Genomic DNA, 111,468 nt, shown 5'->3' with positions numbered 1-111,468 from the left:
CCGCCGGTTGCCGCGGCCACCGCGCCTCACCCGAGCTGGCACGAGGTGCTGCAGACCGGCAGCCAGCCCACCGCCGACGGCTCGGCGCACGCCCCGGCGCCACAGGACGTGCTCGACGTGCCGCCCGCGCACCCGGTGAACGTGGTGATCGCACTCGGCGCCAACCAGGGCTCCGCGCAGGAGACCCTGCGGGCGGCGGTCACCGACCTGGCCCGCGTGCCGGGGCTCGAGGTGGTGGACGTGTCCCCGCTGGCCCGCACCGCGGCAGTCGGCGGCCCTGAGCAGCCCGACTACCTCAACTCGGTGGTGCTGGCCCGCACCACGCTGGCGCCGCGCGCCCTGCTGCACGCCACGCAGGCGATCGAGCAGGCCCACGGCCGGGAGCGCTCGGAGCGCTGGGGCCCCCGCACCCTCGACATCGACCTCATCGTGGTCGGCTCGACGCTGGCGGTCACCGACGACCTCGAGCTGCCGCACCCCCGGGCGCATGCCCGGGCGTTCGTGCTGCAGCCGTGGGCGCAGGTGGACCCGGACGCGGTGCTGCCCGGCCTGGGCGGCGGCCCGGTCGCTGCCCTCGCGGCGACGGCCCCGGACCGCGACGGCATCCGGTGGCTGGCGCTCGACTGGCTGACCGCCCCCGTCCCGGCGCCGCAGCCCGAGCCGCAGCCCGACGCGGAGCAGGGCCGCGACGCGGGGCCGTCCACCACGGGGACGTCCCCCGCGGCGCACGGACAGCACCCGAGCCAGCACCCCGCAGGCGACTGGCGGGCGTGATGCAGCGCACGCGCTGGCAGACACTGCTGCTCGTCACGCTGGTGACCACCTCCGCCGGGTGGCTCCTGCTGGTGGTGCTCGAGAACCGCCGGGTGACCCCGCCCACTGTGCCGTGGCTCGTGCTGGTGGTGGAGATCGTCATTGCGGGCGTGGTGTTCGCGATGGGGTGGGCCGTGCGGCAGTTCCTGCGGGGCAAGCGGCCGACGCTTGACCCGATCCGGGCGGCCCGCACCGCTGTGCTCGCCAAGGCGTCCTGCTACACCGGCGCGCTGCTCGCCGGGTGGTACTTGGCGCAGGTGCTGATCGTCGCGGGCGACCTGGACATTGCGTCGCAGCGCGGGCGGGCCGGCGCGGCGGCGCTGGCGGCGTTCGGCGCGCTGGTGCTGGCTGCTGTGGGGCTGGTCGTGGAGTGGTTCTGCCAGGTCCCGCCGGAGGACGGCGAGGAGGCCGCGCGGCGCGACCACAATCCGGGGCCGGTCGCTGGCTGACCGTCCTGCCGTGGAAGTGCCGGGCGGTGGAAGGATGGTGGCCATGACCGCACATGAGCACGGTGCTGCCGCCCTCGACGCCCCAGGGCCGTTCGACCCGTCTGACGTGACCTGGACTCCGGTGTCCGGCCGCCTGGCGACCGCGCGCCTGACGTCGACCGGCATCGTGCTGGTCATCGCGCTGGTGGCGACGGCGACGCCCGCGGTCCTCTCGGGGCTGCCCTGGCTGTGGTCGCTGCCCGCCGTGGTGGTGCTGTGCGGGGTGTGGGCGGCGCTGCTGATCCCGCGCCAGGTCCGTGCGCTGGCCTATGCCGAGCGCGCCGACGACCTGCTCATCCGCCGCGGCATCATGCTGCGCTCGCTGGTCGTGGTGCCGTATGGGCGGATGCAGTACGTGGACGTGACCGCCGGCCCGCTGGCCCGCAGGTTCCAGATCGCCTCGGTGCAGCTCCACACGGCCGCCCCGGGCACGAACGCGACGATTGACGGCCTGCCCCCGCATGAGGCCGCCCGGTTGAGGGACCGGCTCGCGTCACGCGGTGAGGCCAGGCTGGCGGGGCTGTGAGCACCGACAGTGGTCCTCGCGGCGTCGAGCCGGAGTCGAGGGGCGGCGTCGAGCCGGAGCCGACGGGGAGCGTCGAGCCGCAGGAGTGGCGCCGGATGCATCCCATCACCCCGGCCATCAAGGGGGGGAAGGTCCTCGTCGGCGTCCTCGTGATCGCGAGCTACCAGTTCGGCGACGACCTGCGCCGGGCCGCCGACCTGGTGCAGGGCGGCGGCTGGCGGATCGTGCTCGGGGTCATCGCCGCTGTCGTGGTGGTCGGGTTCGGGTACTCCGCGCTCGCCTGGCGGATGACGCGGTACGCCGTCACCGACGAGGCCGTGCACCTGCAGCAGGGCGTGCTGTTCCGCCAGCAGCGGCAGGCGCGGCTGGACCGTTTGCAGGCGGTGGACGTGGTGCAGCCGCTGTTGGCCCGGCTCACCGGGCTCGCCGAACTGCGGCTCGAGGTCGCGGGCGGATCGGGCTCGGCGGTGTCGCTGGCGTTCCTGCGGGAGCCCGAGGCAGAGGCCGTGCGCGCCGAGCTGCTCGCGCGCGCCGCCGGGGTGCGCCGTGCGGAGAGCGAGGTGCAGGCGCCCGCCGCCCCGGAGCAGCCGCTGTTCGAGGTGCCGATAGGGCGCCTCGTCGCCGCCACGCTCCGCTCGGCCGCGACGGTCGGGCTGGTGGTCATCGTCATCGCGATCATCGTGATCACTGTGGTCAACCGCGACGTCGGGCCCGCGTTCGTGCTGGTGCCCGGTCTGCTCGGCTTCGCCGGCTACTTCTGGACGCGGTTCAACCGCGGCGCGAACTTCCGGGCCGCGATCTCCCCGGACGGCATCCGGCTGCGGCACGGCCTCACCGAGGCGCGGGCGCAGACGGTGCCCCCGGGCCGGGTGCAGGCGCTGTCGATCACCCAAGGCCCGTTGTGGCGCGGGCCTGACTGGTGGCGCGTGGAGATGAACGTCGCCGGTTACGGCGGGTCGAGCGACTCCGACCACGCCACCGAGAACGTGCTGCTGCCCGTGGGCACCCGCGACGAGGCGGTGCTGGCGTTGTGGCTGGTGCTGCCCGATCTCGGCGTCCCCGATCCCCGGGCGGTCGTCGAGGCCGGCCTGTCCGGGGCCGGCGACGACGCCGGGTACACCACGGTTCCGCAGCGCGCGCGATGGCTCGACCTGCTGGCCTGGCGCCGCCGCGGGGTGCTGGTCACCGACCGGGCCCTGCTGATCCGCTCGGGGCGGTTCGTGCGCCGGCTCGTCGTCGTGCCGCATGAGCGCACCCAGTCCCTCGCGCTCCGCCAGGGGCCGATCCAGCGGCGGCTGCGGGTCGCCTCGATGGTGGTGCACTCCACGCCGGGGCCCGTGAGCCCCACGGTGGACCACCTCGACGAGCAGGTCGCCGCGCGGTTGCTCGAGGAGCAGTCCGACCGGGCCAGCACGGCCCGCAAGGTCGCGACGCCCGAGCAGTGGATGCGCCGGCCGGAGGGCGCATGAGCGCGGGCGGCGACCCGTCGCGCCGCCCTGGGCGCCTGGGCGTCGGGGTGATCGGCGCGGGCCACGTGGGCGCCGTGCTGGGCAGTGCGTTGCGCGCGGCCGGGCACCCGGTGGTCGCGGTGAGCGCGATCTCCGCCGAGTCGCGGGAGCGCGCGGAGATGCTGCTGCCGGGCGTCCCGGTGGTCGACGTGCCCGAGGTGGTGCGCCGCGCCGAGCTGGTGCTGATCGCGGTGCCGGATGACGCGTTGGCCGGGCTGGTGAGCGGCTTGGCGGACCTGGGCGCGTGGCAGCCCGGGCAGATCGTGGCGCACACCTCGGGCCGGCATGGCATCGACGTGCTGGCGCCTGCGCGCGCGGCGGGGGTCATCCCGCTCGCCATGCACCCCGCGATGACGTTCACCGGCACGTCGCTGGACCTGTCCCGGCTGGAGGGCACGACGTTCGCGGTGACGGCGCCCGGGCCCGTGCTGCCGATCGCGCAGGCGCTGGTCGTGGAGATCGGCGGCGAGCCGGTGGTCATCGCCGAGCAGGATCGCGCGCTGTACCACGCGGCCCTCGCGCACGGCGCGAACCACCTGGTGGTGCTCGTCGCGCAGGCGGGGCAGGCACTCGCCGCCGCGGGGGTCGACGATCCGGGCCGGGTGTTGGCGCCGCTGCTGAACGCCGCCCTCGATGGGGCCCTGCGCGGCGAGTCGGCCACCGCGACGGGCTCCGGCTGGGACGACGTGGCTGGTGAGCGTGACGAGCCGGGCGACGCGCTCGCGCTGCGGGGGGCGGGCGCCCTGACGGCGCTCACCGGGCCGGTGCGCCGCGGTGACGCGGGCACCGTCCGGGACCACGCCGAGGTGCTCGCCGAGCTCGGCGCCCGCACCGGCGCCGTGGACATCTCCGCCAGTTATCGTGTCCTCGCCCGTTCGGCGGCGCAGCGCGCGCTGGCGGCGGGCCAGCTCCGCGAGGACGCCGCGCGCGACGTGCTGGACGCGCTGGCCGATCCGGGCATGACCGCGCCGCCGGGGGCGTTGCACCAGGGGGAGCGCGCGGGACCCGGTCCCGAGCGGGACTCCCACGACTCCCACGACCCCGACGACCCGCACGACCCGCAGGAGGACGACGCATGAACCCGCTCGACAGCGCGGGCGGGCCCACGCTGGCCCGCACCCGACAGGAGCTGGCCGACGCGCTGGCCCCGACTGGCGCCGGGGGCGCGCGGGCCGTCGTGATGACGATGGGCGCGCTGCACGCCGGGCATGTCGAGCTGGTCCGCGAGGCCAAGCGGCTGGCCGCCCAGGTGGTCGTGTCGATCTTCGTGAACCCGCTGCAGTTCGGCCCTGGCGAGGACCTCGACAGGTACCCGCGCGACCTGGACGGCGACTTGGCGACGCTGACCGGCGAGGGCCTGCTCGGCGCCGGGGACGTGGTGTTCGCGCCCACGCCCGAGGTGATGTACCCCGAGGGCGACCCTGTGGTGCGCGTGACGGCGGGCCGGATCGGCGAGGTGCTCGAGGGCGCGTCCCGGCCCGGGCACCTCGACGGCGTGCTGACCGTCGTGCTCAAGCTGCTGCACCTCACCCGCCCCGACGTGGCCCTGTTCGGTGAGAAGGACGCGCAGCAGCTCGCGGCGGTGCGCCAGATGGTGCGGGACCTCGACGTGCCGGTGCAGGTGCGCGGGGTGCCCACGCAGCGCGACGTCGAGGGCTTGGCGCTCTCCTCGCGCAACGCCTACCTCACGCCTGAGCAGCGCGCCCGCGCGCTCGCGCTGTCCCGGTCGCTGCGCGACGCCGCCGAGGCCGCGCGAGCGGGGGCCTCGCCGGACGACCTGCGGGCCCGCGTGCGCACGGCACTGGACGCGGCGCAGATCGACGTGGACTACGTCGCGCTGGTCGATCCCCGCACCTTCGCGGACGTCGCGGCGGACCACCGCGGGATGGCGGTGCTCGCGCTCGCCGCGCGGGTGGGCGGCGTCCGGCTCATCGACAACACGACGCTCGAGCTGGGCGGGTCCGACCTGGGCCTGCACGGCGCGGGCGTGGCAGGCACGCGTCAGGCCGACGCACACCAGGGAGAAGCATGACCACGCTGCAGCGACCGATGATGATCGGCAAGATCCACCGCGCGACGGTGACACAGGCCGACCTGCACTACGTCGGGTCGATCACCGTCGACGCCGATCTGCTGGCGGCCGCGAACCTGCTGCCCGGCCAGCAGGTGGACGTCGTCGACGTCACCAACGGCTCCCGGCTGACCACGTACGCCATCGCGGGGGAGAGCGGCTCGGGCCAGGTGTGCATCAACGGCGCGGCAGCGCACCTGGTGCACCCGGGCGACATCGTCATCCTCATCGCGTACGGGATCATGTCGGATGCCGAGGCTCGCACGTATGAGCCGCATGTGGTGCTGGTCGACGGCGAGAACCGCATCATCGACACAGGTGACGACCCCGGGCAGGTGCCCGCCTCCTGGACCGAGGAGTCGGGCCTCGAGCCCAGCGGGGTGCCGTTCACCGAGGGGCGTGGGCTGGTCCAGGGCTCGAGCTGGTGACCGGGGCGCCCGCACCCGTCCCCCCGACGACCCTCGCCGCGACGGCGCCGTCCAGCGCTCCCGCGCAGGCCGACCCCGCCGTCCGGCTGGCCACGCGGCTCGCCGCGCCCGCGCCCGGCTGGACCGTGCGGGCCGATGCGATCGTCGTCGGCTCCGGCATCGCCGGCCTCACCGCGGCCCTGGAGCTGCGCACCCGCGTGCCGCATGTGCTGCTGGTGACCAAGGGCCAGCTCGTCTCGGGCTCGACGGTGTGGGCGCAGGGCGGCATCGCCGCGGTGCTCGACCCCACCGACTCCACCTCCGCGCACCTGGCGGACACGCTGGTCGCGGGAGGCGGCCTGTGCGACCCCGCTGCCGTCGAGGTGCTGGTCACCGAGGGCCCAGCCCGGGTGCGCGAGCTCGTGCGGCGTGGCGCCCTGTTCGACCTCGCGCCGGATGGCGCGATCGCGCTCACCCGCGAGGGCGGCCACCACGCGGACCGGATCGTCCACGCGGGCGGCGACGCGACGGGCGCCGAGGTCTCGCGCGCGCTGGTGGCCCGCATCGAGGCGGTGCGCGACGACCCGGGCATCGAGGTCATCGAGCACGCTCTGGTGCTCGACGTGCTCACCGGGCCGCCGGGCTTGGACGGCCGCCCGGGCGCGGCCTGCGGCGTGACGCTGCACGTGATCGGCGAGGGCTCCCGCGACGGCGTCGGCGCGGCGCTGGCCCCGGCGGTGGTGCTCGCGACGGGCGGCATCGGCCAGGTGTTCCGCTCCTCGACCAACCCCGCGCAGGCGACGGGTGACGGGATAGCCGCGGCCCTGCGGGCCGGCGCCGTGCTCGGCGACGTCGAGTTCGTGCAGTTCCACCCGACGGTGCTGTGGCTGGGCGCCCACGCCAAGGGGCAGCTCACGCTCATCTCCGAGGCGGTGCGCGGCGAGGGCGCGCTGCTGCTCGACACCGACGGCGCGCGGTTCATGCCCGCGGTGCACCCGATGGCCGAGCTCGCCCCCCGGGACGTCGTCGCGCATGCGATCGTGCGGCAGGCGGCGGCCACGTCCTCCGACCATGTGCTGCTCGATGCCCGCCACCTGGGCGCGGCGTTCCTGCGCCGCCGGTTCCCGACGATCTATGAGCGGCTGCTCGAGCACGGCATCGACCTGACCACTGACTTGGTGCCGGTGGCCCCGGCCCAGCATTACCACTCGGGCGGCGTCGTCACCGACCTGAACGGGCGCACGTCCGTGTCCGGCCTGTACGCGGCGGGGGAGGCGGCCTGCACGGGCGTGCACGGCGCCAACCGCCTCGCCTCGAACTCGCTGCTGGAGGGGCTGGTCTTCGCGCACCGCGCCGCCCGGGACATCGCCGCCCGGGGGGGCGCAGGCGACCTCGTGCGGGCCGAGCCGGTGGAGCGCGCGGGTGCTGCGGCCCTGGTGGCGGCCGCGACGCGCTCGCGCATCCAGCGCGCGGCCTCCGACGGGCCGGGGGTGCTCCGCTCGGCGCAGGGCCTGCTGGCGGCATCGGAGATCCTCGCCCGGGTCCCCACGGACGCGCACATGGGATCAGCGGGGGGAGTCGTCGCCGACCCGCAGGCAGCCGAGTGGGAGACCACGAACGTGCACCAGGTCGCGGCAGTGCTCACGGCCACCGCGCTCGCGCGCACGGAGAGCCGGGGCGGGCACTTCCGCACTGACCACCCGCTCCCCGAGGACAGGTGGCGGCTGCGGCTCGAGGCGAGGCTCGACGCGCAGGGCGCGCTCGTGGTCACCCCGGCGCCGTTGCCCGGAGTGGTGGCGGAGGCGCGCCCGGCCTGAGCCGCGCGGCGAAGGCCCGCCTACTCGACGGGCAGGCCGGCCTCCCGCCAGGCGCGGGTGCCCCCGGCGACGTTCCGCACGTCGTAGCCCTGGCCCTCGAGCCAGGCGGCGGCCTGGCCGGAGCGCCCACCCACCTCGCACACGAGGTACACGGGCCCGGTCAGGGCGCCGATCTCGGCGTGCCGCGCGACCAGCTCGGACAGCGGCACCGAGATCGCGCCGGGCACGTGCCCGTCGGCGTACTCGACGTCCTCGCGGACGTCCACCACGGGGGTGGCCGGGTCCTGCCGCAGCAGGGCGTGCAGGTGGGTGATGTCGATCTCGTGCACGGTGAGCTCCTTCGACGACGGCGCGGCTCGGTAGCCCCTGCCTCCCAGCATGCCATCGGCCGGGACGGCTGCGAGCATGGCGCCGGGCAGCGCTAGCGTGGCTCTGTGACCTCGACTGCCCCGCACACCGTCGTCCCCGCCTCGCGTCCGCTCGACCCCGCCTGGACCCGCCGCACGGTGGCCGTGGCCCTGGACGAGGATCTCGGGGCGGCGCCCGGGCGGGATGTGACGAGCCAGGCGACGGTGCCGCCGGATGAGCTCGGCGCAGGCCGCCTGGTGGCCCGCGAGCCCGGCGTGGTCGCCGGCCTCGTCGTCGTCCAGGAGGTGCTGGACCAGGTCGTGGCCCGGCTCGGGCTCGCCGCGGCGACCTGCGAGCAGCGGGTCGCGGACGGGACTCGCGTCGAGCGGGGCGACGTGCTCGCGGTGCTCACCGGCCCGGTGCAGGCGCTGCTCGTCGCGGAGCGGACGCTGCTGAACCTGGCCTCGCGCGCATCCGGCGTCGCGACCCACACACGCCGCTGGGCCGATGCGCTCGAAGGCTCCGGCGCCCAGGTGCTGGACACCCGCAAGACCACCCCGGGCCTGCGCGAGCTGGAGAAGTACGCGGTGCGCTGCGGTGGCGGCACGAACAAGCGCATGGGCTTGCACGACGTCGCGATGGTCAAGGACAACCACGTCGTGGCGACGGGCTCGGTGGCGGCGGCTGTGCGCGCGGTGCGGGCCCGCTTCCCCGAGGTCGCGATCCAGGTCGAGGCGGACACGCTGGACCAGGCGCTCGAGGCCGTCGAGGCGGGCGCGCGCTTCCTGCTGCTCGACAACATGCCCGCCCCGGTGCTGCGCGAGGTGGTGGCGGCCGTGCGGGCGCGCGAGGGCGCCGTGGGCCGGGTGGAGCTGGAGGCGACCGGCAACCTCACGCTCGACCGTGCGGCCGAGGTCGCGGCCACCGGCGTGGACTATCTGTCGGTCGGAGCCCTCACCCACTCCTCGCCGATCCTGGACCTCGCCCTGGACCTGGACGAGCGCGGCTGAGGGCCCAGGGTCCGCCAGTAGGATCGGCTCGTGAGCGAGACGCCCCTTCCCCAGCCCGACGAGGACCTTCCCGAGCAGATGCGGGTCCGCCGCGAGAAGCGCGAGCGGATGTTGGCCGCTGGCGTCGAGGCGTATCCCGTCTCGGTGCCGCGCACCCACACCATCGCGGAGGTCCGCAAGGCCTACTCGCACCTCGAGGCCGGCCAGGAGACCGAGGACGAGGTCGGCGTCGCGGGCCGGGTGGTCTTCCTGCGCAACACCGGCAAGCTGTGCTTCGCCACCCTGCAGGACGGCGAGGGCAACCAGCTCCAGGTGATGCTGAGCCTCGCGGAGGTGGGCGAGGACCGTCTGGCCGCGTTCAAGGCCGACGTGGACCTGGGCGACCACCTCTTCGCGCACGGCAAGGTGATCAGCTCGCGCCGCGGCGAGCTCTCCGTCTTCGCCGACTCGTGGCAGCTCGCCGCGAAGGCCCTGCGCCCGCTGCCGGTGCTGCACAAGGCGCTCTCCGAGGAGGCCAGGGTGCGGCAGCGCTACGTCGACCTCATCGCGCGCCCGGCGGCCCGTGACGCGGCCCGCCTGCGCGCCGGCGTCGTGCGCTCGCTGCGGGAGAACTTCCACCGCCGCGGCTACCTCGAGGTCGAGACGCCGATGCTGCAGACGCAGGCGGGCGGCGCCACGGCCCGCCCGTTCGTCACGCACATGAACGCTTTCGACATCGACCTGTACATGCGCATCGCGCCGGAGCTGTTCCTCAAGCGCGCGGTGGTCGGCGGGATCGAGAAGGTCTTCGAGATCAACCGGAACTTCCGCAACGAGGGCGCCGACTCCACGCACTCGCCGGAGTTCGCGATGCTCGAGGCGTACGAGGCCTACGGCGACTACGACACCATGGCCGCGCTCACCGAGGACCTGGTGCAGACCGCCGCGCTCGACGTGCTCGGCACCACGACCGTCACGCTGGCCGACGGCACGGAGTACGAGCTGGGCGGCCGGTGGACCCAGCTGACGATGTACGGCTCGCTCTCGGAGGCGCTCGGGGAGGAGATCACCGCGCAGACGTCGGTGGCCCACCTGTCGGCCATCGCGGAACGGCTCGGCGTGGTCGTCGACCTGAAGCAGGTCAGCCACGGCAAGCTCGTCGAGGCCGTCTGGGAGCACCTGGTGGGCGACCACCTGGTGGCGCCCACCTTCGTGCGGGACTTCCCGGTGGAGACGTCGCCGCTGACCCGCGACCACCGGACGCTTCCGGGCGTGGTGGAGAAGTGGGACCTGTACGTGCGCGGGTTCGAGTTGGCCACTGCCTATTCAGAGCTCGTGGACCCGGTGATCCAGCGCAAGCGCTTCGAGGCGCAGGCATTGCTGGCCTCGGCTGGTGACGACGAGGCCATGCTGCTCGATGAGGACTTCCTCACAGCAGTCGAGTATGCGTTGCCGCCGACGGGCGGCATGGGCATGGGTATCGACCGGTTGCTCATGGCGATGACCGGCATGGGCATTCGCGAGACGATCCTCTTTCCGCTGGTGAAGCCCCACAACCCGCAGGGCTGAACGCGTTTCTCGGGCCTCGGGTCGTCGTGTCGCACGGCGCCCCGAGGCCTTCGCGGCCCCCACGCTGACGGGTCGTAGACTGGCCGCGTGAACTCCGTGACAGCCGCCCTCGCCGCCATCGTGCCCTCGATCGGTGTCGGGGTCCTCTTCTGGCTCACGATCCGCGCGTTGGTCAATGCCGATCGAAACGAGCGTGCCGCGCTCGCGCGCCTCGACGCCCAGGACGCCACTGCGGCGCAGCCGGCCATTGCTGTCACCCGGGAATCGGATACCTGACGTTCACAACTCGTCCACAGAGTTCCCCCGTCAACGGTTCATGGGATATGACCGTCATCCTTTGACGCGACTTTGAATTGGTGCGATGCTCTGATCACGCATTCTTCACTAAGTCGTCCAACAGGAGACAACACAATGGCTCAGAAGGTTCAGGTCCTGCTCGTCGACGACATTGACGGCGGCAACGCGGACGAGACCGTCACTTTCTCCCTCGATGGCGTGTCCTACGAGATCGACCTCACGTCCGCGCACGCCGCTGAGCTGCGGGACGCCATGGCCACCTGGGTCGGCCACGCGCGCAAGGTGGGCGGCCGCTCCGCCAGCCGCTCGACCCGCGCCCGCCGTGCGGGTGGCGGCGCGGACGCCGGCGCCATTCGCGACTGGGCGAAGGCCAACGGCCACCCCGTCTCCGAGCGCGGCCGCATCTCGGCCGATGTCCGCGCCGCGTACGAGGCCGCGCACTGACGCACCCGTTCCGCACACACACGAACCCGGCGCCCTGTCAGAGGGCGCCGGGCTCGTGTGCGTCCGGGGTGGTGCTGATCAGGCGGGACGGTCCGTGGTGAGCTCCCGGACCGCCGCATATTGCGCGCGCACCTGCGGGGCGGAGTCCGCCCGGTAGACGTCGGCCACGCCGGCCGCGCCCCACGCCGGGGCGTGCTCGGCGCCGGAGAGCGCCCACGCGGCCTGTCGGGCCGCCCCGTCGGCGACGTACTCCCCAGGGGTGGGGACCGCGACGTCCAGGCCCAGCACGCTGGGGGCGATGCGCCGCACGGCCTCGGACTGCGCGCCGCCGCCGATGAGGAAGACCCGCCGCACCGGCACGCCCTGGGCCCGCAGGGCCTCCACGCCGTCGGCGAGGGCGCACAGCATGCCCTCCACGGCGGCGCGGGCCAGGTGGGCCGGGGTGGTGTTCGCCAGGCGCATGCCGTGCAGCGCCCCGGTGGCGTCGGGCTTGTTCGGGGTGCGCTCGCCCTCCAGGTAGGGGACGAGGACCAGCCCGTCGGCGCCTGCCGGGGCGGCGAGGGCCAGGGCGGAGAGGCCCGCGTGGTCGACGCCGAGCATCCGGGCCGCCGCGTCGAGCACGCGGGAGGCGTTCAGCGTGCACACCAGCGGCAGGTAGGCGCCGGTGGCGTCGGCGAAGCCCGCGACCAGGCCCGATCCGTCGGCGACCGGGACGGTGGAGATCGCCGAGACCACACCCGACGTGCCGATGGAGATGGCGACGTCGCCGGGCTCCAGGCCGAGGCCCAGCGCGGCGGCTGCGTTGTCACCCGCCCCGGCGCCGAGCACGGCGCGGCGGGCGCCGAACGTCGAGGCGCCGGCCCGCTCGCTGGGCCCGGCGACGCGCGGCAGCACCGCGTCGTGGCCCAGGGCCAGCTCGAGCAGGTCGCGGCGGTAGTCCTCGGTGAACGGGGACCAGTACGCGGTGCCCGAGGCGTCGGAGCGGTCCGTGACGAGCGCGTCGATGCCGGGGGCGCCCGCGAGCTTCCAGGTCAGCCAGTCGTGGGGGAGGGCCACGGCCGCGGTGCGCTGGGCGTTCTCGGGCTCGTTGTCGCGCAGCCAGCGCAGCTTGGTGCCGGTGAACGAGGCGACGGGGGTCGCGCCCACGGCCTTGGCCCACGCGTCGGGGCCGCCGAGCTCCTCGGTCAGGTCGAGTGCGGCGCCGGCGGAGCGGGTGTCGTTCCAGAGCAGCGCGTCGCGGACGACCTGCCCGTCGGCGTCGAGGGCGACCATGCCGTGCTGCTGGCCGCCGACGGCGATCGCGTCGACGTCGTCGAGGCCCCCCGCGTCGGCGACGGCGGTCTGCAGGGCATCCCACCAGTGGGCGGGCGCGATCTCGGTGCCGTCAGGGTGGGAGGCGCGCCCGTTGCGGACGAGGGCGCCCGTCTCGGCGTCGCGGATGACGACCTTGCAGGACTGGGTGGACGAGTCGACCCCGGCGACGAGCGGCATGCGGACATCCTTCGGAGGTGGGAAAGGCGAGGGGGACAGGCAGACCCGGCGACCGTGTGGGACGGTCGCCGGGTCCAGGGTGCTGGCTGGGTCAGCGGGCGCCGAGCGCGTGCTCGAGCGCGAGCTGGTTGAGGTGCACGAAGTCGAAGCCGCGGGCGGCCACGGCGTCGACGTCGAGGTCCTCGTAGGCGGACGTGTCGTTGAGCAGGTCGGCCAGCGTCTCGCCCTCGGAGAGGGTCGGGATCGCGAGGTCGAAGACGCCCGACGCCTCGAGCGCGGCCTGCACCTCGGGGTCGGCGCGGAACGCGAGCGCCCGCTCCTTGAGGATGAGGTAGGTGCTCATGTTGGCGGCGGCCGAGGCCCACACGCCGTCGAAGCTCTCGGTGCGCGACGGCTTGTAGTCGAAGTGGCGCGGGCCGTCGTAGCGCGGGCCGCCCGACGGGAAGCCGTTCTCGATCAGGTCGACCGTGGCGAACGCGGAGAACAGGTCGCCGTGACCGAAGACGAGGTCCTGGTCGTACTTGATCGAGCGCTGGCCGTTGAGGTCGATGTGGAAGAGCTTGTCGGCCCACAGCGCCTGGGCGATGCCGCCCGTGTAGTTCAGGCCGGCCATCTGCTCGTGGCCCGTCTCGGGGTTGAGGCCGACGATGTCGCCGTGCTCGAGCTGGGCGATGAAGCCGAGCGCGTGGCCGACGGTCGGGAGCAGGATGTCGCCGCGGGGCTCGTTGGGCTTGGGCTCGATCGCGATGCGCAGGCCGTAGCCCTTCTCCTTGATGTAGGCGGCGACGGTGTCGATGCCCTCGGCGTAGCGGTCGTGCGCGGCCTTGAGGTCCTTCGCGGAGTCGTACTCGGCGCCCTCGCGGCCGCCCCACATGACGAACGTGTCGGCGCCGAGCTCGGCGGCCAGGTCCACGTTGCGGACGATCTTGCGCAGGCCGTAGCGGCGCACCCGGCGGTCGTTCGAGGTGAACGCGCCGTCCTTGAAGATCGGGTGGCTGAACGTGTTGGTCGTGACCATCTCGACCTTGATGCCGGTCTCGTCGAGCGCGCCCTTGAAGCGGTCGAGGATCTTGTCGCGGCTGCTGGCGTCAGAGCCGAACGGGACGACGTCGTCGTCGTGGAACGTCACGTAGGACGCGCCGAGCTCGGCCAGCTTGTGCACGGACTCCACCGGGTCCAGCCACGGGCGGGTGGCGTCGCCGAACTGGTCGCGCGCTTCCCATCCGACGGTCCACAGACCGAACGAGAACTTGTCTTCGGGGGTGGGCTTCAGTGCCATGGGGGCTCCTCGTCGAGATTTGTTGTGTCTCTGAACTTATCCATCGGAAGCGCTAGGGTCAAGTCATGCCCGCCCACAGCACAGGACCGGTCCGCCGGCCGCGTTCCGCCGCGCCCGTCGACCGCGCCGCCCGCCAGGCAGGCGTGCGCGATCAGAACCTGAGCCTCGCTCTGCGTCACGTGCTGGACTGCGCACAGCCCCAGTCTCGCGCGGACATCGCCACTGCGACAGGGCTGTCACGCGCCACTGTCTCGGGCCTGGTCGACGAGCTCATCGCCGCCGACCTGCTGGTCGAGCTCGAGCCCCTCGCCGCGGTGCGCGCGGGGCGCCCTGCCGTGCCGCTGGCGCCCGCGCGCGGCACCGTGGCCGGCATCGGCATGGAGATCAACGTCGACTACCTGGGCGTGCGCGCGCTCGACCTGGGGGGGCGCGTGCTCAGCGAGCGCGTCGAGCTCGGCGACTTCCGGGACAGCGACCCGGTGGCCGTCCTCGACCGATTGGCGCGGATCGCGGGCCGCGTCGTGGCCAACCTCGGCGCCGACGGCATCCGGGTGGCGGGGACGGCGCTCGCCCTGCCCGGCCTCGTGGACCGCATCACGGGGCCGTTGCGCGTCGCGCCGAACCTGGGGTGGCGGGATGTCGACGTGATCGGGATCCTCACCGCGCACCCCGTGCTCGCGAGCCTGCCGCCGCGGCTGGCGAACGAGGCCAAGCTGGCGGCCCGGGCGGAGGCCGACATCCGCGGCCATGACGGCCAGCGTCCGAGTTTCGTGTACATCTCGGGTGAGGTCGGGATCGGCGCGGCGATCGTGCTCGACGGCGAGATCTTCCCTGGTCGGCACGGTTGGAGCGGCGAGATCGGGCACACGGTGGTCGACGCGTTCGCCGCGCCCGAGGGTCGTCCGCAGGCCTCCGGCCGGGCGGTGTGGCGCCAGCCCGAGGGGATATCGACGTTGGAGGACCTGGCGGGCCAGGACGCGCTGATGCGGGGCGCCGGCCTCGACCCCACCGAGCCGCTGGCCATCCTGCTGCGGGCTGCCCTCGCAGGCGAGCCCGCGGCGCTGGACTCCCTGCATCGCGGGGCCACGGCTCTTGGCGTCGCGGTGGCGAATGTCGTGAGCGTCGTGGACGTCGGCCTGGTGGTGCTGGGCGGGACGTTCGGAGAGGTCTTCCCGTATGTGCACAAGGCCGTCGAGCAGCAGCTCGAACGGTGCGTGATCTTCTCGCCGTGGTCGCCGATCGAGGTCAGCGCCGCGCAGGCGGGGGAGTACCCCGCCATGACCGGCGGCGCCCTGGTGGCGCTGAACGCGGTGGTGTCCGACCCTGCCGGTTGGGCCGACGCGGCGGCGTTGGTCGATGCGTGAGCCCTGGGCTCTCGCGGGTTGATGTCTGGTTGATCCAGATGTCTGGGCATTCGGCAAGCGCTGGAACAGAATCGAGACCGATCTGTGATCTTGTCGTTGTCGATATGTGATAATCGATGGCTGTACTTGCGGGTTACTGCGTGTGCTCGCACCCAGAGTTCAGGGTGGGAACGCGTCGGACAGTGATCCGAAAGCAGCGGGGGGCGCGTCGGCGCGGTCGGGGCGCCTTCGCGGAATGCTCCCTTTCACCGGGCGCGATGGGGCGCCCAACGCCGACCGGGCAGTCCGGGCGGTGGGATGAAAGGTCGGACAACGATGTCTCAGATCACCAAGCTCATCGCCGCGGCGGCGGGAGCCGCGCTCCTCCTGGGCGCCACGGCGTGCGCTGACTCGACTCCGGGCGCCGTGGGGGAGGTCGACGTCGCGAGCGGGCTTATCGGGATCGCGATGCCCACCAAGAGCCTCGAGCGCTGGAACAAGGACGGCGCGCGCCTCGAGGGCCTGCTGCAGGACGCCGGCTACGACACGAACCTGCAGTTCGCCGACAACAACGCCGGCCAGCAGATCACCCAGCTCCAGGACATGCTCCAGCAGGATCTCGACGTGCTGGTCATCGCCCCCGTCGACGGCTCGTCGCTGACGGGCGTCCTCGCCGAGGCGAAGGACAAGGGCGTCATCGTCATCGCCTACGACCGCCTCATCAACGACACCGGCGACGTCGACTACTACGCGACCTTCGACAACTACGAGGTCGGCAAGCTGCAGGGCAGGTTCATCGTCGAGAAGCTCGATCTGCGCGCAGGCGCCGGGCCGTTCAACCTGGAGCCCTTCGCGGGGGCCCCGGACGACAACAACGCCAAGCTCTTCTTCGCTGGAGCCTGGGACGTGCTCGCGGAGTACGTCAGCAACGGACAGCTCGTGGTGCCCTCCGGCAAGGCTCCGGCGTCGAACGCGGACTGGGCGGGCATCGGGATCCCGGGCTGGTCCGCTGATGACGCCCAGGCCGAGATGGCGGACCGCCTCAACGCGGCCTACGGGACGGCGAAGGTCGACGTCGTGCTGTCCCCGAACGACTCGCTCGCGCTCGGCATCACGAAGGCCCTGCTCGTCGCGGGGTACGTCGAAGGCGTGGGCTGGCCGCTGATCACGGGCCAGGACGCCGACCAGATCAACGTGGAGAACATGATCGCCGACCGCCAGGCCATGACGGTGTGGAAGGACACGCGCATGCTCGCCGACCAGGCCGCTGGCATGGTCGACCAGGCCGTCAAGGGCTCGAAGGTCACGGTGAACGACGAGATCACGTACCACAACGGCGCGAAGGTCGTCCCGACCTACCAGCTGCCGCCCGTCGTCGTCACCAAGGACTCGATCAAGGGCACGCTCCTGGACTCCGGCTTCTACAAGCCGGAGGATGTCGGCCTCTGACGCCCGACGCCTCGCCGCACGCCGGCGCCGACGCCCACGCGGCGCTCGGCGCCGGCTTCGTCGTGTCTGGGGCGGCGCGCGGGCCTGCGTAGCCATATCGTGACAATCTAGGCGCGCTCAAGTCTTGCGCCGCGTACGTTCACCTCCTAAATTCAGCGCCACAACAAATCGGGCAGATGCGGCCCGAGGCGACACGTGGGGGCATGGGGCGACGGAGCCCAGGCAGGCCGCCCCCTGGACAGCGCGGGCGCGACGAGGCGCCCGGGGCGTCGACCGGGTGGTCCGGCGGCGGGACGGAAAGGGCGGACGATGATGTCTCTCACGACCAGAACGATCGCCGCGGCCGCAGGGGTCGCGCTCCTGCTCGCGACTGCCGCATGCAGCACCGAGCGGGACGCCGACACCGAGGAGACCGGGGGCGCCGCCGCCGAGGGCTCGCTGATCGGCATCGCGATGCCGACCAAGAGCCTCGAGCGCTGGAACAAGGACGGCGCGCACCTCGAGTCGCTGCTGCAGGACGCGGGCTACGAGACAGACCTGCAGTTCGCCGACAACAAGGTGGACCAGCAGATCACCCAGCTCCAGAACATGATCAACCAGGACCCGGCCGTCCTGGTCATCGCCTCGATCGACGGCACGGCGCTGGCGCCCGTCCTGGCGCAGGCGAAGGAGAAGGACATCACCGTCATCGCCTACGACCGCCTGATCAACGGCACCGAGGACGTCGACTACTACGCGACGTTCGACAACTACGAGGTCGGCCAGATGCAGGGCGAGTTCATCGTCGAGCAGCTCGGCCTGGACACCGGCGCCGGGCCGTTCAACCTGGAGCCCTTCGCCGGCTCGCCCGACGACAACAACGCCAAGTTCTTCTTCTCCGGCGCGTGGGACGTGCTCGGCGAGTACGTCGCCAGCGGCAAGCTCGTCGTGCCGTCCGGCAAGGCCCCGACCTCCAACGACGAATGGTCCAGCATCGGCATCCAGGGCTGGTCCTCCGAGACCGCCCAGGCCGAGATGGAGAACCGCCTCAACTCGTTCTACGGCTCCGACAAGGTCGACGTGGTGCTCTCGCCCAACGACTCCCTCGCGCTCGGCATCCAGCAGGCCCTTGAGGGCGCCGGATACACCGTGGGCGTGGACTGGCCGCTGGTCACCGGGCAGGACGCCGACGAGGCCAACGTCGAGAACATGATCGCCGGCAAGCAGGCGATGACCGTCTGGAAGGACACCCGCACGCTCGGCGACCAGGTGGCCACCATGGTCGACCAGGTGCTCGCCGGGGAGACGGTGTCGGTGAACGACGAGGAGAGCTACAACAACGAGGTCAAGGTGGTGCCGACCTACCTCCTGACGCCCGTCGTCGTCACGAAGGACACGATCCAGTCCACGCTCATCGACTCAGGCTTCTACTCGGCCGCCGACCTCGGCCTCTGACAGCCGCCGGACGGGGCTGACGGCGGGGCGGGCTGACATGGCCGACGAGGACGCCATCCTCGAGATGCGGGGGATCACCAAGACGTTCCCCGGGGTCACGGCGCTGCACGACGTCACCCTGGAGGTCGCCCGCGCCGAGGTCCACGCGATCTGCGGGGAGAACGGCGCGGGCAAGTCGACGCTGGTGAAGATCCTCTCCGGGGTGTACCCGCATGGAAGCTACGAGGGGGAGATCCTCTTCGAGGGCGAGCCGTGCGAGTTCCGCACCATCCGCGACTCGGAGGAGCGCGGGATCGTCATCATCCACCAGGAGCTGGCCCTCAGCCCCTACCTGTCGATCGCGGAGAACATCTTCCTCGGCAACGAGCGGGCCAAGCGGGGGGTGGTCGACTGGACGGCCACCAACGCGCAGGCGGCCAAGCTGCTCGCCCGGGTGGGGCTCTCCGAGCGGCCCGACACCCCCGTGCTGGACCTGGGGGTCGGCAAGCAGCAGCTCGTGGAGATCGCCAAGGCGCTGTCCAAGCGGGTGCGGCTGCTCATCCTCGACGAGCCCACCGCGGCCCTCAACGACGAGGACTCCAGCCACTTGCTCGACCTGCTCCGCAGCCTGCAGGAGGAGGGCATCACCTCGATCCTCATCAGCCACAAGCTCAACGAGATCGAGGCCATCGCCGATCGCACCACTGTCATCCGGGACGGCCGGACCATCGAGACCCTGCACATGCACGACGAGGTGGAGGTCACCGAGGAGCGCATCATCCGGGCCATGGTGGGCCGGTCCCTGGACGCCCGGTTCCCCGAGCGGACGCCGCGGATCGGCGACGAGGCGCTGCGGATCGAGGACTGGACGGTGCACCACCCCGTCGACGTGGGCCGGGTGGTGGTCGACGGGGCGAGCCTGCATGTGCGTCGCGGCGAGGTGGTGGGCCTCGCGGGGCTGATGGGGGCGGGGCGCACCGAGCTGGCGATGAGCGTCTTCGGGCGCACCTACGGCAGCGGCATCTCCGGCCGCATCCTCAAGGACGGCCAGGAGGTCCGCATCGTGTCCGTGGGGGACGCCATCCGCCACGGCATCGCGTACGCCACCGAGGACCGCAAGAAGTACGGCCTCAACCTGCTCGACACCATCCGCCGCAACGTGTCCGCGTCCGCGCTGGGCAAGGTCTCCCGGTGGGGCGTGGTGGACGGGCGCCAGGAGGTGCGGATCGCCGAGCAGTACCGCACGAGCCTGGGCATCAAGACGACCACTGTGGAGACGCTGACCGGCAAGTTGTCGGGCGGCAACCAGCAGAAGGTCGTGCTCAGCAAGTGGATCTTCGCCGACCCCGACGTGCTGATCCTCGACGAGCCCACGCGCGGCATCGACGTCGGCGCGAAGTACGAGATCTACACGATCATCAACCGCCTCGCGGACGAGGGGAAGGCAGTCATCGTCATCTCCTCCGAGCTGCCCGAGCTGCTCGGCATCTGCGACCGCATCTACGCGTTCTCCGCCGGGCGCGTCACCGGCGAGGTCGCCCGCGAGGACGCGAACCAGGAGTCCCTCATGCACCTCATGACCATGGACAAGGACGGGGCCGCCCGATGAGCACGATGACGACGCCGACGCCCCCGGAGTCACCGCCCCAGCGCACTGCCTCGACGCTGTCCCTGCGGGCGCGCATGCAGGGGATGGGCGGCAACGTGCGCCAGTACGGCATCCTCGGCGCGCTCGTGGTGATCGTGCTGTTGTTCCAGGTGCTGACCGACGGCAAGCTGCTGCTGCCGAACAACGTGGCCAGCCTGGTGCAGCAGAACGCGTACGTGATGATCCTGGCCATCGGGATGGTCATGGTCATCGTCGCCGGGCACATCGACTTGTCGGTGGGGTCGGTGGTCGCGTTCGTCGGCGCCATCGTGGGCCTGTCGATGAAAGAGCTGGGGCTGCCGTGGCTGCTGGCCGTGCTGCTCGGCCTGGCCGTCGGGGCCGCGGTGGGCGCCTGGCAGGGGTACTGGGTCGCGTATGTGGGCATCCCCGCGTTCATCGTCACCCTCGCCGGGATGCTGATCTTCCGTGGGCTGGCCATCGTGCTGGTGGGCGTGACGGTCTCCGGGTTCCCGCAGCCGTTCGTCGACATCTCCAACGGGTCGCTGCCCAACGCGCTCGGGTACGTGGCCAACGGGGACGTGGTCACGCTGCTGCTCGGCGCGGCGACCATCGCGGTGATCGTGACCAGCCAGCTCCGGTCCCGCGCGGCGCTCCGGCGTGAGGGCCTCGTGCTCGAGCCGCGCTTGTCGTTCACCATCAAGCTCGTGCTCATCACCGTGGGCATCGGCGCCTTCGCGTGGATCCTGTCCCAGAGCGCCCGGGGCACGCCGATCGTGCTGGTGATCGTCGGAGTGCTGATCCTCGTCTACACGTTCGTCATGGGGCACACCGTGTTCGGGCGGCACATCTACGCGATCGGCGGCAACCGGCAGGCTGCGATCCTCTCGGGGGTGGACACCCGCAGGACCAACTTCTGGATCTTCCTCAACATGGGCCTGCTGACCGGGATGGCGGCGGTGGTCACCACCTCGCGGGCCGGCGCCTCGGTGGCCGCCGCCGGGCAGAACTACGAGCTCGACGCCATCGCCGCCTGCTTCATCGGCGGGGCGGCCGTCACCGGGGGCATCGGGGAGATCTCCGGGGCCATCATCGGCGCGCTCGTCATGGGCGTGCTCAACATGGGCCTGTCGATCATGTCGGTGGACACCGAGGGGCAGCAGGCCATCAAGGGCTTCGTGCTGCTGCTCGCCGTCGCGTTCGACCTGGTCAACAAGCGGCGCGCCGGGGCCGGGTGACGTCTAGGCTCCACCACTGTGACCGACCACCCCCAGCCGTCCCCGCCGTCCGCCCCTGACACCGCGTCTGTCCCGAGCCCGAGGACCCTGTGGGTCGGCACGTACCCCGAGCTGGGCGCCGACGCCCCCGCCGGCGCGGGCGAGGGGATCTGGCGGGTCACGCTGGACCCGGCCACCGGGCGGCTCGACGGACGTCAGGTCGTGCGCACCCCGGCGCCGTCGTTCCTGGCCGTGCACCCCTCGGGGCGGGTGCTGTACGCCGTGGGGGAGCAGGATCCGGGCACGGTCAGCGTGTTCACGGTGGCCGATCCGGCCGACGGCGACGACCCCCTCGTCCACCAGGCCACGGTGTCCTCCGGTGGAGACTCGCCCTGCCACCTGCTGCTGGCGCCCGACGCCCGCACGCTGTACGCCGCGAACTACGCCTCCGGGACGCTGGCCGTGCTGCCGCTGGACGCCGCCGGGTTCCTCGCCCCCGAGGTCGCGGCGGCCGGCGGCCCGGCGCAGGTCTTCGGCCACACCGGCTCCGGGCCCCGCGCCGACCGCCAGGAGTCGTCGCACGCCCACTTCGTCGCACATGCGCCGGGCGGCCGACACCTGCTGGTCAGCGACCTCGGAACCGACGAGCTGCGCCGGTACCGCGTGGCCGACGACGGCCTGCTCACGGAGGACGGCATCGCCGCGCGCCTCCCCGCAGGCGCCGGCCCACGCCATCTCGTCTTCGCCGCCGACGGCCGCCACGCCTACGTGGTGGGGGAGCTCGACCGCGCGGTCCACGTCCTGTCATGGGACCAGGACTCGGCCACGGGCGCCCACGTGCAGCGGGTCCCGCTCGCGTCGCCGCCGTCTGCCGAGCTGCCGTCGACGGCGCTGCCGTCCCACATCGTGCGCGAGGGCGACCTGCTGCTCGTGGGCGTCCGCAAGACCGACCTGGTGGTGGCCCTGCGCGTCGGCGGGGAGGGGCGCGTGGAGTCCAAGCCGGTGGCCACCGAGCTGTCGGGCGGGTGGCCCCGGCACCTGGCCGTCGTGGACGGCTGGACGGTGGTGGCCGAGCAAGTCCCCGGCGCAGTCGTGACCCTGGCGCCGGGCAGCCGCTCGGTGGCGCGTGTGCTGCCGACGCCCTCGGCCGCCTGCGTGGTGCCGCACCCGATCGGCTGAGCGGCCCGGCACGGCCGGCCCGCGGCGGACGACGGGTCGGCCGAGGCGCGGATCTGGCCCACAATGGAGGTTGCCGCCATCGCGCCGGCCATCCGCTAGACGCCGCGATGCCAGATCCTCGACAGGAGCGCTGTGACCCACGAGCAACCCCGGGTTGCCATGCTCTCGGTGCACACGTCGCCGCTCGACCAGCCGGGCACAGGCGACGCGGGCGGGATGAACGTGTACGTGGCGGAGCTGGCCCAGGCGCTCGCCCGACGGGGCGCCAGGGTGGAGATCTTCACCCGCGCCACATCCTCGGCCCTGCCGGAGACGGTGATGCTCGACGGGACGTCCGCGGACGGCAGCCCGCTGACGGGCGACGCCGCCTGCGAGGTGCTGTTGGCGGCCACGGTGCCGCCCGGTGTGGTCCCCCCGGTGCTGGTGCACCACGTCCCTGCCGGACCGTTCGAGGGCCTCGACAAGAACGACCTCCCGGGCCAGCTCTGCGCGATGACCGCCGGGGTGCTGCGCTCCGAGGCGGCCCGGCGGCCCGGCTGGTACGACGTCGTGCACACGCACTACTGGCTCTCGGGGCAGGTCGGCTGGCTCGCCGCGGACCGCTGGGAGGTGCCGCTGGTGCACACGATGCACACCATGGCCAAGGTGAAGAACGCGTCCCTGGCGCCGGGTGACAGCCCGGAGCCGTTGGGCCGCGTCATCGGCGAGGAGCAGGTTGTCGCGGCCGCCGACGCGCTCGTGGCCAGCACCTCGCAGGAGGCCGACGAGCTGGTGCAGCTCTACGACGCCGACCCGGCCCGCGTGCACGTCGTGGCGCCCGGCGTCGACCTCGACCTGTTCACCCCGGGCCCCTCCCGGGAGGAGGAGCGCCGTGCGCTCGGCCTGCCCGCCGATCGGGACATCGTGCTGTTCGCGGGGCGCGTCCAGCCGCTCAAGGGCCCGGACCTGCTGGTCCGCGCCCTCGCCGAGATCGCCGCCAGCGGCGGCCGGGTCCCGCTGCTCGTGGTGCTCGGCGGCCCCAGCGGGCGCCCGACGGCGGTGCGCGAGCTGCAGGCGCTCGCGGCGTCGAGCGGCGTCGAGGCGGATGTGCTGTTCCGGGATCCGGTGCCCCGCGCGGAGCTCGCGCGCTGGTACCGCGCGGCCGACCTGGTGGCGATGCCGTCCCGCTCGGAGTCCTTCGGGCTGGTCGCCGTCGAGGCGCAGGCGTGCGGCACCCCGGTGCTGGCGGCGGCGGTGGGCGGGCTGCGCTCCGTGGTCGTCGAGGGCGTGTCCGGCCGGCTTGTCGCCGAGCATGAGCCCACCGCCTGGGCGCAGGCGCTCACGTCCATGCTGGCCGCCCCCGAGCTCCGCACCACGTGGGCGCAGGGGGCCCGCCGGGTCGCCGAGCGGTACGGGTGGGACGCCACCGCGGCACAGGTGCTCAAGGTCTACGCCATGGAGGGCGACCGCCGGCGCCGGTGACCACCGAGCGCTGACCTGGGCGCCCACGGGTCGAACGTCCCCCGTGCGCCACGGCGCTGGTGCGGCAGGATGGAACCATGACTTACACCCTCGTGCTGCTCCGCCACGGCGAGAGCGAGTGGAACGCCAAGAACCTGTTCACCGGCTGGGTGGACGTCCCCCTGTCTGAGAAGGGTGTCGAGGAGGCCAAGCGCGGCGGCAAGCTGCTCGTCGACGAGGGCGTCCTGCCCGACGTCGTGCACACCTCGCTGCTGCGCCGCGCCATCACCACGGCGAACCTCGCGCTGGACGCCGCCGATCGCCACTGGATCCCGGTCCGCCGCAGCTGGCACCTGAACGAGCGCCACTACGGCGCCCTGCAGGGCAAGGACAAGAAGCAGACGCTCGAGACGTACGGCGAGGAGCAGTTCATGCTCTGGCGCCGCTCGTACGACGTCCCGCCGCCCCCCATCGAGCCCGGCTCTGCCTTCTCGCAGGACGGCGACCCGCGCTACGCCGGTGAGCCGATCCCGTCCGCCGAGGCCCTCAAGCAGGTCCTCGACCGCGTCGTGCCCTACTGGGAGTCGGACCTGGTGCCCGACCTGAAGTCCGGCAAGACCGTCCTCGTGGCGGCGCACGGCAACTCGATCCGCGCGATCGTGAAGTTCCTCGACGGGGTCGACGACGAGACGATCGCCGGGATCAACATCCCCACCGGCATCCCGCTCGTCTACGAGCTGGACGAGGAGACGCTGAAGCCGACGAACCCGGGCGGCACGTACCTCGACCCGGCCGCCGCCGCCGACGCGATCAAGGCCGTGGCCAACCAGGGTCGCTGACCCCTGCCACACACCGCATACGCCGAAGGGCGCCGCACCCCGTGGGGGTGCGGCGCCCTTCGGTGTCGTGGCGGGCGGTGGTGGCCGGCGGCGTCAGCGCACCGCGGCCTCGGAGTCGCCCGTGACCAGGTAGGTGACGCGACGCGCGATCGAGACCGCGTGGTCGCCGAACCGCTCGTAGTAGCGGCCCACCAGCGTCACATCGACGGTCTCCTGCGCGGTGCCGTCCCATGCGGGGCCCAGCGTCGCCTGGAACGTGTCGCGGTGCAGCGCGTCGAGCAGGTCGTCGTCGCGCTCGATCTTCTCGGCCACGGCCAGGTCGTGCGTGGTGAGCAGCGTGGTGGTGCGCCGGCCCACGCGCGCCGCGGCGTCGTGCATCTCGGCGAACGTGCCCGACAGGCTCTGCGGGATCGCCACCCGGGGGTACCGGCCGCGCGCGACCTCCGCCACGTGCCGGGCCAGGTCGCCCATGCGCTCCAGGGTCGCGCTCATCCGCAGCGACGACACGACGACCCGCAAGTCTGTGGCCACGGGGGCCTGCTGGGCGAGCAGGAGCACGCACCGCTCGTCGAGGTCCCGCTCGATCGCGTCGATGGCGAGGTCGTCGGCGATGACGGACTCGGCGAGTTGGAGGTCGGCGGTCAGCAGCGCCGTCCCGGCACTCGTCACGGCGTGCTCGACCCGGCGGCTCATCGCCGCCAGGTCCTGACCGAGCTGTGCGAGCTCGGCGTCGAAGATGTGGCGCACGGAGTTGCCTCTCTCTGGGCGGTCAGGAGTGTCCCGCGGTCCCCAGGATCGCAGCCGCAGGTGAACGGGCGCCCGCGTCGAGGTGAACATCAGGCGAGGAACGGGCGTCCTGCCCGCCAGGTCGCTGACCTGCACAGGCGCCCCACGTACGCTGAAGAGCGTGAATGGCCTCGAAGGTGGTGTGGTGGTCCTGGCCGGGCTGATCGGCCTGCTGACGGGCCTGATCGCCGCGCTCGGCTTCCGCTGGAGCGAGCGCTCGCAGCGGGAGATGGCTCCGCAGCCGGAGCCGGAGCTCGACGACGGGCTGGTGCGCGTGCTCGCCGTGCTGCGATCGGCGGCCGTCGTGCTCGCTGACGACGACCGGGTGCTCCGGGCGAGCCCACCCGCGTACACCCTCGGGATCGTCCGTGACCGCAAGGTCGCGCACGCCGCGATCCGCGAGATGGTGGCGGAGGTGCGCCGCGACGGGGTGATCCGCGACGAGGAGCTCGAGCTGCCGCGCGGGCCGGTGGGCGCCGGCACCGTGACCGTGCAGGTGCGCGTCGCGCAGGTCGGGCCGCGGCACCTGCTGGTGCTCGCTGAGGACCGCACGCAGGCCCGCCGGGTCGAGGAGATCCGCCGCGACTTCGCGGTGAACGTGTCCCATGAGCTCAAGACGCCCGTCGGCGCGCTGGCCCTGCTCGCGGAGACCGTCGAGGCCGCCGCGGACGACCCCGAGGCGGTGCGCCGGTTCGCCGGGCGCATGCAGGGCGAGGCCGCGCGCCTGTCGACTCTCGTGCAGGAGATCATCGAGCTGTCCCGCCTGCAGGTCGCCAGCGCCATCCAGGAGCTTGTCCCGGTGGAGGTGGACGGGGTCATCGAGGAGTCGGTGGACCGTGCCCGGACCGGGGCCAACGCCAAGGGCATCGTGTTCGAGGTGGGTGGCCCCACCGGCCTGCGCGTCTTCGGCGACCATGCTCTGCTGGTCACCGCGGTGCGGAACCTCCTGGACAACGCAGTGGCCTACTCGCCGGCGCAGACCCGCATCGGCGTCGGTGTGCGGCTCGTGGACGGCCTCGTGGAGATCGCCGTGGTGGACCAGGGCATCGGCATCGCGCCGGAGGACCAGGAACGGCTCTTCGAGCGGTTCTACCGGGTGGACCCGGCGCGGTCCCGCGACACGGGCGGCACCGGGCTGGGGCTCAGCATCGTCAAGCACGTCGCCGCGGACCACGGCGGCGACGTCACGGTCTGGTCGCAGCCAGGGCAGGGCTCGACGTTCACGATCCGGCTTCCCGAGGCGGAGTCCGCCCACATCCCACGTTCCACCAGCACCCTCACCCCCACGCGGCGCGCCGACGGCGCGCGCCCGATCGAGAACCCCGGAGACACCCCGTGACGCGCATCCTGCTGGTCGAGGACGAGGAGTCCTATCGCGACCCGCTGACCTACCAGCTCACCCGGGAGGGCTTCGAGGTCGTCACCGCCGCCACCGGCACGCAGGCGCTCGAGGAGTACGACCGGGTGGGCGCCGACCTGGTGCTGCTCGACCTCATGCTCCCGGGGTTGTCCGGCACGGAGGTGTGCCGCAAGCTCCGCGCCCGCGGTGACGTGCCGATCATCATGCTGACCGCCAAGGACGCCGAGATCGACAAGGTGGTCGGCCTCGAGCTGGGAGCCGACGACTACGTCACCAAGCCCTACTCGTTCCGTGAGCTGCTCGCCCGGGTGCGCGCGGTGCTCCGACGGCGCGAGTCCATCGCGCCGGGCAGCGGCGCGGGCGCCCAGCCGGCGGATCCGCCGTCGGGCACGGCGGCGGACCCCGAGGACGACACCCTGGAGCTCGGCCCCGTGAAGATGGACGTCGAGCGTCACGTGGTGCAGGTCAACGGACAGGTCGTGGCGTTCCCGCTCAAGGAGTTCGAGCTGCTCGAGCTGCTGCTGCGGCATGCGGGCCGTGTGCTGACCCGCGGCCAGCTCATCGACCGGGTGTGGGGCTCGGACTACGTGGGCGACACGAAGACGCTGGATGTGCACGTCAAGCGGGTGCGCGCCAAGATCGAGGCCGACCCCGCCCACCCCCGGTTGCTGCTGACCGTGCGCGGGCTGGGCTACAAGCTCACGGACGACGTCCCCTCCTGAGCTGCCGGCGGGGGCGGCGAATCGTCGTCCGCCGGTCACCCGGGGGTCACCAAGGGAGTCTGGTCCAGTCACCTGGCGTGCCTACCGTCGGTTGTGGTCGCGCACAGACGGTGCGCACTGCACTGACGGGACGGAACCTCTGTGAAGCTCTCCCACCACCGCGCCGGAGCCCTGGCGCTGACTGGCGCGCTCGCACTGACCCTCACGGCCTGCGGCTCGGACGACCCGGTCGGCGGCGCCTCGGGTGCTGGCTCCACCGAGGGCGCCGCAGCGGCGAGCGGCCTCAGCGGGGAGCTCAACGGCGCCGGCGCCAGCTCGATCGAGTCGGCGATGGAGGCGTGGCGCGCGGGCTTCCAGAACGAGAACCCCGACGTGACCGTCAACTACGACCCGGTGGGCTCGGGCGGCGGCCGCACCCAGTTCCTCGAGGGTGGCGTGCAGTTCGCGGGCACCGACTCCGCCCTCTCGGAGGATGAGCTGGAGCAGTCGATCGAGCGCTGCTCGGGCGACGCGGCGATCGACCTGCCGGTGTACGTCAGCCCGATCGCCGTCGTGTTCAACCTCGATGGCATCGACTCCCTCAACCTGTCCGCGGCCACCACCGCTGCGATCTTCGACGGCAAGATCACGCAGTGGGACGCCCCCGAGATCGCCGCTGAGAACCCCGGCGCGACGCTCCCGTCCCTCGCGATCACCACGGTGCACCGCTCGGACGAGTCGGGCACCACCAAGAACTTCACCGACTACCTGAGCAAGGCGTCCGGCGGGGCCTGGGCCCACGAGGCGAGCGGTGACTGGCCCGTCGAGGGCGGCCAGTCGGCGCAGGGCACGTCGGGCCTCATCCAGACGGTGCAGAGCGCGCAGGGCACCATCGGCTACGCGGACCTGTCGAAGGTCGGGGACCTGGGCACCGCGAGCATCAAGGTCGGCGACGCGTGGGTGGCTCCGTCGGAGGCCTCCGCGGCGAAGGCCCTGGACGCCTCGCCGCGTGATGACTCGCGTGACGCGAACGACATCGTCATCAAGCTCGACCGGAACACCACCGAGGCGGGCGCCTACCCGCTGGTGCTCGTGTCCTACGGCGTGGCCTGCCCGACCTACAAGACGCAGGAGGACGCCGACCTGGTGAAGGCGTTCCTCACGTACGTGGTGAGCGAGCAGGGCCAGAAGGCGTCGGAGAGCGCCGCCGGCTCGGCGCCGATCTCCGAGGCGCTGCGCACGGACGTCCAGGCAGCGATCGACTCGATCAGCGCCGCCTCCTGAGGAACCGCCGGTGGCCGCCCCGCCCCTGGGGGAGGCGGGGCGGCCACCGGCGCCGCAGCAGGCAGCCCGAGCAGGAGCCACGCATGACAAGAGGGCACGCATGACAAGGCCACGCATGACAGGGCAGAGCGACCAGGCGTCGCACCCCACCCCGGAGCCACCGGCCGACGCGGCCGACGGGACATCGAATGAGAGCCACGCCGCGATGACCGGCGCCCGCGCCGGGCTGCTGAGTCCTCGTGGCCTTCGGCGCGCCCGCACCGCGGACCGTGGCGCCTCCCGGGTGTTCCGGTGGACCGCCACCGCCTCCGCCGTGCTGATACTGGTCGTGCTGGCCGCCGTCGCGGTGTTCCTCGTGCTGCGGGCCTGGCCCGCGATGCAGACTGACTCCGCGGAGCTGTCCGCGAAGATCGCGTGGTTCCCGCCCGACACGTCGCTGATGGGCTTCATCGGCCCACTCGCGTTCGGCACGGTGCTGGTCGCGGCACTGTCCCTGGCCATGGCGGCGCCGGTGGCCGTGGGCATCGCGCTGTTCATCTCGCACTACGCCCCGCGCCGGCTCGCGAACGCGCTCGGCTACGCGGTTGACCTGCTCGCGGCCATCCCGTCGGTGGTCTACGGGCTCTGGGGCGTGGTCGTCCTGGCCCCGTGGCTGTCGCCCGCGTGGACGTGGCTCAGCGACAACCTCGGCTGGATCCCGCTGTTCTCCGGCCCGGCGTCGCAGCCGCCGCGCGTCATCCTCACCGTGGCCGTGGTGCTCGCGGTGATGATCCTGCCGATCATCACCGCCGTGGTGCGCGAGGTCTTCCTGCAGACCCCCCGCCTCAACGAGGAGGCCGCGCTCGCCCTGGGCGCCACCCGCTGGGAGATGATCCGCACGGCCGTGCTGCCGTTCGCCCGCTCGGGCATCGCGTCGGCGTCGATGCTCGGCCTGGGCCGCGCGCTCGGCGAGACGATGGCGGTGCTCATGGTCCTGTCGCCCGGAACCCTCTACTCCTTCAAGCTCCTGGTCGCCGGCCAGCAGCAGACCATCGCCGCGAACATCGCCGCGCAGTTCCCCGAGGCCAACCCGCTGGGCGTCTCGACGCTCATCGCCACCGGCCTCGCGCTGTTCGTGATCACCCTCGCGGTGAACATGACCGCCCGGGCCATCGTCGCGCGCGGCGCCCAGAAGGGACGCTGACATGCCCACGACCTCCGCGCCCGCGCCCGCCGCGCAGACGGGCGGCCTGTCGACCCGCGACCTGCTGCGCACCGTCGACCGCCGTCGCCGGCGCACCGACCGGATCATGCGCGTGCTCGTCGTCGCCGCCTTCGTGCTGGCCATGGCCCCGCTCGTCTCGCTCATCTGGACCGTCGTCGCCAACGGCGTCGAGCGGCTGAGCCCGTACTTCCTGTCGCACTCGATGCGCGGGGTGTTCGGCGGGATGGACGCCGGCGGCATTTACCACGCGATCGTCGGCACCGTGGAGATCACGCTCTTCGCGGCGCTGATCTCCGTTCCCGTGGGCATCATGGTGGCCGTCTACCTGGTCGAGTACGGGCGCGGCGCCCTGGCCAAGGCCGTCACGTTCTTCGTCGACGTGATGACGGGCATCCCGTCCATCGTCGCGGGCCTGTTCGCCTACGCCCTGTTCGCCGTGCTGCTGGGCCCGGGCGTCAAGATGGGCGCCGTCGGGTCCGTGGCCCTCTCGGTGCTGATGATCCCGGTGGTGGTGCGCTCCTGCGAGGAGATGCTGCGCCTGGTGCCCGACGAGCTCCGCGAGGCCGCGCTGGCCCTGGGCGTGCCCCGCTGGCTGATGGTGGTCAAGGTCGTGCTGCGCACCGCCGTCGCGGGCATCGGCACCGGCGTGATGATCGCCATCGCCCGCGTGATCGGCGAGACGGCGCCGCTGCTCATCACCGTCGGCGTCATCGACTCGATCAACTACAACCTCTTCGAGGGCCGCATGATGACGCTGCCCGTGTACGTCTACCGGCAGTACAGCCAGGGCCTGACGCCGTGCAACGACGCGAGCGTCGCCTGTATCCCCGATGTCGCGTACCTGCGGGCCTGGGCCGCGGCGCTCGTGCTGATCCTCATCGTGATGCTGCTGAACCTCGTGGCCCGGCTCATCACCCGCATGTTCGCGCCGAAGCTGCACCACACCCCCCGGACCCACCCCCCGGACACGACAGGAAGCACCGATGGCACAGCGCATCGAGGTCAAGGACCTCAACATCTACTACGGGGCCTTCCGGGCTGTCGCAGACGTCGAGATGTCCATCGAGCCGCGCTCGGTGACCGCGTTCATCGGCCCGTCGGGCTGCGGCAAGTCGACGTTCCTGCGCACCCTCAACCGCATGCACGAGGTGGTGCCGGGCGCACGCGTCGAGGGCAAGGTCGAGATCGACGGCGTCGACCTGTACGGGCGCGACATCGACCCCGTGGCGGTGCGGCGGCAGGTCGGCATGGTGTTCCAGCGGCCCAACCCGTTCCCGACGATGTCGATCGCCGGCAACGTGCTGGCCGGGGTGCGGCTGAACAACCGCCGCATCTCCAAGGGCGACGCCCAGGACCTCGTCGAGTCGTCGCTGCGCCGCGCGAACCTGTGGAACGAGGTCAAGGACCGGCTCGACCGCCCCGGCGCGGGCCTGTCGGGCGGCCAGCAGCAGCGCCTGTGCATCGCCCGCGCCATCGCCGTCAGCCCGCAGGTGCTGCTCATGGACGAGCCCTGCTCGGCGCTCGACCCCATCTCGACCCTCGCCATCGAGGACCTCATCTCCGAGCTCAAGGCCGAGTACACGATCGTCATCGTCACGCACAACATGCAGCAGGCCGCGCGCGTCTCGGACCGCACCGCGTTCTTCACCATCGCGGGCACCGGCGAGCCCGGCCGGCTGATCGAGCTGGACGACACCGCGACGATGTTCTCCTCGCCGCGGCAGAAGGCCACCGAGGACTACATCTCGGGCCGCTTCGGCTGAGCCAGCGCACGAAGAAGCCCCACGGCGTTGCGCCGTGGGGCTTCTGCTCGCTCTGGGCGAGGTGTCGTGCGTGGGCGCGATCAGCCGGCCGTGGGTGTCGCCGTCGGCGTCTCGGTGGACTCGGGCGTCGCCGTGCTGGTGGGCTCCGGGGTGGCGGTCGCGGTGGCCGACGGTGTCGCGGTGGGCACGAGCGCGGTGTACTCGGAGAGCGTGCCGTCCAGGACGGGCACCGAGATCGCCTCGGTGCCGGCCGAGCCGGTGCTGAGCGTCACGGGGAGGGTGGCGCCGGGCGCCACCGGCGTGGTGAAGGTGACGAGTTCGCCGCGGGTGCCGCCGAGCAGCACTGTGGACCCGGCCGCGACGGGGACGGAGGCGAGCTCGACGTCGTCCGCCGTGGTCAGGGTGACGTCGACGTCGGTGTTCCCGCGGTTGGTGAACGCGCCCTGCAGCGCGCCCTCCTCGCCCTTGCCCGCGGTGATGACCAGCAGGTTCTCCGCCGTGACGTCGCCGAGCGTGGCGCGCACGCCGTCGGACGCGGCGTAGTCGAGCTGCGTGGTGATCTCGTTGGTCGCCGAGCACCCGGCCAGCCCTGCGCTCACGAGCGCGACTGCGCCCGCGAGGGCGAACCGGCGGCGGACGGACGTGACGCGGACCACTGTGACTCCTCGGGGCAGGGCGGTGCGGGGGCGGTGCGGGGCGTGCTCGGGTGGTGCGAAGGCGACTGGGAGTGTGTCGCACCTCTCTTGGCGCCCGACGCGTGTGCGCGCCGCTTGACCTGCGCAAATGGCTGGGTGGGCTCGGGAGGGCCATTTTTGCCCGTGATAAGATGGATCACCGCGAAAGGGGACACCTTCAGATGACTTTCACTGTTGGGGAGACGGTTGTCTACCCGCACCACGGTGCAGCGCTGATCGAAGAGATCAAGACGAGGACCATCCGCGGCGAGGACAAGCTCTACCTCAAGCTGAAGGTCGCCCAAGGGGACCTCACCATCGAGGTTCCGGCGGAGAACGTCGACCTCGTGGGCGTTCGTGACGTCGTGGGCCAAGAGGGCCTGGACCGCGTATTCGAGGTGCTGCGCGCGCCTTACACGGAAGAGCCGACGAACTGGTCGCGCCGTTACAAGGCGAACCTCGAGAAGCTCGCCTCCGGCGACGTGATCAAGGTCGCCGAGGTCGTGCGCGACCTTTCCCGGCGTGACGCCGACCGCGGCCTTTCCGCCGGTGAGAAGCGCATGCTCGCGAAGGCCCGTCAGATCCTCGTCTCGGAGCTCGCCCTGGCGGAGCACACCGAAGAGGAGAAGGCCGAGGCCATCCTCGACGAGGTCCTGGCGTCATAGCAGCACTCGGGACCGCACGATGAGCGCCGCACGATGAGCGTGGCGGCGATCGTCACCGCCGCCGGGAGCGGCAGCAGGCTGGGGCATGTGCTGCCCAAGGCGCTGGTGCCGCTCGGCGGCGTTCCCCTGGTGGTGCACGCCGTCCGGGCGCTTCTCGACGGCTCCGGCGTGGCTGACGACGACAGGCTCGACCGCGTCGTCGTCACGGCGCCTGCCGACCGGCTCGAGGAGTTCCACGAGGTCCTGCACGACGCAGGCCTCATCGGCCCCTCCGCGGAGACGCGGGTGGATGTCGTCGTTGGCGCCGCCACCCGGCAGGGCTCGGTCGCGGCAGGGCTGGCCGTGCTACCACCCGACGTCGACGTGGTGCTCGTGCATGACGCAGCCCGCGCGCTCGTCCCCGCCGACGTGGTGCGACGCGTGATCGCCGCGGTGCGCGCAGGCCACGGCGCCGTGGTGCCCGCCCTCGCGGTGACCGACACGATCAAACGCGTCGGCCTCCCCGGGGTCGGCCTCCACGGGGAGAGCGAGCACGTGACGGGCGAGTCGCAGGGCTGGCCCGTCGTCGAGACCGTGGCACGCGAGGAGCTGCGCGCCGTGCAGACGCCGCAGGGCTTCGCCCGCGAGCTCCTCGACCGGGCCCACGCCGCTGGCAGCGCACGCGCGGATGACGAGGCTGTCGCCGCCTCCGACGACGCTGCACTAGTCGAAGGGCTCGGCGAGCCGGTGTGGGTCGTCGCGGGCCACGCGGACGCCGCCAAGATCACCACCGCATGGGACCTGGCCGTCGCCGGCCTGGTGCTCGTCGGGCGGTCCTCGGAGTCGGGCCAGCCCTCGCAGCAGGACGGAGACTCACGATGAGCGAGCCACGAGCAGATGAGCCCGGGCGGGTGGCGCTCCCGCGCACCGGCATCGGCGTCGACGTGCACGCGTACGCGGCGGATCCGGCGCCCGGCGCGGTGCTGCACCTGGCGGGCCTGGCCTGGCCGGGGGAGCGGCCTCTCGAGGGCCACTCGGACGCCGACGTGGCCGCCCACGCCGCTGCCGACGCGTTGCTGTCGGCGGCGGGCATCGGCGATCTCGGCAGCAACTTCGGCACGTCGGAGCCGCAGTGGCGCGGCGCGGCGGGCGCCGTGCTGCTCGCCGAGGCGGCGCGGCGGGTCCGCGAGGCCGGCTTCGTCATCGGCAACGTCGCCGTGCAGGTGATCGGCAACCGCCCCCGGCTGGGACCACGCCGGGCCGAGGCCGTCGCGGCGCTGTCGGCGGCTGCCGGGGCGCCGGTCAGCGTCTCCGCCACCACCACCGACGGGCTGGGGCTGACGGGACGTGGCGAGGGCGTCGCGGCCATCGCCACGGCGCTGATCGTCTCGGCCAGCTGAGCCGCCAGTTCGCCAGGGGACCCCAGGCCGGCCGGGAAGTGTCCCACGTGCGGCGCCGTGATTCCAGGTCTCGCACGAGCGGGCAAATGTCCGGTACCGTCCCCGTTCGTGACGACGACGCACCGCCCACCGCCCCGTGCGGACTCCCGTGTGGGAGCGCTCCGAGGGCCTACTGGCCCGACGCCCACCGGGGAGCTGCGGAGTCAGCCGGCGCCACTGCCCCGGCGTGAGGGCCCGCCCCGCGTCCGCCTGCGGGTGCGCATCCCCGTCGACGTCCTGGAGGCCACGATCAATGGGCTCGCCAGCCTCGACGAGCAGCAGCCCGGTGTGCTCACGGTTCAGGACGTCGCCACCGCTCCCGCCCCCGCCGACGACCACCTGGCGCGCCTGCGCGAGCGGCCGGCGCACGACTGAGGAAGTCGCGGGACAGGGGAGCAGGACTGCTGGGGGAGGCAGTTAGGGGATCAGCACCAACTTGCCGCGCGCGTGGCCGCTGCGGCTGTCCTCATGAGCGCGCGCGGCATCGTCGAGCGGGTAGGTGCGCGCCACGGTGACGTCGAGCATCCCCTCGTCCGCGAGCCGGGCCAGGTGGGCGCGCGCGGCATCGCGGACGTCGTCCCCGGGATCCGCGCCCGGCCCGTTGCCGAGCAGCCGGACGCCGAGCTCACGGCCGCGGTCGAAACCCGCGATCGTCGCGATCCGGCCCCGGTCCGCGACGAGGGCGACGGAGGCGTCGAGCGCCTCGTCCGTCCCGGCGGTGTCGAGCGCCACAGTGAACGGGCCGGTCTGCGCGGCGACGGCGCGCAGCCGCTGGAGGAGGCCCGGACCGTAGGCCACGGGGAGCGCGCCGAGCTGGCGCAGGTCGTCATGTGAGGCGGGGCCGGCGGTGGCCACGACCCGCGCGCCCGCCAGCGCCGCGAGCTGCACCGCCAGGCGTCCGACACCGCCGGACGCCCCGTGGACCAGCACCACGTCGTCGGCTCCGACGCGGGTGGCGGTGAGCAGGTGCACGGCGGCTGATCCCGCGAGCAGCAGGCCCGCGGACTGCGCCCAGCTGAGCCCGGCCGGCCGGGGGGCCACCACCCGCGCGGGCACGACGACTCGCTCGGCGTAGCCGCCGGTGACGGGCCAGGCGATGACCTCGTCGCCCACCGCGGGGGACTCCACGCCGGAGCCCACGTCCAGCACGACGCCCGCGACCTCATACCCGAGCCGGATCGGCAGCCGGCTCGGATTCGTGCCCCACAGGCCCGAGTAGCCCTTCCAGTCGGAGGGGTTGACGCCCGCTGCGCGGACCTCCAGCAGCACCTCGCCGGGACCCGGGGGCCGGACGGGCTCATCGATGACGGCGAGGACCTCGGGTCCGCCGTAGGCCTGCGCGACCACTGCTCGGCTCATAGTCCAGGCAAGCACGGCGCGGCGCCCCGTGTCTCGTCCGTTCCGTCAGCTGGGCGTCCCGGTCCGGTGGTGGGGAACGTGCTGGTCAGAGAGGGCGTGCACGTCATGCGAGGGGTCCGAGCACTCGGTCGAGGTACTCGTTCCTGAACGCGCCGTCCGGGTCCGCCTGCGCGCGCACGGCACGGGCCTCCGCGAACTGCGGATAGAGCTCGGCGAGCCGATCCGCCCCCAGCCAGTGCAGCTTCCCCCAGTGCGGGCGGCCGTCCACCTGGGCCATGATCCGCTCGACGGCCTGGAAGTAGCGGCCGTAGGGCAGTCGCAGGTATTGGTGCACCGCGACATAGGCGGTCGGCCGGCCGTGTGCGGTGGAGAGCCAGACGTCGTCCGCCGCGGCGAACCGGACTTCCAGCGGGAAGGGGATGTTGACTCCTGAGGCGGAGATCCACGAGTCGATCTCGGCAAGCACCTCGCGCAACTGTGCGCGGGGGATGGCGTACTCCATCTCGCGGAAGCGGACCCGGCGCGGGGACGCGAAGACCTGGGGGGAGGGCGCGGTGTAGGCGCGGGCGCTCAGCGCACGCGACGCGATGCGGTTGATCCGGGGGGTGAGGGCGGGCGCCGCGGCCGCGAGCCGGTTCGTGGCGGCGAACACGCCGTTGGAGAGCAGCTCGTCGTCCACCCAGCCGCGCAGGGGGTGCAGCCCCGGCCCGGCGCCGTTCGGCGCACGATTGTTGCTCTTGGTCAGCGCGCGCCGCGTGTGCGGGAACCAGTAGAACTCGAAGTGGTCATTGCCGTCGACGAGCCCATCGGGGCCGTCGAGCCGCTCGAGCACCTCGTCGAGCGGGAGCGGGACCTCCACGGCGCTCAGGTGGAAGGCGGGGACCGCCTCGAGCGTGATCGCGGCGAGCACCCCGACGCTGCCCAGCCCGAGCCGGGCCACCTCGAAGAGCTCGGGGTGATGCTGCGGAGACGCCTCGACGACGTCGCCCTGCGCCGTGACGAGCCGGACGCCGACCACCTGGGTGGCCAGGCCGCCCAGGCGTGAGCCGGTGCCGTGGGTGCCGGTGGAGATCGCCCCGGCCAAGGTCTGCCGGTCGATGTCGCCGAGGTTGCGCATCGCGAGCCCGCAGGCGGCGAGGACCCGGTTGAGCGCATGCAGCCGGATGCCCGCGCCGACTGTCACATGGGTCGTCCCATCGGGGCGCGGATCGACGCGTTCGAGCAGGTCAAGGGCGTCCATCCGGATCTGGATGCCCTCCGTGACGGCCGCGCCGGTGAACGAGTGCCCGGCTCCGATGGCCCGCACGCGCAAGGCGCCCCTCGAACGTACGATCGAGCACAGGTGCTCCAGGTCGCGGGGGTAGGCGACCTGCTCGGGCTGCGCCGACTCCGTGCGCGCCCAGTTCTGCCAGCGGAGTTGCTCAGTGACCGTGGTCATGTGCAGACCTTCATTCTGGGCGGCCGTCCAAGTCAAGTGCCTGATTCCCTTGACTATTGTCATGACCGCCGTTGAAATGAGGCAAGGGGGCGCGTGGATGCAGTTCGCACTGGCCGGTGCGAGACCACGCGGCGGATTTCCGGGGGGGAACCAACCATGAATCGTTTGCCAGTCGCCGAGCGGCGTGAGCAACTCATCCAGGCTGCTTTGGCGGTCGCCAGCAGGGACGGCATCGACGCCGCCACCGTGCGCGCGGTCGCCGCAGAGGCGGGCGTGTCCCTCGGGGTCGTCCACTACTGCTTCCAGGACAAGGACGAGTTGCTGCGCGCGGTGGCCGACGCCATCACCGCGCAGAACCTCGCCATGACCGAGGCCGCGATCCCGCCCGACGCGGATCTGGCCACGGTGCTCGAGCTCGCCGTCGAAGGGCTCTGGCGCGGAATCCGCGACAACCGTGGCTCCCAGCTCCTCAGTTATGAGCTCACCACCACCTCGCTGCGCCACTCCGAGCTCAACCAGGTCGCCAGCGACCAGTACCGCGGATCCCGGGGCGCAGTCGAGCTGTTCCTCGAGCGCATCGAGCACGGCGCCCAGGTGAGCTGGGCAGTGTCGCGCTCCAGCCTCGCCCGCACCGTCGTCGCCACCGTGGACGGCTTCGCCCTCGCCTGGCTCGTCGACGGCGACGAGGAGGCCACCGTCGAGGGGCTGCGCAGGTTCGCCCAGTACCTCGCCACCCAGACCGTCGAGTTCGGCGCCCCGGTGGACGCCCAGCCGACAATCGCCCCGCCGGCGAGCGTGCAGCCTGTCGAGGGCGTGGTCATCCCTGGCGTCGTGGAGCCCGTGAGCGCGCACGCGTGAGCGTGGACCCCGGCGGCTCGCGCGAAGCCTCGCAGCCGCCGGCGGGCGCCCGCCCGGCCCGGCGCGCGGTGGCGATGGCCTTCGGCGCGCAGGGCCTGGCGTATGCGGTGCTCGTCGCGAGCCTGCCGGGGTTCAAGGAGCGGTTCGGCATCGATGACGGCGTCGTCACCGTCGTCACGCTCGGCATCTGCGTGATGGCGGGCGCCGGCACTGTGGTCGCGGACCGCATCGCGCGCGGCCCGGGCAGCAGGGCCGTGCTGGTCGCCGGGCTCGGCGTCGTGGCGCTCGCGGTGCTGATGATCGCCCTCGCGCCGGGACGGGCGCTGTTCTTCGCGGGGTTCGGGGTGTACGGGCTGGGGCTCGGCCTCGTCGACGCCGGGACGAATATGCAGGCCGTGGCGCTGCAGCGGGCATACGGGCGCAGCATCCTCACCGGCTTCTACGCCGCGTGGTCGGCGGCGGCGATCGTGGGGGCGCTCGCGGTGATCGCCTACGAGGCGCTCGACCTCGCGCAGCAGCTCGCGATCCCGGCCGTCACGGTGCTGGTCGCCCTCGTCGCGCTCAGCGTGCTCCGCGACGGGTGGCGCGCGCACGACCTCCCCACCGGCCCCACCGCGGAGCAGCGCAGCGCCGCGCGAGCGGTGCCATGGTCGGGGATCCTGCTGCTGGGCGCGGCTGTCGTCGCCTACTTCGTGGTCGACTCCGCCGCGCAGATCTGGAGCACGATCTACCTGCAGGACGGGCTGCACGCCGCGGACCTGGCGCCGCTCGGGCTCGCCGTGTACCTCGCGACGACGCTGCTGTCACGGCTGCTCGGCGATCTGGCGGTGCGGCGCTGGGGCAGGGTCGCCGTGGTCCGCGTCGCCGGGCTGACGGGCGCCGTCGGGCTGCTCGGCGTGGTCCTCGCGCCCGGGCCGGCGGTCGCCGTGGCGGGCTTCGCGCTCACCGGCCTGGGCCTGGGCGCCATCGCGCCGCTCTGCTTCGCCGCGGCGGGCGCGCTGGCCCCCGAGCACGCCGACGCCGTCGTGGCCCGGCTCAACGGGTTCAACTACGTCGGCGCGGTGCTCGGCGGCGTGCTGGTCGGGGCCATCGGCGTCGGCTCGTCACTGCGGATCGGCTTCGCGGTTCCCCTGGTGCTGGCTATCGCCATCGTCGCGCTGGCGCCCACATTCGGCACGCGTCGTCGAGCCGCGTCCCCGACGGCGCCACCCGGGGACGGCGCCGCGCAGATCGGCCCGCCCGATCGGGCCGGAACCGCCCCAGGACCGACCTGACCGGGGCATGATGCAGGGCACGATCCGGCATGCGCTGGCTGTCGGCGCCGAGGACGGCGCCGGAGCAGCACCACCCGCCGTCGCCGCCGGTCCGCGCGGGCCCTCAGGGCCCCCGACAACCCGGGAGAGTGCAATGAGCATGCTCGGCACGCGGCTCGACGCCGCGACCAAGGGACTGCCGGCGCCCCTCGCCGTGGTCGACCTGGACGCCCTCGAGGCCAACGCCGACGACCTCGTGCGCCGCGCCGCGGGCGTGCCCGTGCGGGTGGCGAGCAAGTCGGTGCGGGTGCGCGCGGTCCTCGAGGCGGTGCTCGCCCGGCCTGGTTTCGCCGGGGTGATGGCCTACTCGCTGCGCGAGGCGTTGTGGCTGGTCAGCGAGGGGGTGCAGGACGTCCTGATGGGGTACCCCACCGTCGCCGAGGGCGCGCTGGCCGAGCTGGCCTCGGACCCGGTGGCAGCGGCGGCCGTGACTCTCATGGTCGACGACGTGCTCCAGGTCGACCTGGCACAGCGCGCCGCGGCGTCGGGCGGCCACCGCCTGCGGGTGTGCCTCGACGTGGACGCGTCCTTGCGGATCCGGGTCGGGCCGCTGACCGCGCACCTGGGCGTGCGGCGCTCACCCGTCCACACACCGCACGACGCCGCCCGGCTCGCCGCCGAGATCCTGCGCCGCCCCGGCGTCGAGATCCGCGGGGTGATGTTCTACGAGGCGCAGGTCGCGGGCATGCCGGACACGAGCCTCGCCGTGCGGGCGGTCAAGCGCGCCTCGGTGGCCGATCTGGCGCGCCGGCGCAGCCAGGTGCTGGCCGCGGTGCGGGACGTGCTGGGCCGGGACCTGGAGCTGGTGAACTCGGGCGGATCGGGGTCGCTGGAGACGAGCTCCGCCGACCCCGTGGTCACCGAGGTCACCGCGGGCTCGGGCCTGTACGTGCCCACGCTCTTCGACGGCTACCGCGCGTTCGCGCCCCGGCCGGCCGCCTACTTCGGGCTCGACGTGGTGCGGGTGCCCGCCCGGGGGTTCGCCACGGCGGCCGGTGGCGGCTACGTCGCGTCGGGCCCCGCGAGCCGCTCGCGGCTGCCGCGCCCCGTCGCCCCGGGCGGGCTCGCGCTCACCGGGCGCGAGGGGGCGGGGGAGGTGCAGACCCCGCTGCGGGGCGCCGCCTCGGCGGACCTGCGGATCGGCGACCGCGTGTGGTTCCGCCACGCCAAGGCCGGCGAGGTGATGGAGCGGTTCGACCAGGTGCACCTTGTGCGGGGCGACGTCGTCGAGCGTGTGGCGCCGACCTATCGCGGCGAGCAGCGCGCCTTCGGCTGAGCCTGTGCCGGACGGCGTCGGGGGCGACGACGGGTGAGGCGCGGGGCGCGGCGCCGACCGGACGCGCCTGCGCCGGTAACCTTGCTGGTGTGACCCTTCGCCTGTACGACACCGCCACCCGTGAGGTGCGTGACTTCGTCCCCGTGGTCCCGGGCGAGGTCGGCATCTACCTGTGCGGTGCGACCGTGCAGGGCACCCCCCACATCGGGCACATGCGCTCGAGCGTCGCCTTCGACGTGCTCGTGCGCTGGCTGCGCCGCAGCGGCCACCGGGTCACACTCGTGCGCAACGTCACCGACATCGACGACAAGATCCTCGCGAAGGCCGACGCGGCCGGCGAGCCGTGGTGGGCCTGGGCCCTGGCCAACGAGCGCGCCTTCACGGCGGCGTACGACGCGCTGGGCGTGCTGCCCCCCACGTACGAGCCGCGCGCCACCGGCCACGTGCCCGCGATGATCGAGCTCATGCAGCGGCTCGTCGACGGCGGGCACGCCTACACGACGGGCGACGGCGACGTGTACTTCGACGTCCGCTCGTACCCCGAGTACGGGGCGCTGACGAACCAGAAGCTCGACGACATGGTCTCGGCGCAGGACGGCACGGGCGACGACGAGGGCGTCAAGAAGGACCCCCGCGACTTCGCGCTCTGGAAGGCGCCGAAGCCCGGCGAGCCCGAGACCGCGTCCTGGGACACCCCGTTCGGCCGCGGGCGGCCCGGCTGGCACCTCGAGTGCTCCGCGATGGCCCACCGCTACCTGGGCGCCACGTTCGACATCCACGGCGGCGGACTCGACCTGCGCTTCCCGCACCACGAGAACGAGCAGGCGCAGTCGCGCGCCGCCGGCGACGGCTTCGCGCGGTACTGGCTGCACAACGGCTGGGTCACGCAGGGCGGCGCGAAGATGAGCAAGTCCCTCGGCAACGGGCTGCTGGTCAGCGCGCTGCTCGAGACGACGCAGCCGGCCGTGCTGCGCTACGCCCTGATGGCGGTGCAGTACCGGTCGATGCTCGAGTGGACGCCGGACACACTCGGTGAGGCCGAGACGACGTGGGAGCGGTTCACGCGGTTCGTCGAGCGCGCCACCGAGCAGGTCGGCCCCGTGGACGACGACGAGATCGCCAAGGCCGAGCTGCCCACGGGCTTCGTCGCCGCGATGGACGACGACCTCAACGTGCCGGCTGCGCTCGCGGTGGTGCATGAGCACCTGCGCGCCGGGAACACCGCCCTCGCCGAGCGGGATCTGGACGGAGTCCGGGCCGCGCTGGTGTCGGTGCGCTCGATGCTCGACATCCTGGGCCTCGACCCTGACGGCCCCCAGTGGCGCCGCCAGACGAACGACCGCGGGCATGAGGCCGCGCTCGAGGCGCTCGTCGCCGCCGAGCTCGCCGCCCGCTCCGAAGCGCGCGCCGCGCGCGACTTCGCCACCTCCGACGCGATCCGGGACCGGCTCGCCGCCGCCGGCATCGTCGTCGAAGACTCCGCGACCGGCAGCCGCTGGTCGCTCGCGCACCGCAGTGATGAGGTCGAGAACTGATGGCAGGAAACTCGCAGCGCCGGGGCGCCACCCGCAAGCCCGGCTCGAAGAAGGGCGCCCACGTCGGCACGGGCGGCAAGGGGCGTCAGGCTCTCGAGGGACGCGGCCCCACGCCGAAGGCCGAGGAGCGCCCGTACCACCCCGCCGCCAAGCGCAAGGTCGCCGCTGAGCGTCGCGGCCCCGTCACGGGCCCCGCGCCGAGCCGCATGGGCCGCACGTCGCGCAGCGCCGGCGGCACGCGCGGCGGCAAGGGCGTCAGCGCCACCCACGAGATCGTCTCCGGCCGGAACTCCGTGGTCGAGGCGCTCCGCGCGGACATCCCCGTCCAGACGGTCTACATCGCCACTCGCATCGAGGCGGACGACCGGACGCGGGAGATCCTGCAGATCGCCACTGGCCGCGGCTACCCGCTGCTCGAGGTCACCAAGCCCGAGCTCGACCGGCTCACCGACGGCTCCGTGCACCAGGGCGTCGCGATCCAGGTGCCGCCGTACCAGTACGGCGACGCCGACGACCTGCTCGACGCCGCGGCCGTCCTCGACCAGGCGCCGCTCATCGTGGCGCTCGACGGCGTGACCGACCCGCGCAACCTCGGCGCCGTGCTGCGGTCCGCCGGCGCGTTCGGCGCCCACGGGGTCGTCGTGCCGGAGCGCCGCTCCGCGAGCGTCACCGCCGCCGCATGGAAGGTGTCGGCTGGCGCCGCCGCCCGGGTGCCCGTCTCGAAGGTCACCAACCTGACGCGCACGCTGGAGACGTACCGCAAGGCCGGCTGCTTCATCATCGGGCTGGATGGCGGCGGGGACACCCCCGTCGCGGACCTGCCGTTCGCCGCCGACCCGCTGGTCGTGGTGGTCGGCTCCGAGGGCAAGGGGCTCTCGCGCCTCGTCCGGGAGCACTGCGACGCGATCGTGTCGATCCCGATCGCCTCGTCGACGGAGTCGCTGAACGCCGGCGTCGCCGCCGGGATCGCGCTGTACGAGATCGCCCGTCAGCGAGGCGCCGCGCAGTAGCCGACCTGACGGGGACGCCCGGCCTGGCCGACGACGACATGTCGTGGCCGGGCCGGGCGTCGTCGTCTCAGGCCTGGTGGGCCCAGATCGCACGGTGGGCTCAGATCTCGTAGTGGTCGCCGAGCTGGGTGTACGCCCGGTCGTGGTAGACGAGCGGCGCCCCTTGCGTGCTGGTGTCCGACGCGATGGCCCGCACGGTCACCAGGTGGCTGTCGCCCACGGAGATGCGCTCGAGCACCCGGCCATGCACCCACGTCAGGCTGCCGACCAGCACCGGCTCGCCACCCGGCAGGCGCACATGCTCGGTGCCCGCGAAGCGGTCGATCCCGTGTGTGGCGAACCGCGCTGACACGTCGGCCTGCCCGTCGCCCAGGAAGTTCACCACCACCGTGGGGGCGGCGGCCAGCGCAGGCCAGCTCGACGACGTCGAGGCGATGGAGAACGCCAGCACCGGCGGCGCGGCCGAGACCGAGATCACCGACGTGGCCGTGAAGCCCACCGGCCGCCCGGTCTGCGGGTCCTCCAGCGTGACGACGGCGACGCCCGCCGGGTGACGGCGGAACACCCGCTTGTACTCGTCAGCGCTCAGGTGGGGCTCGTCAAAGGCGCGCTCGCGGTGGCCGCCGGCGTCGTGCGCCGTGGGATGGGGGGCCCGCGCGGGGGCGTCGGCGGTCATGCCCGGACCCCGGCGGCGAGCACGCCGCCGTTCGCTTCCAGCCATGCGGCGACCACGTCGTCGAGGGCGCCGAGCTGGGACTCCGTCAGGGCGAGCGCGCGGGTGGGGACGCTGGCGCCGAGCTCGACGAGCAGCGGGCGCAGATGCACCTCGCCCGCCAGGGAGTGCGCGGGGTTGCCCGAGACGACCAGGGGCACCGCGACGAGCCCGCGCAGGCCGTCCGCGCCGTACAGGTCGAGGAACGACTTGAGCAGGCCGGTGTAGCTGGCCTTGTAGACGGGTGTCGCGATGACGGCGACCTGTGCGGACGACAGGCGCCGGAGCGCGTCGTCGACGGCGGGCCGCGCCGGGGCGAAGACCTCCGGCGCCAGGTCGGCGAGGTCGATGGTCGGGGCGAGGCCCACGCCCAGCCGGTGGGCGATCGCTTGGGAGAGGGCCTCCGCCGCGAGACGCGTGCGGGATCCGGCACGCGGATTGCCGACGACGGGCACGACGTCGCGGCGAGGCTCGGGCGTCGGCGGGGCGGTCGGGGCGGACGGGGTGACGGCTGACGTGGTCATCAGGGAGTCCTCGGTGTGGGCCGACGGATCCAGGCGCGACGCCACCGCGGCCGTCGGCCCGACGCAGGCCGACGACAGGGGGCGCCGTGCTGGTCGCCGATGTCGATCACGCTTGCCGTGTCCCTCAACACGGCCAGGTCGTCTCCCGGAGCACCCCGCCGTGACGCGTGGGGGTTGCTGGCCAGCAAGCCGGGGCTGTGCTCCTGCGAGCACTGGCACTCAAGACCTCGGGGCCTTTGTAGCACGGTGGTTCGGCACGAGGCGACCGGTGTCTCACCACACGACCCGATACGCCCCATCTGTTGACGACACGTCGGAGTTCGCCCTAACGTCCGACGGGTGAGCACCTCCACGAACCGCCGCCACGGCCTGAGCGATGCCGACATCGCTGCCGTCACGCGCTGTCGCTGTTGTTGATGCTCGTCTGCTGATCTCCGGAACGGCAGGCGGGGTCCAGGTCCCGCACGCGCCCGGATCCCTGCCCGACAGCGGCTCACACCCTCCCCGCCCTCGCGTCTGACGACGCCGGGTGGGCGAGCCGACGCTCACGCCCACCGCGAGTCGGCCCCGTCGTCACCCGCCGGCGCACGCACGCCCGGCCCCGGGCTCCCGCCCGAACCCGCGCTCCACGCCCACGGCCGCATGCCGTCATGGAGCCCGCCACCAGCCCGAATCCCGCGCGTCCCGCCGAGCGCCGCCGTCAGCGATGCCTGCCGACGGCAGCCGCCGGCCGGTCCGTGCCCGACGCCGCGGTCGAGGAGACCCCATGTCGCACCCGTCCATCCCGTTGTCCGTGCTGGACCTGAGTCCCATCTCGTCCGGCAGCACGCCCGCCGACGCCCTGCGCCACACCATCGACCTGGCGCAGGCCGTCGAGCGCGCCGGATACCGGCGGTACTGGCTCGCCGAGCATCACCTCAACCCCGGGGTGGCCGGCGCCAGCCCCGCGGTGGTCGCCGCGATCGTCGCCCAGGCCACCCGCGTCATCCGGGTGGGCTCGGCGGCGGTGCTCCTCGGCAACTACTCGCCGCTCCAGGTCGCCGAGCAGTGGGGCACCATCGCCGCCCTGCACCCCGGGCGGATCGCCCTGGGCATCGGCCGTTCGGGGATCGGCCGGTCCAGCGCCGAGCGGCCCGGCGCCGCGGCCACCGCAGCCGACGGCGCCGTGCAGGTGTGGCGGCTCGTGGACGGGGTGGTGATCCCGCCGGTGCGCCCTCCGGCCTACGACCCGGCCCGCCTGGCATTGCAGGGCAGGCTGCTGGGCCGCGCGCCCGGCGACGGGTTCGGGGACGACGTGCGGGACATCCTCGCGTTCTTCGACGGGACCTACGTGGCGCCGGAGCGGCGGCCGGTGGTGGTGACGCCCGCGGCGGGAACCGACGTGCAGCTCTGGGTGCACGGGTCCAGCGCGGGCCCCAGCGCGCAGCTCGCCGGTGAGCTCGGGCTGCCCTACGGGGCGAACTACCACGTGGCGCCTGCCACGTTGCAAGAGTCAGTGGCGGCCTACCGTGCCGCGTTCCGCCCGTCCGAGCGCTTCGCGCAGCCGCACGTCATCGTGTCGGTGGACGTGGTGGTCGGGGTCGACGACGCGGCGGCGCGGGAGCTCGCGATCGGCTACGGGCCGTGGGTGCAGTCCATCCGCGGCGGGCAGGGCGCGATCCCGTACCCCGACGCGGACGAGGCCCGTCAGATCCTGTCCGGGTGGGACGAGGACGACCATGCCGCGGTGCGCGACCGCACCGAGACCCAGCTGGTCGGCTCGCCGCAGACGGTGGTGGCGCGGCTCGCGGCCCTGCAACGCCTGACCGGCGCGGACGAGCTGCTGGTCACGACCGTGACGCACCGGCATGAGGACCGCGTGCGCAGTTATGAGCTGCTCGCCGACGCGTGGGCGCAGGGGTCTGCCGAGGCTGAGCCGCAGGCCCTCCCGGTCGCCGGGCAGGCCACGGCGCCGGGCCGCGACGAGGCCCCGGCCAGCGTGGAGTCGCCGAGCACGGTCGACTTGCTGCGCGTGGCGGCCCGATCATGACCGTGCAGGCGCGCCCGGCGGGCGGCGCCGGCGTGGCCGACCTGGAGGTGCGGTTCACGCATCAGGGCGACCCGCTGGTCCGGCCGCTGCTGGCCGAGCTGGCCCAGGAGTACGCGGACCGATACGAGCGCTCGCAGCAGGAGATGGCCGACGACCTCGCCCAGTACCCGGCCGAGGAGTTCGCGGGACCGGGCGGCGCACTCGTGCTGCTGCTGGTCGACGGCGAGCCCGTCGCCGGTGGGGCGTTCCGCCGGTACGACGACACGACCGCCGAGCTCAAGCGCATCTGGACGCGCTCCGACCAGCGTCGCCGCGGGCTCGCCCGCCGGGTGCTGGACGTGCTGGAGCGCGAGATCGCCGCGCGGGGCTACACCCGCGTGTACCTGACCACGGGGCCCCGACAGCCCGAGGCGCGCGCGCTGTACCTGGCCACGGGCTACACGCCGCTGTTCGACGTGGACGCGGACCCACAGCCGCGCCCGCTGCCGTTCGAGAAGCACCTGCCGCACGGCGCGAACGATCTGGCGCGGGCCGTGCCGCAGGAGGAAGACGCCGACGCCGCCGCCCGGATCATTCCCGCGCGGCATGTGGGCCGCTGGGTCGCCACGGCGGGGACGTTCGTGCTGCTGGCGATGGTGATCAGCTCGTTGACCACCAACGCGCGCTGGGAGTGGTCCATCGTCTGGCAGTACCTGACCTGGCCGTCGGTGCTCAACGGGCTGTGGGGCACGGTGCGGCTGACCCTCACCGCGGCGATGATCGGCTTCGGCCTGGGCACTGTGCTCGCGCTGATGCGGCTGTCGCCGTCGCCGCTGCTCCGCTCGGTGTCCTGGACGTACACGTGGGTGTTCCGCTCGGTGCCGCTGATCTTGCAGCTGCTGCTCTGGTACAACCTCGCCTACCTGTACCCGACGCTGTCCCTCGGCATCCCCTTCGGACCCGAGTTCCTGCAGTTCGGCACGCTCGACGTGATCGACAAGTTCGGCGCCGCGGTGCTGGGCCTCGGGCTGTCCCAGGCGGCGTACTCCGCGGAGATCGTGCGCGCCGGCATCCTGTCGGTGGACCAGGGGCAGCATGAGGCCGCCGCCGCGCTCGGCCTGCCGCGCCGGCGCCAGCAGCGCAGGATCATCCTGCCGCAGGCCATGCGGACCATCGTGCCCACGGCCGTCAACGAGATCATCGGCCTGGTCAAGGGCACATCGGTGGTCTACGTGCTGGCGTACGGCGAGCTGTTCTACATCGTCGGCGTGATCTACGGGCGCAACCAGCGGGTGGTGCCGCTGCTGCTCGTGGCGGGCATCTGGTACCTGGTGCTCACCACGTTCATCACGGTGGTCCAGTACTACGTCGAACGGCACTACGCCAAGGGAGCCCTGCGCACGCTGCCCCCGACGCCGCTGCAGCACGCCCGGTGGACCGTGGGCGTCGCGTGGACGCGGCTCACCGGCCGTCCGCTGCCGACGGGCGTGCCACCGTCCTACCTGGCCAGGTCCTCGCTCGCCTCGAATGTGCTGACCCGCACGCGTGCCCGCGGCACTGCGGGCGCCGACGGAGGGCGGCTCTGATGGCCACCGCGGGACACGTGGAGGTGCGCGGCGTGCACAAGTCCTTCGGCGCGCTCGAGGTGCTGCGCGGCGTCGACCTGGAGGTCCGGCCGGGCGAGGTCACGGTGATCCTGGGCCCGTCGGGCTCCGGCAAGTCGACGCTGCTGCGCGCGATCAACCACCTGGAGAAGGTCGACCGGGGACTCGTGTCGCTCGACGGCGACCTGATCGGCTACCGCCGCGCCTCGCATGGCGTGCTGCAGGAGCTCAAAGAGCGGGAGATCCTGCGCCAGCGCACCCACATCGGTTTCGTCTTCCAGTCCTTCAACCTGTTCCCGCACCTCACGGCGCTGGAGAACGTGGTCGAGGCGCCCGTCTCCGCGCAGGGCAGGCCGCGCGCCGAGGTGGAGGTCGAGGCGCGGGCGCTGCTCGCGCGGGTGGGCCTGGCGGACAAGGCCGACGTGCACCCGCGCCGGCTCTCCGGCGGGCAGCAGCAGCGGGTGGCCATCGCGCGGGCCCTCGCGCTGCGGCCGAAGGTGGTCCTCTTCGACGAGCCGACGTCCGCCCTGGACCCCGAGCTCGTCGGCGAGGTGCTGGACGTCATCAAGGACCTCGCGTCCTCCGGGACCACGCTCGTCGTCGTCACCCATGAGATCGGCTTCGCCCGCGAGGTCGCCACGACCGTCGTGTTCATGGACGAGGGGCTGATCGTCGAGCAGGGCCCGCCCGAGCAGGTGCTCGACCACCCCCGGCACGAGCGCACCCGAGCCTTCCTCGACAAGGTCCTCTGAGCCGACCCTTCGCACCCCCAGAACCCCGGGGCATGCCCCGAGGGGTGAGCGCGCGCCGCGTGCCACCCGCTGTTTCCCCACCCCACCGAAAGTGAGCAACCCGTGACCGCATCGACCCGACGAGCAAGGCTCGTGACCGCACTGGCCGTCGTGCCCCTGCTGGCGCTCGCCGCGTGCGCCGGCGCCCAGGCGGGCACGGACGACGCCGCAGCCGACGACACCTCTGCGAAGGCCGAGGCCGTGGGCCTGGAGATCAGCACCAGCCCCGAGCAGAACCGCGTGCGCAGCACCGAGGACCCGGACGCGATCGCGCTGCTGCCCGCCGCGATCGCCGAGCGCGGCGTGCTCAAGGTCGCCACGAGCGCAGGCGGCAGCGCGCCGCTGACGTTCCTCGCCGACGACGAGAAGACGGCGATCGGCAACGAGACGGACATCGCCCAGCTCGTCGCCGACGCGCTCGGCCTCGAGCTCCAGCTCGAGGTGCGCGCCTGGGCCGACTGGCCGCTGGCCCTCCAGTCGCAGGACGTGGACGCCGTCATCTCCAACGTGACCGTCACCGAGGAGCGCAAGGAACTGTACGACTTCTCGTCCTACCGCAACGACCAGCTCGGCTGGATCGTCGGGACGGATGGCGATGTCGAGTCGATCACCGAGCCGGCCGACATCGCCGGGCTCAAGGTGGCGGTCGGATCGGGCACCAACCAGGAGAAGATCCTGCTGGCGTGGAACGAGGAGAACATCGAGAAGGGACTCGACCCGATCGCGGGCGGCGAGCCGGAGTACTTCGAGAACCTGAGCGACGCGCTCCTCGCGCTGCAGTCCGGGCGCCTCGACGCCTACGTGGGCCCGAACGCGTCCCTCGCGTTCACGGCGGCGTCCTCACCGCAGGACTTCCGAGTGGCGGGGACGCTGAACGGCGGCTGGCCTCTCACCGCGCAGATCGCTGTGGCCACCCTCAAGGGCGCCGACCTGGCGCCTGCGGTGACCGCCGCGCTCGAGCACGTCTTCGAGGACGGCACCTACACCCAGGTGCTCGAGCGTTGGGGCCTGCAGGACGAGGCCATCGAGAAGCCGGAGACCAACCCGCCGGGCCTGCCCAAGACGAGCTGAGCCCGCGCCCTCGCGGGCCAGTCAGCGCCGCGAGGGCGAGGCCACGGCCTCGTCCTCGCGTGCGTGGCCACGGTTGGAGGCGACCGCCGCATGGGCCAGCATGCCGCTACCGGTCAGGAGCGGGCCGAACAGCGCCAGGGTCACCGACCAGCCAGGCCCCGCGCGGTATGTGCCCGCGCTCGAGGTCCATTCGCAGGCCACCCCGAAGGGGAACCACATCCGCGTCCCCTGCACCACGGTGAAGTCCTGATAGCGCTCCGGGATCTCGCTGGCCCGACTCGCGCACCCGCGCGAGGGGGACCGGTCCAGAGGCGCTGAGGCGACAGTGGCGATCGCCAGCATCACGGCGACTGCCGTGACGACAGTCCACACCACCACCACACGCTGGGTGGAGGGCCTGCCCCCGGGCGTGGTCATCCCGCCGAGTCGCTCAGTCGTTCGACGACGGCGCGTCGTCGACGGCGGGGAGGGAGCCCGTCGGGTCCTCCCGCAGGTCGGCGGCGCTGACCCCGAGGATGGCCTGCTCGTCCGGACGGCCCGGCAGGATGTTCTCGACGTAGGAGCGGGTCGCCTCATGCATTGGCACGTCCCGGCGCTGCTGCTGGGACAGGAACCAGCGGTGGTCCAGCAGCTCGTGGAAGACCTGCGCGGGCTCCAGCTTGAGCCGCAGATCACGGGGGACGGCGCGCACCGCGGGCTCGAAGACCTCGGTGAGCCAGTCATGCGCGACGAAGGACTCGTCCTCGCCCTGCCGGTGCGTGGCGGCGCGGAAGGAGTCGAGGTCGTTGAGCAGCCGGCGTGCCTGGTTCTCCTGCACGTCGAGCCCGGTCAGGCGCATCAACCGCCGTGAGTGGTGACCGGCGTCGACGACCTTGGGCTGGATGCTGACGGTGGTGCCGCCCACGTCGGTGGTGATGTCGAGCTCGCCCACGTCGAACCCGAGGTCGTTGAGGCGCTCGATGCGCGCCTGCACCCGCCACCGGTCGTCCAGGCCGAAGGACTCGGCGTCGGTGAGCGTGGTCCACAGCTCGGTGTACCTCTCGACCAGCATCTCGCCGATGGCGATCGCGTCGACGTCGTCCTCGAGGAACTCCCCGGCCTGCAGGTCCATGAGCTCGCCGATGATGTTCACCCGCGCGACCTCGAGGTCGTAGGCGCGCTGCCCCTCGGTGAGCGTGTCGTGCAGGTCGCCCGTCTCGGCGTCGACCAGGTACGCGGCGAACGTCTCGGCGTCGCGGCGGAACAGGGTGTTCGACAGGGACACGTCACCCCAGTAGAACCCGATGAGGTGCAGGCGCACGAGGAGCACCGCGAGGGCGTCGATGAGGCGCGTGGCGGTGTCGGGGCGCAGTGTCTGGCTGAACAGCGCGCGGTACGGCAGCGAGAACTGCAGGTGCTTGGTGATGAGCACCGCCTCCAGCGGCTCGCCCTCGGGCGTCGCGCGGCCGGTGATGACGCCCACGGGCTCCACACAGGGCACGTCGAGCCGGTTGAGCTGGCGCAGCAGCTCGTACTCGCGGTACGCGACGCTCTCGCCGATCTCCTTGATCGCGATGACGCGACCGGACAGGCGGGCGAAGCGCACGATGTGCCGCGAGATGCCGCGGGGGAGCGCGGCGAGGTTCTCGGCGGGCCAGTCCTCGAGCGGGATGTGCCACGGAAGGTCGAGCAGGGCCGGATCGGGGGACGCGGCGGTGATCTGCAACCGCTGCGGGCGGGGACTCATGGCCTCGATCCTCTCAGAGACAACTGGTGCGGTGCGCACAGGTTCATCAGCGTGGAACGCCCGAGGGCGGGCCCGGCAGCAGCCGGCCCCGCCCTCAGGTGTGGTGCGTGGTGGTCAGACGGCGATGCGCTCGCCCGAGCCGGCGTGGAACAGGTGCTGCTCGCCGGTGCGGATGCGAACCCAGATCGTCTCGCCCTTGCCGGGCACCTGACGCGGGTCGACGCGCACGATGATCTGCGCGTCGCCGGCGCCGGAGTGCACGGACTCGGCGGCGCCGAACTCGTTGGTCAGGGCGCCGTAGACGAACGCGTCGGAGCCGAGCTCCTCCACGAGGTTCACGACGACCGGGATCGCGTCCGGCGTGCCCTCGGGCACCACGTCGAGCGACTCGGGGCGGAACCCGATGGTGATCTGGTTCTTGTCCTCGGGCTGGAGGTCGGTGATGACCTGGCGCGGGACGGCGATGCGGGCGCGGCCGACCTGGGCGTAGCCCTCGAGCACCGCGAACGTGCCGATGTTCATGGCCGGGGAGCCGATGAAGCCGGCGACGAAGACGTTCTTCGGGGTGTCGTACATGTCGCGCGGCGTGCCGACCTGCTGGAGCAGGCCGTCCTTGAGGACCGCGATGCGGTCGCCCATGGTCAGGGCCTCGGTCTGGTCGTGCGTGACGTAGACCGTGGTGACGCCCAGGCGGCGCTGCAGCGACGCGATCTGCGTACGCGTCTGGACGCGGAGCTTGGCGTCAAGGTTCGACAGCGGCTCGTCCATGAGGAACACCTGCGGCTGGCGCACGATCGCGCGGCCCATCGCGACACGCTGGCGCTGGCCACCCGAGAGGGCCTTCGGCTTGCGGTCGAGGTACTCGGTGAGGTCGAGGATCTTGGCGGCCTCCTCGACACGGGCGCGGATCTCCGCCTTCGGCGTGCCGGCGATCTTGAGCGCGAAGCCCATGTTGTCGGCAACCGTCATGTGCGGGTACAGCGCGTAGTTCTGGAAGACCATCGCGATGTCGCGGTCCTTGGGCTGCACGTCGGTGACGTCGCGGTCACCGATGAGGATGCGCCCGCCGTTGACGTCCTCGAGGCCCGCGAGCATGCGGAGCGAGGTCGACTTGCCGCAGCCGGAGGGGCCGACGAGGACGAGGAACTCGCCGTCTTCGACGTGGAGGTTGAGGGCGTCCACCGCGGGACGCTCCGTGCCGGGGTAGACCCGGGTGGCGTTGTCGAACGTGACCGTAGCCATGTCAGTTCCCTTCACCGGCAGGTACGTGCCGGACGATCCGTTGTGAAAGGTGTCAGAAGTGTCGCCGCTGACACAGTCCGAAGGCGGCCATCGTCGTTCGACGTTGAAGCCTGCGGTCCGCGGCCCATCCTGCCACATGACCGAAGGGGGAAATGACCTGCTCGCGAGTGGTCATCGGTTGCCGAAGAGGCGGATCGGCGAGTCGCCGTCGGCGGACATCTCCCGGACGAGGAGGCGCCCGGCGAGCACCGTCGCCCAGACGTCCGAGGGCCGGGCGTGCACGTCGAGTGGCGCCGCCCACAACTCGGAGCCGTCTTCAGTGGAGAGCGCGACGACATGGAAGGAGCCGGTCGCGTCACGGTCACCGGTCGGGGCGCCGGCATCCGCCTGCCAGTCCACGACGTAGAGGTCGCGGCCGTCGGTGAAGATGCTCTCCCAGTAGACGCCGCGGTCCCCGCGCTCCCACGTCCACAGCGTCCGGCCCTGCGCGGTGTCGACGGCGACGATCCAGGCGCCGGACGTGAGGTACAGGATCCCGTCGAGCAGGATGCCGGCGCCGGGCTGGATGGAGCCGGCGTCCCAGAGCGGCGCGCCAGTGGCGCAGTCCACGACCAGGAGCCCGCCGTTGTTGAGGAAGCACTGCCCAGGCGCCGAGCCGTCGTCGACGGACAACGTCAGTGGCCACCCACGCGCCCGGGTGCGCGAGCCATCCGGGTGGATGAGGGAGGACGTGCCGACGGCGTCCAGTGGCGAGATGACGAATGTCGATTCCCGCACATGCTGCAGCATCGACTCCTGCTGGGGCTGGGCGATGGTGTGAAGGACGTCGCCGCTGGCCGACAGGACCCAGTCGGTCTGCTGATGGTGGACGAGGAGACGGCCGTCGGGGAGCGCTGAGAGCCGGGTCGAGGCGGCGGAGGCATCCCGTGCGTGCGGACTGCCCGTGACCGCCTCGTCTTCTGCGGGGGCCTCGGCCAGGGGCTGGCGCCACCGCACGTCGCCGGTCCGCAGGTCCCTGGCCTCGACGACGACTGCCTGGTCCGCCGTGGTGGTGCTGACCACGAAGAGATCGCCGGTCACCGCCGCCGGGCTGTGGAGCGGCCCCGGGTGCTCGGCGACGACCCGCTCCGCGTCCACGTCGATCACCACCCACCGGGTCCTCGTGGGAGCGGGCATGCCGGGCTCCGGTGATCGAAGCAGCGTCGCCGGGTCGTTGACCGCCTCGTACTGGTCGGCTACCTGGCACGCCAGCAGGCCGTCCGTGGCCTGGGCGCAGGACGGGCCGCTCCAGGCGCGTTCCTGCTCGGCGGGGGGAGTGGTCTCGGCGCCGGTGACGGGCACCTCCCACCGCACGTCGCCGGTGGCCCCGTCGACGAGTCGGACCGCCTGGGAGCCGTCGGGCCGCATGACGCCGAGCGCGAGGTCCGACCCGACACCCGCGCCCGGCATCCCGCTGAGGTCGTCGGTGCGCCACAGCTCGCGCACCGACTCGTCGAGCGGGAGCAGTACGCCGGGAAGGTCACGGAGGCGGCCGAGCGCGGCGCGCTCGCGCTGGTCGAGCGCCGCCTGGCCGCCCACCAGGGCGACGGCCGCCACCGCCGCGACGGGCCACCAGCGCAGCTGTCGGCGCTGCGATGGGCCATCCGCCGCGACGGGCCCCTGTGCGGCGACGCGCGCCGACGCGGCGTCGTCGCCGTCCTCGAGGACGACGGGCAGCATCCTCATCGGCTGCCGTACACGCGTGTGGTGCTGCTGTTGCCGTCGCTGGTGGTGATGGCGAGGCGGTCGCCCAGCGCGGACATGGAGAACCAGTCGTAGGCGGAACCCTGCTCTTCGAGCGGGCTCCGCCACGACAGCGAGCCGTCCGCCATCGACAGGGCCACGATCTCGATCTGTCCTTGCGAGCGGTCCTCGCCCTCGGGTGCTGGCGCCTGCTCCAGCAGGAGGAGGCTCTGGCCGTCGGAGAGCACTCGGTCCGGGGTGGTCGACACCGTCGCATCGCGCACGGCCTGCCACCGCAGGTCGCCGGTCACGGCGTCGATCGCGCTGATCTGGGTGCTGGTCGCCGTGTAGAGGGTCCCGTCGAGCAGCAGCCCCGAGGTGCTCCCCGCGGACGGGCGCTCCCACGTCTCGGCGGCGGTCTCGCAGTCGATGGCGCGGAGTCGGCCGCGTGCGCTCGTGAAGCAGAGGTCCCTCACCGAGCCGTCGTCGACAGTCAGCGACACCGGCTCCTCCGCGACCGGCTCGGTCCACGACCCGTCGGCGAGCAGCAGGGACATCACGGGGAGGTCGGAACTGTAGTCGAGCTTGGACCACAGCCGGTCCCGGAGCATCGTGAGGCTCGTCCGGTCGTGGGCGAGGGGAAACGCCTGCTGCACCTGCCCGTCCTCCGACAGGATCCAGACGTCACGCCGTCCCTGGACGACGATCTTGTCGCCCTGCGTCCCGACCCAGGCGGCCGGGCCCGGCTGGGTGAGGGGCTCGGGCTCATCGTCGGTGGCGGCGGCCGAGGACGCGGGCAGCGGGCTCTGCCACACAGGCTGCTCAGATCGCAGGTCCCACGCCTGGACGCTCACGGCGCCATCAGCAGCCGTCGAGCAGATGAGGAGGGTCTCGCCGAGCGCTGCGAAGGAGTCGGTCGACGCGGGCTCATATTCGCCCACCCGGGCGCCTGTCGCGGCATCGACCACCACGACCCGGGTCCTGCCAGCCTCGGGCCACGACGTGGGATCGGGATCGAACTCGAGGTATTCGTCCCCCACGGTGCACCAGACGAAGGTGTGGTCGGGGACCGGCTGGCAGCCCGGCGCGAACCAGTACCCGATGGAGGTGATCGCCTTCGCCAGCTCCGGGTCCGGCGAGGTGACGGGCACAGACCACAGCACAGCGCCGGTGCCCCCCTCGAGGCGCTGGACGACCTGGGTCCCGTCGGGTGACGCCGCGCTTTCGACAAGGTCGTCACCGACCACCACGCCACCGATGAAGGAGCTGCGAGTCTCACTGCTCCACAGTTCGCGCAGGGTGGACGGGTCGACGGCGGCGAGCACCCCCGGCACCGCGTGGAGCCGGTTGAGCCGCCCTTGCTCCCGGGCGTCGAGCACCAGTTGGGCGCCGCCCAGCGCCATGGCCACGACCAGCACCGCGGCGATGGGCCACCCGCGTCGTGCGGCACGCCGCCAGCCGTTGCCGCCCTCAGATCCCGGGCCGGCGTCGGGGCGGTCGTCGTGAACGCCGCCCGGGAACCCGCTGCCCTCTTCGTCGAGGGCGACGGGCTGCAGCTGGTGCGGCCTGGTCATCCCGGCACGCTACCCATGCCCGCCGGTCCGCGTCGCGGAACCGGGGAAGGGATTCGCGCTGTCGCTCAGCCGGCCGCAGCCGCCAGCTCGTCGCGGAACTTTGCCAGCGCCGCCACGACGTCCTCGGGGCTGTCGAGGCGGTATCGCGCGCCGGTGTCGCCGGGCCCCACCTTGATGGTGACGTCGTCGGCCCCGAGCGCGGCGAATGCCCGCTCGTCGGTCACGTCGTCACCCGCGTAGATGACGACGGGCGCCCCGATCTCCTCCCGCAGCGCGGTGAGGGCCTCGCCCTTGCTGGCGTGCAGCACGGTGAGCTCGACGACTGCCTTGCCGTGGATCACCCCGGTCTCCAGCCGTGCGCCGAGGGCGAGGGACTCGTGCTCGGCGGCCTGCGCGACCTCGGGGTCGGCCAGGCGGGTGTGCACCACCACGGCGGTGGGCTTCGTCTCCACCCAGACGCCCTCACGCCCACGGGCCACCGCCGCGGCCTCGGCGCCTAGCGCCGCCAGCCGGTCCGCCTGCTCGTCGGTGAGGCGCACGACGTCGCGGTCCAGCCCGTGCGCTGTCACACGGGCGCGCTCGGCGCCGTGGCTGCCCACGAAGAGCGTGCCGACGGGGACCTCCGCGAGGATGTGCAGGTCCGCCATCGCGCGGCCTGAGACGAGCGCGAGGACGATGCCGTCGGTCGCGGCGAGGTCGGCCAGCACGCCGACCCCGTCGGGCAGGATGCGCGAGGCCGCCGGGTCGTCCTGCAATGGCGCCAGGGTGCCGTCGAAGTCGAGGGCGAGCAGCACGGGCCGCCGGGCCCTGTCGGCCGCGAGGGCGGACAGGGCGGCGGTGGGGTCATGGGCCTCAGACATGGGTCTCCTGGATCTGCTGCGCGGGCGGCGCCTCCTCGGCGGCCTGCGGGGCCGGGACCGCGGCCAGCGCCGACAGGAACGAGTGCGACCACGCCGCGACGTCGTTCTCCAGCACCTTGCGGCGCAGTCGGCGCATGCGCTTGCGCGCCTCGCGCGGGTCGATGTTGGCGGCGTAGACCATCGCGTTCTTCAGGCCCGCGATGTCATGCGGGTTGACCAGGATGGAGCTGGTCAGCTCGTCGGCCGCGCCGGTGAACTCGCTGAGCACCAGGGCGCCGCGATCGTCGGAGCGGGCCGCGACGTACTCCTTGGCGACGAGGTTCATCCCGTCCCGCAGCGCGGTGACGAGCATGACGTCGGCCGCGAGGTACAGCGCGGCCATCTCCTCCATGGGGTACGAGTGGTGCAGGTAGTGGACCGCCGGGCGGCCCAACTCGCCGAGGTCGCCATTGATGCGCCCCACCAGCAGCTCCACGTGCTCGCGCAGCTGCTGGTAGGCGCCCACGTTCTCCCGGCTGGGACTGGCGACCTGCACCAGCACGGTCTCCGGGACGCTGAGCCGGCCGTCCTCGAGCAGCTCGCCGAACGCCTTGATCCGGTGCCGGATGCCCTTGGTGTAGTCGAGGCGGTCCACCCCGAGCAGCACGATGTCGGGGTCGCCGAGCTCGGCGCGGATCTCCTTGGCGCGGGCCTGCACCTCGGGGGTGCGAGCCAGCTCGTCGAACTTCTTCGAGTCGATCGAGATGGGGAACGGCATGGCCCGGACGTGCCGCTCGGGGCGGTCGCCCTCGGCGGGCACGGTGATCATCTGGCCGCGGGTGGTGAGGTCGGTGAGCCGGCGCACCACGCGCACGAAGTTCTGCGCGTCGCCCGCGCGCTGGAAGCCGATGAGGTCGGCGCCCAGCAGGCCCTCGACCACGGCGGTGCGCCAGGGGAGCTGGGCGAACAGCTCCAGCGGCGGGAAGGGGATGTGGTTGAAGAAGCCGATGCGCACGTCGGGGCGCAGCTCGCGGAGCATGCGCGGGACGAGCTGGAGCTGGTAGTCGTGCACCCACACGGTGCCACCGGGCGCCACCTGGGCGGCAGCAGCCTCAGCGAACCGCTGGTTGACCTTGCGGTACACCTCCCACCACTGCCGGTGGAACGTGGGCGGCTCGATGACGTCGTGGTAAAGCGGCCACAGGCTGTCGTTGGAGAAGCCCTCGTAATAGTCGGCGACCTCGGCCTCCGAGAGCGGCACCGGCACCAGGCGCATGCCGTCGGTGTCGAAGGGCTCGAGCTCGACGTCGGGGGCGCCGCTCCAGCCCACCCATGCGCCATTGGCCTCGACCATGACCGGCTCCATCGCCGTCACCAGGCCGCCAGGGGAGCGGTCCCATGACACGTCGCCCTCCGGGCCGATTGTCACATCGACCGGGAGGCGATTCGCGACGACGACCAGGTCATAACCGGCAGATCCCACCGAGGCACACTCCTTCTTGGGGTTCTCTCGACCCTAGCGTGACCTGGGATGTCTCGCTCGGCCTCCTCGTCGAGCGCGGCTGCGAGCGGCGCCGGCCCGGCGCGGATACCGTCGATGCATGGAGCGCATCGGACTGGAGCCGGGGTCCGAGGTGGGCGGCTACACGGTGGTGGCCCCTCTCGGCTCCGGGGGCATGGGCACGGTGTACAGGGCGCTCGACGGCGCGGGCAACGCGGTCGCCCTCAAACTGCTGCACCCGCACGTCGGAGCGGACCCCGCAGCCCGCGACCGGCTCCGCCGTGAGGTCGTGGCCCTGCACCGGCTGCGCCACCCCGCCGTCGCCGCGGTGCTCGACGCCGAGGCTGACTCCACCGAGGCGTTCATCGTCACCGAGCTCGTCGCCGGCCGGAACCTCGAGGACCACGTCCGGGACAACGGCCCGCTCGACCTCCACCAGCTCGCGGAGTTCGCGGACGGCCTGCACGACGCGCTGGCGGCCGTGCACGAGGCCGGGGTCGTCCACCGCGACCTCAAGCCCAGCAACGTGCTGGTCACCGACAGCGGCCCGGTGCTCATCGACTTCGGCATCGCGCAGGCCGCCGACGACCCCCGCATCACGTCCACGGGCCTGGTGATCGGCACCCCCGGCTACCTCGCGCCCGAGCTGCTCGACGACGCCGAGCCCACCCCCGAGACGGACTGGTGGGGCTGGGCCGCGCTGCTCGCCTTCGCCGCGACCGGCCGCCCGCCGTTCGGGCTGCGCCCGCTGGCCGCCGTCATCGCCCGGGCCCGCTCCGGGGAGGCCGACCTCGAAGGGCTGGGGCCGCGCACCGCTGCCGCCCTGGGACGCGCGCTCGCGGGGGAGCCCGCCGACCGGCTGCCACCCGCCGAGCTCGTCGACGAACTGCACGAGGCCGCCGCCACCGGTGACGTGCCCCGGCCCGCCGCGGCGGGCGCCGAGACTGTGGTGCTGCACGCGGGCGACGCGGATGACACCGAGCTGCTCTCCTCGGCGCAGGCCACACAGCGGCTCGACGCGGACCCCGCCACCCAACGGCTGCCCGCGCAGGACGCCGACAGCACTGCCGTGTGGGGGGCGGGCGCCGCCGCAGGGGGCACCCAGGTGTACCCGGTGCAGCGCGGGGTGCGTCGAGAGTCTGCCTACCCGCGCGCCGACCAGCCCGCCGACACCGCGGTGTTCAGGGCGCCGCCGCGTCAAGAGCAGGCGTACGACGACTACGGCCACGACGACTACGGCCACGACGACTACCGCGCCGACGGCGGGGGCGACTGGGACGGCCACGACAAGGGCCAGTGGCCGCTGGGCGGCGAGAGCGGCGAGTACTCGGACGACGCCTACCCCGAAGGCGAGGATGGGTACACGCGCCCGCCGGCCCGCCGCCGCTGGGGAACCGTGCTCGCGCTCGGGCTGCTCGCCGTGGTCGGCGCCATGACGTACCCCGGGGTGACGCTCATCGCGCTCGCGGTGGCGCTGGTGCTGGCCCGGACCTTCGGATCCACCGTCGAGGCGATGCACAGGCGCCGTGAGCGCAAGGGCGTGCGGGGCAGCGACGCGCTGGTGGCGGTGGTGAGCAGCCCGTGGCACCTGCTGCGCGCCGTGGTGGGCCTGCTGCCGTCGGTGGTGGTCGCCGCCAGCGCCGTGGTCATCGTGCTGGGGGCGCTGTGGTGGCTCATCGGCAGCGGCCGGTGGACGCCGGGCGCCACGGCTCCCGGCCAGGCGCCCGATGGGCTCGTCGCGTCCGCGATCATCGGCGGGACGTTCCTGCTCGGCCTGATCCTGCTGTGGTGGGGGCCGATGTCCGGGCTCACCCGGACCGGGACTCGTCGGCTGCTGGCCGTCGTGGCGCCCGGACGGCGCGGCGCGACGGTGCTCGTGCTCATCACCCTGGCGGTGACGGCGGTGCTCGCCGCGCAGCTCCTGTCGGAGGAGCCGATCCACTGGGCGCCACTGCCCGAGGTCGGCCTGCCCGAGGTGGAGCTGCCGGACGTGCGGCTGTCCGCGCCGTTGGGTGGCACGACCTCCCGTTAGGCCCTTCAGCGGTGCCAGGAGCACCCCGTACCCTGGCCGCATGACCGCTGCCCGTGCGCGCCTCGCCGCCGCCCCGCGCATGCTCGCGCGGGACGTCAGCGCGCTCACGGTCGTCCTCATCGGGGCTGTCGCGCTCACGCGCGTCATCGTTGGCGGACGAGTGCTGCTGCACGCCTGCACCAGCGCCGACGGGCCCCTGGCCATGCTGGGCGTGCGGCTCGCGCTGCTGCAGGGGAGTGCCGACTGCCCCGACGGGAGCCTCGCGATGGACCCGGCGGGCGCGCACCGCGCCGTGTTGGTGATGAGCCTGGCCGTCCCGGTGCTCGCCGCGCACGCGGCGCTCGGCGCCTGCGGGATCGGCCTCACCGCGCTGCTCGTGCGCGTCGTCACCGCCGCTGGCCACCTGCTGCGCGCGGTGCTGCACCGCCTGCCGCGCCCGTCGGCGCCCCACGTCCTCACCCGCGCGCTGTCGGCCGCCGCCGCGGGACCTGTCGCCCGGCTGCGCTCCGTCCGGCTGGCCAGCCCGCCTCGACGAGGTCCGCCGCTCCGGCTCGCCTGAGCAGCCGACCGCACGTCCCCATCGCACCGGAAGCAGGACCATGCCGACCAACGACCCCCGACCCAGTAAGGCGCAGCGACGCGACGACGCCCGCGTCAAGGCCCTGCAGCTCAAGCAGGAGCAGGCCAAGCGCGAGAAGCGCAACCGCATCGTGGCGATCAGCGGCCTCGTCGCCGCCCTCGCCGTGCTCGCCGTGGTCATCGCGATGATCATGTCCCAGCAGTCCGACAGCAGCACCGCGTCCGAGGCCGCCTACACCGGCGACCCGGTGACCCTCTCCGAGGTGAAGGAGCCGTCCACCGCGCAGCCCAGCAACGGCGGCATCCCCGTGGCCAGCGAGGACGTCGCCGGGACGACCGCCGACGGCGGCACCGTCGTCGACGTGTACCTCGACTACATGTGCCCCGTCTGCGGCACCTTCGAGGAGGCCAACGCCCACCAGCTCGAGGAGCTGCGGGCCAGCGGCGACGTCACAGTCGTCTACCACCCGATCTCGATCCTCGACCGGGCGTCCAACGGCACCGCGTTCTCGACCCGCGCGGCCAACGCCGCCGCGGCCGTCGCGGACCTCGCGCCGGACAAGTTCCTCGCGTTCAACGACGCCATGTTCGCCAACCAGCCCGAGGAGGGCACCGGCGGCCTGAGCGACGAGCAGATCGCTGAGATCGCCCGCGAGGCAGGCGTCCCCGACGACGTCATCGCCGTGTTCACCGAGACCGACGGCGACAACCCGTGGCGGGTCTACGCCCCGTACGTCTCCGCTCTGACGCAGCAGGCCGGTGACGACCTCGAGGCCGCCGGCACCAACCTGGCGACGCCGACCATCGTGATCGACGGCAAGCCGCTCGACACGTCGGTCTACGACTGGCGCATCGACGGCAAGCTCATCGAGGCCGTGGAGGCCGCGAAGAGCTGACCGTGCACACGGGACGGCGCCGGCTCGGTAGGCTGGGCCGGCGTCGTCCCCGTCGCGGACCGTCACCACGGCCCCGCGACGGCGCCTCGGCGCCACGCCTCCTTAGCTCAGTTGGCCAGAGCACCTGTCTTGTAAACAGGGGGTCACCGGTTCGAATCCGGTAGGGGGCTCCCACTCTCCTCCGCTCGGCGTGCGCTCCGGCGCACCGGGTCTACCGTCTGAGGTGTCAGGTCCGAGCCCGCCCCGGATCCGGCACGGCGGTCATGGATCGACGTCCTCGGAGGGCCCATGCGCGCGGCAGTGGTGACGTCATTCGACCGGCCGCCCCGATGCGCGGACGTGCCCGAGCCGGAGCCGGGCGAGCACCAGGAGGTCGTGGACGTCCTGGCGGCGGGCCTGCACCGACGGGTGCGCTCGCAGGCGGACGGGTCGCACTACACCTCGACGGGCGTGCTCCCGCTGATCCCGGGGATCGACGGGGTGGGGCGCCGGGACGACGGCTCGCTGGTGTACTTCCTGCTGCCGCCCGGGGCCACGCAGGGCTCGATGGCCGAGCGGGTGGCGATCGACATGCGGCGCGCCGTGACGCTGCCGGATGACGCCGACCCACTGCGGGTGGCCGCCGCGATGAACCCGGCGATGTCCTCGTGGGTGGCGCTGCGCCGTCGGGTCGCGTTCCGGCAGCGGCAGGGGGTGCTGGTCTTCGGGGCCACGGGCAGTGCGGGCCAGCTCGCGATCCAGGTCGCCAAGGAGCTCGGGGCGGGAACGGTCACGGCGGTCGGCCGTGGGGCGGCCCGGCTTGAGGGGCTCAGGGACGTGGGCGCCGACGTCGTCGTCCCGCTCGACGGCGACCCCGGTGAGGCCGCGCAGGCTGTGGGGCGCGCCGCTGCCGAGGTGGACGTGGCGCTCGACTACCTGTGGGGCCAGCCGACGCAGGACGCGATGGCGGCGGTCGTCGCGCATCGGTCCGATCCTGCCCGGCGGATCGACTGGGTGCAGATCGGGTCCGTGGCGGGGCCTGACATCACGCTGCCGGCGGCGGGACTGCGCCGGGTGAACCTGCGGGTGCTGGGCAGCGGCCAGGGGTCGGTGTCGCCTGACGCGATGGAGGCGGAGCTGGGGGACCTCGCGCGGTGGATCGACGCGGGGGCGTTCACCGTGGGGGTCCAGGCGGTGGGGCTGGCCGACGTCGAGCGGGTGTGGACCGAGTCGGTCCCCTCGGGCATGCGCGTGGTGGTCACCCCGACGCGGTGACGCCGGCCACTGCGGCGACGCTCGCGCGTCGCGGGCTCCCTACAGTGACGTCATGACGAACAGTGGCGTCATGACCACCGGCGCGGACCTGCTGACATGCGTGCGCGGCCGGCGGCTCTGCTTCGAGGTCGCGCAACGGGGGCCCCACGGCGCCGAGGTGCGGGCCGCGGTCTTCGATGCGGCTCGGCGGGTGGACGAGTTGCGGGGGACCCCCGGTGTCTCGGCCGTCTCGTTCGTCCGCTCGGCGGGGCCGGACGCTGGCGCGCCTCTCCCGGCGCCGACGCTCGACGAGGCGCTCACCGCGGCCGCCGAGGCGAGCGCCACCCACATCGGGGGACTGCTGCCGGCACTGGCCGACACCGTGACCTCCGCCATGTACTGGCAGCCGCCGCACGCCGAGGACGTCGTGCTCGCCGACCCTCACGTCAGCGCGTTGCTGCGCCCGATCGCCGAGGCGGTGCTGGCCGCGCCGGAGGCCGCGTGGTGGTCGGCGCCACTCGACCGCGACGCCCAGGTCCGCACCGCGTTCGCAGGGGTGCCGCCCGACACGCGGGCCGACGAGCCCGCTGGCCGCCTCAGCCGGTGGCGCGAGTCAGTGCTGCACCAGGAGCGGCAGTTCGCACAGGAGCGCGCAGGGCGCCCGTATCGCCGGATGGGCGGCATGTGGTGGGCCACCCCCGCGCTCGCCGGGCTGGATATGACGACACGGGAACTGCCAGGCGAGGGGTCCGCCGCGTTGTGGCTCACGGAGGACGAGGAGGGGTGGGAGTCAGCGGATGTCGTGCCGTGCGCCGTCGACCCGGCCGCCCGGGTGCTGGAGATCACGGGCCCGCAGGACTGGGCCGCGTTGGTGGCGGCGTTCCCGCTGGACGTGACGGCCTCACGGCAGCCCGACTGGTTCGAGGCAGTGGACGCGCGCGAGGGCGCCTGGCTGATTCCCGACTGGGCGGCCGTGGCCGAGGCCTATGACGGCGTGCACGTGAGCGTCCTCGGCTGGCTGCTGACCTCTGGGATGCCGGTGCCGGTGACTCCCGGGGAGGCGACGACGCTGGCCGGCTGGTGCCCGGACGCCACCTGGTGGCTCACTGACTCACTGCGTGAGAGCGCCGCTCGGAGCGCCTGGGCCCGGGAGGGCTGGGCCTGGCGACCGGCTGACGGCACGCCCTGACGCGGTGCAGGCGGCGCGCTGTCCCCGACAGTTCTCCGGCTCAGCCGCCCAGGTCGCAGAAGACGTCCCCGTCCACGATGCCCAGCATCGACCCCGTCCACAGCTCGTCGAAGGCCACGGCGTCGGCATGTGTGGTGAACACGACCCCCACGCCGAACTCGGTGCTCGGCCCGTCGGTCACGCCCAGCGCCGCGTAGGCGGCGTACTGGCAGCTCAGGGGCCACTGCGAGCCGTCGTAGCCGACCGCCTCGAGCTCCGCGCTCGCGGGGTTCAGTGTGGCGTCGAGGTCGTCCGTGCCGAGGGTGGCCACGGCGATCCACGCGACGGACAGCGGGTTGTGCTGGCCTTGGGTCGCGGTGGCGAGGTCGAGCGGGTCGGGCCAGTCGGCCTCGGAGGCGGGGGGAGTGCTCATGCCGCCAGCCGGGGGGGGGGGGGGGCGGGGGGAGTGCTCATGCCGCCAGCCGGGGGGCTGGCGGTGGCGGGGCGGGGCTCGGCGTCGTTCGGGCCGCAGCCCGCGATGACGCCCACTGCCAGGAGCGCTCCGCCGAGCAGCATGGCGGTCGCTTTCATGTCGACGACCATGCCACGCGCCGATGGGCGCCGCCTCTGGGGAGCCCGCCCGCCGGGCGCTGCGGGCGGCGGCTCAGGCTGCGGGCCCGATCTCCTCCAGCAGCCGCAGGGCCGCCGTCACCCGGGGGTTCCGCGCCGGATCGGCGTCGATGCCCAGTGCCGCGTAGATCGTGTTGATGTGGTTCTGCACGGACTTCTCGGCGATGCCGAGCTCTTCGCCGATGCCCGCATTGGACAGCCCGCGCGCGAGCAGCCGCAGCACCCGGTACTGCCGGTCGGTGAGCCGCGCCACCGATGACCCCGCGCGCGGCTCCATCCGGTCGAGCAGGGCCGGGTCAAGCGTCGTGTGGCCCGCGGCGGTGGCCCGCACCGCGCGGACGAGCTCGTCCGTGCTGGTCGAGGAGGTCTTGCTCAGGTAACTCCAGCCGGAGGCCACGTCCGGCGGCAGGTCGAGCAGCAGGTCCATCGCGTCGTGCGCGGACAGCAGCAGGATGCCCAGGCGGGGCTGCGCGCGGCGCAGCGTGACTCCCAGCGCGATGCCGTTGCCGTCGGGCAGGTCGATGTCGAGCAGCGCCACGTCGACGACGCCGGGCCGGAACGCCTGGTTGGCCGCGGCGACGGTGCCGACGGCGGCGATGACCTGCAGCCCTGGCACGCCGGCGAGGGTCAGCTCGAGCATCGAGCGGAAGAGCGGCTGGTCTTCGACGATCCCGACACGGATCAGCCGGTGATCGGTCTGTGTCACGCCTCCCAGTATCGTCGGCGACCAGGTCAGCGAGCCGAAGCGCGCCGCTGACGCCCCCACGGGATGCGAGGCGCCCATGCCGTTCCGCCGCCAGATCGACGACGCGACGGATCTGCACGCGCTCTTGGTCGCCGTCGCGACGATCCTGGTCGTGTTCGGGGTGGGGGCCGCGGTGCAGACCGCGTACGTGTTCTCCGCGGGCCCGTTCGGCGTTGGAGGGGCAGTGCCGCGCCTGGTGGCGAACCTGGTGGGGGTCGCCGGCGTCTTGGCGGCTATTGCGGCGCTGCGGGTGCATGCGGAGCGGTCGCAGTGGAACATGCTCGCCCGCGCCCTGGCCGCCGCGGTGCTCGGCGCGGGGGCGCGGTCGCTGGCCCAGCGCGCGGTCGGGATCTACGACGCCCACAGTCCGCTCCAGTCCGTCCTGGTCGAGTTCTTCAGCGGCCTGGGCGCGGCGTCGGTGGCTGGCGCCATGGGGGTGGCGTTCATGGTGTCGCGCCGGCGGCTCCGCGTGCAGGCGCAAGTCGCGGCCGAGGGACGCATCCAGATCGAGCTGGCGTTGGCGGCGTTGCAGAACGAGGAGGTGCGGGTCCGACGCGAGGTGGCGGAAGGCCTGCACGGCAGCCTGCAGCAGCGGCTGGTGCTGATCGTGGCGCGGCTCGACATCATCCAGGGCCACCTGGCCGCAGGCGCCACGAGCGCAGCCGACGTCGAGGCGCTGCAGGACATCCGCGCGCAGATCGAGCAGATCCGCGAGGGGGATGTGCGCGAGACCAGCCGGCTGCTGTACCCCGACGGCCTCGAGGTGGGCATGGTCCCGGCGCTGCGGTCGCTGCTGGGTCGCATCCCCGCGAGCATCGGCACCCGGTTGCAGGTCTCACCCGAGGTGCGGCTGCTCGACGATCCGGCGTCCCCGGCGCTCACCCAGACGGAGCGGCTGCTCGTGGTGCGCGTCGTGGAAGAGGCGCTGACCAACGCGCTGCGGCACGGGGGCGCCGGCACGCTGCAGGTCCGGGTCGATCTGGAGGGGATGGCGCTGGCGGTGGAGGTCGTCGACGACGGCGCAGGGTTCGACGCCGTGGACGCGGGCCCCGCGTCGGGGACCGCCCGCCTGCGGGACCGGCTCGCGCTGGTCGGTGGAGAGCTCACCCTCACCTCGACCCGGGGTCGGGGCGCCACCCTGCGGGCCCGCGTCCCGGTGGCGCGGGTCACGGCGAAGGCCTGACGGCGGAATCGGCGTCCGCCCTCGGTAAAACTCCTGAGTGGATCGCGAGGTTCGCCCGATATCGGCCGGGTGAAAGATCCGGACTATTCGCTAGCCTCAGGTGCCAGCACCTAGGCGCGCTCCTGTGAGGCCATCTCGACGCGCCTAGCGTCGCGTTTTGCCAGCTTCAACAGTTCGTCCCCCAGGAGTTTCCCCATGGCCCGCTTCTCATTCCCCCGCCGCAAGACCGCCGCTGTCTCCATGGCCGTGCTCGGAGTTGCCGGCCTCGCGCTGGCCTCGGCCGCCACCCTCAACCTCGAAGGCGGGACGCTCGCCGCCAACACCGTGGTGGTGGCCTCGTGCCAGCCCACCGGGACCCCCATCAGCGTCGGCTTCGACGACTCCTTCGCCGCGAGCGCCTCGAACCCCGGCTACAACGTGTCCGGCGTGAAGCTCAAGGACGTCGACGCGGCCTGCGCCGGCAAGGCCGTCAAGGCCGACCTGATCGACGCCTCGGGCGCCTCGCTGGGGCAGGTCACCGGTGTCGCCTCCGCGGGCGCCGTCAGCCTCGGCGCGCCGTCCGCGTCCGTCTCGGCGTCGGCCGTCGCGAAGGTCTCGGTCGTCATCTCCGACTGAGCCTCGTCAGTCTCTGACTGAGCCTCGACGCGGCGGCGACCCGCCGCGTCGAGGCCGTCGCGTGATCGTTCTGGGAGAGACCCATCACCACTGCACTGGCGCCCGCCGCCACCCCCGCAGCCGACTCGCCTCGCGCGCGTCGGCTGCGGGGCGTGGTGGCGAACCTCGGGCTGCTGCTGTTCCTGGCGGTGGCCGTGTGGGCGCTGTGGCCCTCGACTCTGGGCGGCTGCACCACGCTGACGATCGTCTCGGGGCACTCGATGGACCCCACGTACGCGACGGGCGACCTGGTGGTCGCGCGCTGCGGAGAGCCCGCGGTGGGCGACGTGGTCGTGTACCAGCCGGCGACGGAGAACGGCGGCCGGGTCATCCACCGCATCATCGGTGGCGACGCCGAGGCCGGCTGGCGGATGCAGGGTGACAACAACGACTTCACCGACCCGTGGATGCCCACGGCGGACGAGGTGCTGGGTGTCGCGAGGCTGCATCTGCCGCAGGTCGGCGTGGTCGCGTCGATCCTGCTGATGCCCCTGACGTGGGTGTCGCTGCTGGTGGTCGCCGCGGCGATCCTGCTGTGGCCGAGTCGCGCTGAGGATGCCGACGCCGGAGCGCTCGAGCCCGCCGACGCCACCGCTCCCGCCGACTTCGAGGAGGATGCCCGATGAGCCGGCGCCGCCTCCTGTACGCCGTCGCCGTGATCGGCGCCCTCCTCATCGCAGGGCTGTCCACCGCGAGCGCCGCGACGCTGCCGCTCAGCGGCATCCGGCTCAGCACGCTCACCGTCGCCGAGCGGTGCGCCCCCGAGCTGCCCGTCGAGTCCGGCCCGACGACGGGCGGGACGGCCACGAGCGTCACCATCCGCCAGGTCCCCGCCGACTGCGGGGGCAAGTCGGTCAGGCTGCGGCTGCTCGGCGCGTCCGGGCCGCTCGCGCCCGCCGACGCGGTGGCCACGCTGCCCGCCGCCGGGGCCACCGCGACGATCCCCGTCGCCGCGTTCACGCCGTCGGCGGTGCGGGGTGTGGCGCTCACCGTCGACGGCTGGGGCGTCACGCCGGCCTGGTCGGCGCCCACGCCCACGCCCGTGCCTGGCATCGCCTGCACGGTGCCCGGCAACCCGGCCGCCACATGCGACGTGAAGGTCACGAGCTCGCATGAGTGGGGCTCGGGGGCTTCCCGGACGTACCTGCGCCGGTTCGAGGTCAGCACCACCTCGACGAAGCCCGTCACCTGGCAGCTCACGCTCAACCTGTCGGACACCACGCTGTTCCCGTTCGTCGCGGCCGGGCTCTCCGACCAGCAGGGCGGCTTGGTGAAGGTCAGCGCGAGCGCGTGCTCTGACGTGCCCCGGCTCGTCACCGTGAAGGGCACGGAGTCGTGGGGCTCGTACCACACGGTCGTCGCGGGGGAGGCTCGCTCGCTGGAGGTGCAGGGGTTCGCGTCGGCGGGCGGAAACCTGCTGAGCTGCTCCTGACGCCTCCGGAGCCGCACCGGCGCGCAGCCGGGTGAACGGGCTCCCGACCCCTCACCTCCGACGCGCAGGCGCCGATGGTGACGTCAGGTCGAAGGATCGGCCGTGGCGTGCGCAGGAGGCGAATGCCCATGAGCTCAGGTCAGAAGCGTGCCCGTCGCATGGCCGCGGGCTGGCTGGCCGTGCTCGGTGTGGCCGGACTCGCCATCTCCACGGTCGACGCCCTCACGGGTGACGGGGAGTCGCAGATCGGCGCCTCCCCGCACGGCTGCGCGTCCGCTCAGATCGTCATCGGCTACGACGTCGAGTACCTGACGGGCCTGGGTGGCCACGCCGTCACCGGGCTGCGCCTGACCGGGGTGCCCGACGAGTGCGCGGACATCGGCCTGCGCGTGGCGCTGCTCTCCGCTGACGGCAGCCTGGTGGCCGACGTGCCGACCCGCGGCCACGGCGCCGCCCGCGCCGCTGAGCTCGACGTGCCCGTGCTGGCGTCGGATGTCGACGCGGCGTCGCTGGTGATGGGCGACCTCGTCACCAACTGAGCAGCCGACGTCGTGGGCCGCCGGTCAGCCCGGATGGGCGCCCGAGGGGGCGTGCGCCACCGGCGCCAGCTCGGGACGCTTGGCCACCCGGCCCTCCGGTGTGGTCCGGCGCAGCCGCCGCGTCGCCCACGGGTACAGGTGCTCGCGCATCCACTGGACGTCGTCGCGGGCCTGCTGGAGGCGGGGTGTGGGCGGCAGCGGGGTGAGCGGGTTGTCCCAGTCAGGGTCATCGGGCGCCAGCCCCAGCGCGACGAGCGCGGCCTGCGCGACGCGGGTGTGCCCCTCGGTGGTGAGGTGGATGCGGTCGGCCGACCACATCCGCCAGTCCCGCAGCGACCGGATGCCCCACAGGTCCAGCACGCTGGCGTTGTGCCGGCGGGCGATCGACCAGACGTGCGAGTTGAACACGGCTGTGCGGTTGCGGGTGCGCCGCACGAGCAGGCTGTCGGCGGCGTCCATGCCGGTGGCCAGCAGCACGTGGCTGCCGGCTCGGGTCGCCTGCACAACGGCGTCCTCGAGCTCACGGGCCATGGCGTCGACATCCGTCGCGGGCCGCAGCATGTTGTTGCCTCCGCCCACCAGGCTCACCAGGTCCGGTGCGAGGTCCAGCGCGCGGGGGAGCTGCTCGGAGACGATGGGGTGCAGCAGGAGCCCGCGCACGGCGAAGTTCGCGTACTCGAGCGGCTCCTGGCCGGCGTCGACGCGGCGGGCCGAGAGCTTGCTCGCGAGCATGTCCGCCCAGCCTCGGCAGGGGCCGCCCTCCGCGGGCTGGTCCCACAGGCCCTCGGTGAAGGAGTCGCCCAGGGCGACGAACCTCGCCCACGGCGGCACGTGCGTGTCCCCAGCCGTCGGAGGTGAGGAGATGGGGTTGCTCACCCGCTCATTCTGCAACCGTCGGCCGCTGCGGCGCGCGCTCTGGGCGCGTCGTGTCGTCCCCGCTGGAGCGTGGGCCGATGTGCGACGCGCTCAGGGGAGCGCCCAGTCCACCGGCTCGGCGCCCTGCGCGCGCAGCAGGCCGTTCACCGCCGAGAACGGCCGCGAGCCGAAGAACCCGCGTCGCGCCGACAACGGGCTCGGATGGGCGCTGGCGACCACCGGCGTCGCCCCGAGCGCCGGCCGCAGCGTCTGGGCGTCGCGCCCCCACAGCACGGCGACGAGCGGGCCCGAGCGTTCGACCAGCGCCGCGATGGCGCGGTCGGTCACCGCCTCCCAGCCCTTTCCGCGATGTGAGCCCGGCTCGCCTGCGCGCACGGTCAGCACGCGGTTGAGCAGCATGACGCCTTGATCGGCCCACGGGCTGAGGTCGCCCGACGTGGGCGGCGCGACTCCCGTGTCCGCGACGAGCTCGGTGAAGAGGTTCGCCAGGGAGCGGGGCAGCGGTCGCACGTGGGGCTGCACCGAGAACGACAAGCCCATCGCGTGCCCCGGCGTCGGGTACGGGTCCTGCCCCACCACGAGCACGCGCACGTCCGCCAGCGGGCGGGCGAACGCGCGCAGCACGTCGGGCCCCGCGGGCAGCACGACCTGCCCGGAGCGCTCCTCGGCCGCGGCGTGCGCGGCGGCGGCCCGCAGCCGAGCCTCGACAGGCGCCAGCGCGCGGGCCCAGTCCGGCGCCATCAGCGCCGACAGGTCGTCCGTGGCATGTCGGGCGAGGGGGGTGGTGTCCACGGCCGGAGGCTACCCGCGCCCCCTGACGCGGTGGCGCCTGAATGACACTGATGTGATTCGCGCTTACCATGACGAGGTCGGCCTGGGGCCGACGTCGTCTGGCGAGGAGGACGCATGGAGGCCACGGCCACCGAGGAGCGGGAGCAGGTGGGCGCGACGCGCGCCGAGCAGCCCGGACTGTCCGCGCGCGACGAGCAGGTGCTGGCGTTCGAACGGCAGTGGTGGAAGTACGCGGGCGCCAAGGAACAGGCGATCCGCGAGCTCTTCGACATGTCCGCCACGCGCTACTACCAGGTGCTCAACGCCCTCATCGACTCCCCGGCAGCCCTCGAGCACGACCCGATGCTGGTCAAGCGCCTGCGCCGCATGCGCTCCACCCGCCAGCGCGCCCGCACGGCCCGGCGGCTTGGCGTCGAGGGTTGAGCAGATCGGGCGTCATCGAGGCTCGCCGTCGCGTCCCCGCCACGCTCCCCAGCCGCACCCGTTAGCCTGTCCGCCGTGACCAAGGGCAGCTATCCGTACCCGGACGATGAGTTCGACGTCGTCGACGGCTCTGTCGGCCCACGCGGCGTGCACCGCGCCCCGCGCTCCCGATGGAGCCGCGTGTGGCCGTTCCTGCTGGTGCTGGTGCTGTTCCCCGCGCTGGCCTTCGGCGTCGTGAACTCCCTGTACAGCTGGGACGGGCTCGGGTCGAGCTCCGACGCCAGTTCCGACGCCCCTGCCGGCGACCCGGTCGGCGACGAGGGCGCCGAGGGCGAGGGCGAGGACGCGGCCGAGGGCGGCGAGGAGGCGGCCCCCGAGCCGGACGCGGAGTCCGCGGAGCCCGAGGCCCCCGCGCCGGTGGCCGACAAGACGACAGCCGTGATGGTGCTCAACGCCGCCAAGGTCTCCGGCCTCGCGGGCAAGACCGCCGACAAGCTCACCGCAGCCGGGTTCACCACAGTGGACTCGGGGAACTACACCGGGGCCGCCACGACCACCTCCGGGGTGTACTACGCCACCGAGGACCAGGCCGTCACCGCCGCCGAGGTCGCCACGACGCTGGGCATCACCAAGGTCGAGCTGTCGCCCACCCAGTCGCCAAGCGGAATCACCGCAGTGGTGGCAAAGGACTACACACCGTGACGAACCCCTGGTCGGAGCGACCCTCCCAGGTCTAGGCTCACCACCACCGCGACGCCGGCGGGGCGTGGCGCGAACGTAGGCAAGGGAGCACGGAATGGCCCAGGGGACCGTCAAGTGGTTCAACGCGGAGAAGGGGTACGGGTTCATCACGCCGGTCAGCGGCGGACAGGACCTCTTCGTCCACTACAGCTCGATCCAGACGGACGGCTACCGCTCGCTCGAAGAGGGGCAGCAGGTCGACTTCGAGGTGGGTCAGGGGACGAAGGGGCCTCAGGCCGAGCAGGTTCGACCCGTCTGATCACGCAGCACCCAGCACCACTCAGCATGGAGTGACCCGAGCAGCACGTCGAGGGCCGCGCACCCACAGGTGCGCGGCCCTCGGCCGTCCGCCGTGCGCCATCCGCCGTCTCGGGCGGGGTCGGATGCGCCAGGATGGCCCTATGAGACCCACCCGCTCGACCGAGCTCGACGCCGTCGTCGTCGGATCCGGCCCCAACGGGCTCGCGGCCGCCGTCACCCTCGCGCGCGCGGGCCTGTCGGTGCAGGTGGTCGAGGCGCAGGACTCGCTCGGCGGAGGCGCGCGCACCGTCGACCTGGGCCTCGCGGACGGCGTGATGCACGACCTGTGCTCGGCAGTGCACCCCATGGCGCTGGCCTCGCCGTTCATGCGGGAGTTCGACCTCGCGGCCCGCGTCGATCTGCTCGTGCCCGACGTGGAGTACGCCCAGCCGCTCGACGGCGGCCGCGCGGCGCTCGCCTACCGGTCGGTCGAGCGCACCGCCGCGGGGCTCGGACGCGACGGCGCGGCCTGGCGGCGGCTTCTGGGGCCCCTCGCGGCGGACCGGGAAGGGCTCGTCGAGATCGCGCTGGGCGACCGGCGCAGCGTGCCGCGCCACCTGGTGACGGCGGCCCGCTACGGACTGGGGGTCCTCGAGCAGGGGAGCCCGGCGTGGGGGCTGCGGTTCCGCGGCGACGAGGCCGCCGCGCTGCTCACCGGGGTGGCCGCGCACGCCATCACGCCACTGCCGTCGGTGCCCGCGTCAGGCGCGGCGCTGATGCTGGCCGGGCTCGCGCACGGCGTGGGCTGGCCCATCCCGCGCCGGGGCAGCCAGGCCATCACGGACGCGCTGGTCGCGGACCTGCGGGCGCACGGTGGGACCCTGCTGACCGGCACGGAGGTCACGGACCTCGACGAGTTGCCCCGTGCCCGCGCGTACCTGTTCGACACCACGCCGCACACCCTCCTGCGGGTGCTGGGCGACCGGCTGCCCCTGCGCGTCGCGCGGGCGTTCGGACGGTTCCGATACGGCAATGCGGCGGCCAAGGTGGACTTCGTGCTCTCCGGCCCGGTGCCGTGGGCGCGTCCGGAGGTCGGGCTCGCGGGCACCGTCCACGTGGGCGGCACCCGCGCCGAGATGGCCGCCGCCGAGGCCGCGCTCGTGGCGGGCCGGCACGCCGAGCGGCCCGTCGTCTTGGTGAGCGACCCCGCGATCGTCGACCCCGGACGGATCGGCTCCGGCGGTCGCCGGCCGTTGTGGACGTACGCGCACGTGCCCGCGGGATCGACCCAGGACCCCACCGAGGCCGTCACCGCGCAGCTCGAGCGGTTCGCCCCCGGCTTCCGCGACATCGTCGTCGCGTCGCAGGCCACCCCCGCCGCCCAGATGAGCGCCCACAACGCGAACTACCCCGGCGGGGACATCGCCGCCGGCGCCGTGACGCTGAACCGCGTGCTCATCGGCCCGCGGCTCGCCTGGGACCCGTTCAGCGGCGGGCTGCCGGGCGTCTACCTGTGCTCGGCGTCGGCGCCGCCCGGACCCGGCGTGCATGGCCTCGGCGGCTGGTACGCGGCGCGCAGGGCGCTGCGCGACCGCTTCGGGATCACGCGCCTGCCGTCGCTGGCCCCGGATCGGGCTGCCGCCGGGTGATCCGCCGCCAGGCGCGCTGCACCGGCGGCACGAGCCGTTCCAGCGGCGCGAACGCGGCCCAGCAGACCACCGTGGGCAGGAAGTGGATGCCCAGGCTCACGTAGGTCGCCAGGTGGAACACGAGGAAAAACCCGATCGCCAGGGCCAGCCACTTCCCGCGCAGCCAGAAGACCGCGGGGGAGAGGACCTCAGCGACGAGCAGCCCCCACTGGCTCAGGCGCAGCAGCCATGGGTACTCGAGAGTCCACGTGATGACGTCGGAGCCGCGCCGCATGATCGCCCAGGTGAACACGGCGCCGTTCGCCCAGGCCCACGGCGACCCGGTGCGGGCCACCTTGTTGACCGCCGAGCCCACGTAGGTGGCCACCGTCGCGACTTGGATGGCGCGCAGCGCCCACCCGCCGGCCTCGGACGCGCGCAGGTCGGTGAACCGGGCGCGGCCCACCGTCGGCAGCACCAGGGTGGCCACGATCAGCGCCAGATGGTCGTGGGAGACGTACGCGAACCCCTGGGAGTTCACCATCCAGGCGAGGTAGGCCACCGCGACGACGCCGCCCGCGATGCGCGGCAGCAGGCCGCTGGCCGCCACGAGCGACCCGGCGATGATGGTCACGAGCAGGAGCCAGCCGACCCCCGGGGAGGGCGTGGGGAACGGCAGGATCCGCCCGATCAGCGTCGGCTGGTACAGGTCCGGGGCGTAGCCGTGCGGGATGACGTCGTTGGTGAGCGTCAGCACATCGAAGATGACGAACAGGTAGATGACGAGCCGCAGCACCGCCACGCGGGCGAGGGGCACGGGGGACGTCCACCAGCGGCCCACGGCGCCCAGCGCGCGGCGCCACGTGGCGGGGCGGGTGTCATCCGCGCCGACGGTGGGCGCGGGCTGCTCGGGGGGCGAGGCGGTCACGGCTGCACCGTCCAGGTGGCGAGGGCCTCGTGGGTGGGCTCACCCGAGGGGCGGCCGTCGACGAGGGCGCGGGTGCTGCGGACCACCGTGAGCTCGGTGTACGCGGGCTCGTCGGGGTGCAGGCCGGCGTGCGCGTCGGCGATCGACTGCAGCAGCGCGGGGTCGGCGAGGATGCGCCCGAGCTGTCCCTCGATCTCGGCGCGGCCGACCCCGACGCCCGTCTGGTTCAGCGGGACCCGGAGCGTCTCGCCGGACGCGTTGACCGCCTCGATCGAGATCGACTTCACCGTGCCGTTGAGGTCGCGCGCCGTCGCGTACTGGGACAGCGAGCCGAACGGGAACCAGTCGTTGGTGTCGACGAACTGCGCGGTGGCGAGGACGCCCAGGACCGCGGCGGTGGCTGTCAGGCGCCATGCTCGAGGGAGCCGCCTGAGCCTGATCGGTTCGGAGGGTTCACTCGGCATGGCGGGCACATTACGGGGCGACCCGGGCCCGTGGGAGGGGTTTGGCGGTGGATCCGCCAACCGGGCGCGTCTTGCACTCGTGGGTGCTGAGTGCTACCCATGGAGTTAGCACTCTCCGGTGGAGAGTGACAGAATCACCGACTGACAGGTGAGGTTCGACCTGCTTGCGGGACATGACCGCGCGCAGGAGTTCCGTCCGTCGCGGGCACCGTCTGGTCGAACAACGAGTCAAGTGAAGGATCACAGCCCCATGGCCAAGATCATTGCCTTCAACGAGGAGGCCCGGCGCGGCATCGAGCGAGGGCTCAACATCCTCGCCGACACCGTCAAGGTGACCCTCGGCCCGAAGGGCCGCAACGTCGTGCTGGACAAGAAGTGGGGCGCCCCCACGATCACCAACGACGGTGTCTCGATCGCCAAGGAGATCGACCTCGAGGACCCGTTCGAGAAGATCGGCGCCGAGCTCGTCAAGGAGGTCGCCAAGAAGACGGACGACGTCGCCGGTGACGGCACGACGACCGCCACGGTGCTCGCCCAGGCGCTCGTGCGCGAGGGCCTGCGCAACGTCGCGGCCGGCGCCAACCCCATCGCCCTGAAGAAGGGCATCGAGAAGGCCGTCGAGGCCGTCACCGCCCAGCTCCTCGCGCAGGCGAAGGAGGTCGAGACCAAGGAGCAGATCGCCGCCACGGCCGCGATCTCCGCCGGTGACGTCGCGATCGGCGAGCTCATCGCCGAGGCACTCGACAAGGTCGGCAAGGAAGGCGTCATCACGGTCGAGGAGTCCAGCGCGCTGGGCCTCGAGCTTGAGCTGACCGAGGGCATGCGCTTCGACAAGGGCTACCTGTCGGCGTACTTCGTCACGGACCCGGAGCGCCAGGAGGCCGTCCTCGAGGACGCCTACGTGCTGCTGGTCGAGTCGAAGATCTCGAACGTCAAGGACCTGCTGCCGCTGCTGGAGAAGGTCATCCAGTCCGGCAAGCCGCTGTTCATCGTCGCCGAGGACGTCGAGGGCGAGGCCCTGGCCACGCTCGTCGTCAACAAGATCCGTGGCACGTTCAAGTCCGTCGCCGTCAAGGCCCCGGGCTTCGGCGACCGCCGCAAGGCGATGCTGCAGGACATGGCCATCCTCACGGGCGGCCAGGTCGTCTCCGAGACCGTCGGCCTCAAGCTCGACACGGTCGGCCTCGAGGTCCTGGGCCAGGCGCGCAAGATCGTCGTGACCAAGGACGAGACCACGATCGTCGAGGGCGCCGGCGAGGCCGACCAGATCGCCGGTCGTGTCGCGCAGATCCGCGCCGAGATCGAGAACTCGGACTCGGACTACGACCGTGAGAAGCTCCAGGAGCGTCTCGCGAAGCTGGCCGGCGGCGTGGCCGTCATCAAGGCCGGCGCGGCGACCGAGGTCGAGCTCAAGGAGCGCAAGCACCGCATCGAGGACGCCGTTCGCAACGCGAAGGCCGCCGTCGAGGAGGGCATCGTCGCCGGTGGTGGCGTCGCGCTCATCCAGGCCGGCAAGACGGCCTTCGAGACCCTCGTGCTCGAGGGCGACGAGGCGACCGGCGCGAACATCGTCAAGGTCGCCATCGACGCCCCGCTCAAGCAGATCGCGATCAACGCCGGTCTCGAGGGTGGCGTCGTGGCCGAGAAGGTCCGCAACCTCCCGACGGGTCACGGCCTCAACGCCGCGACCGGCGTGTACGAGGACCTCATGGCCGCGGGCGTCAACGACCCGGTCAAGGTGACGCGCTCGGCGCTGCAGAACGCGGCGTCCATCGCGGCCCTGTTCCTCACGACCGAGGCGGTCGTGGCGGACAAGCCCGAGAAGTCGGCGCCTCAGGGCGGTGGCGACGGCGGCATGGGCGGCATGGACTTCTGATCGACTGATCAGGGTCCGCGCTCACGCGGCTCAGCTTCACAGCACGACAGAAACGACGGGTCGGCTGCCTTCGGGCGGCCGGCCCGTCGTTCTGTTGTCGGTCAGCCCACGCGGTCGGCGGGGCGGACGCGCAGGCCGGAGGCGCGCAGCCGTCGGACCAGCTCACGGGTGTCGACGGGGACGGCCCCCAGCGCGACGAGCTCGGCGTGGCGGGTGTGCGGCACGTCGTAGTGGTCGGGGCCGAAGGCCCGCCGGGGGAGGCCCGCGCGCCCGGCGAGCTCGTGCAGCTCGGCGAGGGACGAGTCGCTGACGAGGTGGCTCCACAGCACGCCGTGCCGTGGCCACAACGGCGGGTCGATGAGCACGGTCATGCGTCTGAGGCTACGTCGGCGGGCTGTCGGGACCGGGCACGGGGGCGCGTCGGGATCGAGACCGACCCGAAACGTCGTGTTCACGCGCGGCGAAGGGGGACGAAACACCGCCTCTCTAGCGTCCAGCGTCATGGCCACAGGGACGTATACACGCCGGGACACAGCGCGGTGGTCCCCGACGGTCCCTGGCCTGACCACGCAGGAATCCCTCCAGCGAAAGGCACTCCGTTGACCAGACCTCGCCCCCGCGCACTCGCGCTGCCAGCCGTCGCGCTCACGGTCGTCCTGGCCGTCAGCGGCTGCGGCTCCCGCACCGACTCCGCCGCCGACCCCGCCGCCGCGTCGGCCTCCGGAGGAGCCTCCTGCGTCGACACCTCGGGTGACACGGTGAAGATCGGATTCCTCAACTCGCTGTCCGGCACGATGGCGATCTCCGAGCAGACCGTGCGCGACGCGCTGGACCTCGCCGCCGAGGAGATCAACGCCGACGGCGGCGTGCTCGGCAAGCAGCTCGAGGTGATCGGCGAGGACGGCGCGTCGGAGCCCACGGTCTTCGCCGAGAAGGCCGAGAAGCTCATCGCCAGCGACTGCGTCGCCGCGGTCTTCGGCGGGTGGACCTCCTCGAGCCGCAAGGCGATGCTCCCCGTGTTCGAGGCGAAGGACTCGCTGCTGTTCTACCCGGTGCAGTACGAGGGGCTGGAGTCGTCCCCGAACATCTTCTACACGGGGGCCACGACCAACCAGCAGATCGTCCCCGGCATGGACTACCTCAAGGAGCAGGGCAAGACGAAGGTCTTCCTGGTCGGCTCCGACTACGTCTTCCCGCGCACGGCCAACAAGATCATCAACGCGTACGCCGAGGCCAACGGCATCGAGATCGTCGGCGAGGAGTACGCGCCGCTCGGCCACACGGACTTCTCGACGATCGTCAACAAGCTCAAGGGCTCCGGGGCCGACGCGGTCTTCAACACCCTGAACGGCGACTCCAACGTGGCGTTCTTCAAGGAGTACAAGAACGCCGGCCTCGGCAAGGACGCGCTGCCCGTCGTCTCGGTGTCGATCGCCGAGGAGGAGGTCGGCGGCATCGGCGTGGAGAACATCGAGGGCCAGCTGACCGCCTGGAACTACTACCAGACCGTCGAGAGCGCCGAGAACACCACCTTCGTCAAGGCGTTCAAGGCCGCCTACGGCGAGGACCGCGTCACCTCCGACCCGATGGAGGCCGCCTACACCTCGCTGCACCTGTGGAAGCTCATGGTCGAGAAGGCCGAGTCCTTCGACGTGGCGGCCATCCAGGAGGCCGCCGACGGGGTCACCTTCGACGCCCCCGAGGGCACGGTGACCGTCAACGGCGAGAACCACCACATCGCCAAGACCGCGCTCATCGGCAAGATCGGCGCCGACGGCCTGATCCACACCGAGTGGGCCTCTGACGGCGCCATCGAGCCCGACCCGTTCCTCAAGGGCTACGACTGGGCCGAGGGCCTCTCCTGACCTGAGCCGCCACCGCCCGTCCGTCCCGGCGCCGCCACCACGGCGCCGGGACGGGCCGGCCGCACGGAAAGGGGCCGGGGATGGATGCCCTGTTCTCACAGTTGTTCGCCGGGCTGAGCCTCGGGTCGGTGCTGCTGCTCGCGGCGCTGGGCCTGGCGCTCACCTTCGGCCAGATGGGCGTCATCAACATGGCGCACGGCGAGCTCATGATGGCCGGCGCCTACACCGCGTACGTGGTGCAGGGAGTCGTCGGCGACGCGGGGGTGTCGCTGCTGGTCTCGCTTGTCATCGGGTTCCTGGTGGGCGGGCTGATCGGGCTGCTGCTCGAGGTCACGCTGCTGTCCCGGATGCACCGTCGCCCCCTCGACACGCTGCTCGTCACCTGGGGCGTCGCGCTGGTGCTCCAGCAGCTCGCGCGGGATGTGTTCGGGGCGCCGAACGTCGATGTGCGGGCGCCGCAGTGGCTGTCGGGCGCCGTGCAGGTGTTCGGGATCGGTATGCCCAAGACCCGGCTGTTCATCCTGCTGGTTGCCATCGTCTGCGTGACGGCGCTCGCGCTGGTGCTGCGGCTCACACCGCTGGGCCGCCAGATCCGCGCCACCGTGCAGAACCGCGACCTCGCCGAGACCACGGGCATCTCCACCCGGGCCACCGACCGGCTGACGTTCTTCATCGGCTCAGGTGTCGCAGGCGTCGCGGGAGTCACCCTCACCCTGCTCGGGTCCATCGGCCCGACGCTCGGCACCGCCTACATCGTCGACGCGTTCCTCGTGGTCGTCGCCGGGGGCATCGGGCAGCTCAAGGGCACCGTGATCGCCGCCTTCGCGCTGGGCCTGTTGCAGGCGAGCATCGAGTACTCGACCACCACGAGCATCGCGAAGGTGCTCGTCTTCGTGGCGATCGTCGCGTTCCTGCAGGCCAGGCCCCAGGGATTGGTCGCCATGCGGACCCGGAGCCTGGCATGAGCGCGCAGCTGGCCACCGCCCGGGAGCGCCTGCTCGCCGGCGGCAGGGCGCGCACCCTCGGTGGTTTCGGCATCGCCGCAGTGCTGCTGTTCGGCGTCGCGCCCGCCGCGCTCTCCGACTTCCGGCTCAACCTGCTGGCGAAGTTCCTGTGCCTGGCCATGGTCGCCGTCGGCATCGGGCTGGCCTGGGGGCGCGGCGGGATGCTCACCCTCGGCCAGGGCGTGTACTTCGGCCTGGGCGGGTACCTCATGGCCATGCACCTCAAGCTCGCCGACGCCGGGCCGGGCGGGGTGCCGGACTTCATGCTCCTGTACGGCGACGGCACGGTGCCGGGCTGGTGGGAGCCGTTCCGCAGTCCTGTGGTGACGATCCTCGCGATCGTCGTGGTCCCGGTGCTCGTGGCCACGGGCCTCGGGTGGGCGGTGTTCAGCCGCCGGGTGCGCGGGGCATACTTCGCGATCCTCTCCCAGGCGCTCGCCGCGGCGTTCGCGATCCTGCTCATCGGGCAGCAGAAGGTCACCGGCGGCACCAACGGGCTCAACGGGTTCCGCTCGTTCTTCGGCTTCGACCTCGCCGACCCGGTCAACAAGCGGATGCTGTTCTTCATCGCCGCGGGGACGCTGCTGGTGATGGTGGCCGTGGTGCGGAGGCTCATGGTGTCGAGGTTCGGCGAGCTGCTCGTCGCGGTGCGCGATCAGGAGAACCGCGTCCGGTTCCTCGGCTACGACCCCGCGAAGGTCAAAGTCGTCGCCTACGCGGTGGCCGCCGCGTTCGCCGGCATCGGCGGGGCGCTGTTCGTGCCCATCGTCGGGATCATCTCCCCGGCGGACGTCGGCGTGGTGCCGTCCATCGCGTTCCTCGTGGGTGTCGCCATCGGCGGCCGGGCCACGCTGCTGGGCCCGGTGCTCGGCGCCATCGCGGTGTCGTGGGCGCAGACCAGCCTGTCGGAGTCCTTCCCGTCGATGTGGATCTACTTCCAGGGCGCGCTGTTCATCCTGGTCGTGGCGTTCCTGCCCGGCGGGCTCGCATCCCTCGGCGCGGTGTGGCGACGGCGCCGAGCCGGGGCCGAGGAGTCAGGGCCAGCCACTCCGCCCGAGCCGACTCCGCCCGATCCCACTCCGCCCGACGACGCCGTGCCGGCCGCGCCCGGCGACGCGACCACCGCACCCGCCACCTCCGACTCATCTGCGGCGACCGCCGGGAGGCTGCCATGACCGACACCGACACGACGGAGCCCGAGGGCACAGACCAGCGCTTCCGGCACGACTACCTGGAGGTCCGTGGCCTGCGGGTGGAGTTCGACGGGTTCGTGGCGGTGGGCGGCGTGGACCTCACGGTGACCCCGGGCGACCTGCGGTTCCTCATCGGGCCCAACGGCGCCGGGAAGACGACGATCGTCGACGCGCTCACGGGGTTGGCGCCCGCCACGGGGTCCGCGCAGTTCGGCGGGGTCGAGCTGGTCGGGAACAAGGTGCACCGCATCGCGCGGTCGGGGGTGGGGCGCACCTTCCAGACCGCCAGCGTCTTCGACGAGCTCACCGTGCTGCAGAACCTCGACATCGCGGCGGGCTCCCGCCGGGGGCCGGGGACTCTGCAGCGGAAGCGGTCGGGGACGCCGCCTGCCGTCGAGGAGGCGCTGGAGACGATCGGGCTGGCCGGCGCGCGGGACCGGCTCGCCGGGGTGCTCGCGCACGGGCAGAAGCAGTGGCTGGAGATCGGGATGCTGCTGGTGCAGGATGCGCGGCTGCTGCTGCTCGACGAGCCGGTGGCGGGCATGAGCCATGCCGAACGCGAGGAGACCGGGCAGCTCCTGCGGCGCATCGGCGCCGAGCGGACCGTTGTGGTCGTCGAGCACGACATGGAGTTCCTGCGCAGCTTCGCCTCGTCCGTCACCGTGCTGCATCAGGGCAGGGTGCTGAGCGAGGGATCGGTGGCGCATGTGCAGGCTGACCCGCGTGTCGTCGAGGTGTACCTCGGCAGCGGGTCGCGAGGGCGCGCCGTCGGCGCCGGGACGGGGTCATGATGCTCGAGCTCTCCGAGGTGCACGTCGGGTACGGGCGGACATCCGTGGTCCATGGCGTCAGCCTCACGGTGCCGGCCGGTGGCGTCGTGGCGGTCATGGGCCACAACGGCGCGGGGAAGACGACGCTGCTGCGCGCCGCCGTGGGGCTGCTCCGGCCGCAGTCCGGAGCAGTGCGGCTCGACGGGCAGGACGTCACCCGGCTGCGGCCGCATCAGCGGGTGCGCCGCGGGCTGGCGTACGTGGCGCAGGGCCAGCAGGCCTTCGGGCAGCTCACCGCCCGGGAGAACCTGCAGCTCGTCGCCGACGCCCAGCCGCGTGGGGTTGGCGCGGCCCGCACCGACGAGGCCCTCGACCTGTTCCCGGCGCTGCGCGGGCTGCTGGGCCGTCGCGCGGGGCTGCTGTCGGGCGGGCAGCGCCAGCAGCTCGCGATCGCGAGGGCGCTCATCACCGGCCCCCGGGTGCTGCTGCTCGACGAGCCGACCGAGGGCATCCAGCCGTCGGTGGTCGCCGAGATCGAAGACGCCGTGCTGGCGCTGACGAGGGCTGGCGACCTCGCGGTGCTCCTGGTCGAGCAGCACGTGGGCTTCGCCCTCTCAGCCGCCGCGCGCTACGTGGTGCTCGAGTCTGGCCGGGTACGCGACGAGGGGACCGGAGGCGCGGAGAAGGAGGAGCAAGTCCGGGCCGCGATGGCGCTGTGACATGGGTGGGACAGCGGGCGCTCAGCCGGTGGAGGCCGAGCAGGCAGGTTCGCGGGCGTTGCGCGACGTCATCTACGAGCGGTTGCGGGACGAGATCCTCGGCGGTCGTGTCCCCGTGCGTGAGCGGCTCACCGAGCCGAAGCTCGGCAAGGCGTTCGGCGTGTCCCGCACCCCGGTGCGGGAGGCGCTCGCGCGGCTGCTGGCGGACGGCCTGGTCGAGCGCACCGACTACGGCTACGCGGTGGTGGTGCCGAGCCTCGCCGACCTGCGGGACCTCTACGAGCTGCGCATCACGTTGGAGCTGCGGGGCATCGCACGCGCCATCGAGAACCCGGACGTCCGCCACGCCGAGGGGCTGCTGCGCGACGAGCTCGCCCGGTGGCTGCCGCTGCGGGACGACCCGCCCGAGCCGACGCCCGGCTTCGTGCTGTTGGACGAGCGGTTCCACGTCACCTTGTCCCGGGCCTCCGGCAACGACCAGCTCACCGCTGCGCTCGTCGCGGTGAACCACAAGATCCGCGTGGTGCGCATGCACGACTTCGTGGAGCCCGACCGGATCACGGCGACGGTGGTCGAGCACATCGAGATCCTGGAACTGGTGCTGCACCGCCGGCTCGAGGAGGCGCTCACAGCGCTGCACCGCCACGTGGGCGAGTCCTTGGAGGTGGTCATGGACCGGGCCAGCACGGCGATGACGCGGATGGCGCTCGCGGGCTGAGGTCGAGTGTCGGAAGCCCCGGCACGTGCTCATCGCAGGAACAGCCGGGAGGCTTGCTCCTCGGCGTCGGCGTAGGTCCGGGCTGCCGTCTGCAACGCGGCGGTGATGTGGTCCAGCGCCTGTTCGACGCGGACCTGCGTGGCGCCCCACTCCGTCATGACGCCCGCGAACGCGGTCGCCGCGCCCCCGCGCCAGGCGCCCTGCAGCTCGGTGAGCTGTCGCTGCATCGCCGCGACCTCCGCGCGGACCGCTGCGGTGCGGGCCTGCACGGCAGCTGCCGCCTGCCCGACCTGGGCGCTATCGACCTCGTACCTGCTCATGGCGTCCTCCTCCTGTGATGGAGCGAGGGACGTTACGCAGAGTGTGCGCAGCACCACGGCGCCGTGTCGCCGGCCGTGGCCGGGCGCGGGCCGACGCGGGCTGTGGGTGGGCGCATGACCGGGCAGGCTCCGCGGTCAGTGCGTGAGCGCGGTCAGCTCCCGGTCGATCCGCTGCCGTTCGGCGGCGAGGTTCTGCCGCGCGGGTTCCTCCCAGACGGCGCCGAGCGGGCTGGTGAAGAGCTGCGGCCGGTCCAGTAGCCGCCCGATGATGGCCACTCGGGCGCGCAGGTAGTCCTCCACCGGCAGGTGCGCGTACTCGGCGCGAATCTCCTGCAGGTAGGCCTTGTACCGCTGCGGCTCGGCGGCCAGCATCGCCAGGTCGGCGTCGCACAGCACTGCCCCGTCGAAGTCGCCCGGCTCCGCGTGGTGGTGGGCCAGCGCGTTCACGAGCTCATGGACGCGCCGCGCCGCACGCTCCGGCACACCCAGCGAGAGCAGCTCGTCGAGCGCCAGCCGTGCGCTGCCCGGCTCATCCTCGCCGCCCTTGTTCGCGTAGGCGGCGGCCTCCGCGGCGTCGAACTTCGCCCCGTGGTACCAGGCCGCCAGCCGCACCAGGTCGGGCTCGTGGGTCTCCTCCGCGAGCTCGTCGACATGCGCCAGCACATCGATCAGGTGCCGCAGGTTGTGATAGCGGCGCCCGGGGGAGGACCAGCGGAGGATGAGCGACTCGGCGACCTCCCGGATCTGACCGGGCGGGGCGGTGGCGCCAGCCTCGACGGCGCTGCGGACGTACGCCGACTTCAACCACTGTGGTGCGTCATAGACGCCCATGAGACAGCCCTCACGTGTCGCTCTCGTGCTCGGACGGGCCATCGTAGCCCTCAGCGCGCCGAAGGCTCCCAGTCCGCTGACATCTGCTGCGGGGCACTCTCGACGGCTGCCGCCAGCGGCAGGCTGACCTGCACCGTCGTCCCTCCGCCCGGCGTCTGGGATATCGCGACCTCGCCCTGGTGCGCCGACACGATGGCCGCGACGATGGCCATCCCGAGGCCTGCGCCGCCCGCGCCCCCGGCGCCGGCGGACCCCCGGACACGGCTCGCGTCGACCCGGTAGAAGCGCTCGAACACCCGCGCGGCGTGCTCGGGGTCGATCCCGGGGCCGTGGTCGCGCACCGTGAGCACGGCGGCGCCGTCCTGCGCGGCCACGCCGATCTCGACGGGGCTGCCTGCCGGGGTGTGCTGCACCACGTTCCCCACGAGGTTCGCCAACACCTGCCGCAGCCGCGGCTCGTCGCCGAGCACGGGGCACGGGCCGCCGTCGGGCTCCAGGCGCAGCGGGCGGCTCGGGTCGAGCGCGTGCAGGTCGCTGAGCGCGTCGCCGACCAGCACCATGAGGTCGACCTCGTCGGCGCGCATCGGGCGCCCATCGTCCATCCGGGCCAGGGTCAGCAGGTCCTCGACGAGCGCCCCCATCCGGGTGGCCGACTGCTCGATGCGGCGCATGGTGTCGTCCACCTGCTCCGGCTCCTTGAGCGCGCCCATCCGGTACAGCTCGCTGTAGCCGCGGATCGCCGCGGGCGGGGTGCGCAGTTCATGTGACGCGTCCGCCACGAACCGCCGCATCCGGTGCTCCGAGGCGGTCCGGGAGGCGAACGCCTGCTCGATCTGCGTCAGCATCCCGTTGAGCGACGCGCCGAGCCGCCCGACCTCGGTGCTCTCCGGGGCCGCGGGCACGCGCTGGGACAGGTCGCCGGCGGCGATGGCCGCGGCAGTGGACTCGATGTGGCGCAACGGCCGCAGCGAGCGCCGCACGGCCCAGCCGCCCACGAGGGCCCCGAGCGCGACGATGCCGACGCCGCTGAGCGCCAGCACGAGCACGATGCGGCGCACGGTGCTCTCGAGGTCGGCCAGGGGCAGGCTGACCGCCGCGGTCAGGGAGTATCCCGTCACGGTCTGGAACGGGATCACGACAGTGCGCCACGACGACCCCGCCCGCGAGCTGCCGACGGTGAACGGCTCGCCGTCGGCCGCCAGGGCCTGGTCGACGGTCATCGACGGGATCCGGGGCGTGCCGTACTCGGCGTAGGTGGCCTCACGGCCCAGGTCGACGCTTGTGCCGTCCAGGAGCGTGACCACCACCGAGTAGTCGCTGGGGAGCACCGAGCGGTCGGAGCGCACCGAGCCGCCCCCGAACAGCTGGTCGAGCTTGTCCTGCGCGAGCTCCTCGGCCTGCCGGGCCAGCTGCCGGTCGACCTGCCCCACGAGGTGGCGCTGGGCCAACACCGCGGTGGTGGTCCCCGCGACCGCCAGGCCCGCCGCGAGCAGCACCGTGATCAGCGCGACGAGCCGGGTCCGAAGCGGCGTCCTGGACCACCACGTGCGTGCCGCGCTCATGTCCCGGTCGGTTGGCGCAGCATGTAGCCGACCCCGCGCTTGGTGTGGATCAGAGGGGTCACGGGGGCGCCGTCGGCGGTCTTGACCTGGTCGATCTTGCGCCGCAGGTAGGAGATGTAGGACTCGACGATGTTCGCCTCGCCGCCCCAGTCGTACTGCCAGACGTGGTCGAGGATCTGCTGCTTGGACAGCACCCGCCCGGGGTTGAGCATCAGGTAGCGCAGCAGCTTGAACTCGGTGGGCGACAGGTCGATGAAGTGCCCGGCGCGGCGCACCTCGTGGCTGTCCTCGTCGAGCTCGAGGTCGGCGTACTGCAGCAGGTTGCCCTCGAGCAGCTCGGACGGGCTGGTGCGGCGCAGGATGGCGCGGATGCGCGCGACGACCTCTTCGAGGCTGAACGGCTTGGTCACGTAGTCGTCGCCGCCGACCGTCAGGCCTTGGACCTTGTCGGCGGTGTCGTCACGGGCCGTGAGGAACAGGACGGGGACGTGCTGGCCCTTCTCGCGCAGCCGTCTGGTCACGGTGAAGCCGTCCATGTCGGGCAGCATCACGTCGAGCACCACGAGGTCGGGGTCGACGAGGCGCGCGAGGCGCAGCGCGCTGGCGCCGTCTGCGGCCGAGTGGACCTCGAAGCCGCTGAAGCGCAGGGACGTGGCGAGCAGTTCGCGGATGTTGGGCTCGTCATCCACGACCAAGAGCCGAGCCTCGGGCTCAACGGGCGCACCGGTCATGACCCCAGTGTGCGCGCAGACCCTGGAAGTCTCCTGAGGGCGCGCTCAGTGGCAGGTCACGGACGTGCCGTCGACGCCGGCGGGGGAGTAGTTTCCTCACCGTGATCCCCGAGTCCCCGCTCCCCGTCGTGACTGTCCTGCAGAGCTCCCCGGATGTGGGCCTCGACCGGTTGGCCGACTGGCTGCCCGGGGTGCGGGTGCGGCTGGTCCGGGCCGACGAGGGCGAACCGGTCCCGGTGGGCGCCGCCGAGGCCGGCGACGGGCTGGTCGTCCTGGGCGGCCCGATGTCCGCCTACGACGACGCGCGGGCCCCGTGGCTGCCCGCCACGCGCGCGCTGCTCTCGGCCTGCGTCGACGCGCAGACCCCCACGCTGGGCATCTGCCTGGGCGCCCAGCTCCTGGCGGTGGCGCGCGGCGGGCGTGTGCAGGTGGGCGCGCCGCCCGGGCTGGAGCACGGTGTGATCGACGTGCGGTGGCGCCCGGACGCGACCGGCGACCCGCTGGTGGGCCGCCTCGCGGGCCTGGGCCAGGCACGGCGGAGCACCCCGATGCCGAGCTGGCACGCGGATGCCGTCGTGGAGCTCCCGGCCGGCTCGGTGTGGCTCGCGGCGTCCGCCACGTACCCCTACCAGGCGTTCCGCACCGGATCGGCGTGGGGCCTGCAGTTCCATCCCGAGGCGGGCGCGGAGACGTTGGCGGTGTGGGCCGCGGAGGACGGGATCGCCCCCGAGGTCGTGGTCGAGGCGTTCATGGCGCAGGAGCGCGAGATCACCATGGGCGGCCAGGCGATCGGCGCGGCATTCGCCGACCTCGTTCGACTGCGCGCCGGGCTGCACGAGGCCGAGCTGGCCCGCGTCCTCGCCCCGGACATGCCAGTGGGGTGAGCGCGCCCGCGCCCACCCCACCCCGCATTCACCTCTGGGGGCATCCGCCCCTCGGGAGTCTCAGCGCTCGATCTCCGGCGTCACAGCCGTGGACTCGATCGCCGTCGCGTTCGACGAGCCCGACTTGAGGGCGGCCAGGCGCGCCTCGACCTCGAGTTCCTCGCCTGACGCCTCCAGCTCGGCGAACTGCGCGTCGAGGGACGACGCGGCCAGCTCGGCCTGCCCCATCGCGAGGGCCTCCTGGCGGCGGACCTTCTCCTCGAAGCGCGCGATCTCGCTCGTCGGGTCGAGCACGTTGATCGAGCCGATCGCGGACTGCACCTGCTGCTGCGCCTGGGCCGACTTCTGCCGGGCCACGAGCGTGTCGCGACGCTGCTTGAGCTGGCCGAGCTTGTCCTTCATCTGCGCGAGGCCGCTCTTGAGCTTCTCCACCGTCTCGCGCTGCGAGGCGATCATCGGCTCGGCCTGCTTGACCTCGCCCTCGGCGGCGATCTGCTTCTGGATCGCGACCTTGGCGAGGTTGTCGAACTTGTCGGCGCTCGCCGTGTCGCCCTGCGCGCGGTACTGGTCGGCCCGCGTCGACGCGGCGATGGCCTTGCCGCCCCACTCGCGCGCGGCGGCGACGTCCGCGTTGTAGTCCTGCTCGGCGAGGCGCAGGTTGCCGATGGTCTGGGCGATGGCCTTCTCGGCGTCGGCGATCGAGTTGGTGTAGTCGCGCACCAGCTGGTCCAGCATCTTCTGCGGGTCCTCGGCGCTGTCGATCAGCGCGTTGATGTTGGCCTTGGCCAGCTGGGTGATGCGGCCGAAGACGCTCTGCTTCTCGGTCATGGGTGCTGCCTCTCAGTCGTCAGGACGTGCCAGATGATGGGGTGGGTGCCGGTGTGGGGGCGCGCTCGGCGCACGGGTTCAGGTGCGCGTCAGAAGCCGCGCGCAGCACGCCGAGCGCTTCGCGGCGGTTCCGCTCCTCCGCGGCCTCCACGTCCGCGCGGGCGCGCCACTGGGCGTCCGCCGCGAAGCGCTCGGCGTGCTGCGCCGCCGCGAGGGCCGACGTCGGGTCGGAGTCACGCTGGTCGAGGGCCTGCCGGTACAGCCGCTGCGCCTCCGCGAGGCTCGTGCGGGCCTCGGGGCCCACGGCGCCGCGCCGCGTCTCGACGAAGTCGGTGGTGGCGCGGATCTGCGAGTCGAGCCGCCCGAGCACGTCGCGCAGCAGCGCGGACGACCGACGGGCCTGCTCCTCGGCCTCGCGCATCGGCGCCAGGGCCGCGTCCAGTGCGGCCTCCGCCGAGGTGATGTCCCGCAGTGCGGCGAGCGGGTCGCCGCCCTGCTGGGCGGCGCGGGCCTGGTCGATGGCGTGGCGCGCGTCGGTGACGCGCGCGGTGACGTCGGCGCGGTCCGGGGCCAGGCGCGCCGCGTCGGAGATGTCCGAGGAGATGGACGCGATGGCCTGCTGCAGGCGCCCGGACGCGGCGGCCAGGTCCTCGCCGGCCCGGTCGACGGCGTCGAGCAGGGTCCTGACCTGGCCCAGCGCGTTCTCGGCGGCGCGTGCGAACCCGACGGCCCGGCCGCGGTCGTCCTGGTCGAGCGCGGCCCGGCCCTGCTCGATGGTGGAGCGGACGTCCGCGAGCAGCGCCACGGCCTGGTCGGGGTTCGCCGCCACCGAGGCCAGCGCCTCCGGCGGATAGGACTGGCTGAGCGCGGCCAGCGTCGCGCGGGCCGGGTCGACGCGCGCGGCCAGGGCGTCCGCCGCCGCCGACTCGTCCGCGAGCATCTGGGGCGCCCGGGCCTGCAGGTCCCGCAGCTCGTCGAACTTGTCCTGCTGGGCGTCCAGCGCCTGCGCCGCCTGGTGGCAGATGGTGAGGATGTGGATCGCGGCGGCCCGCACCTGCGGCTCGGCCTCGCGGGTGCTGTCGTCAAGCTGCTGGCGCGCGCGGAAGGCCTCGTTGACCTGCGTCTTCGCGGTGGCGAGCACCTGTGTGAACTCGCGGGTGGCCTCCGGCCCGAACTGCGCCTCGGCGAAGCCGAGCTCCTGCTCCGAGGTGCGCAGCGCGTCGTCGAGCTGCACCAGCGCCGTGCTCGCACGGCTGCGCAGCTCCTCGGTGGGGAGCCGCTCCAGGCCGCTGGGCGCCCCCGCGCCGACGGGCGCCGGGCGCTTGCGGCGGCTCATCGTGGTCCACACCAGGATCCCGACGATGACCACAAGCCCGATCAGGAGGAACGTGAGGAACCCGCTGCCGGAGGACCCCTCCGACGAGCCGTCGCCCGCCGGCTGCCCGCCGCCCGCGCCGCCGCCGGCGGCCGCGGCCTCGATCTCCTGGGCGGCGGTGATCGCCGCGCCGGCCCAGTTGTCGCCGGAGAGCTCGTCCTCGATCGCGGCGGCGATGTCGTCGAGCTGGGACGAGCTCAGATCGGGCACGTCCGCCGGGGACAGCCAGTACCGGCGGTCGTCGACGGCCACGGCGAGCATCAGATCGTCGGAGCCGAGACCGGACATCGCGCGGGTCTCGGCGGACCACGACTCGGGTGAGGCCCCGCTGAACGTCGAGACGTACACGACGTACAACTGGTACCGCGTCGCGCCGGACAACTCGTCGAGCGCGGCCTGCACCTCCGCGGTGTCGCCGCCCAGGGCGCCCACCTCGTCGGTGACCTCACCGGAGACCGACAGCGGGTCCGCGGCCGTCGCGGCAGAGGCCGGGACGAGCACCGCGAGCAATCCGAAGGCGAGCGCGGCGAGCGCGGCCCAGCCTCTGCGAGCACGCGCACGTGCGGTGCTCGGTTCCGCGCTTCGTCGGTGCACCAGGCAATCCTCTCCCTCGGTCATACAGGGTGCAACGACGGGCGCTGCCTGCGGGTTCCCGGCCGAGCCCGCCGTGGGGAGCCCTGTGGGACGTGCGCGACATAGGTGGGTGGGGGGAGCGTGACTGCGCGGCTGGGCGGGCCGCGCACGACGACGTGCCCGGAATGCCAGGGCACGTCGTCGTGGTGAGAGCGGTGTGTCAGAGGCGCGACACGCCCGCGATCCGGCGGCGGGCCACCGTCAGCGCCGTGCCGACCGCTATCAGCGCCAGTGCTGTGAGCACCCCGGACGAGGCGGGGGACCCCGTCGCGGGCAGGGTGGCGAGACTCGGTGCGCCGGCAGCGGCGACGGTTCCTCCCGCGGCCAGGGTGATGGGCACCTCGGCCCAGACGCCGCTCGTGCCACCGATCGCGCGCACGTGGTGGGCGCCCGCAGGCGCGGTGGCCGGCAGGACAGCGGTGAGCGTGGCCACGCCGTCCGCCCCAGCGAACGCGGTGCCGAGGAAGATCGGGTCCGAGTGCAGGTAGAACACCACGAGCTCGCCGGGCGTGTACCCGCCCGCAGTCACGGTGACGGACGAGGATCCGGCCGCTGTCGCGGCGCGCACGGTGCCGTGTGGCGTGCTGCTTGCCAGCGGGGGCGCCGTGGCTGACGCGACGGTGAGGACCGTCGTCGACGCTGCCGCCAGATGCCCGTCGTACGCCGCCGTCTGGATGGCCACGGTGTACGCGCCCGGCGCCAGTCCGGGGACCGTCACGATGAGGTCACCGGTGGCGGGCATGGGGACGGTGGCCACCAGCACGCCGTCGACCAGGACGGAGGCGTGGGCGGGCCGAGCTCCCGTGGTGGTCATGCCGGCAGAGAGGGTGGTCGGCACGCCGACCGCGGATGCGAGCGACGCGGGCGCCGACAACACCGGCGATGGGGGCGGTGACACGCAGGGGGGCGGTGACGCCACCGAAGCCGCGGAACGAGGCGTACACGACGTAGTCGCCGGCCGGAATCGGACCGGTCACCATGGTGACCGTGCCGTCGACGACCGCACCGCTGGCGTGGGCGGTCGGATCGTCGTCCCAGCCTGCGCCGACGGGGACCACGTTGACGTCTGCGACGCCGACCGGCGCGGTGCCATCAGAGACAGTCACGGTGAGACGCGCCGTCAGAGAGCCCGCCGCCATCGTCGTCGGGGCGTCGAGCGTCACGGCGTAGGTGGGGAGAGTCGGTGGCACGACGATGGGGTCCGCCACCATGATCGACCTCAACAGGCTGGAGGCGCCGGCGAAGTCCGCGTCGCCTCGGTACACCGCCTGCACGGTGAGGGACATCAACGGGACGCCGGGAAGGGTGGACGCCGTCGTCACCAGCGTCGCTGCGCCCGTGCCGTCCAGTGACGCGGCGCCGCGCAGCTGGGGCCCAGGGCTCGGCTGGTTCATGACCACGGGAGTGACGAAGAACTCGACGACTCCCGTGGGGAGGCCGGACTCCCCATTGGGGGTGACGGCGGCGGTGAGTGTCACCTCGGCGCCGCTCACCACTGATGTCGCGCTGACGGTGAGATCGACGGTGACGGGAATCGGCTCCGATGGGGTCGCCGCCGCTGGCGCGATGGCGCCCGCGGCGAAGAGGAGCGGTGCGACGACTGCGACGGCCAGCAGCCGTACGGGTCGGCGCGTGGATCGGGGGGAGCGCATGTTCAGCCTTTCGAAGGTGCCGGCTGCTGGACGGCAGCCGCTTCCCCGCCTATCGGCTGTAAGCGCTTTCGCAATCTGGGTCGTCACCCGAATGTGATGCCGCAGGTGTGAGATTCACCCCCCCGTCGAGGGAGCGCCCGGCCTCAGTCGTCTCGGGCCGTGGCACGTCCCGTGGTGTCGCCGTCGCCGGGCTCGCCCTCGCTCGCCCCTGCAGACAGGCCGAGGTCCTCCGCGTCGACGATCGTGTACGCGTAACCCTGCTCCGCGAGGAACCGCTGGCGGTGCGCCGCGAAGTCCTGGTCGACGGTGTCGCGGGCGACCACGGCGTAGAAGTGCGCGGTGCGGCCGTCGCCCTTGGGCCGCAGCAGCCGGCCGAGGCGCTGGGCCTCCTCCTGGCGGGAGCCGAAGGACCCGGAGACCTGGATGGCGACGGACGCCTCGGGTAGGTCGATCGAGAAGTTCGCGACCTTCGACACCACGAGCTTGGTGATCTCCCCGGAGCGGAACGCGTCGAAGAGCCGCTGCCGCTCGGGGACGGTGGTGGCGCCGGTGATGACGTCCGCGCCGATGTGCTCGCCGAGCTCCTCGAGCTGGTCGAGGTACTGGCCGATCACCAGCGTCGGCTCGCCCTCGTGCTTCGCCACGAGCTGCTCGACGACGGTGTTCTTGCCGGGGGCGCTCGCCGCGAGGCGGTACTTGTCCTCGGGCTCGGCGGTGGCGTAGAGCATCCGGTCGCGCTCAGGGAGCGTCAGCCGCACCTCGACGCAGTCGGCGGGGGCGATGTAGCCCTGCTGCTCGATGTCCTTCCAGGGCGCGTCGTACCGCTTCGGCCCGATCAGCGAGAACACCTCGTCCTCGCGGCCGTCCTCGCGCACCAGCGTGGCCGTGAGGCCCAGGCGGCGGCGGGCCTGCAGGTCGGCGGTCATGCGGAAGATCGGCGCGGGCAGCAGGTGCACCTCGTCGTAGACCACCAGGCCCCAGTCGCGGGCGTCGAGCAGCTCGAGGTGCGTGTAGACGCCCTTCCGCTTGGTGGTGAGCACCTGGTAGGTGGCGATGGTGACGGGGCGGACCTCCTTGCGGGAGCCCGAGTACTCGCCGATCTCGTCCTCGGTGAGCGTGGTGCGCTTGATCAGCTCGTCGCGCCACTGGCGGGCGCTGACGGTGTTGGTCACCAGGATCAGCGTGGTGGTCTGCGAACGGGCCATCGCGGCCGCGCCGACGAGCGTCTTGCCGGCGCCGCAGGGCAGCACCACGACCCCTGAGCCGCCGTGCCAGAAGCCGTCGACAGCCTGCTCCTGGTAGGGGCGCAGCGACCAGCCGTCCTGCTGGAGCCCGATGGCGTGCGCCTCCCCGTCCACGTAGCCCGCCAGGTCCTCGGCGGGCCAGCCGAGCTTGAGCAGCACCTGCTTGAGGTGCCCGCGCTCGCTGGGGTGCACCACGACGTCGGTGTCGTCCAGGCGCTGCCCGACGAGGCCGGCGGTGCGCTTCGAGCGCAGCACCTCGGCCATCACCGCGCGGTCCAGGGAGTGCAGCACCAGGCCGTGCACCGGGTCCTGCACGAGCTGCAGACGGCCGTAGCGGGACATCGTCTCGGCGATGTCGATGAGCAGGGCGTGGGGGACCGGGTACCGCGAGTACTCCAGCAGCACGGAGACGACCTGCTCGGCGTCATGGCCCGCGGCGCGCGCGTTCCACAGGCCCAGCGGCGTCAGCCGATAGGTGTGCATGTGCTCGGGCGCGCGCTCCAACTCGGCGAACGGGGCAATCGCGCGGCGGCACTCCGCAGCCTGCTCGTGGTCGATCTCCAGCAGCAGGGTCTTGTCGCTCTGCACGATCAGGGGGCCGTTCGTCATGCGGTGCCTTCCGGTAGATCACGGGTCCGGGCATGTCTGCGAACGCCGCGAGCGGCGTGGTTTGTTCCGGGCAGGCCGGAGTGTGAGGTCATCGACAACGCCATCGACAGGTCGCTCAGACGGGCGTGGCCGAGGCGATGCGGTGCACGGCGACCGTCAGCTCGGCGTCGCGGGCCTCGTCACGCACCCGCACCCTGCCGCCCTCGACGTGCACCGGGCGCACGCGGCGGCGTTGGTGGACGCCGTGCGGGCCGACCATCTCGAGCCAGACCTCGCGGCCCTGCGCCGCGGCCTCGCGCAGCACGCTGAGCGCCGAGACGGGGTTCGCGAGGGCGGGCTCGCGGCGCCGCTCCTCGCCCGAGGCGGCGTCGGATCCCTCCCGCTCGGCCTCGCGGAGCGTCGGGACCAGCTGCGCGACCAGCCCGGCGCGCTCCTGCGACGTGAGGGTGTCCGGGCGCCGTGACGGCGCGGCGCCGATCTTGTGGGGGGCGTTGCGCCGGACGTTGCGCACACGGCGCACCTGCGGCTCGGGGTGCAGCACCTGGCCGCCGGGGCCCTCCGCGAGCGGGGCGAGCCCGTGCTCGCGGAGCACCGCCAGCAGCTCGCGCGGGGACGCCACCGAGCCCAGCACGGTGGGCGCGAGGCGCATCAGGCCCAGCTCGGCCAGCGCCGGGTTGTCCACGAGCCCGGCCAGCAGCGCCGGGTCGTCGGCCCGCAGGTAGCTCGCCGCGTACCCGGCGCGCAGCTGCCCGTGCCGCCGGCCCGCGTCCCGGATCATGTACTCGAGCGGCTGCGGGATGCCGCCTCGGGCGTGCGCGGCCAGCCCGGCCAGCAGGTCGTCGGCGGTGCCGCCCACATCGAGGGCCGCGCGGATGGACTCCGGGGTGAAGCGGACGGTGAGCGCCGCGCCTCGGGACTCGATCACCCCCGACCGCTCGAGCAGCGCCGCCAGCTCGGGAGTCGGGCGCCCGGGCACGATGCCGGTGAGGTCGCCCTGGAGCAGCAGGTCGGAGACGGGCTCGGGCAGGGCCGTGGCCAGCGCGGCCTCCGGGGTGATCCCCGGCTCCGCGTCGGTGGGCAGGGCATGCGCCGAGCGGTCCACCTCCTCGAGGAGCGCGCGCCCGGCGGGGGACAGGGCGCCGGCGCCGAGCACGCCGAGCATCCCCGCCTCGTGCAGGGTCGCGGCCACGGCGGCCTCGGGCGGCACTGACCGTGGTGTGCGCCAGCGCAGCAGCTCCAGCACGGCCTCGGTGCGCAGCACGGTGCCCGGCGGCACCTCGGCGAGCGCGGTGAGCACGGCGTGGCGCACGCGGGGCGCCCACGGCCGGGACAGCTCCGGGTCGAGCGCGGCGCGGACGCCACCGCGCTCGTCGCGGCCGCCCACCATCCACGGCGTGCGGACGGTGGTCGCCCACGCCCGGGCCAGGGTCGCCCACCGGGACGGCAGGTCGTCGTTGAGCCACTCGTCCACGGCCAGCGTCGGCGCGAACGCCGGGCTCTCCTCCTCGTCCTCCGCGATGAGGCCTGCGGCGGCGGCCAGCTCGACGACGAATGCGGCCTCGGAGTCCTCGACCTCCAACGTGGCGGCCACGCGGCGCAGCTCGCGCCCCCCCAGGCCGCCGGACCGCAGCACCGGCGCCGGCGTCTGCTCCCACGTCCGCACCAGCAGCGCGACGAGCCGTACGAAGCGCTCGGCCGCCGCAGCGGACTCCGCCGCGACAAGGGCCTCCGCATGGGCCACGCCCGTGGGGGCGGGCTCCGGGGGAGTCGCGGGGGCGCGGTGCGTGCGACCGCCGCGCAGGGCCAGCGCCACAGCACGTGGCAGCACCACATGGCGCGCGTCGCCCGGCACCAGCAGGCGGCGCTCGAGCAGCCAGTCCACGGCCGCTGCGGCGGGACTGCCCGCGGGCGGGCCGATGCCCACCGGGGGTCCCCAGGTCAGCGCGTCGAGCACCGAGCGGGCGGCGGCGGGAGCGTCGTCGAGCACGCCGAGGTCCACCGGCGGCTCCTGGGTGGCTGTCGCCGGCGCCAGGCCGGCCGGGTACGGGCCGAGCAGCTCGGCGAGCCCGGGGGCCGGGTGCACGCCGTCCTCATCGGTCCAGACCAGCGCGAGCTCATGGGCGCGGTCCAGGGCGCGGTCCAGGCGGTCGCGGGGCGCGCGCTGGGCGCCGACGGCCGCCGCCACGTCGTCGCGCCGCGCGGAGCCGCCGCCGTCGGTCAGCGCGACCAGCGCCTCCAGGGCCTGCAGGACCGAGGCGTCGACGGTCGCGAGGGCGCGTTCCAGGCTGGTGCGGCTCGACGCGCGCGCCGCGAGCGACGAGAGGGTCGAGGGCGAAGGGGCCGCCAGGTCAGGGCGCTGCAGCAGCAGGGCGACGAGCTCGTCGTCGCCGCGGGCGCGCAGGTGCTCCGTGAACGTGACCATCCCTCCCACGATACGTGTCGGATGGCCCTCCTACCCTGCGACGACGTCCTGGCGCCGCTGGCAGCCCCCGGATTCGCGGCGTCAGCGTGGGCGCAGGTCAGCCGCTGGATCCGCCAGCGTTCCGCGAACCCGACGCGCAACGGATGCAGGTGCGCGCCGCGGGCCGCGCCTCCAGCCGGGCGGGCGCGATCGGATCACCGCAGACCTCGCAGCGGCCATAGCCGCCCGACTCCAGCCGGCCCAGCGCGGCGTCGATCTCCGCGACCTGGTCGAGCGCGGCGCGTGCGAGGGCATCCGCCTGGGCCCGCTCGAAGGCGAGGGTGGAGCCCTCCGGGTCGTGCTCGTCGTCGGTGGCCGTGTCCCGCTGGGCGTCGAACAGGCCGGCCAGGTCGCCCCGCAGCGACACCAGCCGTCCCACGGCGTCGAGCCGGAGTTGCTCCAGGAGCTCCCGCGCCCGGGCCGGGTCGACCTCCGCGGCGCCCTCGTGCGGAGCCTCGTGCGCGGCCTCGTCCCCCATCCCGGCCACGATACGTCGACGGCGCGCCGGGATGCCGTCCGGACCCGACGCGGACGCCTCGGCGCGCGACGAGGGCGCGAGGGTCCCAACAGGTAGCATTGGCCAGTATTCATCCATCGAACACCAGGGGTTGCGGTGCCCACCGGCAAGGTCAAGTGGTTCGACACCGAGCGCGGATTCGGATTCATCGCCAGCGACGAGGGCGACGAGGTCTTCCTGCACGCCTCGGCGCTGCCCGCGGGCGCAGCGGCTCCCAAGCCGGGCGCCAAGGTCGAGTTCGGCGTGGCTGACGGGCGACGCGGCCCGCAGGCACTGTCCGTGAAGGTCCTCGACCCGGTGCCGTCCGTCGCGAAGGCGCAGCGCAAGCCGGCCGACGACATGGCCGTCATCATCGAGGACCTCATCAAGCTGCTCGACGGTGTCGGCAACGGCCTGCGCCGTGGCCGCTACCCCGAGAAGGGCGGGGCGACCAAGGTCGCCGCTGTGCTGCGCGCCGTCGCCGACGACCTCGAGGCGTGAGGATGGCCACCGCGACGAAGGACGCCGTCCTCAGCTCCGAGGCGACGGTCGAGCTGGCCCGCGCCGCCGCGGTCGAGCTCGCCGAGCACCCGGAGGACGTCGGCGCGTACCTGGGCGCCGTCGTCGAGAGCGAACGGCTCGTCTCCCACCGGTTCGCCAGCGCCGCGAAGGGCTACCGGGGCTGGGCCTGGACGGTCACCGTCGCCCGGATCCCGCGCTCCCGCACCGCCACGGTGTGCGAGGCCGTGCTGCTCCCCGGCGATGACGCGATCCTCGCCCCCGAGTGGGTGCCGTGGTCCGAGCGGCTGCGCCCGGGCGACATCGGCCCCGGCGACGTGCTCCCCTTCCGCGCCGACGACCCGCGCCTCGAGCCCGGCTGGACGCCCACAGGCGACCCCGAGGTCGACGAGGTCGCCATCGACGAGCTCGCGCCCGCCCGCGCCCGTGTGCTGTCCCCGCAGGGCCTCGACGAGGTCGCGGAGCGCTGGTACCGCGGCTCGCAGGGCCCCCCCGCCGCCGGCGCCGTCACGGCCGCCGCCGCGTGCGTCGCCTGCGCGTTCCTCATCCCGTTGCAGGGCTCCCTGGGCCGCCTCTTCGGCGTCTGCGCGAACGAGTGGTCCCCCGACGACGGGCGCGTGGTGAGCCTCGACCACGGCTGCGGCGCGCACTCCGAGACGGACGTCGAGCCGCATGCGTCCGACTGGCCCGCCCCCGACCCGGGCATCGACGAGATGCAGGTGGAGGTGGTCCGCACGGCCGCCGACGCGGACGTGGCCGACGAGGCCACGGCAGAGGTCGCCGTGCCCGAGATCGTGTCGGATGAGCCTGCTGCCCACGAGCCCGCAGCCGTCGACGTGGTCGCTGTCGAGGTCGTCGCCGCCGAGGTCGTCGCGGATGAGCCTGCCGCCGACGAGCCAGCCACCGACGAGGGCGACGACACGCTGAGCCCGGACTGGTGACCTCGGACGCCTTCGACACGGCGGCGTTGCGCGCTGCCGTGCTGGAGGCGTGGCGGGCCTCCCCGGCCCGGCTCCGCGAGGACGCCAACACCGAGGAGGACCACGCCCGCGGGTATTACCGCGACCGGGTGCTCGTCGAGCTCGCGCAGAACGCGTCAGACGCCGCCACGCGCGCAGGCGTGCCGGGCAGGCTGCTACTGCGGCTCGCCACCACGCAAGACGGCGCCGTGCTCGTCGCCGCGAACACCGGCGCGCCGCTGGACGCCGCGGGGGTGGCGTCGCTCGCGTCGATGCGCGCCTCGGCGAAGCGCGACGCGCAGGCGGGACGGGGTCCCGCGGCTCCCGGGGTCGTCGGCCGGTTCGGGGTGGGGTTCGCCGCGGTGCGCTCGGTCGCCGACGAGGTCTCGGTGCTGTCGACCACGGGCGGGGTGAGGTTCTCCCTCGCGGACACCCGTGAGCTGCTGGCCGAGGCCACCGCCGACCTGCCCGATCTCGCGGACGAGGTGCGCCGCCGGGACGGCTCGCTGCCCGCGCTGCGGCTGCCGCTGCCCGCCGAGGGGACCCCGCCGACCGGCTATGACACCGCCGTGGTGCTCGAGCTGCGCGACGAGGTGGCCACCGACGAGGTGCGGGCCCTGCTCGCCGCCGTGGGCGACCCGCTGCTGCTGGCGCTTCCGGGCCTGGTGGAGATCGTCATCGAGGACGACGGCGCCGATCAGCCGGTGCGCCGCATCGCGCAGGTGGGCGAGCGGTGGCATGTGGCCTCGGCGCAGGGCGAGTTGGATCTCGCGCTGCTCGCCGACCGTCCCGTCGAGGAACGCGACGCACGCGCGTGGCGGGTCACCTGGGCGGTGCCCGTCGCCGGCTCGGGGGCTGCCTGGGAGCGCGTGGTGCACGCCCCCACGCCCACCGATGAGCCGTGCACCGCGCCCGCGCTGCTGGTGGCGACCTTCCCGCTCGACCCGGCACGGCGCCACGTGGCCCGGGGGCCGCTCACCGACGCGGTGCTGGACCACGCGGCCGACGTGTACGCGCGGCTCGCGACCACGCTCGCGGACGCCGGAGACGATCCTCTGGCGCTGGTGCCGACGGGGCTGCCGGGTGGCGCCCTGGACGGCGCGCTGCGTGAGCGGCTGGTGGAGCGGCTCGCCCGCACGCCCTTGCTGGCGCCCGCTGCCCGGCCGCTGCCTGGCGCCGCCGGCGACGAGGACGCGGACGTCGGCGGGCTGCTCGAGCCAGGGCGCTCGGTGGCGCTCGCCGGGCCGGCCGGCCGGGACCCCGGCGCTGTGGCGGCGCTGGCCGAGCACGCCTCCGGGCTGGTGCGGCTGGCCCCCGGCTCCGAGGTCGCCGCGCGCACGCTGGGCGTCGAGCTGCGGGACCTGTCCGACCTGGTCGAGGAGCTGCCAGCCGCCGGGGGAGCCGACCCCGGGCGGTGGCGGGACCTGTACGCCGCGCTGGCGCCAGTGGCCTCCGAGCCCGACGTCCGGGAGCAGCTCGGCGCGCTGCCGGTGCCGCTGGCCGACGGCCGGGTGGTGCGCGGCGCACGCGGGCTGGTGCTGCGCGACACGAGTGTGGGCGACGCCGCGCAGGACGTCGCGTTCGAGGTGCTGTCGCGCTGGGGGCTGCGCGTCGTGCACCCCGACGCCGCGCACCCGCTGCTGGAGAGCCTCGGCGCGACGCCGTCCGACGCCGCCGGGCTGCTGGCCCACCCCGCTGTGCGCCAGGCGGTGCTCGACCAGGCCGACGACGACGACCTGCAACTCGCCGACGAGGTGACGGGCGCGGTGTTGACGCTGGTCCGCGCGGCGCTCGACGAGCGGGAGGCCGACCCCGCGCAGGCGCTGCCGGCGGAGGTCTTGGCCTGGCTGGGCCTGCTCACGCTGCCGGCCGCCGACGGCGAGCCCACGCCCGCCCACGGGCTGCTGCTGCCCGGCTCCGACGCGGAACGCCTGCTCGACGCGCGCGTGCTCGCAGCCGTGGAGGTCGCCACCCTGGAGCGGTGGGGCGCCGACGTGCTGGTCGCCGCAGGCGTGCGCGACGACCTGGTGACAGTGCGGGTGGGCGACGTCGTCGTGGACGTCGACGCGCTCGACCTCGACGCGGACGGCGCCGACCAGCTCGTGGCGCAGTCCCTCGACGGCTGGGAGGACTACGTCGCCGAGCTCGCCCGCGTGCTCGGGACGGGCTCCTACGTGGCCGAGGTCGACGCGGTGGCGGACCTCGACGCCGTGGCCGACGACGCGTGGCCGCAGGTGCTGACGCGCATCGCCAGCGTCCCGCGCCTGCGGTCGGCGCTGCTCGACCCGGTGCGGGCCGAGGGGGTCGCCCGCACGGCGCCCTCGTACACCGCATGGTGGCTGCGCACGAGGTCCGGGCTCGGCCTGGGCCGCCCGTTCGCCCCCGCCGACGCCGACGAGGCGGCCCGGGAGCTGCTGCCGGCCGCCCCCGACGTCGTGGCCGGCCTCGACTCCGAGGTGCAGCGCGCGCTGGGCGGGGTCAGCGACCTGCACGGTCTGGACGCCGCCGCCTGGGGCGTGCTGCTCGACGGCCTGGGGGACGCGGGCACACCCGTCGACCTGGCGCTCGCCGTCGGGCTGTGGCGCACCTGGGCGTGGATTGCGCGGCATGCCCCGCAGGATGGTCCGGGGGAGGGCGTCGACCTGCTGCCCGCGTTGGTCTCCGCCGAGCAGGCGCAGGTCGCGGAGACCGACGACATGGCGGTGGCCGACGCCCCGATGTGGCTGCAGCGCACCGACCTCGCCGCGCTGATCCCCGTGCCGGCACTGCTTCCCGGGCAGCAGGAGGGCTCGGACCGCTCGACGGCCGAGGCGCTGGCCGCGCTGCTCGACCTTCCGCTGGCCTCCGACCTGGCCCCGGGCCGGGTGGAGGCGGCTGCCGAGGACGACGCGGACGACGCGCCTGACGACGCCGGAGCCGAGGACGACGGCGGCCCGGTGCGGGTTCCCACCCCGCCGGAGGTCCTGGCGTTGCTGCCCGGCGCCCCGGCGACCTGGATCGAGCACGACGTGCTGCGGGTCGACGGCGTGCCCGTCGACTGGTGGGTCGAGGGCGCGGGCGAGTCCGCCGTGGTGCACGCGACCCAGCTCGCCGGGCTGGCGCGGGCCCTCGGGCAGGCCGCCGGGCGGTTCTGGGCGCGGCATGTGGTGGAGACCGTGCTCACCGACCCCGATCGGCTCCCCGAGTTGCGGGTCGAGGCCGCCCTGGACCCCGACCTCCAGGCGCGTGGATGACGGCTCCGCCGCCGCCTGAGCACGGCACGCCTGATCCCGCCACACCCGAGCCCGGCGCCGCGCGGGTGGCGAAGCTGTCCTCCGGCGCGGTGCTCGCCGGTGTATTGGCGCCCAGCCTGGTCTTCGAGATCGGGCTCGGTGCGATCCTGCCGGTGGTCGCGCTGGCCGCCTCGGACCTGGGCGCGAGCCTGGCGGGCGCGAGCGTGCTGGTGGCGCTGCTCGGCGTCGGCCAGGTGCTGGGAGACATCCCGGCCGGCGCCCTCGCCGCCCGGGTGGGGGACCGGCGCGCGATGCTCGTCGCCACGATCCTCGCGCTGCTCACGCTCGCCGGATGCGCGCTCGCCCCGAACCTGCTGACCTTCGGCATCGCCGTGCTGGGCACGGGCGCCGCGAGCTCGGTGTTCCACCTGGCCCGGCACTCCTACCTCACCGAGGTCACCCCCGTGGTGAACCGGGCGCGCGCCATGTCGACGCTCGGCGGGGTGAGCCGGATCGGGGCGTTCCTCGGGCCGTTCCTCGGAGCGGCGGTGCTGCACTTCACCGAGTTGCGCGGGGTGTTCTGGCTCGCGGTGGGCACGGCGCTCGCGGCAGGCCTGGTGGTGCTGGTCGTGCCGGACGTCGAGGGCGGCCGCGGGCGCCCGGCCCGCACGGCGGCGCCCCGCGTCTCGACCCGACAAGTGCTGGCGCAGCACTGGAGGGTGTTGGCGACCCTCGGCTCCGCGGTGGTGCTGGTGGGCGCCGTCCGGGCGAGCAAGCAGGTGGTGCTGCCGCTGTGGTCGGAGCACATCGGCCTGTCTCCGACGGCCACGAGCCTCGTCTTCGGCCTGTCGGGCGCCGTGGACATGCTGCTGTTCTACCCGGCGGGCAAGGTCATGGACCGGCGCGGGCGGATGTGGGTGGCGGTGCCGTCGATGCTGGTGCTCGGGCTGAGCATCGCCGTGCTGCCGCTGACCCACAGCCTCGCCAGCCTCGCGGCTGTGGCGATGGTCATGGGCCTGGGCAACGGCATCGGCTCCGGGATCCTCATGACGCTGGGCGCCGACGTGGCGCCGGTGGCCGGCCGGTCGCAGTTCCTGGGGGCGTGGCGGCTGCTGCAGGACTCGGGCGCCGCGGCTGGGCCGTTGGTGGTGTCCGCCGGGGCCGCGCTGGGGAGCCTCGCGGCAGGCATCGCGACGATCGGCGGGCTGGGGCTGCTCGCGGCCGGGGCGCTGGCGCGGTGGGTGCCGCGATGGTCGGTGCACGCGAATGCCACGACGCGCCGGCGCGCCGGGGTGGAGCTGTCCTGGGACGGCGGGGCGGTGCGCTCCCGCGAGGAGCTGCCCTGAGCGCGCTACGCGAGCGAGAGGGTCAGCGGTCCGGGCTCTGCCGGGACCAGAGGTAGCCGCCGGCGCCGAGCAGCATGCCGGTGGCGCACACCCACAGCGACGTGCTGTCGATCGTGCCGCGCCACCACAGCAGCGCCGAGACGCCCAGCGCGACCAGCCAGACGACGATGCCGACGAGGAACACGGGGCGCAGGCTGACGGCGACCGGCTCCGGGCTCGCCTTACGGCGGTCCGGGTGGAGCACGACCTCGATCAGTGATGGCACGGTCACCAGGTTACGTCGCGATCCCGCTAGGACCGGGACCCGACCGCCAAGGACGTCGCCGTGGCGAGCGCCTCGGGCACCGCGGCGAGGTAGGCGTGGGCCACGTCGAAGGGCTCCAGGCCCGTCGCGCGGACTCCCTCCACGTCGTTCTCCTCATGGGCGAGCACCGCGGCGAGCGTCGGGCCGTAGGGGCCGGTCTGCTCGTTAAGGGCGCGCGCGACGTCGCTGGAGACGCCCGTGCGGCTCACCAGGTCCGCTGTGGAGATGCCGAGCTGGGAGGCGACGGCGGAGAGCAGCCCCACGGTGTACGCGGCGTCCTCGCCGGTGAGGGAGCGGCACGTCAGCGCGCGGGTGAGCGTCGCCCAGAGGGCCCCGACGGTGGTGGGACGCGCGTCGATGAGGGAGGCCATCGCGAGGGCCGCGAGCTGCTGCGGGCCGACCAGCACCACTGCCTGGTGCACCGAGTCGATCTCGCGCCGCAGCGCGTACACGCTGGAGTTGACCAGGTGCAGCACCCGGATCGCGAGCTCGGGGTCCGAGCTCACCACGCGCACCACGGCGGCCTGGTCGATGGACTCCGCGCTGAGGAGCTGCATGAGCTCCAGGCACTGCAGCTCGCCCGCGGAGAAGTCGCGTCCCGTGGTCTCGGGGTGGCGCTGGAACATGGGGCCCTGGAGCAGGTCGACGCCGGCCTGCTGGCCGAGGCGGATCCGCTCGCGGTTGTCGGCGCGCTCGCCGATGACGGTGGCGCCTGCGGCGTGCGCCCGGGACACGAGCTCGCTGACCCGGTCCGGGCCGCGCGCCACATCGACCTTCACGAGGTCGACCTGGGGGAGGAGCTCATCCTGCGAGGAGCTGCCGGAGTAGTCGGCGAGGGCGATCCGGGCGCCGCGCTCACGGGCGGCGTCGACGAGGAGGCGGGCGTCGGCGCGCTGCGCGAGCAGGGGGGAGAGCTCGAGGACCACGCCGTGCGGGCTGGTCGGGGTCGCGAGGTCGCCGGTGAGCAGGCGGTTCGTGGCGCGCAGCAGGATGGCGCGATCGCCGGCCAGCATCGCGAAGTCGAGCTTCGCGTACTCGGCCTCGATCAGGTGCTCGACCTGGTGCTCGGGGAACGGCGCACCGGCGCCGTCGAGCACCACCACGCGGACGGCATAGCCGTAGACGGCCCGATCCGGGTGCACCACGGGCTGCCGCAGCACCGTGATCTCGCTGACCCGCGCGGCCGAGTTGCGACCATCGAGCACACTCATGGACTGATCCCCCTGGGGACGGCGGGCCGGCGAACGGACAACACCCATCTGATCGACGTCCAGCCCGCGCACATGAGTGAAATCGTTTGCGGAGTTCGCGGCGGCGGTGTCCGGGTGTCAGCCCAGCGGCGCGTGCAGGGGCCAGTCGTCGTCGCCGAGCACCGTCTGCATCGCCGCGCCGGTGGTCGGGTCGACCACGAGCGGCGCCAGCAGGTTCGCGGTGGGCGGGGTGTCGCGGTCCGCGGGGTGCACCACGACGAGCAGCAGGTGGTCCTCCGCGCGCCCGCCGACCAGCGTGTGTGCCTCGGCGTCCACGCTCGGCGCGTAGTCCGGGAAGAACACGCGCGGCGGGACGACGAACAGCCGCACCGGCGCGCGGTCGGCCGGGGCGCTGCGCATGGCGAACAGCGTGCCGTCGTCGTCCAGCGCGTCCATCGTGAACGTGTCGTGGCCCGGCAGCCCGGGCAGCGGCGCGCACAGTCGCAACTGGGGCGGCATGCGGCCATCCGTCGGTGGGAGGCCGTCCACAGGCAGGGCGCTCATCGGAGGTAGTCCATCAAGCTCGGCTGGAGCACCTTGGCCGCGGCGCCGAGGGCTCCCTGGTAAGCCGTCTCCTGCATGCCGAGCTCCAGGATGATCTCCGCCAGGTCGATGTCCTCGATCGCAGAGAGCTGCGTCTTGGTGGTCAGGGCGCTGTCGACCAGGCTGGCCTGCGCGTTGACGATGCGAGTCTGCCGGGCGCCGACGCCGGCCAGCTCGGTGAGCACCGTCTCGAAGCGCGTGTCGAGGGCGGCGAGCTGCGTGGCGGCGTCCGCACCAGGGGTGCGCAGCGTCGCGGCGATCGAGTCGAGGAGCGCGAACACGGAGTCCGCGCCGTCGCCGTAGACCTTCGCGCCATCCGCGTCGACGCGGACGGTGGTGGCGTCGGCGACCTGCCGCTCCACCGTGGCGGACGCCGCTCCGGTGAACGTGTACGTCGCCGGGTCCGTGGTCGAGTCGACGGTGAACGCGGCCCCGGCGTTGGAGGTTCCGGCGAAGACGGTGCGCCCGAGGTAGGTCGTGTTGGCCTGCTGCAGCAGCTCGTCGCGCAGGCCCTCGATCTCGACGGCGATCGCCTCACGCGAGGGCGTGCCCGCCGCGCCGGAGCCGCTCTGGATGACGAGGTCGCGCACCCGGCGGATCGTGGTGGAGGTGGTCTGCAGGGCGGAGTCGATCGTGGTGAGCCACGAGTTCCCGTCGCCGGCGTTGCGCTGGTACTGGGCCTGCGTCCGCTGCTCGCCCCGCAGGCGCAGCATGTCGGAGGCTCCGGCCGGGTCGTCGGACGGCACGTTGATCTTCTTGCCGCTGGACATCTTGGCCTGCAGGTCGGCCATGGTGGAGAGGTTGAGCTGCAGGTTCGCCAGTGTCGAGCGCTGCACGGACTGGTGCGTCACACGGTTGATCATCTCTACCGCCCCACGATTCCGGTTCTGTTGATCAGGGTGTCGAGCATCTCGTCGATGGCGCTGAGCACCCGCGCGGCGCCCTCGTAGGCGCGCTGGTAGGCGAGCATGTTGACCGTCTCCTCGTCGGTGTCGACGCTGGTCTGGGCGATCTGCTGCGCCGACGCGGAGGCACGGGTCGCCTCGGCGGCGGTGGCCCGCGACGTGGCGCTGGCGGTGCTCACGCCGAGCTGCACGACGAAGGCGCTCCACGCCGCGTCAGGGCCGTTGACGGAGGTGCCGAGCTGGGCGATCTGACGGGCGAAGGAGCCGTCGAGGGCGCCGGCGCCGGGCGCCGCCACCGCGACCAGGGCCGGGTCGTCGATCGCGACCTTGAGCCCGAGCGCGGCGGGCTGCCCGGCCGTGAAGTCGAAGAAGTCGCCACCCTGCGCGCCGCCGATGGTGACGGCCTGCCGGTGCAACGCGTTGACCTGCGTCGCGAGCTGTGTGGCCAGTTTGTCGTAGGAGGCCGCGGCCTCGGTGAGCAGGCCGCCGGTGCCGCCTGCGGCGGGCGGGGCCAGCACCGACAGGAGCCCGGCCACCTGGCCGCCCTCCAACCCGGCCGAGCGCGACGTGTCCGCGGCCCAGACGACCTTGACCTCGGCGCCCCCGGTCGCGTCGGCGAAGCCGGCCGCGCCGGTCACCGCGAGCTCGCGCACCTTGGAGCCGTCCACCAGCATGTTGCCGCCCACCAGGACGTCGATCTGGCCGTTCTCCTGCGTGCGCGTGGTGGCCCCGACCAGGCCGGACAGCTCGGTGACGAGCAGGTCGCGCTGGTCCTTGAGCTCGTTCGCGGAGGAACCGGAGTTCTCGATGGCGAGGATGCGCTTGTTGAGGTCGGCGATGTTCGCGGCTGAGGTGTTGGCCTGTGCGACGAGGGACGTGGTCTGCGTCCGCGCTTGCGACCACTGCGTGCCCGCGGCGGTGTAGAGCGTGCCGATGCGATCGGCCACGGCGGTGGCGGTCTCGAGCAGCACCGCGCGCGAGGAGTCCTTGTCGGGGCTGTTGGCGACGTCCCCGAACGCGGCCCACAGGTCGGTGAGCTGGGTGGCGAGGCCAGTGGCCGCCGGCTCCCCGATGTTCGTCTCGAGCAGCTTGGACGCTGAGGCGCGAGCGCTCAGGAACGAGCTGCTGGCCGTGGTGGTGCGGACCTGCGCGTCGAGGAACACGTCGTTCAGCCGCGCGATGTCGGTGACAGCGGTGCCGTAGCCGGGGCCGTTCGAGGTGGAGAACATCGAGGGGAGCTGTGCGGCGGGCAGCGACGAGATCGCGGCGCGCTGGCGGGTGTAGCCGACGGTGTTGGCGTTGGCGATGTTCTGACCCGAGACCTCGAGGGCCTGTCGTTGGGCGATCAGCGAGCTCAGCGCGGTGCCGAGTCCGGAGAAGGTGCTCACGGGTGGCCTCTCAGAAGGACTGGTCGAGCAGCTGGGCGCTGCGGTCGGTGTCGGCCGTCAAGCCGTGGGGCGCGTAGGTCTGCACCGTCTCCTGCAGGGACATCAAGGTCTCCTGGGTAGCGCGGTGGGACATGGCGAGCAGCTCGCGGTTGCCGTTGGCGAGCTGGGAGATCTCCGAGGTGAGCGCGACGAAGGCGTCACGGTGTGCCCGCAGCAGCTCGTCCCACGGGCTGGGCGCGTGCTGCGACAGGGTGAGCAGGCTCGTGTCGGCGTCCACCCCGAGCATCTGCGCGGCGGCCTCGGCCTCCATGGAACGGCCCAGCTCGGCGTCGCGGATCTGCTCGAGGACGGCCTCGACCTCGCGGGTGGCGTGGCCGAGCCAGCGGGTCCGCCCGCTGGTGAGGATCAGCTGCTCCTCCTCCAGCTTGAACAGCAGCAGCTCGAGCAGATGCCGCTCTTGCCACAGCACGTCGGACAGCCGGCTGAGGACCACCTGGCCACCGCCTCTCGCTCGTCGTTCGGCGCGGTGCGCGCCGGGGTTCTGGCTTCCTGATCGGATGCGTCGCGCCGGTCATGACCTTTTCGGGCGGGGGGATCTGCACTCGAAAGGGTGATCCGGTCGATCCGGGCGGTTGCCGTCCCGGCTTCGATGCCCTGGCCTGGACGGATGTCCAGGCTCCTGCCGGGGCATGCCACTCACAAATCCACCCGCTGTGACCTTTGTCACATTCAGTGGGAAGGGATTTCCGGATGCGCCACCTGTGGGTGATTCGACCGTCCACATCGTCCGCTTTGGCCCCCGCAGCCTCCAGGGCGCCCCACGACAGTTGCGCGAAATCCCTCAAGCGTCTCTCGGCGAGGGTCGAAACAACCCGGGTGACAGCCTCCGGACACCCCACCGACGACCTCGTGGTCCAGAACCTGGCCTTGGTCGGGTACCACGTCAGCGAGGTCATGATGCGGGTGCCCCCGACCGTGACCCGGGACGAGCTCGCGTCCGCCGGGAGCCTCGCCCTGGTGCTGGCGGCCCGCGCCTACGACCCCTCGACGGGGGTCCCCTTCGCGCGGTACGCCGCCCTGCGCATCCGCGGCGCGCTGCTCGACGAGCTGCGCTCCATGGACTGGGCCACCCGCGGAGCCCGGCACCGTGCCCGCGAGCTCGCCGCCACCAGCGACCGCCTGACCGGCGCGCTCGGCCGCGCGCCCTCGCGCGAGGAGCTCGCGAACGCGCTCGGCACCGACGTCACCGCTGTCGACCAGGCGCGGCAGGACGCCGAGCGCCGCGTGCTCAGCATCGACGCCACAGTGCACCCCGTCGCCGACCTGCTCAGCGACGACAGCCCGGGCCCGGAGGACACGCTGCTGATCGGCGAGCGCATGCGCTACCTGCGCGCCGGCGTCGACACCCTGCCCGACAGGCTGCGCCAGGTCGTCGAGGAGCTGTTCTTCCAGGACCGCCCAGTCGCCGAGCTCGCCGCCGAGATGGGCGTCACCCAGTCACGCATCAGCCAACTCCGCACCGAGGCGCTGAGCCTGCTGCGGGACGGGCTCAACGCGAGCCTCGACCCCGACCTCGTCACCACCGCCGAGCGCCCCCAGGGCGTCGCCGAGCGCCGCCGCCAGACGTACTTCGCGGCAGTGGCGGCACGCGCGGCCACCTCCGCGAACCGTGCGGCCATGACCGAGGCCGGCGCCGTGCCCACGCCCTGGCGCGGCGCGGACGATGGGCGCTCCGTCGGCGCGCCCACACGTCTCACCAGCGCCTGACACGAGAAATAGATCGCACGAACTCCTCAGATGGAGGGCGAGAAGCCCGATGAGGGGGATGTGCCCACGGATGGGCAGCATCTGACCCCACAAGGAGGACGTTCATCATGGGTCTCTCGATCAACCAGAACATCGCGGCCGTCAACTCGTACCGCAACCTGTCCAACACGCAGAACGACCTGAGCAAGTCCCTCGAGAAGCTCTCCTCGGGCTTCCGCATCAACCGCGCGGCGGACGACGCTGCCGGCCTCGCGATCTCCGAGGGCCTGCGCTCGCAGGTCGGTGGCCTCAAGGTCGCCGCCCGCAACGCCCAGGACGGCATCTCGGTCGTGCAGACCGCTGAAGGCGCCATGACCGAGGTCCACGCGATCCTCCAGCGTCAGCGCGACCTGGCCGTCCAGGCCGGTAACGACTCGAACAACACGAAGGCCCGCGAGAACATCAAGGCCGAGTCGGACAGCCTCTCCGACGAGCTGACCCGCATCGCCGCCTCCACGAACTTCAACGGCGCCAACCTGCTCCAGGGCGGCAACATGACGTTCCAGGTCGGCGCCGGCTCTGACGCCGTCACCAACCAGATCACGGTCGCCCTCGCCGACATCTCGACCCTGGGCGCCACCACCAAGGCGCTCACGTTCGACACCGCGGCGAACGCCCTGCTGTCGGTCGCCGCGATCGACACCGCGATCGGCAGCGTCTCGACTGCTCGCGCCAGCCTCGGCTCGGTGCAGAACCGGTTCGAGCACACCATCAAGAACATCAACGTCGCGGTGGAGAACCTGTCCGCGTCGGAGAGCCGCATCCGCGACACCGACATGGCGTCGGAGATGGTGTCCTTCACCCGCGCGCAGATCCTGTCGCAGGCCGGCACGGCGATGCTCGCGCAGGCCAACCAGATCCCCCAGGGCGTGCTCTCGCTCCTGCGGTGATCTTGACCTCACCCTCGCGGTGAGGACGCAGCACCACACGACCGGCGGTGGGTGGACAACCGTCCGCCCGCCGCCGGTCGCACATTCGGACCACGCGGCACGCATGACGGAGGAGGACGCCAGATGGCGACGCTCGGGATCGACGGGCTGATCAGCGGCCTGCAGACGACGGACCTGATCAACCAGCTCATGTTCGCCGAGGCGGGCCCGCAGCGACTCCTCGCAGCGAAGCAGACGAGCGCCAGCAGCCTCGTGACGGGCCTGCAGGCCCTCAACGCGAGGCTCTCCTCGCTCGCCGACTCGGCGACGACCGCGTCCAAGCCCGCGTCGTGGGCGGCGGCGACGGCCACGTCCTCGCACCCGTCCGTGACGGCTACCGCCGCGGCGGGCGCTCAGCCGTCCACCCTCAGTTTCACCGTCTCGCAGGTCGCGCAGTCCCAGTCCTCGCTGGTGACGCTTCCCGCCGGGTACGACGCGCCGGCCCCGAAGTTCACCATCTCGCAGGGCGGCGTCGACACAGTGGTCACCGCCGCGAGCGCAGACATCACCGACATCGTGGCGGCGTTCAACGCCACGGGGACGGGAGTCAAGGCCGCCGCGGTCAACGTCGGCACGTCCGCGGCGCCCGACTACCGACTCCAGCTCACCGGCGTCGAGACCGGCGCCGGCAAGGGCTTCTCGCTGTCGGTGGCGACGGGCGCGGACGGCACGGGCACGCAGGCCCTGACGCTGAACAATGTCCGCAGCGCCCAGGACGCTCAACTCACCCTCTGGGCGGGGACGGCCTTCGAGCAGCCCGTCACCTCCTCCAGCAACACGTTCTCCGGGTTGATGTCCGGGGTCGACGTCACGGTCACCCAGGTCGAGACCGCGCCGGTCTCCCTCACAGTGGCCCGCGACG

At 73.1% G+C, this 111,468-nt stretch carries 107 protein-coding genes, 1 tRNA gene, 1 pseudogene and 1 riboswitch (2 of these 110 running past the window's edge); of the genes and pseudogenes, 69 read left to right on the top strand and 40 right to left on the bottom strand.

Annotation, left to right across the window (positions count from 1 at the left end):
* The 8 genes from folK to BN3788_RS10760 all read left to right on the top strand — a co-directional run.
* Positions 1 to 774, top strand: partial view of a 2-amino-4-hydroxy-6-hydroxymethyldihydropteridine diphosphokinase gene (gene folK / locus BN3788_RS10795; protein WP_234346602.1) — the 3' portion only. It extends 564 nt beyond the left edge of the window; 774 of the gene's 1,338 nt are visible here — the last part of the coding sequence; its start codon lies beyond the left edge, outside the window; its stop codon occupies positions 772 to 774.
* Positions 774 to 1,262 (top strand): DUF3180 domain-containing protein, encoded by a 489-nt coding sequence (locus tag BN3788_RS10790; RefSeq protein ID WP_066585632.1) that lies wholly within the window; start codon positions 774 to 776, stop codon positions 1,260 to 1,262. Before folK ends, BN3788_RS10790 begins: the two co-directional genes overlap by 1 nt.
* A 43-nt stretch (positions 1,263 to 1,305) precedes the next feature.
* Positions 1,306 to 1,827 (top strand): PH domain-containing protein, encoded by a 522-nt coding sequence (locus tag BN3788_RS10785; protein ID WP_066585629.1) that lies wholly within the window; start codon positions 1,306 to 1,308, stop codon positions 1,825 to 1,827.
* Positions 1,824 to 3,296 carry a PH domain-containing protein gene (locus tag BN3788_RS10780; RefSeq protein WP_234346601.1) on the top strand — a complete coding sequence of 491 codons (1,473 nt, stop codon included), beginning with the start codon at positions 1,824 to 1,826 and terminating at the stop codon, positions 3,294 to 3,296. The genes BN3788_RS10785 and BN3788_RS10780 overlap by 4 nt, the downstream gene beginning before the upstream one ends.
* Positions 3,293 to 4,414, top strand: coding sequence for a Rossmann-like and DUF2520 domain-containing protein (locus BN3788_RS10775; RefSeq protein WP_082812805.1), 1,122 nt, complete (start codon positions 3,293 to 3,295; stop codon positions 4,412 to 4,414). Before BN3788_RS10780 ends, BN3788_RS10775 begins: the two co-directional genes overlap by 4 nt.
* Positions 4,411 to 5,367 (top strand): pantoate--beta-alanine ligase, encoded by a 957-nt coding sequence (panC, locus tag BN3788_RS10770; protein WP_082812804.1) that lies wholly within the window; start codon positions 4,411 to 4,413, stop codon positions 5,365 to 5,367. Before BN3788_RS10775 ends, panC begins: the two co-directional genes overlap by 4 nt.
* Positions 5,364 to 5,834, top strand: a complete 471-nt coding sequence (panD, locus tag BN3788_RS10765) for an aspartate 1-decarboxylase (RefSeq protein ID WP_234346600.1) — start codon at positions 5,364 to 5,366, stop codon at positions 5,832 to 5,834. The genes panC and panD overlap by 4 nt, the downstream gene beginning before the upstream one ends.
* A gap of 86 nt (positions 5,835 to 5,920) precedes the next feature.
* Positions 5,921 to 7,630 (top strand): L-aspartate oxidase, encoded by a 1,710-nt coding sequence (locus BN3788_RS10760; RefSeq protein WP_066587070.1) that lies wholly within the window; start codon positions 5,921 to 5,923, stop codon positions 7,628 to 7,630.
* Between the two features lie 20 nt (positions 7,631 to 7,650).
* On the opposite strand, the gene BN3788_RS10755 is transcribed toward BN3788_RS10760, so the two are convergent.
* The gene (locus tag BN3788_RS10755) at positions 7,651 to 7,959 is read right to left on the bottom strand and encodes a rhodanese-like domain-containing protein (protein ID WP_066587068.1); all 309 of its coding nucleotides are present in this window, start codon (positions 7,957 to 7,959) and stop codon (positions 7,651 to 7,653) included.
* 105 nt (positions 7,960 to 8,064) lie between these two features.
* Here BN3788_RS10755 and nadC point away from each other — a divergent pair, with 105 nt between their 5' ends.
* The 4 genes from nadC to BN3788_RS10735 all read left to right on the top strand — a co-directional run bounded on the left by nadC (position 8,065) and on the right by BN3788_RS10735 (position 11,277).
* The gene (gene nadC / locus BN3788_RS10750) at positions 8,065 to 8,988 is read left to right on the top strand and encodes a carboxylating nicotinate-nucleotide diphosphorylase (protein WP_066585623.1); all 924 of its coding nucleotides are present in this window, start codon (positions 8,065 to 8,067) and stop codon (positions 8,986 to 8,988) included.
* A gap of 78 nt (positions 8,989 to 9,066) precedes the next feature.
* Positions 9,067 to 10,536, top strand: coding sequence for a lysine--tRNA ligase (gene lysS, locus BN3788_RS10745; RefSeq protein WP_066585616.1), 1,470 nt, complete (start codon positions 9,067 to 9,069; stop codon positions 10,534 to 10,536).
* 87 nt (positions 10,537 to 10,623) lie between these two features.
* The gene (locus tag BN3788_RS10740) at positions 10,624 to 10,812 is read left to right on the top strand and encodes a hypothetical protein (RefSeq protein WP_066585613.1); all 189 of its coding nucleotides are present in this window, start codon (positions 10,624 to 10,626) and stop codon (positions 10,810 to 10,812) included.
* Positions 10,813 to 10,947: 135 nt separating this feature from the next.
* On the top strand, positions 10,948 to 11,277 hold the full coding sequence (locus tag BN3788_RS10735) for a histone-like nucleoid-structuring protein Lsr2 (RefSeq protein ID WP_066585610.1): 330 nt from the start codon (positions 10,948 to 10,950) through the stop codon (positions 11,275 to 11,277).
* A gap of 78 nt (positions 11,278 to 11,355) precedes the next feature.
* Here the strand turns inward: BN3788_RS10735 and xylB are convergent, their stop codons facing one another.
* On the bottom strand, positions 11,356 to 12,768 hold the full coding sequence (gene xylB, locus BN3788_RS10730; protein WP_066585606.1) for a xylulokinase: 1,413 nt from the start codon (positions 12,766 to 12,768) through the stop codon (positions 11,356 to 11,358).
* Between the two features lie 91 nt (positions 12,769 to 12,859).
* Positions 12,860 to 14,047, bottom strand: coding sequence for a xylose isomerase (gene xylA / locus BN3788_RS10725; protein ID WP_066585603.1), 1,188 nt, complete (start codon positions 14,045 to 14,047; stop codon positions 12,860 to 12,862).
* A gap of 65 nt (positions 14,048 to 14,112) precedes the next feature.
* On the opposite strand from xylA, the gene BN3788_RS10720 reads away from it, so the two are divergent.
* The 8 genes from BN3788_RS10720 to BN3788_RS10685 all read left to right on the top strand — a co-directional run bounded on the left by BN3788_RS10720 (position 14,113) and on the right by BN3788_RS10685 (position 24,533).
* A complete protein-coding gene (locus BN3788_RS10720; RefSeq protein WP_066585600.1) occupies positions 14,113 to 15,411 on the top strand; it encodes an ROK family transcriptional regulator in 1,299 nt (432 codons plus the stop codon).
* A gap of 315 nt (positions 15,412 to 15,726) precedes the next feature.
* The gene (locus tag BN3788_RS10715; RefSeq protein WP_066585597.1) at positions 15,727 to 16,839 is read left to right on the top strand and encodes a substrate-binding domain-containing protein; all 1,113 of its coding nucleotides are present in this window, start codon (positions 15,727 to 15,729) and stop codon (positions 16,837 to 16,839) included.
* A gap of 312 nt (positions 16,840 to 17,151) precedes the next feature.
* Complete coding sequence (gene chvE, locus BN3788_RS10710; protein WP_066585592.1) at positions 17,152 to 18,273, top strand: multiple monosaccharide ABC transporter substrate-binding protein; 1,122 nt, start codon at positions 17,152 to 17,154, stop codon at positions 18,271 to 18,273.
* A 37-nt stretch (positions 18,274 to 18,310) separates the two neighbouring features.
* On the top strand, positions 18,311 to 19,861 hold the full coding sequence (gene mmsA, locus BN3788_RS10705) for a multiple monosaccharide ABC transporter ATP-binding protein (RefSeq protein WP_066585589.1): 1,551 nt from the start codon (positions 18,311 to 18,313) through the stop codon (positions 19,859 to 19,861).
* Positions 19,858 to 21,096 (top strand): multiple monosaccharide ABC transporter permease, encoded by a 1,239-nt coding sequence (gene mmsB, locus BN3788_RS10700; protein ID WP_066585586.1) that lies wholly within the window; start codon positions 19,858 to 19,860, stop codon positions 21,094 to 21,096. The genes mmsA and mmsB overlap by 4 nt, the downstream gene beginning before the upstream one ends.
* 18 nt (positions 21,097 to 21,114) lie before the next feature.
* Entirely contained in the window at positions 21,115 to 22,254 is a 1,140-nt protein-coding gene (locus tag BN3788_RS10695; RefSeq protein ID WP_066585585.1) for a lactonase family protein, read from the top strand.
* Between the two features lie 159 nt (positions 22,255 to 22,413).
* The gene (gene mshA, locus BN3788_RS10690) at positions 22,414 to 23,715 is read left to right on the top strand and encodes a D-inositol-3-phosphate glycosyltransferase (RefSeq protein ID WP_066585583.1); all 1,302 of its coding nucleotides are present in this window, start codon (positions 22,414 to 22,416) and stop codon (positions 23,713 to 23,715) included.
* A 77-nt stretch (positions 23,716 to 23,792) separates the two neighbouring features.
* Positions 23,793 to 24,533: a phosphoglyceromutase gene (locus BN3788_RS10685; protein ID WP_066585581.1), complete on the top strand. Its 741-nt coding sequence runs from the start codon at positions 23,793 to 23,795 to the stop codon at positions 24,531 to 24,533.
* Between the two features lie 93 nt (positions 24,534 to 24,626).
* Here BN3788_RS10685 and phoU read toward each other — a convergent pair whose 3' ends face one another.
* A complete protein-coding gene (phoU, locus tag BN3788_RS10680) occupies positions 24,627 to 25,280 on the bottom strand; it encodes a phosphate signaling complex protein PhoU (RefSeq protein ID WP_066585578.1) in 654 nt (217 codons plus the stop codon).
* 160 nt (positions 25,281 to 25,440) lie between these two features.
* On the opposite strand from phoU, the gene BN3788_RS10675 reads away from it, so the two are divergent.
* The 6 genes and pseudogenes from BN3788_RS10675 (at position 25,441) to pstB (ending at position 31,631) form a co-directional block, all read left to right on the top strand.
* Positions 25,441 to 26,658, top strand: coding sequence for a sensor histidine kinase (locus BN3788_RS10675; RefSeq protein WP_066585576.1), 1,218 nt, complete (start codon positions 25,441 to 25,443; stop codon positions 26,656 to 26,658).
* A complete protein-coding gene (locus tag BN3788_RS10670; RefSeq protein WP_066585574.1) occupies positions 26,655 to 27,401 on the top strand; it encodes a response regulator transcription factor in 747 nt (248 codons plus the stop codon). The genes BN3788_RS10675 and BN3788_RS10670 overlap by 4 nt, the downstream gene beginning before the upstream one ends.
* Before the next feature lie 141 nt (positions 27,402 to 27,542).
* Positions 27,543 to 28,664, top strand: a complete 1,122-nt coding sequence (gene pstS, locus BN3788_RS10665; protein WP_066585568.1) for a phosphate ABC transporter substrate-binding protein PstS — start codon at positions 27,543 to 27,545, stop codon at positions 28,662 to 28,664.
* A gap of 205 nt (positions 28,665 to 28,869) precedes the next feature.
* A complete protein-coding gene (gene pstC, locus BN3788_RS10660) occupies positions 28,870 to 29,847 on the top strand; it encodes a phosphate ABC transporter permease subunit PstC (RefSeq protein ID WP_066587065.1) in 978 nt (325 codons plus the stop codon).
* 1 nt (position 29,848) lies between these two features.
* A pseudogene (gene pstA / locus BN3788_RS18650) lies at positions 29,849 to 30,802 on the top strand (phosphate ABC transporter permease PstA); the annotation flags it as partial.
* Positions 30,803 to 30,851: 49 nt separating this feature from the next.
* Positions 30,852 to 31,631 (top strand): phosphate ABC transporter ATP-binding protein PstB, encoded by a 780-nt coding sequence (pstB, locus tag BN3788_RS10645; protein ID WP_066585560.1) that lies wholly within the window; start codon positions 30,852 to 30,854, stop codon positions 31,629 to 31,631.
* An 80-nt stretch (positions 31,632 to 31,711) separates the two neighbouring features.
* Here pstB and BN3788_RS10640 read toward each other — a convergent pair whose 3' ends face one another.
* Positions 31,712 to 32,287, bottom strand: a complete 576-nt coding sequence (locus tag BN3788_RS10640) for a copper chaperone PCu(A)C (protein ID WP_066585557.1) — start codon at positions 32,285 to 32,287, stop codon at positions 31,712 to 31,714.
* Between the two features lie 200 nt (positions 32,288 to 32,487).
* Here BN3788_RS10640 and BN3788_RS10635 point away from each other — a divergent pair, with 200 nt between their 5' ends.
* From BN3788_RS10635 to BN3788_RS19295, 4 genes are all read left to right on the top strand, one after another.
* Positions 32,488 to 32,970, top strand: coding sequence for a CarD family transcriptional regulator (locus BN3788_RS10635; RefSeq protein ID WP_028046210.1), 483 nt, complete (start codon positions 32,488 to 32,490; stop codon positions 32,968 to 32,970).
* A 33-nt stretch (positions 32,971 to 33,003) separates the two neighbouring features.
* A complete protein-coding gene (locus BN3788_RS10630; protein WP_066585555.1) occupies positions 33,004 to 33,831 on the top strand; it encodes an IspD/TarI family cytidylyltransferase in 828 nt (275 codons plus the stop codon).
* A complete protein-coding gene (gene ispF / locus BN3788_RS10625) occupies positions 33,828 to 34,349 on the top strand; it encodes a 2-C-methyl-D-erythritol 2,4-cyclodiphosphate synthase (protein ID WP_066585545.1) in 522 nt (173 codons plus the stop codon). The genes BN3788_RS10630 and ispF overlap by 4 nt, the downstream gene beginning before the upstream one ends.
* A 255-nt stretch (positions 34,350 to 34,604) precedes the next feature.
* Positions 34,605 to 34,763 carry a hypothetical protein gene (locus BN3788_RS19295; protein ID WP_159066885.1) on the top strand — a complete coding sequence of 53 codons (159 nt, stop codon included), beginning with the start codon at positions 34,605 to 34,607 and terminating at the stop codon, positions 34,761 to 34,763.
* Positions 34,764 to 34,805: 42 nt separating this feature from the next.
* Here the strand turns inward: BN3788_RS19295 and BN3788_RS10620 are convergent, their stop codons facing one another.
* Both BN3788_RS10620 and BN3788_RS10615 read right to left on the bottom strand, forming a co-directional pair.
* Positions 34,806 to 35,747, bottom strand: coding sequence for an NADP-dependent oxidoreductase (locus tag BN3788_RS10620; RefSeq protein WP_066585541.1), 942 nt, complete (start codon positions 35,745 to 35,747; stop codon positions 34,806 to 34,808).
* Between the two features lie 103 nt (positions 35,748 to 35,850).
* Positions 35,851 to 37,185, bottom strand: coding sequence for a D-arabinono-1,4-lactone oxidase (locus tag BN3788_RS10615; protein ID WP_066585538.1), 1,335 nt, complete (start codon positions 37,183 to 37,185; stop codon positions 35,851 to 35,853).
* A 156-nt stretch (positions 37,186 to 37,341) separates the two neighbouring features.
* Between BN3788_RS10615 and BN3788_RS10610 the strand changes: the two genes are divergently transcribed.
* From BN3788_RS10610 to rlmB, 5 genes are all read left to right on the top strand, one after another.
* Complete coding sequence (locus tag BN3788_RS10610) at positions 37,342 to 38,043, top strand: TetR/AcrR family transcriptional regulator (RefSeq protein WP_082812802.1); 702 nt, start codon at positions 37,342 to 37,344, stop codon at positions 38,041 to 38,043.
* Positions 38,040 to 39,317 carry an MFS transporter gene (locus BN3788_RS10605; protein WP_199824764.1) on the top strand — a complete coding sequence of 426 codons (1,278 nt, stop codon included), beginning with the start codon at positions 38,040 to 38,042 and terminating at the stop codon, positions 39,315 to 39,317. The genes BN3788_RS10610 and BN3788_RS10605 overlap by 4 nt, the downstream gene beginning before the upstream one ends.
* 133 nt (positions 39,318 to 39,450) lie before the next feature.
* Positions 39,451 to 40,632 (top strand): alanine racemase, encoded by a 1,182-nt coding sequence (locus BN3788_RS10600; protein WP_066585534.1) that lies wholly within the window; start codon positions 39,451 to 39,453, stop codon positions 40,630 to 40,632.
* Between the two features lie 89 nt (positions 40,633 to 40,721).
* Positions 40,722 to 42,167 carry a cysteine--tRNA ligase gene (gene cysS / locus BN3788_RS10595; protein ID WP_066585525.1) on the top strand — a complete coding sequence of 482 codons (1,446 nt, stop codon included), beginning with the start codon at positions 40,722 to 40,724 and terminating at the stop codon, positions 42,165 to 42,167.
* Positions 42,167 to 43,177, top strand: a complete 1,011-nt coding sequence (gene rlmB, locus BN3788_RS10590) for a 23S rRNA (guanosine(2251)-2'-O)-methyltransferase RlmB (protein ID WP_066585523.1) — start codon at positions 42,167 to 42,169, stop codon at positions 43,175 to 43,177. Before cysS ends, rlmB begins: the two co-directional genes overlap by 1 nt.
* Positions 43,178 to 43,277: 100 nt before the next feature.
* Here the strand turns inward: rlmB and BN3788_RS10585 are convergent, their stop codons facing one another.
* Complete coding sequence (locus tag BN3788_RS10585; RefSeq protein WP_082812801.1) at positions 43,278 to 43,853, bottom strand: flavin reductase family protein; 576 nt, start codon at positions 43,851 to 43,853, stop codon at positions 43,278 to 43,280.
* A complete protein-coding gene (locus BN3788_RS10580) occupies positions 43,850 to 44,413 on the bottom strand; it encodes an NADPH-dependent FMN reductase (RefSeq protein ID WP_082812904.1) in 564 nt (187 codons plus the stop codon). The genes BN3788_RS10585 and BN3788_RS10580 overlap by 4 nt, the downstream gene beginning before the upstream one ends.
* A 103-nt stretch (positions 44,414 to 44,516) precedes the next feature.
* Positions 44,517 to 44,640: riboswitch (SAM riboswitch) on the bottom strand.
* Between the two features lie 539 nt (positions 44,641 to 45,179).
* Here BN3788_RS10580 and BN3788_RS10575 point away from each other — a divergent pair.
* The 4 genes from BN3788_RS10575 (at position 45,180) to BN3788_RS10560 (ending at position 49,887) form a co-directional block, all read left to right on the top strand.
* A complete protein-coding gene (locus tag BN3788_RS10575; protein ID WP_082812800.1) occupies positions 45,180 to 46,442 on the top strand; it encodes an LLM class flavin-dependent oxidoreductase in 1,263 nt (420 codons plus the stop codon).
* Complete coding sequence (locus BN3788_RS10570) at positions 46,439 to 48,007, top strand: ABC transporter permease subunit (protein ID WP_082812799.1); 1,569 nt, start codon at positions 46,439 to 46,441, stop codon at positions 48,005 to 48,007. The genes BN3788_RS10575 and BN3788_RS10570 overlap by 4 nt, the downstream gene beginning before the upstream one ends.
* Positions 48,007 to 48,777: an amino acid ABC transporter ATP-binding protein gene (locus BN3788_RS10565; protein ID WP_066585520.1), complete on the top strand. Its 771-nt coding sequence runs from the start codon at positions 48,007 to 48,009 to the stop codon at positions 48,775 to 48,777. Before BN3788_RS10570 ends, BN3788_RS10565 begins: the two co-directional genes overlap by 1 nt.
* Positions 48,778 to 48,909: 132 nt before the next feature.
* On the top strand, positions 48,910 to 49,887 hold the full coding sequence (locus BN3788_RS10560) for an ABC transporter substrate-binding protein (RefSeq protein ID WP_315969756.1): 978 nt from the start codon (positions 48,910 to 48,912) through the stop codon (positions 49,885 to 49,887).
* A 21-nt stretch (positions 49,888 to 49,908) separates the two neighbouring features.
* Here BN3788_RS10560 and BN3788_RS10555 read toward each other — a convergent pair whose 3' ends face one another.
* From BN3788_RS10555 to BN3788_RS10525, 7 genes are all read right to left on the bottom strand, one after another.
* Positions 49,909 to 50,304, bottom strand: a complete 396-nt coding sequence (locus BN3788_RS10555) for a hypothetical protein (protein WP_147525109.1) — start codon at positions 50,302 to 50,304, stop codon at positions 49,909 to 49,911.
* Between the two features lie 13 nt (positions 50,305 to 50,317).
* Positions 50,318 to 51,613 (bottom strand): DUF4032 domain-containing protein, encoded by a 1,296-nt coding sequence (locus tag BN3788_RS10550; protein ID WP_066585512.1) that lies wholly within the window; start codon positions 51,611 to 51,613, stop codon positions 50,318 to 50,320.
* 114 nt (positions 51,614 to 51,727) lie between these two features.
* Positions 51,728 to 52,855, bottom strand: a complete 1,128-nt coding sequence (locus BN3788_RS10545) for an ABC transporter ATP-binding protein (protein WP_066585509.1) — start codon at positions 52,853 to 52,855, stop codon at positions 51,728 to 51,730.
* A 171-nt stretch (positions 52,856 to 53,026) separates the two neighbouring features.
* Positions 53,027 to 54,574 (bottom strand): PQQ-binding-like beta-propeller repeat protein, encoded by a 1,548-nt coding sequence (locus BN3788_RS10540; protein WP_066585507.1) that lies wholly within the window; start codon positions 54,572 to 54,574, stop codon positions 53,027 to 53,029.
* A gap of 2 nt (positions 54,575 to 54,576) precedes the next feature.
* A complete protein-coding gene (locus BN3788_RS10535) occupies positions 54,577 to 56,151 on the bottom strand; it encodes an outer membrane protein assembly factor BamB family protein (RefSeq protein WP_066585506.1) in 1,575 nt (524 codons plus the stop codon).
* A gap of 65 nt (positions 56,152 to 56,216) precedes the next feature.
* Positions 56,217 to 57,011, bottom strand: coding sequence for a trehalose-phosphatase (gene otsB / locus BN3788_RS10530; protein WP_066585503.1), 795 nt, complete (start codon positions 57,009 to 57,011; stop codon positions 56,217 to 56,219).
* Complete coding sequence (locus tag BN3788_RS10525; RefSeq protein ID WP_066585500.1) at positions 57,004 to 58,473, bottom strand: alpha,alpha-trehalose-phosphate synthase (UDP-forming); 1,470 nt, start codon at positions 58,471 to 58,473, stop codon at positions 57,004 to 57,006. The genes otsB and BN3788_RS10525 overlap by 8 nt, the downstream gene beginning before the upstream one ends.
* Before the next feature lie 118 nt (positions 58,474 to 58,591).
* Between BN3788_RS10525 and BN3788_RS10520 the strand changes: the two genes are divergently transcribed.
* From BN3788_RS10520 to BN3788_RS10495, 6 genes are all read left to right on the top strand, one after another.
* Positions 58,592 to 60,523 (top strand): protein kinase domain-containing protein, encoded by a 1,932-nt coding sequence (locus BN3788_RS10520; protein WP_066585490.1) that lies wholly within the window; start codon positions 58,592 to 58,594, stop codon positions 60,521 to 60,523.
* A 40-nt stretch (positions 60,524 to 60,563) separates the two neighbouring features.
* On the top strand, positions 60,564 to 61,082 hold the full coding sequence (locus BN3788_RS10515) for a hypothetical protein (protein WP_066585488.1): 519 nt from the start codon (positions 60,564 to 60,566) through the stop codon (positions 61,080 to 61,082).
* Positions 61,083 to 61,122: 40 nt separating this feature from the next.
* A complete protein-coding gene (locus BN3788_RS10510) occupies positions 61,123 to 61,998 on the top strand; it encodes a DsbA family protein (RefSeq protein ID WP_066585478.1) in 876 nt (291 codons plus the stop codon).
* 96 nt (positions 61,999 to 62,094) lie between these two features.
* Positions 62,095 to 62,168 (top strand) — tRNA-Thr (locus BN3788_RS10505).
* 118 nt (positions 62,169 to 62,286) lie between these two features.
* The gene (locus BN3788_RS10500) at positions 62,287 to 63,252 is read left to right on the top strand and encodes a quinone oxidoreductase family protein (protein ID WP_066585470.1); all 966 of its coding nucleotides are present in this window, start codon (positions 62,287 to 62,289) and stop codon (positions 63,250 to 63,252) included.
* A gap of 52 nt (positions 63,253 to 63,304) precedes the next feature.
* Complete coding sequence (locus BN3788_RS10495; protein WP_147525108.1) at positions 63,305 to 64,420, top strand: hypothetical protein; 1,116 nt, start codon at positions 63,305 to 63,307, stop codon at positions 64,418 to 64,420.
* Positions 64,421 to 64,460: 40 nt separating this feature from the next.
* On the opposite strand, the gene BN3788_RS10490 is transcribed toward BN3788_RS10495, so the two are convergent.
* Both BN3788_RS10490 and BN3788_RS10485 read right to left on the bottom strand, forming a co-directional pair.
* Positions 64,461 to 64,832 carry a hypothetical protein gene (locus tag BN3788_RS10490; RefSeq protein ID WP_066585466.1) on the bottom strand — a complete coding sequence of 124 codons (372 nt, stop codon included), beginning with the start codon at positions 64,830 to 64,832 and terminating at the stop codon, positions 64,461 to 64,463.
* 231 nt (positions 64,833 to 65,063) lie between these two features.
* Complete coding sequence (locus BN3788_RS10485) at positions 65,064 to 65,735, bottom strand: response regulator transcription factor (RefSeq protein ID WP_066587055.1); 672 nt, start codon at positions 65,733 to 65,735, stop codon at positions 65,064 to 65,066.
* A 76-nt stretch (positions 65,736 to 65,811) separates the two neighbouring features.
* On the opposite strand from BN3788_RS10485, the gene BN3788_RS10480 reads away from it, so the two are divergent.
* The 5 genes from BN3788_RS10480 to BN3788_RS10460 all read left to right on the top strand — a co-directional run bounded on the left by BN3788_RS10480 (position 65,812) and on the right by BN3788_RS10460 (position 69,582).
* Positions 65,812 to 66,957: a sensor histidine kinase gene (locus BN3788_RS10480; RefSeq protein ID WP_066585462.1), complete on the top strand. Its 1,146-nt coding sequence runs from the start codon at positions 65,812 to 65,814 to the stop codon at positions 66,955 to 66,957.
* A gap of 195 nt (positions 66,958 to 67,152) precedes the next feature.
* Entirely contained in the window at positions 67,153 to 67,572 is a 420-nt protein-coding gene (locus tag BN3788_RS10475; RefSeq protein WP_066585459.1) for a hypothetical protein, read from the top strand.
* Between the two features lie 152 nt (positions 67,573 to 67,724).
* A complete protein-coding gene (locus BN3788_RS10470) occupies positions 67,725 to 68,237 on the top strand; it encodes a signal peptidase I (protein ID WP_066585456.1) in 513 nt (170 codons plus the stop codon).
* The gene (locus tag BN3788_RS10465; protein ID WP_066585453.1) at positions 68,234 to 69,043 is read left to right on the top strand and encodes a hypothetical protein; all 810 of its coding nucleotides are present in this window, start codon (positions 68,234 to 68,236) and stop codon (positions 69,041 to 69,043) included. The genes BN3788_RS10470 and BN3788_RS10465 overlap by 4 nt, the downstream gene beginning before the upstream one ends.
* Positions 69,044 to 69,171: 128 nt before the next feature.
* On the top strand, positions 69,172 to 69,582 hold the full coding sequence (locus BN3788_RS10460) for a hypothetical protein (protein WP_147525107.1): 411 nt from the start codon (positions 69,172 to 69,174) through the stop codon (positions 69,580 to 69,582).
* A 24-nt stretch (positions 69,583 to 69,606) separates the two neighbouring features.
* On the opposite strand, the gene BN3788_RS10455 is transcribed toward BN3788_RS10460, so the two are convergent.
* The gene (locus tag BN3788_RS10455; protein WP_234346599.1) at positions 69,607 to 70,458 is read right to left on the bottom strand and encodes an SGNH/GDSL hydrolase family protein; all 852 of its coding nucleotides are present in this window, start codon (positions 70,456 to 70,458) and stop codon (positions 69,607 to 69,609) included.
* Positions 70,459 to 70,548: 90 nt separating this feature from the next.
* Positions 70,549 to 71,250 (bottom strand): uracil-DNA glycosylase, encoded by a 702-nt coding sequence (locus BN3788_RS10450; RefSeq protein WP_261797911.1) that lies wholly within the window; start codon positions 71,248 to 71,250, stop codon positions 70,549 to 70,551.
* A 114-nt stretch (positions 71,251 to 71,364) separates the two neighbouring features.
* Here BN3788_RS10450 and BN3788_RS10445 point away from each other — a divergent pair, with 114 nt between their 5' ends.
* The 4 genes from BN3788_RS10445 (at position 71,365) to BN3788_RS10430 (ending at position 74,303) form a co-directional block, all read left to right on the top strand.
* Positions 71,365 to 71,673 carry a DUF3263 domain-containing protein gene (locus tag BN3788_RS10445; protein ID WP_066585447.1) on the top strand — a complete coding sequence of 103 codons (309 nt, stop codon included), beginning with the start codon at positions 71,365 to 71,367 and terminating at the stop codon, positions 71,671 to 71,673.
* Positions 71,674 to 71,748: 75 nt separating this feature from the next.
* Entirely contained in the window at positions 71,749 to 72,375 is a 627-nt protein-coding gene (locus BN3788_RS10440) for a LytR C-terminal domain-containing protein (protein WP_066585444.1), read from the top strand.
* Positions 72,376 to 72,469: 94 nt separating this feature from the next.
* Positions 72,470 to 72,673 carry a cold-shock protein gene (locus tag BN3788_RS10435; RefSeq protein ID WP_066585442.1) on the top strand — a complete coding sequence of 68 codons (204 nt, stop codon included), beginning with the start codon at positions 72,470 to 72,472 and terminating at the stop codon, positions 72,671 to 72,673.
* A 142-nt stretch (positions 72,674 to 72,815) separates the two neighbouring features.
* Positions 72,816 to 74,303 carry a phytoene desaturase family protein gene (locus tag BN3788_RS10430; protein ID WP_066585440.1) on the top strand — a complete coding sequence of 496 codons (1,488 nt, stop codon included), beginning with the start codon at positions 72,816 to 72,818 and terminating at the stop codon, positions 74,301 to 74,303.
* On the opposite strand, the gene BN3788_RS10425 is transcribed toward BN3788_RS10430, so the two are convergent.
* Together BN3788_RS10425 and BN3788_RS10420 are read right to left on the bottom strand one after the other, a co-directional pair.
* Positions 74,257 to 75,210: a hypothetical protein gene (locus BN3788_RS10425; protein WP_187138375.1), complete on the bottom strand. Its 954-nt coding sequence runs from the start codon at positions 75,208 to 75,210 to the stop codon at positions 74,257 to 74,259. The genes BN3788_RS10430 and BN3788_RS10425 overlap by 47 nt on opposite strands.
* Complete coding sequence (locus BN3788_RS10420) at positions 75,207 to 75,674, bottom strand: hypothetical protein (protein WP_066585438.1); 468 nt, start codon at positions 75,672 to 75,674, stop codon at positions 75,207 to 75,209. Before BN3788_RS10420 ends, BN3788_RS10425 begins: the two co-directional genes overlap by 4 nt.
* 250 nt (positions 75,675 to 75,924) lie before the next feature.
* On the opposite strand from BN3788_RS10420, the gene groL reads away from it, so the two are divergent.
* Positions 75,925 to 77,550, top strand: coding sequence for a chaperonin GroEL (groL, locus tag BN3788_RS10415; RefSeq protein WP_066585436.1), 1,626 nt, complete (start codon positions 75,925 to 75,927; stop codon positions 77,548 to 77,550).
* Between the two features lie 101 nt (positions 77,551 to 77,651).
* On the opposite strand, the gene BN3788_RS10410 is transcribed toward groL, so the two are convergent.
* A complete protein-coding gene (locus tag BN3788_RS10410) occupies positions 77,652 to 77,921 on the bottom strand; it encodes a DUF4031 domain-containing protein (RefSeq protein ID WP_066585433.1) in 270 nt (89 codons plus the stop codon).
* Between the two features lie 228 nt (positions 77,922 to 78,149).
* On the opposite strand from BN3788_RS10410, the gene urtA reads away from it, so the two are divergent.
* The 6 genes from urtA to BN3788_RS10380 all read left to right on the top strand — a co-directional run bounded on the left by urtA (position 78,150) and on the right by BN3788_RS10380 (position 83,819).
* A complete protein-coding gene (gene urtA, locus BN3788_RS10405) occupies positions 78,150 to 79,415 on the top strand; it encodes an urea ABC transporter substrate-binding protein (protein WP_066585431.1) in 1,266 nt (421 codons plus the stop codon).
* A gap of 80 nt (positions 79,416 to 79,495) precedes the next feature.
* Complete coding sequence (gene urtB / locus BN3788_RS10400; RefSeq protein WP_066585429.1) at positions 79,496 to 80,380, top strand: urea ABC transporter permease subunit UrtB; 885 nt, start codon at positions 79,496 to 79,498, stop codon at positions 80,378 to 80,380.
* Positions 80,377 to 81,594 (top strand): urea ABC transporter permease subunit UrtC, encoded by a 1,218-nt coding sequence (urtC, locus tag BN3788_RS10395; RefSeq protein ID WP_082812795.1) that lies wholly within the window; start codon positions 80,377 to 80,379, stop codon positions 81,592 to 81,594. Before urtB ends, urtC begins: the two co-directional genes overlap by 4 nt.
* On the top strand, positions 81,591 to 82,403 hold the full coding sequence (urtD, locus tag BN3788_RS10390) for an urea ABC transporter ATP-binding protein UrtD (RefSeq protein WP_066585427.1): 813 nt from the start codon (positions 81,591 to 81,593) through the stop codon (positions 82,401 to 82,403). The genes urtC and urtD overlap by 4 nt, the downstream gene beginning before the upstream one ends.
* Positions 82,400 to 83,101 carry an urea ABC transporter ATP-binding subunit UrtE gene (gene urtE / locus BN3788_RS10385; protein WP_234346598.1) on the top strand — a complete coding sequence of 234 codons (702 nt, stop codon included), beginning with the start codon at positions 82,400 to 82,402 and terminating at the stop codon, positions 83,099 to 83,101. Before urtD ends, urtE begins: the two co-directional genes overlap by 4 nt.
* Before the next feature lies 1 nt (position 83,102).
* A complete protein-coding gene (locus BN3788_RS10380) occupies positions 83,103 to 83,819 on the top strand; it encodes a GntR family transcriptional regulator (RefSeq protein ID WP_066585420.1) in 717 nt (238 codons plus the stop codon).
* A gap of 29 nt (positions 83,820 to 83,848) precedes the next feature.
* On the opposite strand, the gene BN3788_RS10375 is transcribed toward BN3788_RS10380, so the two are convergent.
* The 4 genes from BN3788_RS10375 to BN3788_RS10360 form a co-directional block, all read right to left on the bottom strand.
* Positions 83,849 to 84,139 carry a WXG100 family type VII secretion target gene (locus tag BN3788_RS10375; protein WP_066585417.1) on the bottom strand — a complete coding sequence of 97 codons (291 nt, stop codon included), beginning with the start codon at positions 84,137 to 84,139 and terminating at the stop codon, positions 83,849 to 83,851.
* A gap of 135 nt (positions 84,140 to 84,274) precedes the next feature.
* Positions 84,275 to 84,970 (bottom strand): HD domain-containing protein, encoded by a 696-nt coding sequence (locus tag BN3788_RS10370; RefSeq protein ID WP_066585415.1) that lies wholly within the window; start codon positions 84,968 to 84,970, stop codon positions 84,275 to 84,277.
* Between the two features lie 50 nt (positions 84,971 to 85,020).
* A complete protein-coding gene (locus BN3788_RS10365) occupies positions 85,021 to 86,532 on the bottom strand; it encodes a sensor histidine kinase (RefSeq protein ID WP_082812794.1) in 1,512 nt (503 codons plus the stop codon).
* Entirely contained in the window at positions 86,529 to 87,263 is a 735-nt protein-coding gene (locus BN3788_RS10360) for a response regulator transcription factor (RefSeq protein WP_066585413.1), read from the bottom strand. The genes BN3788_RS10365 and BN3788_RS10360 overlap by 4 nt, the downstream gene beginning before the upstream one ends.
* Positions 87,264 to 87,364: 101 nt before the next feature.
* On the opposite strand from BN3788_RS10360, the gene BN3788_RS10355 reads away from it, so the two are divergent.
* Positions 87,365 to 88,147, top strand: coding sequence for a type 1 glutamine amidotransferase (locus BN3788_RS10355; RefSeq protein WP_066585411.1), 783 nt, complete (start codon positions 87,365 to 87,367; stop codon positions 88,145 to 88,147).
* A 60-nt stretch (positions 88,148 to 88,207) separates the two neighbouring features.
* Here BN3788_RS10355 and BN3788_RS10350 read toward each other — a convergent pair whose 3' ends face one another.
* The 7 genes from BN3788_RS10350 to BN3788_RS10320 all read right to left on the bottom strand — a co-directional run bounded on the left by BN3788_RS10350 (position 88,208) and on the right by BN3788_RS10320 (position 97,427).
* Positions 88,208 to 88,975: a PspA/IM30 family protein gene (locus BN3788_RS10350; RefSeq protein WP_066585410.1), complete on the bottom strand. Its 768-nt coding sequence runs from the start codon at positions 88,973 to 88,975 to the stop codon at positions 88,208 to 88,210.
* A 19-nt stretch (positions 88,976 to 88,994) separates the two neighbouring features.
* On the bottom strand, positions 88,995 to 90,944 hold the full coding sequence (locus tag BN3788_RS10345; protein WP_066585408.1) for a TPM domain-containing protein: 1,950 nt from the start codon (positions 90,942 to 90,944) through the stop codon (positions 88,995 to 88,997).
* A 199-nt stretch (positions 90,945 to 91,143) separates the two neighbouring features.
* Positions 91,144 to 91,725 (bottom strand): LPXTG cell wall anchor domain-containing protein, encoded by a 582-nt coding sequence (locus tag BN3788_RS10340; protein WP_159066884.1) that lies wholly within the window; start codon positions 91,723 to 91,725, stop codon positions 91,144 to 91,146.
* Positions 91,709 to 92,635 carry an Ig-like domain-containing protein gene (locus BN3788_RS10335; RefSeq protein ID WP_066585403.1) on the bottom strand — a complete coding sequence of 309 codons (927 nt, stop codon included), beginning with the start codon at positions 92,633 to 92,635 and terminating at the stop codon, positions 91,709 to 91,711. The genes BN3788_RS10340 and BN3788_RS10335 overlap by 17 nt, the downstream gene beginning before the upstream one ends.
* Positions 92,636 to 92,778: 143 nt before the next feature.
* Positions 92,779 to 94,488, bottom strand: a complete 1,710-nt coding sequence (locus tag BN3788_RS10330; RefSeq protein WP_082812792.1) for a DNA repair helicase XPB — start codon at positions 94,486 to 94,488, stop codon at positions 92,779 to 92,781.
* 115 nt (positions 94,489 to 94,603) lie between these two features.
* On the bottom strand, positions 94,604 to 96,910 hold the full coding sequence (locus BN3788_RS10325; protein WP_066585402.1) for a helicase-associated domain-containing protein: 2,307 nt from the start codon (positions 96,908 to 96,910) through the stop codon (positions 94,604 to 94,606).
* A 97-nt stretch (positions 96,911 to 97,007) separates the two neighbouring features.
* Entirely contained in the window at positions 97,008 to 97,427 is a 420-nt protein-coding gene (locus tag BN3788_RS10320; protein ID WP_066585398.1) for a TraR/DksA family transcriptional regulator, read from the bottom strand.
* Between the two features lie 135 nt (positions 97,428 to 97,562).
* On the opposite strand from BN3788_RS10320, the gene BN3788_RS10315 reads away from it, so the two are divergent.
* The 4 genes from BN3788_RS10315 to BN3788_RS10300 are packed head-to-tail and all read left to right on the top strand — an operon-like array spanning position 97,563 to position 103,481.
* Positions 97,563 to 97,946: a cold-shock protein gene (locus BN3788_RS10315; protein WP_066585390.1), complete on the top strand. Its 384-nt coding sequence runs from the start codon at positions 97,563 to 97,565 to the stop codon at positions 97,944 to 97,946.
* A gap of 2 nt (positions 97,947 to 97,948) precedes the next feature.
* Complete coding sequence (locus BN3788_RS10310) at positions 97,949 to 98,905, top strand: DUF3027 domain-containing protein (RefSeq protein ID WP_066585386.1); 957 nt, start codon at positions 97,949 to 97,951, stop codon at positions 98,903 to 98,905.
* Positions 98,902 to 102,156 carry a sacsin N-terminal ATP-binding-like domain-containing protein gene (locus BN3788_RS10305; protein WP_066585383.1) on the top strand — a complete coding sequence of 1,085 codons (3,255 nt, stop codon included), beginning with the start codon at positions 98,902 to 98,904 and terminating at the stop codon, positions 102,154 to 102,156. Before BN3788_RS10310 ends, BN3788_RS10305 begins: the two co-directional genes overlap by 4 nt.
* Positions 102,153 to 103,481 carry an MFS transporter gene (locus BN3788_RS10300; RefSeq protein WP_082812791.1) on the top strand — a complete coding sequence of 443 codons (1,329 nt, stop codon included), beginning with the start codon at positions 102,153 to 102,155 and terminating at the stop codon, positions 103,479 to 103,481. Before BN3788_RS10305 ends, BN3788_RS10300 begins: the two co-directional genes overlap by 4 nt.
* A gap of 22 nt (positions 103,482 to 103,503) precedes the next feature.
* On the opposite strand, the gene BN3788_RS10295 is transcribed toward BN3788_RS10300, so the two are convergent.
* The 6 genes from BN3788_RS10295 to flgN all read right to left on the bottom strand — a co-directional run bounded on the left by BN3788_RS10295 (position 103,504) and on the right by flgN (position 108,364).
* Complete coding sequence (locus BN3788_RS10295; RefSeq protein WP_066587031.1) at positions 103,504 to 103,746, bottom strand: DUF2530 domain-containing protein; 243 nt, start codon at positions 103,744 to 103,746, stop codon at positions 103,504 to 103,506.
* A gap of 26 nt (positions 103,747 to 103,772) precedes the next feature.
* Entirely contained in the window at positions 103,773 to 104,996 is a 1,224-nt protein-coding gene (locus BN3788_RS10290) for an EAL and HDOD domain-containing protein (RefSeq protein WP_147525106.1), read from the bottom strand.
* Positions 104,997 to 105,113: 117 nt separating this feature from the next.
* On the bottom strand, positions 105,114 to 105,539 hold the full coding sequence (locus BN3788_RS10285) for a flagellar assembly protein FliW (protein WP_082812788.1): 426 nt from the start codon (positions 105,537 to 105,539) through the stop codon (positions 105,114 to 105,116).
* A complete protein-coding gene (gene flgL, locus BN3788_RS10280) occupies positions 105,536 to 106,429 on the bottom strand; it encodes a flagellar hook-associated protein FlgL (RefSeq protein WP_315969755.1) in 894 nt (297 codons plus the stop codon). The genes BN3788_RS10285 and flgL overlap by 4 nt, the downstream gene beginning before the upstream one ends.
* Before the next feature lie 14 nt (positions 106,430 to 106,443).
* Complete coding sequence (gene flgK, locus BN3788_RS10275) at positions 106,444 to 107,871, bottom strand: flagellar hook-associated protein FlgK (RefSeq protein ID WP_066585375.1); 1,428 nt, start codon at positions 107,869 to 107,871, stop codon at positions 106,444 to 106,446.
* Between the two features lie 10 nt (positions 107,872 to 107,881).
* Positions 107,882 to 108,364: a flagellar export chaperone FlgN gene (gene flgN / locus BN3788_RS10270; protein WP_066585372.1), complete on the bottom strand. Its 483-nt coding sequence runs from the start codon at positions 108,362 to 108,364 to the stop codon at positions 107,882 to 107,884.
* 383 nt (positions 108,365 to 108,747) lie between these two features.
* On the opposite strand from flgN, the gene BN3788_RS10265 reads away from it, so the two are divergent.
* The 3 genes from BN3788_RS10265 to fliD all read left to right on the top strand — a co-directional run.
* Positions 108,748 to 109,638, top strand: a complete 891-nt coding sequence (locus tag BN3788_RS10265) for a sigma-70 family RNA polymerase sigma factor (protein ID WP_234346597.1) — start codon at positions 108,748 to 108,750, stop codon at positions 109,636 to 109,638.
* A 107-nt stretch (positions 109,639 to 109,745) separates the two neighbouring features.
* On the top strand, positions 109,746 to 110,567 hold the full coding sequence (locus BN3788_RS10260) for a flagellin N-terminal helical domain-containing protein (RefSeq protein WP_066585366.1): 822 nt from the start codon (positions 109,746 to 109,748) through the stop codon (positions 110,565 to 110,567).
* Between the two features lie 123 nt (positions 110,568 to 110,690).
* On the top strand, positions 110,691 to 111,468 hold the 5' portion of the coding sequence (fliD, locus tag BN3788_RS10255) for a flagellar filament capping protein FliD (RefSeq protein WP_066585359.1). The gene runs 581 nt beyond the window's last position; only the first 778 of its 1,359 coding nucleotides appear in the window; it begins with the start codon at positions 110,691 to 110,693; its stop codon lies off the right edge, out of view.

The organism is Cellulomonas timonensis, from assembly GCF_900046455.1.
Lineage (GTDB): Bacteria > Actinomycetota > Actinomycetes > Actinomycetales > Cellulomonadaceae > Cellulomonas_A > Cellulomonas_A timonensis.
The sequence above is the reverse complement of the archived record's forward strand: the minus strand, read 5'-3'. Positions and strand labels throughout refer to the sequence as shown.

What these genes read in the sequence shown, in the direction of transcription:
- BN3788_RS10790 (WP_066585632.1), top strand. Translation starts at nt 774, where the DNA reads ATGCAGCGCACGCGCTGGCAGACACTGCTGCTCGTCACGCTGGTGACC.
- BN3788_RS10785 (WP_066585629.1), top strand. Translation starts at nt 1,306, where the DNA reads ATGACCGCACATGAGCACGGTGCTGCCGCCCTCGACGCCCCAGGGCCG.
- BN3788_RS10775 (WP_082812805.1), top strand. Translation starts at nt 3,293, where the DNA reads ATGAGCGCGGGCGGCGACCCGTCGCGCCGCCCTGGGCGCCTGGGCGTC.
- panC (WP_082812804.1), top strand. Translation starts at nt 4,411, where the DNA reads ATGAACCCGCTCGACAGCGCGGGCGGGCCCACGCTGGCCCGCACCCGA.
- panD (WP_234346600.1), top strand. Translation starts at nt 5,364, where the DNA reads ATGACCACGCTGCAGCGACCGATGATGATCGGCAAGATCCACCGCGCG.
- lysS (WP_066585616.1), top strand. Translation starts at nt 9,067, where the DNA reads ATGCGGGTCCGCCGCGAGAAGCGCGAGCGGATGTTGGCCGCTGGCGTC.
- BN3788_RS10735 (WP_066585610.1), top strand. Translation starts at nt 10,948, where the DNA reads ATGGCTCAGAAGGTTCAGGTCCTGCTCGTCGACGACATTGACGGCGGC.
- xylB (WP_066585606.1), bottom strand. Translation starts at nt 12,768, where the DNA reads ATGCCGCTCGTCGCCGGGGTCGACTCGTCCACCCAGTCCTGCAAGGTC.
- xylA (WP_066585603.1), bottom strand. Translation starts at nt 14,047, where the DNA reads ATGGCACTGAAGCCCACCCCCGAAGACAAGTTCTCGTTCGGTCTGTGG.
- BN3788_RS10720 (WP_066585600.1), top strand. Translation starts at nt 14,113, where the DNA reads ATGCCCGCCCACAGCACAGGACCGGTCCGCCGGCCGCGTTCCGCCGCG.
- BN3788_RS10715 (WP_066585597.1), top strand. Translation starts at nt 15,727, where the DNA reads ATGTCTCAGATCACCAAGCTCATCGCCGCGGCGGCGGGAGCCGCGCTC.
- chvE (WP_066585592.1), top strand. Translation starts at nt 17,152, where the DNA reads ATGTCTCTCACGACCAGAACGATCGCCGCGGCCGCAGGGGTCGCGCTC.
- mmsA (WP_066585589.1), top strand. Translation starts at nt 18,311, where the DNA reads ATGGCCGACGAGGACGCCATCCTCGAGATGCGGGGGATCACCAAGACG.
- mmsB (WP_066585586.1), top strand. Translation starts at nt 19,858, where the DNA reads ATGAGCACGATGACGACGCCGACGCCCCCGGAGTCACCGCCCCAGCGC.
- mshA (WP_066585583.1), top strand. Translation starts at nt 22,414, where the DNA reads ATGCTCTCGGTGCACACGTCGCCGCTCGACCAGCCGGGCACAGGCGAC.
- BN3788_RS10685 (WP_066585581.1), top strand. Translation starts at nt 23,793, where the DNA reads ATGACTTACACCCTCGTGCTGCTCCGCCACGGCGAGAGCGAGTGGAAC.
- pstC (WP_066587065.1), top strand. Translation starts at nt 28,870, where the DNA reads ATGACCGGCGCCCGCGCCGGGCTGCTGAGTCCTCGTGGCCTTCGGCGC.
- pstB (WP_066585560.1), top strand. Translation starts at nt 30,852, where the DNA reads ATGGCACAGCGCATCGAGGTCAAGGACCTCAACATCTACTACGGGGCC.
- BN3788_RS10635 (WP_028046210.1), top strand. Translation starts at nt 32,488, where the DNA reads ATGACTTTCACTGTTGGGGAGACGGTTGTCTACCCGCACCACGGTGCA.
- BN3788_RS10630 (WP_066585555.1), top strand. Translation starts at nt 33,004, where the DNA reads ATGAGCGTGGCGGCGATCGTCACCGCCGCCGGGAGCGGCAGCAGGCTG.
- ispF (WP_066585545.1), top strand. Translation starts at nt 33,828, where the DNA reads ATGAGCGAGCCACGAGCAGATGAGCCCGGGCGGGTGGCGCTCCCGCGC.
- BN3788_RS10620 (WP_066585541.1), bottom strand. Translation starts at nt 35,747, where the DNA reads ATGAGCCGAGCAGTGGTCGCGCAGGCCTACGGCGGACCCGAGGTCCTC.
- BN3788_RS10615 (WP_066585538.1), bottom strand. Translation starts at nt 37,185, where the DNA reads ATGACCACGGTCACTGAGCAACTCCGCTGGCAGAACTGGGCGCGCACG.
- BN3788_RS10610 (WP_082812802.1), top strand. Translation starts at nt 37,342, where the DNA reads ATGAATCGTTTGCCAGTCGCCGAGCGGCGTGAGCAACTCATCCAGGCT.
- BN3788_RS10600 (WP_066585534.1), top strand. Translation starts at nt 39,451, where the DNA reads ATGAGCATGCTCGGCACGCGGCTCGACGCCGCGACCAAGGGACTGCCG.
- rlmB (WP_066585523.1), top strand. Translation starts at nt 42,167, where the DNA reads ATGGCAGGAAACTCGCAGCGCCGGGGCGCCACCCGCAAGCCCGGCTCG.
- BN3788_RS10585 (WP_082812801.1), bottom strand. Translation starts at nt 43,853, where the DNA reads ATGACCGCCGACGCCCCCGCGCGGGCCCCCCATCCCACGGCGCACGAC.
- BN3788_RS10580 (WP_082812904.1), bottom strand. Translation starts at nt 44,413, where the DNA reads ATGACCACGTCAGCCGTCACCCCGTCCGCCCCGACCGCCCCGCCGACG.
- BN3788_RS10575 (WP_082812800.1), top strand. Translation starts at nt 45,180, where the DNA reads ATGTCGCACCCGTCCATCCCGTTGTCCGTGCTGGACCTGAGTCCCATC.
- BN3788_RS10570 (WP_082812799.1), top strand. Translation starts at nt 46,439, where the DNA reads ATGACCGTGCAGGCGCGCCCGGCGGGCGGCGCCGGCGTGGCCGACCTG.
- BN3788_RS10565 (WP_066585520.1), top strand. Translation starts at nt 48,007, where the DNA reads ATGGCCACCGCGGGACACGTGGAGGTGCGCGGCGTGCACAAGTCCTTC.
- BN3788_RS10555 (WP_147525109.1), bottom strand. Translation starts at nt 50,304, where the DNA reads ATGACCACGCCCGGGGGCAGGCCCTCCACCCAGCGTGTGGTGGTGGTG.
- BN3788_RS10550 (WP_066585512.1), bottom strand. Translation starts at nt 51,613, where the DNA reads ATGAGTCCCCGCCCGCAGCGGTTGCAGATCACCGCCGCGTCCCCCGAT.
- BN3788_RS10545 (WP_066585509.1), bottom strand. Translation starts at nt 52,855, where the DNA reads ATGGCTACGGTCACGTTCGACAACGCCACCCGGGTCTACCCCGGCACG.
- BN3788_RS10540 (WP_066585507.1), bottom strand. Translation starts at nt 54,574, where the DNA reads ATGCTGCCCGTCGTCCTCGAGGACGGCGACGACGCCGCGTCGGCGCGC.
- BN3788_RS10535 (WP_066585506.1), bottom strand. Translation starts at nt 56,151, where the DNA reads ATGACCAGGCCGCACCAGCTGCAGCCCGTCGCCCTCGACGAAGAGGGC.
- otsB (WP_066585503.1), bottom strand. Translation starts at nt 57,011, where the DNA reads ATGTCTGAGGCCCATGACCCCACCGCCGCCCTGTCCGCCCTCGCGGCC.
- BN3788_RS10520 (WP_066585490.1), top strand. Translation starts at nt 58,592, where the DNA reads ATGGAGCGCATCGGACTGGAGCCGGGGTCCGAGGTGGGCGGCTACACG.
- BN3788_RS10515 (WP_066585488.1), top strand. Translation starts at nt 60,564, where the DNA reads ATGACCGCTGCCCGTGCGCGCCTCGCCGCCGCCCCGCGCATGCTCGCG.
- BN3788_RS10510 (WP_066585478.1), top strand. Translation starts at nt 61,123, where the DNA reads ATGCCGACCAACGACCCCCGACCCAGTAAGGCGCAGCGACGCGACGAC.
- BN3788_RS10500 (WP_066585470.1), top strand. Translation starts at nt 62,287, where the DNA reads ATGCGCGCGGCAGTGGTGACGTCATTCGACCGGCCGCCCCGATGCGCG.
- BN3788_RS10495 (WP_147525108.1), top strand. Translation starts at nt 63,305, where the DNA reads ATGACGAACAGTGGCGTCATGACCACCGGCGCGGACCTGCTGACATGC.
- BN3788_RS10490 (WP_066585466.1), bottom strand. Translation starts at nt 64,832, where the DNA reads ATGAGCACTCCCCCCGCCTCCGAGGCCGACTGGCCCGACCCGCTCGAC.
- BN3788_RS10480 (WP_066585462.1), top strand. Translation starts at nt 65,812, where the DNA reads ATGCCGTTCCGCCGCCAGATCGACGACGCGACGGATCTGCACGCGCTC.
- BN3788_RS10475 (WP_066585459.1), top strand. Translation starts at nt 67,153, where the DNA reads ATGGCCCGCTTCTCATTCCCCCGCCGCAAGACCGCCGCTGTCTCCATG.
- BN3788_RS10465 (WP_066585453.1), top strand. Translation starts at nt 68,234, where the DNA reads ATGAGCCGGCGCCGCCTCCTGTACGCCGTCGCCGTGATCGGCGCCCTC.
- BN3788_RS10460 (WP_147525107.1), top strand. Translation starts at nt 69,172, where the DNA reads ATGAGCTCAGGTCAGAAGCGTGCCCGTCGCATGGCCGCGGGCTGGCTG.
- BN3788_RS10445 (WP_066585447.1), top strand. Translation starts at nt 71,365, where the DNA reads ATGGAGGCCACGGCCACCGAGGAGCGGGAGCAGGTGGGCGCGACGCGC.
- BN3788_RS10435 (WP_066585442.1), top strand. Translation starts at nt 72,470, where the DNA reads ATGGCCCAGGGGACCGTCAAGTGGTTCAACGCGGAGAAGGGGTACGGG.
- BN3788_RS10430 (WP_066585440.1), top strand. Translation starts at nt 72,816, where the DNA reads ATGAGACCCACCCGCTCGACCGAGCTCGACGCCGTCGTCGTCGGATCC.
- BN3788_RS10420 (WP_066585438.1), bottom strand. Translation starts at nt 75,674, where the DNA reads ATGCCGAGTGAACCCTCCGAACCGATCAGGCTCAGGCGGCTCCCTCGA.
- groL (WP_066585436.1), top strand. Translation starts at nt 75,925, where the DNA reads ATGGCCAAGATCATTGCCTTCAACGAGGAGGCCCGGCGCGGCATCGAG.
- BN3788_RS10410 (WP_066585433.1), bottom strand. Translation starts at nt 77,921, where the DNA reads ATGACCGTGCTCATCGACCCGCCGTTGTGGCCACGGCACGGCGTGCTG.
- urtB (WP_066585429.1), top strand. Translation starts at nt 79,496, where the DNA reads ATGGATGCCCTGTTCTCACAGTTGTTCGCCGGGCTGAGCCTCGGGTCG.
- urtC (WP_082812795.1), top strand. Translation starts at nt 80,377, where the DNA reads ATGAGCGCGCAGCTGGCCACCGCCCGGGAGCGCCTGCTCGCCGGCGGC.
- urtD (WP_066585427.1), top strand. Translation starts at nt 81,591, where the DNA reads ATGACCGACACCGACACGACGGAGCCCGAGGGCACAGACCAGCGCTTC.
- urtE (WP_234346598.1), top strand. Translation starts at nt 82,400, where the DNA reads ATGATGCTCGAGCTCTCCGAGGTGCACGTCGGGTACGGGCGGACATCC.
- BN3788_RS10380 (WP_066585420.1), top strand. Translation starts at nt 83,103, where the DNA reads ATGGGTGGGACAGCGGGCGCTCAGCCGGTGGAGGCCGAGCAGGCAGGT.
- BN3788_RS10375 (WP_066585417.1), bottom strand. Translation starts at nt 84,139, where the DNA reads ATGAGCAGGTACGAGGTCGATAGCGCCCAGGTCGGGCAGGCGGCAGCT.
- BN3788_RS10370 (WP_066585415.1), bottom strand. Translation starts at nt 84,970, where the DNA reads ATGGGCGTCTATGACGCACCACAGTGGTTGAAGTCGGCGTACGTCCGC.
- BN3788_RS10365 (WP_082812794.1), bottom strand. Translation starts at nt 86,532, where the DNA reads ATGAGCGCGGCACGCACGTGGTGGTCCAGGACGCCGCTTCGGACCCGG.
- BN3788_RS10360 (WP_066585413.1), bottom strand. Translation starts at nt 87,263, where the DNA reads ATGACCGGTGCGCCCGTTGAGCCCGAGGCTCGGCTCTTGGTCGTGGAT.
- BN3788_RS10350 (WP_066585410.1), bottom strand. Translation starts at nt 88,975, where the DNA reads ATGACCGAGAAGCAGAGCGTCTTCGGCCGCATCACCCAGCTGGCCAAG.
- BN3788_RS10340 (WP_159066884.1), bottom strand. Translation starts at nt 91,725, where the DNA reads ATGCCCGCCACCGGTGACCTCATCGTGACGGTCCCCGGACTGGCGCCG.
- BN3788_RS10335 (WP_066585403.1), bottom strand. Translation starts at nt 92,635, where the DNA reads ATGCGCTCCCCCCGATCCACGCGCCGACCCGTACGGCTGCTGGCCGTC.
- BN3788_RS10330 (WP_082812792.1), bottom strand. Translation starts at nt 94,488, where the DNA reads ATGACGAACGGCCCCCTGATCGTGCAGAGCGACAAGACCCTGCTGCTG.
- BN3788_RS10325 (WP_066585402.1), bottom strand. Translation starts at nt 96,910, where the DNA reads ATGGTCACGTTCACGGAGCACCTGCGCGCCCGCGGCGACGACGAGCTC.
- BN3788_RS10320 (WP_066585398.1), bottom strand. Translation starts at nt 97,427, where the DNA reads ATGGGGGACGAGGCCGCGCACGAGGCTCCGCACGAGGGCGCCGCGGAG.
- BN3788_RS10310 (WP_066585386.1), top strand. Translation starts at nt 97,949, where the DNA reads ATGGCCACCGCGACGAAGGACGCCGTCCTCAGCTCCGAGGCGACGGTC.
- BN3788_RS10300 (WP_082812791.1), top strand. Translation starts at nt 102,153, where the DNA reads ATGACGGCTCCGCCGCCGCCTGAGCACGGCACGCCTGATCCCGCCACA.
- BN3788_RS10290 (WP_147525106.1), bottom strand. Translation starts at nt 104,996, where the DNA reads ATGAGTGTGCTCGATGGTCGCAACTCGGCCGCGCGGGTCAGCGAGATC.
- BN3788_RS10285 (WP_082812788.1), bottom strand. Translation starts at nt 105,539, where the DNA reads ATGAGCGCCCTGCCTGTGGACGGCCTCCCACCGACGGATGGCCGCATG.
- BN3788_RS10260 (WP_066585366.1), top strand. Translation starts at nt 109,746, where the DNA reads ATGGGTCTCTCGATCAACCAGAACATCGCGGCCGTCAACTCGTACCGC.